Origin of the sequence: Pedobacter sp. (genome assembly GCF_031119335.1) — a bacterium.
Classification (GTDB): domain Bacteria; phylum Bacteroidota; class Bacteroidia; order Sphingobacteriales; family Sphingobacteriaceae; genus Pedobacter.
This window is the reverse complement of record NZ_JAVHXT010000006.1, coordinates 1-115,343: the sequence shown is the minus strand read 5'-3', so window position 1 is coordinate 115,343 and position 115,343 is coordinate 1. Positions and strand designations below refer to the sequence as shown.

The window sequence follows — 115,343 nt, the reverse complement described above, 5'->3', positions numbered from 1 at the left end:
ACCACCAAACTAAAAACGCCTTGGCTTTGGTAAAAGAGAACGCAGCATTACTAATTGCAGATACAGCCGCCGAAGACACCTTGGTAGCCCAGGCATTGGAACTGTTAACAAACAAAGAAAAATCAGCGCAGCTGAGTGAGAATATAGGAAAAATGGCTTTTGCTAATGCAGATGAAGTGATAGCAAAAGAAGTGTTGAAATTAATAAAAGGCTGAAAGCCTAAAGTAGAAAGACCAAAGCACGATAGATATAAATAATAAACAATGAACAGAGAGAAGGCAGCTTTTAGCTTTAGTCTTTTCGCTTTCAGCTCAAAGAAAAAATGGAACTGTCAAAAATTAATAGGGTTTATTTTGTAGGCATAGGTGGCATAGGCATGAGTGCGCTTGCCCGCTATTTCGCAAAACGTGGTTGCGTAGTTTGCGGCTATGATAAAACCCGTACAAATTTGACTATCCAATTGGAGAACGAAGGAATTGTGATTTCTTATTTAGATGAAGAGGATACCATTCCGTTTGCATTCCAAGAAAAATACGACGATACCTTAATCGTCTACACGCCCGCAATCCCTAAAAATTCGAGCATCCTTAATTTCTTCCAAAGCAAAGGTTTCGATTTGAAGAAACGTTCGCAAGTACTAGGGATTATTAGCGAAGGTATGTATTGCATTGGTGTAGCTGGTACCCACGGCAAAACTACAACCTCATCAATGGTAGCACATATTTTAACTGATACTGGTTTTGGTTGTACAGCATTTTTAGGCGGCATCACCAGCAACTATAACAGTAATGTGCTTTACGGAAAGAACAATGTGGTAGTGGTAGAGGCAGATGAGTACGACCGTTCGTTCTTAACCTTACATCCCGATGTAGCGGTAATTACATCGATGGATGCCGACCATTTGGATATTTACGGTGATGAAAGTCATCTGCACGAGTCGTTCAATTTGTACGCTTCGCAGTTAAAACCAGAAGGCCGTTTGTTTATTAAGGATGGATTGCCAATTGCCGGAATTACCTACAGTGCAAACGGAACATCGGCCATTAATGCCAAAAACATAAGAGTAGAAGAGGGTTGCTTCGTATTCGATTTTGAAGATGGTTATAATACCATTAAAGATTTGAAGTTGGCGATGCCAGGTAAGCACAATGTCGAGAACGCAACCGCTGCCATTGGCGTGGCTTTAAGTTTAGGCATTCATCCGCAAAGCGTGAAAAAGGCCATTGCAAGTTTCAAAGGCGTGAAACGCAGGTTCGAAACCATCGTTAAAACCAATGAGCATATTTACATAGACGATTATGCGCATCACCCTGAAGAACTAAGAGCTTGTTTTGATGCAGTTAGACAATTGCATCCCGATAAGAAGCTAACCGTAATTTTTCAGCCACACTTGTTTACACGTACCCGTGATTTTGCAGATGAATTTGCCAAAGTGTTAAGCACAGCTGATGAAATTATCCTGTTGGAAATCTATCCTGCAAGAGAATTGCCGATCGAAGGCGTAAACTCGCAGATGCTGTTAGATAAGATTGTTCATACGAATAAACAAATTTGTGCTAAAGAAGACGTGTTAGCGTTGATAAAAAGTAGAAACCCTGAGCTAACTTTGACGGTTGGTGCAGGCGACATAGATACATTGATAGAACCATTAAAGAACACCTTAACCCATGCTTAAAAGAATAAACTGGAAAGCGATATTTAAAGGGTTTGCCTGGCTCACGTGCTTGGCGGGTGTGGTGGTATTAATGGGTTTTATCGATACTAAAAAGAAATCGGTAAAGTGTGCCAAGATTGAAATATTGATTCCGGGAGCGGACAATTTTATTGAAATAGAGGAGATAGATGCAATTTTAAAGCAAAGTCAAGGTGATTTAATTGGTAGAAACCTGCAAGGGGTTAACCTACATGAAATAGAGAAGAGCATTGCTGCAAATCCTTACATCGGTTTTGTAAAGGTTTATGCAGATATGAATGGAACTGTATTCGTTGAAGTAAAACAGCGTCAGCCGATCCTTAGAATTTTAAATGCAGGTGGCCAGGATTACTATGTAGATAGCGATGGTTTGAAAATGCCGGTTTCGCCAAACTTCACAGCAAATGTGTTAGTGGCTACAGGTAACATTCTGGAAGGGTTTAACGGCAGGGTAGATACGTTAATGACCAACGTTGCAAAAGATTTGTACAAAACTGCAATGTATGTAAAGAGAGATACACTTTGGGATGCACAGATTGAACAGCTTTACATTAATGACAAGAGCGATATTGAAATGATACCTCGTGTTGGTAACCAACGCATCGTATTAGGGAATGCAAAAGATATCGGTACTAAGATGGATAACTTGTTGGCTTTTTATAAACAAGCAATGCCAAAGGTTGGATGGAACGCTTATCGTTCTATCAACTTAAAATATGTAAACCAGATTGTAGCAGAGAAGAGAGATTCGTTAACGATTAAAAAGCTGGAGAAACCCGTAGTACTAGATTCTGCAGCAAAACAGCGACAGGTTATAGACGCGGCAGTGCAGTCTACTATCCAAAATGAAATAAGAAAGGCAATGGGCAACGAGACGACTAGCGAAGAGAAAACAACATCAGCCGCTGCTAAAACAGAAGCTAAGAAAACAGAAAATACAACAGATAAAAATAAGGCTTCAAAAAGCGTAGAGCCTGCAAAGAGCACAGAGAGTAAAGAGAAGGAAAAGAAAACAACAACGGCGAAAACAGAAGCGCCTTCGCAGAAGCAAAGCACTGCAAAAGAAAAAACAACTACCAAAGAGAAAACAGTAACAAAAACTAACAGATAATATCAAACTCAACAATAAATAATAATGGTTATGGGCAAAGAAAAAACTACCATTCAATCTCCAATCGTAGTCGGATTAGACATCGGTACTACCAAGATCTGCGTAATTGTGGGACGCAGAACCAATCATGGTAAAATTGAAGTTTTAGGGATCGGCAAAGCTGAGTCTGCAGGTGTAACTCGTGGCGTGGTTTCGAACATCCAAAAAACGGTTCAAGGCATTAATGCGGCTGTTGAAGTTGCAAGCGCACAATCAAACGTAGAGATACGAGTGGTTAATGTGGGTATTGCAGGTCAGCACATCAAGAGTTTGCAGCACAGAGGTATTTTAACTCGTAGAGAGTTGAATAATGAAATCAGCAAAAAAGATATCGACAAGTTAATTGACGATATGTTCAAGTTGGTAATGCCTCCGGGAGAAGAGATTATTCATGTTTTGCCACAAGAATTTACCATAGATAACGAGCCGGGTATCAAAGATCCGGTTGGTATGGCAGGAGTGCGTTTGGAAGCTAACTTCCACATCATTTCTGGTCAAGTAACTGCGGTTAAAAATATCATGCGTTGTGTAACCAATGCAGGTTTACAAACACAGGAACTAATTTTAGAGCCGTTGGCTTCTTCTGAATCGGTGTTGAGCGACGAAGAAAAAGAAGCAGGTGTTTGCCTAGTTGATATTGGTGGTGGTACAACCGATGTAGCCATTTTCCACGAAGGTATCATTCGCCACACAGCGGTTATTCCATTTGGTGGTAATAGTGTAACCGAAGATATTAGAGAAGGATGTTCGGTAATGCGTAACCAAGCCGAATTGTTGAAGACTCGCTTTGGTTCTGCCCTTGCAGAAGAAAACAAAGAAAACGAGATTATCTGCGTTCCAGGATTACGTGGTCGCGAACCAAAGGAAATTTCTGTGAAAAACCTTGCCTACATCATCCAGGCCCGTATGGAAGAAATTGTAGAGCATGTTTATTATGAAATTAAATCATCAGGATACGAAAAACGCCTAATTGGTGGTGTGGTAATTACCGGTGGTGGTGCTTTATTGAAACACCTTAACCAAATGGTAGAGTACGTAACTGGTTTAGATTGCCGTGTTGGATATCCGAACGAGCACTTATCTAAGTACGAAGATATGGCTAAAAATATCTACGAAGATTTGAAGAGCCCAATGTATGCAACCTCAGTTGGTTTGCTAATTAAAGGTATCCAAAAAGCGGAAGAGATGTTGGAAGAAATGAAACAGCCTGGTGTATTTGTAGAGAAGCCAAAAGAAGTTAAAGAGAAAACGAAACGTGTGGGTTTGTTCGATAAATTGTTAGGAAAAGCGACGGAATTTATCAAAGATGATATGAACGTTAGCGACGAAGATTATATCAAATAGTAATATTTTTCCACAATTCAGGAATTTTCCACATTCTTAACACTTGTGGAAAACGAATGTTAAAAAAGTGTTAATATTACAAAAGGAATGAACAGCCCAAATTAGAATTTTAAACTACTGATTCATAACAATATGAAGTTCGAAATGTTAAAAGATAAATCTTCAATTATCAAAGTTATTGGTGTTGGAGGTGGTGGAGGTAATGCGGTAAACCACATGTACCGTCAAGGAATTACTGGTGTAGACTTTATAATTTGTAATACTGATGCACAAGCTTTAGAGTTTAGCCCAATTCCTAACAAAGTACAGTTGGGAGCAAGCTTAACCGAAGGGATGGGTGCTGGTTCTATTCCAGAGGTTGGAAAAAATTCTGCTATAGAAAATATAGAGGATATCAAAACCATGTTAGGCCCACAAACCAAAATGTTGTTTATTACAGCAGGTATGGGTGGTGGTACTGGTACTGGTGCCAGTCCAATTATTGCAAAAGCAGCTAGAGAGCTAGATATATTAACCGTAGCAATCATCACTACGCCGTTTTCTTTTGAAGGAAAAAGACGTAAAATGCAAGCTGATGACGGTTTAGAAGAGTTAAAGAAATACGTAGATTCTTACTTGGTGATTTCTAATGATAGACTACGTGAGATCTTCGGGAATTTAACTTTAGGTTCTGCATTTGCACAAGCAGATGATATTTTAACCACAGCTGCTAAAGGTATTGCAGAAATCATCACTGTTCCAGGTTATATCAACGTCGATTTTAAAGATGTGAAAACCGTAATGAATGAAAGTGGTGTTTGTATCATGGGTAGCTATGCTGCCGATGGCGATAACCGTGCATTAGCAGCAGTAGAAGGTGCATTGGCATCTCCATTATTGAAAGATAACGAGATTGAAGGTGCAAGGTATATCCTTTTAAACATCAGTTCCGGTGTTAAAGAGGTAACTATGGATGAGGTTTCGATCATTACAGATTATATCCAAGATAAAGCTGGTTTAAGTGCCGACCTAATTTGGGGTAACTGTATCGATGAGAACTTGGGTGATAAAATATCGGTAACGATTATTGCTACTGGTTTCCAAACTACAGAGCAAAGAGAGAAAGACAAACAGAACGTTAAAAAAATCTCTTTGTTAACGCCTGAGGAAGCTCCTTTGGTAAAACCTGTTGAGCCTGTTAACTCGTTCATTACGCCAAAAGAAGCTCCGGTAAGTAATGAGCCGGTATTGAAAGTACAAGCAGAGGAAGCAAAACAGCCAGACTTATTTGGTGATTTGTTTAATATTGCTAAGCCAGTTCCAGTTGCTGCTGCTCCAGCGCCAGCTCCAGAGGATAATGGTATGGTTTTCCATAAATTAGTAGAAGAGGAGCTTCCAGAAGAAGAGCCAACTCAAATTGAGGAGCCAGCATTTCAGTTCGAAGTAAAGGTAGCGGAAACTGAATTTGTTTTTGAAACGCCAATTGCTTCTGTAGAAGAAGATGTAGTAGAGGAAACGCCTGTAATGACAATGCCTACACCAGAGCCAATTCAGGAGTTCAGTGCAGATCAAGATAAAACAGACGAATCAATTGAAGAGCAGTTAAGGAAATCAAAAGAGCGAATCTTAAGATTAAAAGATCTGAGCATGAAGTTGAGAACCACTAATGGTTTACAAGAATTGGAGAATGTGCCTGCATATCAACGTAAACAAATGCAGTTGCAGCAAATCCAACATTCATCAGAGTCGCAAGTATCTAGGTTTACCTTAACTAACGATGAAGATGGAGAAACAGGAATTAGACCTAACAACTCATTCTTGCACGACAATGTGGACTAATGAGTTAACTTAAATAAGTTAAAGCCTTGGCAATTGATGTTGCTGAGGCTTTTTCATTTTGCGCTAGTAAGTTAGCCCGTCATTTCGACTGTAGCGCAGCGAAACGGAGAAATCTTTGATGTTAAATTTAAAGATCTCTCCACTACGGTCGAGATGACGGCAGAATGTACATTAACACGCTTAGTTAAGGGGGGACTTTGAAGGTATGCTCAAAAATCTGGCTATCGTCATTTCGACTGTAGCGCAGCGAAATGGAGAATTGAAAATCAACGAAGTTAAATCTTTGGATATCAAAATTAATGATCTCTCCAATACGATTGAGATGGACGAAAAAAACTTATTACTTAGACCAAAAAGTAAGATAACCTTTGCGGCTGTGGCGAGAAGTTAGACTGCCGTTATTTCGACTCGAGCGCAGCGAAATGGAGAAATCTTTGAATTAACGAAAGAAATAAATATAAAAAATGCAGAAAGGCGGATACATTTATGTAATGTCTAATTACCAAAGAAGTGTCTTGTATATCGGCGTTACATCTGATTTAAGAAAACGACTATATGAGCATCAGAATAAAGTACATCCCAACTCTTTTACAGCTAAGTATAACTTAAGCATCTGTGTTTATTACGAAGCATTCTTCACTATCGAAGAGGCAATAGCGAGAGAAAAACAGTTAAAGAGATGGAGTAGAAAAAAGAAAGAGCACTTGGTCGGCAACTTAAATAAAGAGTGGATGGATTTAACTACTGAAATATCGGAGTGGTGAACTTTGCTGTAGTATATGACTTACTCTTGAATAGATGATTAAAAGATCTCTCCGTTTTCGCTGCGCTCCAGTCGAGATGACGGACAGTGCTCATAGCTTAATGATTTAAGTTGCCAAATCGCGATTTTAACCGTAAATTTGCGCTCGTTAATAACTATACAATAACATCTTACACATAAATATAACACATTGGATATTTTTGATAAAGTAGCGAAACGCATGGGGCCAATTGGTCAACACCAAAAATGGTCGCATGGGTATTTTTCTTTTCCAAAATTAGAGGGAGAGATTGCGCCTCACATGCAGTTTAGAGGCAAAGAGCATTTGGTATGGAGCTTAAACAACTATTTAGGTTTAGCTAACCATCCAGAAGTTAGAAAAGCAGACGAGCAAGGTGCTGCAGAATTTGGGATGGCATATCCAATGGGAGCCCGTATGATGTCGGGTAACTCGAAATATCACGAGCAATTAGAGCAAGATTTAGCAGCCTTTGTAGGTAAGGAAGATTCATTTCTTTTAAACTTCGGTTACCAAGGGATGGTTTCTATTATTGATGCTTTGCTAGACAGAAACGATGTAGTAGTTTACGATGGTGAGTCGCACGCTTGTATTTTAGATGGTTTGCGTTTGCACATGGGAAAACGTTTTGTGTACAAGCACAACAATGTAGAAGATGCCCGTAAACAATTGCAAAGAGCTACTAAGCTGGTTGAGCAAACTGGCGGTGGTATCTTGTTAATTACTGAAGGCGTATTTGGTATGTCTGGTGCGCAAGGTAAGTTAAAAGAACTGATCGAACTTAAGAAAGAGTTCAATTTCCGTTTGCTAATTGATGATGCGCATGGCTTTGGTACAATGGGGCCAACAGGTGCGGGTACACATGAAGCGCAAGACAGCATTGAAGGCGTTGACGTTTACTTCGCTACTTTCGCTAAATCAATGGCGGGTATTGGTGCATTTGTAGCTTCATCAAAAACTTTAACTGATTATTTTAGGTATAACATGCGTTCGCAGACTTTTGCTAAAGCATTGCCTATGCCAATGGTAATTGGATTAATTAAGCGTTTAGAGCTGCTTAAAAACAATCCAGAGTTAAGAGAAAAATTATGGAACATTGCTACCAATTTACAGAATGGTTTGAAAGAACGTGGGTTCGATATCGGTGTAACCGATACAGTAGTAACTCCAGTTTTCTTAAAAGGCGAACTTTCTGAAGCAACTGCATTAACACATGATTTAAGAGAGAACTACGGTATCTTCTGTTCTATTGTAGTGTATCCAGTTATTCCAAAGGGGATGATTGAGTTGAGGTTAATTCCAACCGCAGTACACACAATTGAGGATGTAAACCGTACGCTAGATGCCTTTAGTGAGGTTGCAGACAAATTGAAAAGTGGCTATTATCAACAGCATTTGTTTCCGAGAGGAGAATAAAATAGCTGATTAAGAGCCTCGATTTTATCGGGGCTTTTTTGTTAGTTTTTGATTTACAGTGCTTTGCTGTGAATAAATGTATGATTTGTGGAAAAAAAACGCAAAAAACCGTACTTTTTCTTCTGCGAGGTATTTTTTTATTAAAATAAACCTCTTACTTTAGTAATAGAGTATTAATCAAAACCTTAAAAACTAATAGGAGTATTTAAAAAATGAAAAAATTTGCTGAAGTAAAAGCACTAGTAGCAGCTTTAGAAGCTGATGTGGACAAGTTCTATTCTAAATCTAACAGCGCAGCTGGAACACGTGTACGTAAAGGTATGCAAGATTTAAAAAATCTAGCTCAGAGCATTCGCTTAGAAGTGCAAGAAACTAAAAACAAGGCTTAATTGAAACGCTTGTGAACGAAAAAGCACCTCTGACCAAGGTGCTTTTTTATTTTGCTTAAATCCGCATGAATTTGTGGTCATCTGGATAAGAACCCTCTTCAAATTTTGTTAGTTTCTGTTTTTCAAAAACAAAAAACTTATACGAGTTTGTTATCTGATTAAATGTTCGGTAGATGACAGTGTCATTGTTCTTTTCTCCGTAAACCTGCACTGCCCCTCTGTTGAAGCGCTTAAACTCTTGCTCTTCCATACCTAAGGTAAACTTCGGTTCGTAATACTGCATTACGTTACAGCTCATTGTGCCTAGCACAAGTAGCAATAGTACTAATTTTTTCATCTGGGTGTTTTAAGTGTGTGTAATAAATATAAGCAATTAATATGTCTGCAGTTTACATTAACATGGCTTTGCTTGTAACACTTTTAATATAGGAAGTCTGCTCGTCATTGCGAGGTACGAAGCAATCTTAAAGCTCAAAGTATAACAGATTGCTTCGTGCCTCGCAATGACGGTATCGCATAAAAAAAAAGGCCCGATAGAAATTCCTATCGGGCCTTTTTATATATTTAGTGGCGTTAACTTACGCCAACTGTTTCAATTGTGCTGCAATAGCTGCGTTTAAGCTTGTGCTTGCTTTAACTAACGGTAAACGCACACCATCATCGCAAATACCTAATTGTTTTAAAGCAGATTTAACACCTACTGGGTTGCCTTCTGCGAAGCACAAACGAGTAAATTCTAGCAAGCTTAAGTGTGCAGGCGTAGCTTTTGCAAATTCTCCGTTTAAGCATAACCTAATCATATCCGAGAATTGTCTTGGCACCGCATTTCCGATTACAGAAATTACACCAACAGCACCAATAGACATCATTGGTAGTGCCACAGGGTCATCACCAGAGATTAGCATGAAATCTGCTGGTTTATCTCTCATGATTTGGTTAAACTGGTCAAAAGAACCAGCGGCATCTTTGATACCAATTAGGTTTTTGAAATCATGAGCTAACCTACAAGTAGTTTCTGGTGTCATGTTAATACCAGTTCTGCCAGGTACGTTGTAAAGCAAAATTGGTAATTGACTAGTTTCGCTTAGATATTTGTAGTGTTGGTAAACGCCTTCTTGGTTAGGTTTGTTGTAGTAAGGACTAACGGAAAGAATAGCATCGTAGCCAGTGCTTTCGAAAGTTCTAATTTCTTCGGCAACGCTTAAAGTATCATTGCCACCAATACCAGCCATTAAAGGCAAACGACCATTGTTAATTTCAGCGGTAAATTTCCACACCTTCTTCTTCTCGTCCTTGCTTAATGTAGCGGTTTCGCCAGTTGTCCCTAAAGATACGAGGTACTCAATACCTCCATTAACCAAGTGATTAATCAGGCGCTCTAAGCCCTGATAATCTACCGAGCCATCGGTGTTGAAAGGTGTGACCAATGCTACACCTGTTCCGTGAAATTTGTTCATTTTTATTTATTGTTATTTAACCACCAAGTCACAAAGGACACAAAGGTGTTTTCATTAATTTGCTTTACTTGTAATTATAAATTGCCGTTTATAATCCTTTTTATTCCATCTTTTACTCTTACAACATTGAAGTTGATTAGTAAACCTAGCTTATAGTCACTTAGCTTTAAGTAGGTTAATGTTTGAGCCAAATGAACGTTGTTAAGTTCATTTACTGATTTTACTTCAATAATAACTTTGTCTTCGACTAAGATATCAATTCTGTAACCGCATTCAAGTTGAACACCTCTGTAATTTAAAGGCAAATTCACTTGCGAAGAAACTTTTAATCCAAAATCTATTAGTTCAAAAACTAAACAAGCTTCATATGCAGATTCCAATAAACCAGGTCCGAGCTGTACGTGTACATTGTAAGCAGCTTGAACAATAATTTTAGCTATTTCATCTTCAGTCATACGGTAGATATGCTGTAAGTTGTATTATAATTTTTCTTGGTGTTCTTCGTGTCTTAGTGGTTAATCAAAAGTTCTAACTCGTCCTCGCTAATTAATTTGATATTCAGTTTGGTGGCTTTTTCTAATTTCGATGGTCCCATATTATCTCCTGCAACTAAAAAGTCGAGTTTTGCTGAGATACCGCTTAAGATTTTGCCTCCGTTTTCTTCTATCAAATTCTTCAATTCATCTCTGCTATATTTTTCGAAAACGCCCGAAATTACAAATGTTTTTCCATTTAATTTATCACTTTGAGGCTTATTTGCTGTTTCTTTTACTTCAAAGCATAAACCTGCATCTTTCAATTCGTTTATTTGCGAAATGTTGCTGCTTTGTGCAAAATATTCATGGATGCTATCTGCAATGCGGATACCAATTTCATCAATGGCTGTTAATTCTTCTAAAGATGCTGTTGCCAAATTGTCGATATTTTTTACGCCTTTTGCTAATTTCTTCGCAACGGTTTCGCCAACATATCTGATACCCAATCCGAAAAGTACTTTTTCAAAAGGCATTTCCTTAGATTTTTCGATACCAGCTAACATGTTATCAATAGACTTCTGACCGAAACGTTCGATAGCTTTCAGTTCATCTGCCTTCTCATGAAGCTTATACAAATCGCTGATGTGACGAACCAAACCACGTTTGTAAAAAGTCTCGATGGTTTCATCGCCTAAGCCATCAATGTTCATTGCCTTGCGACCAATAAAATGTTGTATTTTACCCACTATTTGCGGGCCGCAACCTTCATCATTAGTACAGTAATAAGCAGCTTCGCCTTCTTTACGAATTAATGGCGTGCCGCATTCTGGGCAATTTTCAATAAAGTGGATAGCCTTAGTATCGGGTTTTCTTAGCTCTAAATTTACTTTGATAATTTTAGGAATGATTTCGCCGCCTTTTTCTACCCAAACTGTATCGCCTTCGTGCAAATCTAAACGTGTAATTTCATCTGCATTGTGCAACGTTGCTCTTTTTACCGTTGTGCCCGCTAAAACTACTGGCTTTAAATTGGCTACAGGTGTAACTGCACCCGTGCGTCCAACTTGGTAGGTAACCTTTTCTAAAACCGTTTGTACTTCGGCTGCTTTGTATTTGTAAGAAATAGCCCAGCGGGGAGATTTAGCTGTAAAGCCTAGTTCTTGCTGTTGGGCGTAGCTATTCACTTTAATTACAATCCCATCAATATCGTAACTCAATTTGAAACGTTCAGCATCCCAATAGTGAATGAATTCTAAAACTTCCTCAATATTTCCAGCTAGTTTAGTGTGCTCACAAACATGAAAGCCCCAACTTTTAACGGCTTCAAGGCTTTCCCAATGCGTTTTGAAAAACTGCTTGTCAGTATATAAACCGTATAAAAAGCAATCTAACGGACGTTTTTTCACTTCCTTAGAGTCTTGCATTTTAACCGTTCCGGCGGCAAAGTTTCTTGGGTTGGCATAAGTTACTTCGCCCAACTCTTCACGTTCTCTGTTCAATCGCTCAAAAGCTGCTCGGTGCATAAAAACTTCGCCTCGTATTTCAAAAGTTTCAGGTACATCGGTACCTTTTACTTTATGCGGAATAGAATGAATGGTTTTAATGTTTGCCGTTACATCATCGCCTTGCGTACCATCGCCACGAGTTACTGCACGGGTAATTACACCATTTTCGTAAGTAATGCTCATCGATAATCCGTCAAATTTCAACTCGCAAACGTATTCGAAATTATTGCCGATGGCTTTGCGTACACGTTCGTCAAAATCTCTAAGGTCTTGCTCATTGTAAGTATTGCCCAACGATAACATTGGCCACTTATGCCTTACGGTGTTAAAAGTTTTGGTAATATCGCCACCCACTTTTTGTGTAGGAGAATTGGGGTCGGCAAACTCTGGGTGTTCCTTTTCCAATTTGGCGAGTTCTTCCAATTTCTTGTCAAACTCGTAATCGCCGATGGTTGGCATGGCCAAAACATAATAATTGTAGGTATGCTGGTTCAGTTCGGCAACCAAGGCATCCATTTGTTCTTTTATCGCAAACATAGACATAAGGCGAAGATAAGGACTTGCGAGTAGTTTTAGTAAATTGTTTGATTGTTTAATTGATGAATTGTTGGATGCAAATCAGTATAATTTTTTGTTTTAGAAAAGCAAGGTTAGTGGCCACGATAATTGGATAGCCCCGTTATTCGCTTTACTTCGGGCAAACATAGGTTTGCCCTACGTGTTCGCTACTACCGGGTTTAAAATGCAGGTGTTGTGCACAGGTTTAAGTTTTCTAAACCCGATAGGAGTGGAAATGCTTTTTGGAGCGTCATTTCGAACGCAGAGAGAAATCTGTACATAGTAGCATCTAACTTTGAGATTTCTCTCTGCGTTCGAAATGACGGCAATAGAATTCAAAAAGATTGAAACGAATAGCGGGACTTTCGGAAACGAAGAACTACTGTCTCTGCTTTTCTAATTCGTCAGCTTGTTGTAAACCAAAAACTTAACGTTAATTGTTAAAAACTTCTGTCGTAAAAATGGGCTTCAAGTCTTATATTTACGCATCCCAAAAACTTTTTTTAGCGCATGAGTGAAGAACTGGACGATTTAAACGAAACCAATTTGCCCGAAGAGGAACGTGTTGAAGAACACAAGCATACCGTTATTCCAATTAATGGTTTGTACGAAAATTGGTTTCTAGACTATGCTTCTTACGTAATTTTAGATAGGGCTGTACCGCACATTAACGATGGTTTTAAACCCGTACAGCGCCGTATTATGCACTCGCTAAAGGAGATGGACGATGGACGTTTTAACAAAGCGGCCAATGTGATTGGGAACACGATGAAGTACCACCCGCATGGGGATGCCTCTATTGGGGATGCGATGGTGCAGATTGGCCAAAAAGATTTGCTGATTGACTGTCAGGGGAACTGGGGCGACCCTATTACCGGCGACAGTGCCGCTGCACCACGTTACATTGAAGCTCGGTTGTCGAAATTTGCGAACGATGTAGTTTTTAACGCAGATACAACCATTTGGCAGTTAAGTTACGATGGCCGTAACAACGAACCTTTGACTTTGCCGGTGAAGTTTCCTTTGCTGTTGGCGCAGGGAGCAGAAGGTATTGCGGTAGGTTTGGCAACCAAGATTATGCCCCACAATTTTAACGAACTAATAGATGCTTCGATAGAGATTTTGAGGGGAAATAGGTCTAACATTTTGCCCGACTTTTTTACGGGTGGTATGGCCGATTTTTCGAACTACAACGAAGGTCAGCGTGGTGGTAAAATTAGGGTGCGTGCAAAGATTACGGAGCGTGATAAAAAGACCTTGGTGATTACCGAAATTCCGTACAGCACAACTACAGGCTCTTTGATTGATAGCGTTTTATCTGCAAATGATAAGGGCAAAATCAAAATTAAGAAGATTGAGGATAACACGGCTGCAAACGTAGAAATTGTGGTGCATTTGGCGCCAGGTATTTCTCCAGATGTAACGATAGATGCGCTTTATGCCTTTACCAATTGCGAGGTTTCCATTTCGCCAAATACTTGCGTAATTAAGGACGATAAACCTCATTTCTTAAGTGTAAATGATATTCTTGAGCAGAACACGAAGTTTACCAAATCTCTGTTAAAGCAAGAGTTGGAAATTCGTTTGCATGAATTGCAGGAGCGTGTTTTCTTTAGTTCTTTGTTGAAGATTTTCATCCAGGAAGGGATGTACAAAAATCCGGAATACGAAAATTCTGGAGATTTTGATACGGTAGTGCAGGTTTTACATCGTTTGTTCGAACCGTTTAAGGCTTCGTTATATCGTGAAATTCAGCCCGAAGATTTCAAAAAACTTATCGATAAGCCAATGAGTAGCATCACTCGTTTTGATGTGAAAAAGGCGGATGAGATGATGAAGACTTTGGAAGATGAAATGAAAACCGTGAGAGGGCATTTGCGCCACTTAACGGATTATACCATTGCTTGGTTCGAGAAAATTAAAGCAAAATATGGTAAGGGACGCGAGCGTAAAACGGAGATTAGGTTATTCGATAGGGTAGAGGCGGCTAAAGTTGCGTTGGCAAATGTAAAACTGTACATGAACCCAGAGGATGGTTTCATTGGTACAGGTCTTAAAAAAGACAAATTAATTGGAGACTGCTCAGATATAGATGAGATTATTGTTTTCCGTGAGGATGGTAGGTTTATTGTAACCAAAGTGGCGGATAAAACTTTTGTGGGCAAGAACATTATTCATGCGCAGGTTTTCAAAAAAGGCGATGAGCGTACCGTTTACAACATGATTTATAAAGATGGTGGCAGCGGTATCAGTTACATCAAGCGTTTCTCGGTGTTGGGCGTAACCCGCGATAAGGAGTACGATTTAACAAAAGGCACTAAGGGTTCTAAGTCCTTATATTTTTCTGCTAACCCAAATGGAGAGGCAGAAGTAGTTTCGGTGCAGTTGAAACCTCACTCTAAGCTGAAAAAGCTGGCTATTGATATCGATTTCGCTAATATTGCCATCAAAGGACGTAGCTCTATGGGGAACATTGTGGTGAAGTTTCCTATCAAAAAAGTGGTGCTAAAAACGAAGGGCGTTTCTACTTTAGCGGGTATCAAAATTTGGTACGATGATATCTTGAAACGCTTAAACGTGGATGGAAGAGGTAAATATTTGGGCGAGTTTGATGGCGACGATAAAATATTACAGGTTTACGGCAACGGTACCTATGAACTGAGCACTTTCGAGCTGAGCAATCACTTTGATCCGGGCATTGTTTTAATGCAGAAGTACAACCCAGAGCATGTTTATGGTGTGGTGCATTACGATGGCAAAGCGAAGAATTATTTCGTAAAACGATTTGTGTTCGAGGTACAGCCAATTGGTAAAGTGGTGAGCTTTATCAGTGAAGAGAATGGCTCGAAAATGGTTTTCATTACCGGAAAGCAAGATGCCAAGCTAACCGTTGATGTTGAAAAAGGCAAGACCAAAACTCCAGAAACTTTAGAGCTTGAATTAGCGAGTTTAATTGATGTGAAGGGATGGAAAGCTAACGGAAATAGGTTGACACCACATGTTGTTAAGCAAGTTGCATTAGTTGATGCTGAGCTTGAAATCGGTTTAACTGAACTAGAAGAGGCACATTTTGAAGTTACAGAGGTGCATACAGACCCATCGACAGGTGGCGAAGAAGACACGAATGGCGATGTAGAAACTGTGGAGGAAATTCACGTTGCTGAGGTAACGCCAGAGCCAAATGAAGAAAGTCCGACTTTTGACGCTGCTGCTAAGCCAGAGGAACCGAAGAAAGCAAAACCTAGTTTTAAATCTGCTGCTAAACCTTTGGTGATAGAAGAACCGAAACAGGAGGAAGTGAAAACAGAAACTGCAGACAGCGAAAAACCTGCAGAACCAGTTGTTCAGAAAAAGAAAATATCATTCGAGATTACCAATCCTGGAGATATTAAGATAGATGATAAGGGGCAGGGTTCTTTATTTTAATATTTTAAATAAAAAGCCTTGTTAACGTCAAGTAGTAAGGCTTTAAATTATATTTTTTTGATATCAAATATCAAGACGGCTGTTACATAACGGAACTTTAGCTTAATTGTTACTGGTGCGATTTTTTAATAAGTCTATATATTTTTTTGCATTTGTATTTCCATTTGCGTCTGCTTTTTGGAACCATTTAAGTGCTTCTGTATTATTTTTTTCTACACCTTGTCCGCGTAAATACATTAATCCTATACTAAGTAATGCTTCGATGTTACCTTTATCAGCTCCCTTTTTGAACCATTTAAGAGCTTCGGTATAGTTTTTTTCTACACCTTGACCCGTTAGATAAAATACCCCAATATTATTCATAGCCTTATAATCTCCCTTTTCTGTTGCTTTTGTATACCACTTTAAGGCCTCAGTATAGTTTTGTTTTTGATCATATAATAATCCAATGTTAAGCATTGAGCGTTCTTCCCCCATTTCTGCCGCCTTTTTATACCAATTGATAGCTTCGTTATAGTTCTGCTCAACACCTTCTCCATTGGCATACATCAAGCCTATGCTATACATTGAGTTTGCATTATTTTGCTCGGCAGATTTTCTGAACCATTTCATAGCTTCGGTATGATTTTGCTTTACGCCATTTCCATTGGTGTATATTAAGCCTAGGTTGTGCATTGCGTTTGTACTGCCTTTTTCTGCTGCCTTTGTGTACCACTTAATGGCCTCGGTAAAGTTTTTAGCTATACCTAATCCATCATGATACATTACTCCAAGATTTACCATAGCCCCGATATTATCTTTTTCTGCCGCCTTCTTGTACCAGTTCACAGCTTCAGTATAGTCTTGCACAACACCTATTCCATTGCCATACATTACGCCTATATTATATATTGCATCTACGTATCCTTTCTCAGCTGCTTTTTTAAACCAATTGATAGCTTCAGTATAATTTTTTGCACTATATGCAGTTACACCCTTAGTCATTTCGGTCATACCATTGGTGTCTGCCTTTTGTGCTTTTAATGATATTGTCATGGAAAATATGAGACAAAAGGTAGTAAATACTCTCATGTTTTTAATTTTATGAATTTCTATGTAAGATAAGGATTTGTTTTATATTTGCCCAACTCAAAGGGGTGCTTGTTTAATACCCAATATTTAACAGGCTGAGATTATACCCATTCTAAGGTAGAAGATTAGAAGGAGGGAAGGCAGAAGGTAAAACACTATCAACTTCTGACACTTTAACCTTCCAACCCTCTGCCTTAGATACACCTGATGCGGATAATACCGACGTAGGGATTAAATTTAGAGGTTTAAGCCAATTACTGTTTCGCCCTGAAAGCAGTTTTCATTTATTTTTTATCGCCTTTGGGCAAAATATTGAGAATGGAAATTCAGGAATATCTACGTCTGTTTGTAGAGCAGGCTCGTGCAATTAGTTACTTAGAGTGGTTTGCTGTGGCTTTTGGTGTTGCCGAAGTTTTATTGGCTAAGCGTAATAATATCTTACTTTATCCAGCAGGTATTATTGGAATTTTGCTTGGATTATATCTAAAACTCAACGTAAAGTTATATGCAGAGAGTTTATTGAGTATGTACTACTTGGTCATGAGCGTTTACGGTTGGATTATTTGGAGCAAACGCAAAGCAAGGAAAGAAGTGGTACAAGTAAGTTGGACAACCAGAAAAGAACTACAGATAGCCTTAGCCATTTCGATTGTTGGTTATTTTGTATTGTACTATGCTTTAGTCAACTTCACCAATTCTGATGTACCGATTTTAGATGCTTTTGTATCTTCTGTAGCTTGGGCGGGCATGTGGTTGTTAGCCCGTCGTAAAATAGAAAACTGGATTTTCCTTAATATATCAAACATTGTTGCCATACCTCTGCTTTGGCATAAAGATTTGGTTTTATTCTCATTACTTACATTGTTCTTTTTCATCGTGGCCATTTTCGGTTATTTCGATTGGAAGAAAATTTATAAGAAGCAGTTACAGTTAGCAGCCTACACCCCCCTAGCCCCCTAAAGGGGGGTGCTATTCAATGTGGCTATGCAAAGTCCCCTTTAGGGGATTTAGGGGTTAACTTTACAGTCTTAATACTCATATCTAAACAAATATGGAACAACTTACAGAAACTTGGCAGCAAGCCATTTTAAAACTAGCGCCTCAATCTGAAGCTTTAGGAGAATTACATCCAGGCGTTTTAGAAATAGCTTACAGGGAAGAGTGGTTTAAATTGTACGTGCCAGTTGCCTACGGTGGACCAGGAAAAAAGCTGCCTGAGATTTTAAGGCTGGAAGAAGATTTGGCTTATATAGATGGTAGTACCGCTTGGACGGTTACCCTTTGCAGCGGTGCAGGTTGGTTTGCCGGCTTTTTGGATGAAGAGTTGGCAAAGGAAGTTTTTGCCGACAGAAAAGTTTGTTTCGCAGGTAGCGGTGCTGTTGGAGGTACGGCTCAAAAGACAGCAAATGGTTACTGTGTCAACGGACATTGGAAATACGCCAGTGGTGCCTTGCATGCCACTATCTTTACCGCAAATTGCACCCTACAAGATGAAAATGGGATTGATATTTTAGATGAAGAAGGAAAGCCAGTTATCAAGTCTTTCATCTTAAAAAGAGATGAAGTAGAGATACAATCGGGTTGGTCTTATTTTGGTTTGGTAGCCACGGGAAGTCATGCTTTTGACGTTCATGATGTAGAAGTTCCAGCTAACCGTTCTTTTAAAATTAACGAACCTAAGGTTGCTGATGAAGGTTTTGACTATCCATTTTTACAACTAGCAGAAACTACTTTGGCGGTGAATAGCTTAGGGATGGCTAAACGCTTTTTAGATTTAGTGAACGATAGTTTTTTCAATCGTTCTGGTTTCAAAAGGTATTTGCCGGAACAAGTTTCTTTTTTTGAGGATGAATTAATGAAATGTAAACATACCTTGACCACCATTCGCGAACATTTTTATGAAGCTTTTGATAATTCATGGTATCAGTTAATTCATCAAAAATCTATTGATGAAACTCTATTGAAAGAGGTGAGTAGGTTGAGCAGAGAATTAGCACATCAGTCTAGGCGGGTTGTAGATACTTTATACCCATACGCAGGTCTAGAAGCCGCAAAAAAAGAAACCGAGATCAATAGAGTTTGGAGGGATCTGCATACGGCGAGCCAGCATGCATTGTTAACTTTTTAAACCCCTAAATCCCCTAAAGGGGACTAATTACGAAGTCCCCTTTAGGGGATTTAGGGGTAAAGAAAAAGGGTGTCAGAAAGACTTCCGACACCCTAATTCCAACAAGCCTCCGGCTTATTGATATTGTATGTAAATTGGTCGCGGTTTTAGTTTCAGCAACTCTTCTGGTGTCATTAACCTGTGAGGTGCCTTTTTCAAATCGTTTTTGTAGAAAATTTTAAAGCCTGTAAACTGTACAGGTTCTCCGTAAATAAAGTGGCGGTAAGTGCCAAATTTCAGGTCAGGTTCGCCCCAGCCATCCATGTGCATTACTACCTGTACTTCTGGACGTAATTTAATGCTTTGTGAATTAGTTACCATTTTTTTCGTGAAACGGTGAACAACAAATACTTTCGGAGGCAAATTGTATTTTTTAACTAAATTAGCCAAGTAACCAGAAACATAGTTGATTTCGCTAGCATCGTAAGTTCCAATTTTTCTGCCCGGTAATACACCGCCTTTCATCGAAAACTCGGGGTCTATACCTAAATGAACATTCGGTAATTTTAAGTATTCTTCCAATAATGGTAATTCAACCTGTATAGTACTTAACGCCACTTGAATATCCAAAAATACGATCATGTTTTTGCGCATTTTAGCAATGTTCAATACCGAGTCGATATGCTTAAATGGCATACGGTTTCTATATTTTCCATCTTTACCAGGATCTCCAGCGGCAACTACTGCAATATAATGTAAAGCGGGTTGTACGGGAGTAGAAGGATCAGCTTTGTTCCATTTAGCAACTTCTTTATCTAACATACTTAACATGGTTTTTGGCTCGTACTCGCCCAAAGCACCCATTTTTTTAGAGTAAAGATTACCGTAATAACAAACAATGCGCTTAAATGGCAATATAGCTCCGTCCAAAGGAATAGGATGGTTTTTTACTGGCCATTTACCAGTAGTATCGCCATTGGCATTGGTTTTTACAAGCTCATTATATTTGGCACTATCCACAGGGATGATAGTTGCAACTTCCTCTTCTTTGGCTGTAGCGGTAGTGTCAGCCCCTTTTGCACCGTCTTTGCCTTTTTTATCCTTTGCATCAGAGGTACATTGAGTAAATGTACAGATGGTAGCCCCAGCTACCAAGATCATGCTTGCGATCTTAGTGAATTTCATCCTATTTATTGGTTTTTTAGTTAATGCTTTCAAAGGTATTAAGCAGCTTTTGCTTTCATTCAAATTTTTCAAAAATACATCATTTGTTAAAAGTTGTTAAGCTTACTTATCAACATCGACACAAAAAAATATATACTCTCTAAAATAGATGTTTTTCAGCGAATTAAAATAGAATGGTGAAAAAACTTTGAATATTATTTGTAATTAGTCTAAATAAATATTTAATATTGCGCTATTATTTGAAATCATTCTAAATAAGGTGAAAAAACAATTACTACTAGCTACTCTGTTCGTTTTAAACTTACATATCCTTTTTGCGCAAACTGCTACCATTACATTGCGAGGTAAAGTGCTTACTGCCGATGGACAGCCAGCATCAGGATTGACATTGTCGATTAAAGGAACGAGAAACATCGCTTATACTGATGCTGAAGGAAGATTTAGAATTTCTGCGCTAAGCGGTAGTTCAATCTTGATAATTAAGTCGGGCGTTTCTAGTGAAGAACAGCAGGTAGCTATTAATGAAACTAGTGATAAGCAGCTAGAATCCATCACCATCAAAGAAAAATCTTATGAGTTAAACGAAGTAGTGGTTACGGGACAATACGAAGCGCAATCTGTAAAAAACTCTGTTTACAATGTGCGTAGCATCAGCTCAGAAAAAATAAAATTAAGAGGAGCTACCAATATCCAGCAAATCTTAAATACTGAGTTTGGTTTTAGGTTTAGCAACGATTTGGTTTTAGGTATTAGTGATGTAGAACTAATGGGTATGGGCGGAAGGAACATCAAAATTTTATTAGATGGTGTGCCTGTAATAGACCGTTCGGATTCGAGGGAAAGCTTAAACCAAATTGACATCAATACTATTGATAGAATAGAGGTGATTGAAGGGCCAGTTTCTGTAACCTACGGTACCGATGCTTTAGCTGGGGTAATCAACATTATCACAAAAGGAGCAGGACAAGCAAAATTTGGTGTATCTGCTAGACTGCAAGAAGAAACAGTTGGGAAGGAATATGGCACTTTAGCAGGTGATGGTCTGCACAATAAAAATATATCGCTCAACTGGCGAAACAAAGGTTGGCATGCGCTAGCTGGTTTCAGTAGGAATGAATTTGGTGGATGGAATGTGCCGCCCAAAACTACTACCATTCAAGAGATGCCATTAATCACTTGGTGGAGGGCAAAGGATCAGTATCTCGGCAATGCCAAAGTGGGATACGAAAATGCCAAGTTTAATCTTTGGTATAGATTGGATTTGGTGGATGAGAAAATTGCCAGTCAGACAGGCATGAACCCAAATATTTACGTAGCTAAATTTCCTACTTACATTACCAATAGATATACCCATCAGTTGCAATCAGACATCAATTTATCAGGCAAACTACGTATCAATGGAGTTTTGGGCTATACAGATTTGCAAAGGAAAACAAATACCATTGAGCAAAACTTTGCTACAGGAACCAAGGTGTTAAGTACGGGGCAAGGAGAACAGGATGTCGCCAAATTTAATACAGCCATTTTTAGGGGGGTAGCTTATTACAAGGCATCTGATATGATTTCTTTTCAAGGTGGGTTAGAATATAACAGGGATGAAGCCAGTGCCAATAGAATTAAAGGTAATCCAGTAATTGAAGATTATGCGCTATTTCTATCTTCGGAAATAAAGTTAGGTGCAAAAGTAAGTTTACGTCCAGGAGCAAGGTTCATTAAAAACTCCATTTATGACGCTCCGCCAGTAATTCCATCATTAAACACCAAATTTATACTAACGGATAATCTGGATTTCAGGTTAGCTTATGCCCTTGGTTTTAGAGCTCCGGCTTTAAGAGAATTATATTACGACTTTGTGGATGCCAGCCATACCATCTACGGAAATCCGAATTTGAAAGCAGAGCACTCGAACAGTTTTAATGGATCTTTCGTGTGGTCACCAATCAATCAAAATGAAATTCGTTACTCTGCAAATCTTTCTGGTTTCTACAATATTTTCAAGAATAGAATTGGTTTTACTCAAGATCCTAACGACAATACTGTTACTAGCCTTTTTAATGTAGGAAGATTTAAAACTACAGGCGCATCGCTAACCAATACATTTGCTTACAAAGCTTTAAAGGCTGATTTAGGTTTGTCTTACATAGGTAGGTACAATTCGTTTTCTGAAGGCGACTATAATATGGCAGTTCCGCAATTTTCTTGGACACCAGAATTATTCAGTAACCTGATTTACAACCTGCCAAAAATAGATGCATCTATAAGCGCATTTTTCAAATACACAGGCCAAAGACCAGGTTATACATCCGATAATACGGTGCCAAACGGTGTGAAGGAAACTAAAATTGGTGCATTCAGTTGGACGGACATCATGTTCAATAAAAATATCTACAAACGATTTACCATTAATGCAGGTGTTAAGAACCTGTTCGATGTAACTCAACTTAGTAATACAGAAACAGGATCTAGTGGCCCTCATGGCGGCGGCGGGGGCTCTGTGGCTTATAGCTACGGCCGTTCTTACGTGTTGGGACTTACTTTCAACTGGAACAAATCTTAATCAATAACTAATTATTAACTAAAAAATAAATTAAAGAAGATGAATAAACTTAACTCAATTTTTGCGGTGGCATTGCTGGCATCAGTATTTACAGCCTGCTCAAAAGATGAAGTCGATCCCATTATTGTGGTACCACCATCTGATGGAAGTACAATGACTTTAAATGGAATAGCTGGTACGGAAGATGGAGCTTCGGCGGCAAATAGTGTTTATGTAGATTTTAGTGCTGATAAACAAACTCCTGTTCTTAGAAGTTCATGGGATTTGGGTTTCTATTCAGGTGCTGAGTTTAGAGTAATTATCAATAATTCAACCAGTGCTGGTGCTAAAGTTATTCAAACTGCAAATAGTTTGACAGCTGTTGGAGAGGCCGACACAGTTGGTTTGGTGCTTGGATTTAATCAGATGTCACCAAAGCCAGAAGATTTTAACTTCTATGATCCTATTAACGGAAGTATTTCTTCTACTGTAATTCCAGCAGTTTCAGCAACTGCATCTGACAACAAGGTTATTATCTTAAACAGAGGTACAGGTGGAGGTATCGCAGCCAGAGCGTGGATTAAATTATTAGTGACCAGGAATGCTACAGGTGGCTATACAGTGCAATATGGAACGATTAAACAAACATCAGGATTTAAGTCAGTTGATGTAGCTAAAGATGCAAGTTTTAATTTCAAGTTCATTTCTTTAACAAGCGGTACAGTTGTTAATGTAGAGCCAGAGAAAGCGAGTTGGGATATAGTATGGGGATATTCGGTCTATGAAACTAATTTCGGTCAAATGGTGCCGTATAACTTTTCTGATTTAGTATTCCTTAATAAACTAGGAGGTGTTACTGCTGCACAAATTTCTACAGATACGAAATCTTATGCTGCGTATGCTGAAGCTGACGTAGCTGGCACCAATTTTTTATCTAATAGAGATGAAATTGGGTCTAAGTGGAGAATAACGAGCCCAGCGGCATCAGCTGGTGTAAATTCAAAGGTGTTCTATGTTATAAAAGATGGTTCCGGCAATGTTTACAAATTGAAATTTAATAGTTTTCATGCAAACGATGCAGGTACTCGTGGCAAGCCTGTTATAGAATATAAACTAGTTAAAAAAGGATAGTTGGTTAGTTAGTGTATCTCAATTATTAATAGTTTGTTTTGTTTAGGGAAGGCCTCCATGGATTTGGGGGCTTCTCTTTTACCCCTAAATCCCCTAAAGGGGACTAGAAAACAGCTTGCTATTTGGAATTCGTTATTATAATTCCCCCTTTAGGGGGCTAGGGGGTCCTAAATTTACCAAATACTCCCAAGGGCAATTTAATACCAGAAGTAGCTTGTAAGAACAACTCTCCAGTTTCCAAATTTTTAACCTGTGGGAACGATGTTTTAATCAAGTTCTCTACAATTACAGAAGAAAAACCAAGCGAGTAGGTATTTAAAATCAAGAAATGTTCTTCTGGATCTAATAACTGAACAACATCTTGCATCATTTCTTGGATATGATCTTCTAGTTTCCACTTTTCGCCATTTGGCCCATGGCCATAAGCTGGTGGATCTAAGATAATACCATTATATTTTTTGCCGCGTTTCAATTCTCTTTTTACAAACTTCAAAGCATCCTCAACTACCCAACGTACATCTTTTAGTTTTGAAAGTTCTTGATTTTCGTTAGCCCAGTTCACTACTTGTTTAATCGAATCAACGTGAGTGGTATCGGCTCCTGCCGCTTTAGCAATTAAAGAAGCTGCGCCTGTATAAGCAAAAAGGTTCAGTACTTTTGGGCTTGGAGTTTTAAAACTTTTGATAGATGATGAAATGTAGTCCCAGTTTACAGCCTGCTCTGGAAAAACGCCAACATGTTTAAACGATGTCAAACCTAAACGAAGATTGATGCTTACCTCGTCATTTTGGTAGTTTACATTCCAACGATCGGGTACACTTTTGTTGTGCCTTACCCACTCGCCGCTAGTAGCAGAACGACCACGAAAAGTGATATGAGCTTTTTTCCTCCATTCCTCTGGCGACAATACTTTTTTCCAAACTGCTTGCGGCTCTGGTCTAGATAATATCAGGTTGCCGAAACGTTCCAATTTCTCAAAATCGCCGCAGTCAATTAATTCGTAATCTTTCCAGTGTGTTGGTGTAAGCAGTTGTATCATGTATTATATTATGTGAATCGTCATTGCGAGGTACGAAGCAATCTTAATGCGAAAGTTGTTTTAAATAATCAAGAACTAGGTAAGTTGTACATTATCACAGGAATACATGTACTCCTTGAAATCATCTAAAGGTTCGTTAAAATCATCGGGAATAATAAACAGACCCTTCGCTGCTCCGTATAAGCTTTTAGGTTCTTCCACCTTGTTTGGTTCTGCCGAAGCTTTGGCGTGTTTGGCTTTCAAAAAATCAATAAAATCTTCTACTTCTCCCAATAATTCTATAGGAAGTTCTTGAAGTTTTTTGATGATATTTTTCTTATCGTATGCACCAATCATACAACAAAGATAAGGATTTTAAAATTTATCTTTCGCAGCCTTCATGAAACGGCTCGCAAATACGAAATCGTTAAGCTCTTCGATATCAGTTTTAGCGATTTCTTTATTAGAACCTTCCCAAAACTTTTTACCTTGGTGCAAGAACATAATGTAGTCGCCAATGCCCATTACGGAGTTCATATCGTGAGTAACTACAATGGTAGTGGTATTATATTCTTCCGTAATTTCCTTAATCAATTCATCAATAACGATGGAAGTTTTTGGATCTAAACCAGAGTTGGGCTCATCGCAGAAAAGATATTTAGGGTTCATTGCTATCGCTCTAGCAATACCCACACGTTTCTTCATCCCTCCAGAAAGCTCTGCTGGAAATAGTTTGTTCTTTCCTTCGAGATTTACCCGCTCTAAACAGAAGTTAACTCGATCAAGCTTTTCGCTTCTAGATTGATCGGTAAACATATTTAAAGGAAACATGATGTTTTCTTCAACAGTCATCGAATCGAATAGGGCAGAACCCTGAAAAAGCATGCCAATCTCTTTCCTGATCTCGATACGTTCTTCTGTATTTAATTGTGTAAAATCCCTGCCATCGTATTCTACATTTCCTTTTTCTGGATGGTGCAACCCAATCATACACTTTAATAGTGTAGTTTTTCCAGAGCCAGAGCCACCGATAATTAAATTGGTAATACCTGGTTCAAATTTACCAGAAATGCCTTTTAGTACATCGTTATCACCGAACGATTTGTGTATATCCTTAATCTCGATCATAACATTAACTGGGTTACAATATAATCGCAGGCTAAAATGCTGATACAGCTTACCACTACTGCACGGGTACTTGCTTGCGCTACTTCTAAAGCACCACCTTTAACGTAAAATCCTTCATAAGCTGGTACCGAAGTAATGATAAAGCCGAAAACAAACGCTTTAACCAACGCAACAGCAATAGTAAATGGGTTAAAATCTGTAGTAATACCTTGAATATATTCTGCAGGAGCAACCGCACCAGATAATGTACCACCTAAATATCCGCCAGTAATACTTAATACCATAGAAATAATTACGAGTACCGGAACCATGGTGATACCTGCAATAATTTTAGGTAAAATTAAGTAGCCTGGAGCATTGATACCCATAATTTCTAAAGCATCAATTTGCTCGCTCACTCGCATGGTACCAATTTCTGAGGAAATAGCCGAACCAATTTTACCAGCTAATACAATAGCACTAATTGTTGGGCTAAGCTCCAAAATTGATGAATCGCGGTTCACCGATCCTATGATGGTTTTGGGAATGAAATCGCTAACCAATTGGAAGGCAATTTGTAAAGTCATTACCGCCCCGATAAATGTAGAAATGATACTGATTAGTCCTAGAGAGCCAACACCAATGAAATTCATCTGTTGAAAAATGGCTTTCATGTATATTTTCGTCTTTTCGGGCCTTTTAAACGCTGCTCTTAAAAGGAGTATGTATCGACCGAAATTGGTAAAATTCATCTAATAAACAATTGTTTAATTTAACTCAATAATATACAAAGAAACAACAAAAATGTTCTGGCTTAGCTTAATTATTGAAAAAATATTAACGATTGGAATTTTATTGCCTCTTTTGTAGGTTTAAAGGTAGGGTGTGTAAAATTGTTTAATTGCTAAATTGCGCTATTGTTGTAATGGCAATCAATTCGTTTCTACAAACAACATTTCAACTTTACGACATTTCAACATCACAACAATTTTATATGAACGCAATAATAACCGGAGCAACAAAAGGAATTGGAAAAGCTATCGCACTAGAATTGGCACAAAGTGGGTATAATATCATTGCCTGCTCACGAAATTTCGATGAATTAGTCACCTTAGAAGCTGAACTAAGAAGTTTTAATGTAGATGTATTAACTGTTGAAGCAGATTGTGGGGTGAAAAGCGATGTGTTAAAGTTTGTAGAGGAAGCACTAGCTTTTGCTCCAAAAATTGATGTTTTGGTGAATAACGTTGGTGTTTTTGTGCCTGGATCATTAATAGATGAAGAAGATGAAGTTTTCGAAAATCAGCTGCAGGTTAATCTAAACACAAGCTATTTTATCAGTAAAAGGATTGGAAAATTGATGCGTGAACAAGGATTTGGGCATATTTTTAATATCTGTTCGGTAGCAAGCAAAAATCCAGTAGAAAATGCTGGAAGTTATAGTGTAACAAAAGCAGCTATGCTTAGTCTTAATTATGTAATCCGAAAGGAATTAGCCCCTTATAAGGTTAAGGTAACTGCGGTAATTCCGGGTTCTACTTACACTGCTTCATGGGAAGGAACAACCCTAGACAAAGCAAAGTTTGTACAGCCCGAAGATGTTGCCAAGGTTATCAAGACTGTACTGCTGCTAAGTGATGGAGCAAATGTAGATGAGGTAACACTAAGCCCTTTAGATTTTTAGAAAGGAGAAACGAAACCGCCATAATTTTCAAAACTACAGAATATGATATTAAATTATGGCAGCTTCATCACCGCTAAAAATAAAATTAAATAGATGAAAAATGGAAAAGAAACTATATAGAAACGATCACGATAAAGCAGTGGCTGGTGTAGCTTCTGGTTTGGCAGATTATATGCAAATTGATGTAACTATCATCAGATTGTTATTTGTATTAACAACGATATTTTTAGCTGGTAGTGGTGTTTTGGCTTACATCGTATTGTGGATTGTGGCGCCAGTTAACAACGATCCATCGGTTAAGTACAAGAACTTTAAGAATTTTTATCAGCAAAATCCTCAAGGTGGTTCAATATTCAATTCGCCAGAAGCTTTTGCAGGCCAAACTCAACAAACGGAGCAAACCAAGTGGAATACGCAAAACGCCGATGCGTTTACCAAATTTGATAATCCACCGCCGGTAAAAACTAACGATACAGGCAAAACTGTAGTAGGCCTAATCTTATTGGTGTTAGGGGTTTACTTCTTGATGAGACAGTTAGATCTTGTACCTCATTGGTTTAATATCTTTAAGATTTACAAATTATGGCCATTAGCAATTGTTGCTTTAGGTGTAAGCCTGATCTTTAAAAACCAACGCAAAAACGAGTGGGAAAACTTCAAGAAAACTACCGAAGAAGCGCAGCGTAAAGATGAAAATAAAGGCGGTTTTGCAGAACCAACACAGCAAACACCTCCAACAAATACTGATACTACTGAGGAGACGAAATATTAGCAAGCTGAAGGGGTCGGTTAACAATTTTCAGTTGGCAGTTAACAAACAAGAGCCTTTCGACGTTCGAACATTATAACTTTTCAACCTTTAACAATATAATAATGAAATACGAAAGAATAATATGGGGTGTACTACTACTGTTCGTTGGTGGTGTGCTCTTGCTAGATAACCTTAATATCATAGAGTTTTACTGGAGAAACGTTTGGGGCTTTTGGCCAATCTTCCTAATTATTGGCGGTGTGAATATGCTTTTAAATAGGAATGGTTCACAAACCGGAAGCATTGTTTCGTTAGCCATTCTCATTATTGCCCTGGCATTTTTATTTGTTAGAGGACAAGAAAAGCCTCAACATAGAGGTTGGCTTGGGTTTTGGAAAGATAAAAATATAGAAGCTGACATTGATTGGGATGATATCCACAATGATAACGATACCATTTTTGAAGGACTAAAATTCTCAGAACTTTACAACGTGGCGGATTCGAGCAAGAAAACCATTTTGAATTTATCTGGAGGAGGTACTTCTTTTAAACTTAGTGATGCTACCGATAGTCTTTTTGAGGCAAGTGTAAATAAAAAGAAAGGAAACTTTTCATTAACAAAAACCACCACAGATACCACCAATACCTTAACCTTTAAAATGAACGACAGACGTAAGGGTAAGAAAAATAACTGGACATTCAACTCGGGGGGTAATCAAGTAAGAGTGCGCTTAAACACGCAACCACTTTGGACATTAAACCTTACTATGGGTGCTGGAGAGCTAGATTTCGACTTAACCAAGTACAAAATTAGAACATTGAACTTTGATGGTGGTGCAGCAGATCTGAAAATCAGAATTGGAGAGTTGTTACCTATTACCGATGTAAATGTTAAGACAGGTGTTGCCAATGTAGAAATTAAAGTACCTCAAGGTTCTGGCTGTAGAATTAAAACCCATACAGGTTTGGCTTCTAAAGATTTTAAGGGCTTCATTAAGAAGGATGATGGTTATTATGAAACGCCAAACTATGAAGGCTCTAAAAACAAGGTGTTTATTAAGCTTGATGGCGGTTTGAGTAATTTCGAAGTAGACACGTATTAAAAATGATTGAATTTTGAATAGTTTATCCCGACTATTCCTATCGTGTGGACACATCGGAGCAATGACGAAAATAGGTGCGTCATTGCGAACTGAAGCGTAAGGATAAGCGGGAAGAGTGAAGCAATCTATCCAATTTTAGATCTTCCGAACATTCGTAGTATTTAATCGCAATTTCTACTATAATTCGCAAATAGCTCCAGGGGAGCTCACATTTTACTAATGGTTGGTGTTATCACCAACCATTTTTGTAACAGCTTTTTTTACTCGATAAGTTAGTTTAACTACCTTTATACCTTTGGCAATTAAGCTAGATACAATTTAACCAAAAACCAGTTTGTACACTATTGTTGTAAAAGGTAAACCTCAGGGGCCATATACTTTAGAGGAATTGAAAAAAATGGAAATCTTTCCGGATACTTTCGTGAGGAAGCCTGGCATGGATGACTATAAGGAAGCTCATGAGCTAGAAGAACTTCGTGAACTGATGGGGTTTCGTAAACCTAAGCACACACCCCAATATTTTGCCAGTTTCGATCAACGCTTAATGGCTTGGGCAATTGATTTTTTTATCATCACTTTAGTGTATGCAATCATTTTAGCAATCGCTGTTGTCTCTATAGAAGATAAGGACAATAGAATTGCTTTGGTAGCAACTGTATGTTTATTAATACCTTTTACAAAATTTTTGTACAATGTTATTGGTGAAAGTTCCAAAACGCAAGGTACAGTTGGAAAGAAAATGATGGACATAAAAGTAACAGGTGATGATGGAGCAGCAATTTCTACAGGAACTGCATTAGTTAGAAATCTTGCTAAGATAGTATCAAATATGACGCTCGGTTTCGGATATCTCTATTGTTTCCTTAACAAAAAACAGCAATGTTTACATGACTCGATGGCAAGCACTTTAGTAGTTAAAGATAGGTTGTTGTAGAAATGATTAATGATTGAGTTTTGAATAACTGAACATAACAGCAATCTAACAATTTAACAGTCTAACTTTTTATATCTTTGTACACCATGCAGCAAAAAGAAGCAATTTTGTTAGACGGAGGTTATTGTAACAGCTTAACCCAATATTCTAGGTTTGTAACACGTGAAGTGCAGATAGGAGATACGCCAATGGGTGCGCATCATCCAATCCGTATCCAATCTATGACAACCACCGACACGATGGATACCATGGGAACCGTTGAGCAAACCATCCGCATGGTAGAAAGTGGTTGCGAGTATGTGCGTATCACGGCACCAAGTATTAAAGAGGCCGACAATCTAGCCAACATCAAAAAAGAGTTGCGTCTGCGTGGTTACCATGTACCTTTGGTTGCCGATATCCATTTTACACCAAATGCAGCAGAAGTAGCTGCACGTATCGTAGAAAAAGTACGTGTAAATCCGGGCAATTATGCTGATAAAAAGAAATTCGAAAATATAGATTATACTGATGCTGCTTACCAAGGAGAACTGAACCGTATTTACGATAAATTTTCGCCACTGGTAAAGATTTGTAAGGAATACGGCACTGCCATGCGCATTGGCACCAATCACGGTTCGTTGTCAGATCGCATCATGAGCCGCTATGGCGATACGCCGCACGGAATGGTAGAGTCGGCGATGGAGTTTATCCGAATGTGTGAAGATCTAAATTTCTACAATTTGGTGATCTCCATGAAATCTAGCAATACGCAAGTGATGGTGCAAGCTTACCGTTTATTGGTACAAACCATGGTAAAAGAAGGAATGAACTATCCTTTGCACTTAGGCGTTACCGAAGCCGGTGATGGTGAAGATGGTCGTATCAAATCTGCAGTGGGCATTGGTACTTTACTGGCAGATGGTTTGGGTGATACCATTAGGGTTTCCTTAACCGAAGATCCAGAGTTTGAAGCTCCAGTGGCAAGAGCTTTGGCTAATAGATACCCCCCTAACCCCCTAAAAGGGGAGTTACAAATAGCTGAAGCCAATTTGAATAAAAAAGGTTCCTCCTTTAGGGGGCTAGGGGGTTATAGTCCCTTCCAATACAAACGCAGGCTTACTGACGAAATCGAAAACTTTGGCGGTCACCAGGTGCCAAGAGTAATTATCAATCTCGAAAATGAAAACCTAAAAGATCCAGCTATTTTAAATGCTGTAGGGTTTAACTATTCAGCTTTGCTAGATAAATACAACCTTACCGACCAAGCTTGCGATATGGTTTATTTGGGTAATCAGTTACCGTCGTTTTCTTTTCCTGGCGGATTAAAACAATTATACAATTACCAGACTTGGTTCGGCTTGGCCGATAAGCAGAACTGCCATCCTTTATTTAGTTTAAATGAATTTATTGAGGCCGAGGTTAAGGATGATAGACTAAATTTCGTAAGGGTTTTAGCAGAAGATTTGGTTCCTGAGAAGTTATCGTCTTTACAAAGCGTTGTACTAGTTTTAGCTACCGAGGCTGAAAATGCGATGCAAACCATTCGCCATGCGTTTACAAAATTGTTGACTGCAGATTTGAAATTTTCTGTAATTATCGAAAGAACTTTTGACGGTGTCGGTTTAGAGGATTTTCAGCTGTACAGTTCAACAGATTTGGGAGGGTTATTTATCGATGGTTTTGGTGATGGTGTGTGGATCAACTCAAAAGAAACTCCTTTGTCAGTCATCAACTCAACTTCGTTTGGTATTTTGCAAGCTACCCGTACCCGTATCTCAAAAACAGAATACATTTCTTGCCCAAGCTGCGGAAGAACCTTGTTCGATTTACAGGAAACCACCCAGGCGATTAGAGCTAGAACATCGCACCTAAAAGGAATTAAAATTGGAATAATGGGCTGCATTGTGAACGGTCCGGGAGAAATGGCAGATGCAGATTATGGTTATGTTGGTGCTGGTGTTGATAGGATTACACTTTACCGCGGACAGGAAGTTGTAAAGAAAAATGTAAATACTGCAAATGCCATCGATGAGCTAATTGGAATTATTAGGGCAGATGGTAATTGGATAGAAAAAGAATAAAAAGAGGATGCTACAAGCGTTGATTGGTATTTTTAACTAAGCTATATCTTTATTCATTTAAAAAGAGTACAGTATAGGTAACTTGTATTAAACATCCCCTTTTATGCTTTAATTTACTTTAAGGCTTGCTGCTACTAGGTTATTTGGTGTAATTTTTCTATTTGTTTCTATTAATCTAGCCACCTCGTTAAGCTTCTTTAATACTTTAACTCGGTTTACATTTATATTTTTTCCGCTAATTATTTCTTGATAAATCAATTCCTGCTTTGCATTATAAAATTTTATCGCAGAAATTTTCGGAGTTTTCGTATTACTTTCAATCACCCAACTTGTAAAATCAGCTTTTTTTAAAACTGTGCTATCTTGTGCTTTTGCGTCAATAGCAAGCGCTACCAGTATTAAAACTATAAGAATTATAATGTTGAGTATTGCCACTTTCATGATGTCATTCTTTTAATGTTTACCATGCTAAATTATTGCATTGTAAAACTAGATTGAACTGTTATGTACATAAGGAGTACCGTTGCCTATCAATAGCATTTTTTACTCGGTAAAGCTCATTCATCATCAATTGTTTACGTTAAAATGTTTAAGGGTTGTCGTTGGTAAGTAAATCAGTGTCGTTTGTCTAAAATTTGGTTATAAAATGCTTAAGAAATGTATTTTTGAAAATGCAAATGATACAAGCATATCAACAAAAAGGGGGCGATAAAAAGAGACTATTGTTACATATTGCTTTTTGGCTTTCGGTATGGTTTTTAACATCTTTTGTTTACGGTTACGAAAAACAACCCGTACTGGTAGCTTTAGAAAGTAATTTGATGCTTTTGCCTGTGCACATGCTGTATTTTTACACTTTAGCCTACATAATTATTCCAAAGTTTCTGCTGAAACGTAAATACGTTCAGTTTTTCGTTATTTTACTTCTATTTGTTGTTGTAATGCCTGCCATTACTAGGACAATAGATATATTTCTAGTAGAGCCACATATCGATTTTTATCTGAAAAGCTTTGGTTACCGTAATTGGGAGAAAGTACAAGGCACTCGTTGGGATCGCTTTTCTAATTTGGTATACTATCTCAACGCAATAAAGGGAGCTAATTTCATTGTTTGGTTTGGGGTAGCTATTAAATTTTTTAAAGCTTGGTATCAACGTCATCAAGCTGCTTTAGAAGCCGAACTAAACTTGCTTAAAGCACAAATACATCCACATTTTTTATTTAACACATTGAATAACTTGTATGCGCTAACGTTGAATAATTCTCCAAAGTCCCCAGAAATTGTGATGGGGCTTTCTCAAATTTTGCGTTATATGCTTTACGAATGTAACGTAGAGAAAGTGCCTTTGCAGAAAGACGTGCAGATGTTGGAGAACTTCGTTCTTTTAGAGAAAATGAGGTACGAAGACCGCTTGGATTTCAATTTTACAAAAGAGGGAGCACTAGAGAAACATCAGATTGCACCCTTGTTGTTGCTTCCTTTGGTAGAAAATGCTTTTAAGCACGGTGCTGGAGAAAAAGTAGGGCAAGCGTGGATCAATATTGAACTGATTATGGAAGGCGAGGTGTTGAAATTCAAAATTAACAACAGCAAACCAGAGCAACCAGCAACTCAACTTATGGAAAAGGATGGTAATATAGGTTTAGAAAACTTGAAGAAGCGCTTAGAACTTATTTACCCCAATGCCTATCAGTTAAAGATATTTGATGAAGAAGAGATGTTTGCCGTAATCCTAAAAATTGATCTATCACAAAACTTAAGTATATAATTTGAAATGAAGATTAAAGCTTTAATTGTTGATGACGAACCACACGCCATTGAAGTGATTGCAAAATATTTGGAGAGTTTTCCAGAAGTGGAAGTGATAGCTACTTGTAATGATGGTGTGCAAGCTTTTCACACGTTGCAGCAAAAACAGATCGATTTAATGTTTTTGGACGTTAAAATGCCTGGGATTAATGGAATTGAGCTTTTAAAAAGCTTAAAAAATCCACCAAAGGTGATATTTACCACTGCTTACAGCGAATATGCCGTAGATGGTTTTGAGCTGGATGCCATAGATTATTTGCTTAAGCCAGTTCCTTTTAATCGTTTTTTAAAAGCGATGGATAAAACCTTGACTGTTTTGGGAGCAAGGAAGCAAAGTATTTTAGTTCCTGAAATTGCATCGGCTAATGAAGTAAATAAGTTTCTGTATTTAAAGGTAGAGAGAAAGACCGTTAAGGTTAATGTAAAGGATATCTTTTGGATAGAAAGCATTAAAGATTATGTGAAGGTTGTGCTGTCGGACAAGGTGCTTATTAGCAAGCAGAAAATTTCTGTTTTGGAAGAGCTATTGCCCGAAGATCAATTTTGTAGAATACATAAATCGTTTATTATTGCTACCACAAAAGTAGAGAGTTACTATACCTACGCAGTAGAAATTTTAGGGAAGGAACTGCCAATTGGAAGGAACTATAAACAGCAAGCATTAAAGTGTTTGCAAATAACATAAGATAAATAGAAGTGCTGTTTATCTAAGTTAGAGTGGGTTACATTAAGTCCTATTATTGATATTCAAATGTTGCCGAAACAATTGAGCAATAGGTCAATTTAACAATCTCAGCTTCCCCAAGCGCTAATCACAACTTTTCTGCTGCCGCCTCTATTGCGATGCTCACATAAGTAAATTCCTTGCCAAGTTCCCAAATTCAATCTTCCATTGGTAATGGGTATAAGTACAGAGGCGCCCATTAATGATGATTTAATATGGGCGGGCATATCGTCATCACCTTCATAGTCATGTTCATAATCGGGATCGCCTTCTGGTACAGCTTTGTTCATCCAAGTCTCAAAATCTAAGCGCACCGTTGGGTCGGCATTTTCATTAATAGTTAATGATGCTGATGTATGTTGGATAAAGACCTGCAGCATTCCATTTTTGATGTTTTTAATTTCTGGAATGGCTTGCTGTATTTCATCGGTAACCAGATGAAAGCCACGGCTGCGGGCTCTTAGGGATGTTTGTTTTTGGAAGAATTGCATGCTTAAATGTAAAGATTGGGATTTAAGGAATGAAATTATTGTTCAAATCAGTAAATTTTCTGAAATAAAAATTCTGCACAATCAACGTGTCCGTTTTTAGCGAGAACAGTACGCAATCCTTATATTTTATTCCAGTTAATAACATCTTGTTTTCTAGGTTTGAAATTTGAAAAATTAAATCATCAATGTTGAAGCTTTCTAAAGAGATTTCATAACAAGCTATAAGTCCTATTTCTGCTCTTTGATTGTAAAAAGCTGGTTGTAAAAACGATAATGAAAACTCATTAACTTCACATTTGTACAATGGAAACAACAAGTTGTTGGCATTTAGGTTGGGCATTTTAAGTTTGAGTATTTTTTTACCGCCAAACCATACCTCAATTTGGTTTTTGTAAGTATTTAAAAGACCTTGGATTATAATTTCGCAATCGCATTTAGCAATGTCATCTATCAATGGTGGCGACTGTATAACCTCGTTGAAACTAATGTTATTTGTAGTAGCTATTTCAGCTAATTGTTCTTTTAAAAAGATATTGGGCGTTAGTTTTTTAATAATGAAGCTTTCGCCAAAGAGATTTATTTTAAGTTTTTTCAATTTAAGCTAGCCATTCTTTTTTAAACTGAATAATTCTTTTAGTTCTTCAATTCCTTTTTCTATGTCTCGTAGTTGTGCAGTGTACTCATACTTTTGAGACTTTACCAATAGATTTTTCATGTAGTTAATTCTTTTGCTTTCAATTTCGAGGCAGTTGCTAACTGTAATCATATACTTGTCAAGTTCAGGTTTGTAGACTAAACTCAGCAGCTCTAATTTTTCTTTCACTTCCAATAATTTTTTTTCAAATGTTTGCAGCCAAAGCAGTCTTTCTTCGTCTTCATCTTTTTTAAGTATTGTGCTAAGTTTTATAGTAGCTTGGCCAATGTCGGTAAATACGTAATTCATTTCTGCCAAATTTTCGTTCATTTTATCTGTTAAAGGCTTTTTAACGTTGTTGTTCTCCATGTTTTAATTGTTTTGGCTGTGAAGATAGGTTGCGATTACGCCAAAACATGACGGTTTGAGGCAAGTGTTAAATTGTTTTTATAGCGACGTACAATGGCGTTGTGGTGGTGTAAATTTAGCGTGATAATTTATTTACTAATGAATTCTTTTGTAGCAATAGATTTTGAAACGGCAAACCAGTATAGAAGTAGTGTTTGTAGTGTTGGTTTGGTGTTTGTAGAAAACCATGAAGTTGTTAATAGTTATTACGAATTGATTAAACCAACGCCTAATTTTTATTGTGGATGGGCAACCGATATTCACGGCATTAACTATTGGGATACGAAAAGTGCAAAAACGTTTCCAGAAGTTTGGCAGAAAATAGGCAATCGAATAAACGGTTTGCCTTTGGTGGCACATAACAGCCCTTTTGATGAAGGTTGTTTAAAAGCTGTTCACAATTTCTACGAAATGGATTATCAAAATTATCAGTTTCATTGTACTTGTAGGGCTTCAAGAAAACTACTGCCTGATTTGCCAAACCACCAACTGCATACCGTTTCGGAGCACTTAGGGTTTACACTTACAAATCATCACAATGCCTTGGCTGATGCGGAGGCTTGTGCATATATTGCGATAAAAATATTTTAAATTTTGTAAAAAGTAAAAAATGATGAATATAGGAGTAAAATTAGAGCCTGTTGCAAATTTACTGAATAAAGCTTTTTTCATTAGATCTTATCAAAGAGGATATCGCTGGGACGAAAATCAAGTAAATGACCTTTTAAATGACTTCAAAGAGTTTATAGATCAGTCTAATAAATCAGAAGAAGAGTTTTACTGCCTACAACCTATAGTCGTAAAGCGTTTATCTAATGAAGAAATGATTAAATTACATCGATTTAATTTTGACAATCACGTTATTTATGAGGTAATTGATGGACAACAGCGAATTACAACAGTTACTATTGTTCTGAATTTTCTAAAAGAAATATTAAAGAATGAAATACACCTTGAATATTTACCTTCAATAACTTATGAAGTCAGGGAGCAAAGTAGAGAGATACTTTCAGATTTCAACAACTACATCAATTCTTTAGAAAAACAAGAGGAATTGAAAAACAATATTGATTTCTATCATATGAAAGAAGTGTATAAAACTATTTTCATGTGGTTTCAGAACGCAGAACCGAAATATCCGATTCTTTTTTTAAAATTGCTCACTTCATTCAAAGTTAATTGCGTAAAAGTAATATGGTATGAAGTAGAAGAACAGGATAATAGTATTGAGGTTTTTAGAAGATTTAATGTCGGGAAAATACCTTTGACAAATGCGGAACTGATCAAAGCTTCTTTTCTTAGAGAGAATGATGTTGTTAGTAAGTCGATAAAATATAGTATTTCAAAAGAATGGCAACAGATAGAAAATCAGTTGCAGTCAAAATTCTTTTGGGGTTTCTTAAAACCTCAAAAAGAATACCCATCAAGAATAGAATATATTTTTGATTTACTTTTTGTTACCGCAAGAAATGAAACAAAGGACAAGATTGTTTTTGATCGTTGGTTTGGAACAGACAAACATAGTGTTTTTCGCTATTTTTCAGAAGAAACGAAAAAAACAGATGATTTAAGAACTGTTTGGGATAAAGTAAATGAGGTATTTGAAAAATTATTACAATGGCATAACCATCCTGAACACTATCACTACATCGGTTACATGCAAAATAAAGAAGGAAAAAAGAGAAATGTTATTTTAGAACTCCTTTCAAGAAAATTTAAAACCAAACAAGAGCTAACCAATTATCTAATAGATACAATATCGAACGACAGCAAATCTTTTTTAAAAGACAATAAAATTAGTATTGATTATAATTCTGATAAAAAAGAACTGAGAAACCTCTTCTTTTTATTCAATATCGAAAGTTATGTTTCTTTATCTCAATCCAGTAAAGGAGAGGAAATTTATAGATTACCTTTTGATCTTTACAGCTCTGTAAATTACGACATAGAACATATTGATTCCCAAACAGAAAAGGAAGTTAGTATCTTAAAATCTGAAGAAAAAATTGAGTTTTTAAAAGACTTAGAACTTGACTTTGGTTTTGAAATTGGAAAACCTTTTGAAGAAAATATAACCCCTCTTTTCAAAGAATCAGATATAGAAGATAAATGGGAAGAAGATAACATTAATAAAGAAAACTTAAATGAAATATTAGAATCCACAATTGTAATTGTCAATGAATTTCTTGAAAAAGAACCTGATAAATTAGATGAGAATAGTAAAAATGATATTGGTAATCTAACCATTTTAAATGATAGAATAAATCGGAGTTATGGTAATTCTTATTTCAATACTAAGCGAAGACTGATTATTGATGAGGATAAAAGAGGTGTTTACATACCGATTGCTACAAAAAATGTATTTCTAAAATATTTTTCTGGAAACACTAAAAAGCATACGCGTTGGAGCAAAAGTGATGTTGAAAATTATCAAAAACAGATTGAAAAATCTCTGTCAAAATTTATGAAATAATGAAAACATACAGTCTTTTACAGTTCTTAAAAGAACCTATCAACTATATATTGAATAATGAAGAGGATTATAATTTCAAAGTACTGGCTTCTTCACATCCTATTGGCTACGAAGAAAAAAGTATTTCTAATATTACCATTCCTATAATTCAGCGAGATTATGCACAAGGTAGAGAAGATAACAAAGAGCTTAGGGAAGAGTTTATTGGTAAATTGTTTAAACATTTGGAAGCCAAAAAAAACTTAAAACTCGATTTTATTTATGGCTCTTTAGATCAGAATAACTCTTTTCTTCCATTGGATGGGCAACAAAGACTTACAACGTTATTTTTGTTGCATTGGTACATTATAAAGGTCGAAACCAAAGACAATCCGGAAGAGTTTGAAACGTACAAACATATACTTTCGAAATTCTCTTATGAAACAAGGGATACCTCTAGGCGGTTTTTTAAAGAATTAGTCGATTTTGAAGTTGAAGGAAATCCAAAAGAAAGTATCGAGAAATCGTATTGGTTTAACGAACATTTTTCTTTAGATCCAACTATAAGTGGTGCATTGAATACATTAGAAACAATCCACAATATCTATCAAAAATCTGACAAGAAAGGTTCTCTTTTAGAGAGTTTAACAGAGAGTGTTATTGCTTTTTATGTCTTGCCAATGGATCAATTTAAATTGACCGATGATTTATACATCAAATTAAACGCAAGAGGAAAGGTATTGTCGTCCTTTGAAAATTTTAAAGCGGATATAGTTGGGTTCATAAAAACCGATCCAATTTTTGAAGTTATGCAAGGAATGGATAATGACGTTAAGTTGAATCACTATGATATCATTGCAAATAAGTTTGATAATCTTTGGTCTGATTTGTTTTGGTTAGAAGCAAAAAATCATTTAGGTAACATAGAGAACCATGATGAAAAATCAGTTGATGCGTATTTTTTCAGGTTTGTTCATAGAATACTAATTAATGATTTCATAATTAACCATATTGGATCTGACATCAACAAGAATGAGGTATATAAAGAATTGCAAAAAAAAGAGAAAGAACTTTACTACTCAAATTTCGAGTTGTATAGAAACAACTCACTTATTACAACTTCTTTCATCCAAAATCTTGAACACATACTCGATTTTTACTCAAAATACAATTTGCTAATACAAGATAACATTCAGCCATTATGGAAAAAGCCATCCTTCAATTATAGCTTGTACAAACAAGATAATTTTACGATGGATGATCGGATGATTTTTGATGCGATTAATCAGTATATTTTAAATTCTACTGCGGATTTTGACCTTCAAAAATTTAAAGAATGGATGAGAGTTGTTTGGAATCTGATTTCTGATCCTGACATTAGGAGTGTCGATGCGAACAAGACTGTAATGACCGTCATCAGAAATATTGCCAAATATTCTGAAGACATTTATAATAGTCTTACAAATGGTTCTTTAGACGGTTATATTAATTCATTGAATAATATCCACAAAGCACAATTATTGGAAGAAAAGGAAAAAGCTACATTCATACTTCAAAATAGAGAAGAATGGGAAAAAGTCATCCATGAAGCTGAAAGACATCAATTGTTTGAGGGAAGTATCGGTTTTTTAATGAACAAAGTCGAAATGGCAGAATCGTTAAGCGGACGTTTCAAAATTTCTTGTTTATTATTTAACGAAAAAGGATCAAATGAATTAATAGATGGAGAAAGTCATTCGTTGATGAGATACGTGATTTCTCAGTTTGATAATTGGGGGCTTTTAGAAGCCTTTAATTTTATAAGTGATGAAATCAACTGGAAAACACATTTGCGAAGAAATGAAACTCTAAAGAAAAGTGTTTTAAAACTCATTGAACTAAATACCATCGCATCAATAAAAAGTGAAATTCAAAAATCTATAAAACAAGATTCCTTAATAGCGGAGACAAATACAAAACAATGTATTGTTCATAAAAAACTATACTATCACAACAACTTTCATCAATGGATGCAAAAAGGAAAAGTATATAAATTAAAATGGGGTTATAATCAAATATTTGTCGTGAGACCTGGGGCTTGGTATGACAAAGTAATGATTGATGGATTTCGTAATGAATTAATCACTGCAATTATTGCTCGTTATAATTTAGAAAAGGGAAACAGAGAACTCAACAATTCTGGATTTTATTGGGGAGAAACGATTGATTTTTGGAAAGATATTGATTTTGAAAAGAAAGTAACTTTCCATTTTGATATAAACAATAAACTTCATATCGGATTATGGGGAGAATTAAATACCCATATAGAAGATGCTCATTTTAGTAAAAATGGCTGGAAACAACTTTATACATTCGATGTCAATGAAATATGTTCACTGGATGATGTAGGTGTTTTTATTGAAAAAATAGAAAAAACTATTAATAATGATCCTGAATGCTTGATTAAAGGGATTTTGAATAAACTAATTTAGCCTTCCCAACGTCACCCTTTGGCATCTTCAATTTCAACTTTGTATCATATTAAAAACAAAGAGAAATGGAAAATACTTCAACTGGAAAAATTTTAGACGAGGTAATCAAAGAGATTGAACAAAAAAGAAATCAGAATGGAATTACGGGCATTGCAACAGGTTTTCATGATTTAGATAGGCTTGCTGGAGGTTTGCAAAAAGGAGAAATGATAGTGGTTGCTGGGCGACCTGCAATGGGGAAAACTGCATTTGGTGTTTCAATAGCAAAAAACATTGCCACCAATTACAGAGTTGGAGTGGCAATCTTTGCCCTGGAAATGTCGGCAATACAGATGGCAAGTAGAGTTATAGGAAATGAGTTGCAAATTCATATCAGTAAGTTAAATAGGGGAGAGGTTTTGAGTGATGAAGAGTTCACTGAATTAATTGAGGGGGCTCCCCAACTTAATCATCTGCCTATTTTTATTGATGATACATCGAATATCGATTTAATTGAGCTGTGCTCAAAATGTTGGAGGTATAAGAATTACCAGAATGTTCAGTGCATCATTATCGATTATCTTCAGTTAATGACAGCCTACAGAAATATCCGTAAAGAAAAGGAGGGAGAAATCGCTTTTATCCTGTCGAATATTAAGCAGTTGGCAAAAGATTTAGATATGCCAATTATTGTGCTCTCACAGTTAAGCCGCACTGTGGAGCAACGAGAAGATAAACGTCCCTTACTCTACGATTTTCACGATACGATAGATATTGAGCGAATCGTAGATAAACTTTATTTGCTATACCGTCCCGAATATTATGGTTTTACAGTTTATGAAAACAAAGATTTGAACAGAGAAGTGACAGAACTAATTACAGTGGACACTCGAAATGGTGCATCAACAAGTATTCTATTGCGACTTCGTGGAAAATTTTCGCTGTTTGAAAATTTGCAGGACAGTGAATAATGCTGTAAATATTTAGTGAAACATAACAAATAATTTTTAAGCGACATATTTTGTCGCTTTACTTCTTTATTTTTGGTTTAAACAATTATCTCATGTCTAAAAAAGGTTATTTCTCTCGTTATCTGCTTATCATTAAAAAGCTAAAGGTTAAAAAGTACACTTCTTTTGAAGATTTGCAACATTACATTGCAAATCAATTAAACTACCTGCAAATGCGTGATGATACGCTGGATATTGGCTTTTCAAAACGAACCTTGCAACGTGATTTAAAAGAAATACGTAATCTTTTTGGGGTAGATATCGAGCACTCTAAACAGCATAAAGGCTATTACATTGTTCACGATGAGAATGATAACATGAACTTTCAGCGTATGGTGGAAGCTTTTGATACTTTCAGTTCGTTGAATATGGCACAAGATTTAAAGCCATTTATCCATTTAGAGAAACAACGTCCCCAAGGTACAGAAAGTATGTATGGTTTGCTGCATGCCATTAAAAATCTATTGAGGATAAAATTTGATTATCATAAGTTTTGGGAAGAAAAGCCGAACGAGCGTATTGTTGAGCCTTATGCGCTAAAAGAGTTTAAAAACCGATGGTATTTGATAGCTAAAGATTGTAAAAGTGCAAATGTTAGAATTTTCGCTTTAGATCGTTTATCAAATCTAAGTATACTAACACTGAAATTTACCTATCCTTTAAATTATAGCGTAGCTAAAATGTTCAATAATTGTTTTGGTATTATTGCTCCAGATAATGAGCCTGTAGAGGAAGTAGTGCTTTCTTTTACACCATTTCAGGGAAAGTACATAAAGACTTTGCCATTACATCATACACAACAAATTCTAATAGATAATGAAGAGGAATGTAAGATAAGTCTTATGGTTAATTTAACTTTTGATTTAGAACAAGAAATATTGTCACATGGCGCTAATGTTAAGGTAGTTTTGCCTGAACGATTACGTTTTAATGTGAAAGAAGCGCTGTTAAGCGCAGTATCTCAATATCAATAGTTTAAATCTCATTCAAAAACCTCAAACTCTTTTCACAAACTTCAAATAATTGTGGCGGTAAAGTTTCGTCTGGATATGGATGTACCGCACCGTAAACATGGTTTGCTCCTTCAATTTTTACTAGCCTGCTAGCAGGATTGGCATTGGCCAGTTTCTCAGCAGTTTCAAAAGGCACATTCACGTCATCATCACCTTGTACAATTAACCAAGGTATGTTAATCTGCTTTGCGGCATTTACGATATTTAGTTGCGCTTCGTTTGCTTCAAAATCTTCTAGCAGTGTTACGTTTAATGGCATTTTTTCCTTAGTGCGAGCATTTATAACTTCAATTTTACCATTTTTTCGCCAATCTTCTTCTTGCTCCTTTTTCCATAAACTGCTAAAGTCTGCAATTGAACTCCAAGTAATCAAACCTCTTACGTGAGGATTACTAGCTGCCTGCAAAATACTTAAACCACCACCTCTACTATGTCCAATCAGATATACATCATTTACGCCCAAATAAGTAACGGCATGATTAATAACGATATCTACATCTACCAATTCCTTGCTAAAAGTATTGGATGCAAAACTATCTAAATCGCTTACGTCTTTTGGTTTTTCGGGTGTTACACCGCTATGTGACAAATTGAATTTAAGATATCGATAGCCATTCTGTACAAAATATCTAGCTACTAAATTATGAGCTCCCCAATCTTTAAAGCCTTTAAAGCCATGTACAAAAATAACCAAAGGTGTATTTGTGTTATTTTTGTGGTAAGTTAAATCTCCATGTATGGGTTTGCCAGCAGCTCCTATTAGTGAAAATTGTTCGTTGTGCATAGTATTTGTTTTCTGCTATCAAATATTAGATAATCTATTTAAATAACAAAGAAAAAGGCCTTTTGGATTTAACAAAAGGCCTATGTATAGTTTTGATTGCGTTTACTTACTTAATGATTTTGAAACTTCGCTGGCTAATTATACCATCAACTTTTACGATATAGATACCTTTGGTAAGATCTTGTACATTGATGCTTGTGGCAGTTTCATTATTTAGCTTAATGTTCTTAACTCTTACGCCACTAGTACTATAAATAGCAATGCTAACAAGTTTTTCGCCATTGCTGCTAATGTTTAAAACATCAGTAACTGGGTTGGGGTAAATGCTAATTTCGGCAGTGTTTAAATTTTTGATGGCGACAGGTTTTACTCCTAACATTTCACTATCACCATTGAAATCAAATTGGGTAAGCTTGTAGTAATTGGCACCTAATGCAGGTGTATGGTCTGTAAATGTGTACTCGCTGTTATTGCCTTTAGCTGTAATTCTAGCTATTTCGGTAAAGTTTACTCCATCTGTACTGCGCTCTAAAACAAAATGACTGTTGTGGGTTTCTGTGTTTGTTTTCCAGTTGATTACAGCTTTATTGTGTATGTTAGTTGCAGTGTAACTGGTTAAGGTAACAGGTAGGGTGGTTTCTGTGTAGGTAAAATACTCAATGGCCCCGGCATTAGGTGTGAAATTGCTTGCAAAGGTTTGCTTACCTACAAATAGCTGATTTAAGGTAGGTGAGAAGGCTAGTCCGTAGCCAAACCCGCCATCAATAACTTGCTCATTAGCGGTGAGTGTAGTTGTATAGTTAAAATTGAAAGTGTTTCCTGTACGTCTAAAAAATTGAACCCCACCCATTTTAGAAGGTTTGCCAGACGTATTATAATCTTTGTTGCCTATGGCCAATAAACCATCCTTAAAAGCCAAAGCAGAACCTAATGAGCTATTATCTACAGTACTAAAGTCAGCATTTGTTAAGGTGATGTCTAGATTTGGCCTAACATCTTTTTGGGTGCCTATACCACCGTCTGGTGATGAATTTTCTGTAGTTGTTTCTCTAGTATAAATGTATGTAGCCCCCTTTTTAGAACCAGTTTTTGTTGCAGATGGGTCGCCAATAACCAATAAATCATTAGCAATTAACAATGATGATCCGTGATCTAAAGTAGCTGCATAATCGGTTGGAGGCGTTAATCTTTGTAGAAATCTAAACTGTAAATTGAAATATTTATAACGATACACAAATGGAGAAGGGGTAACACCAAATACTTCTTCTGTTGCAATTAAAATGTCGTCACCATCTATGTAAATATTTTTCCCGAAGTTTTCGGCTCTACTAGAGGTAGTTAACGTATGTTTCCATTCGAAATTTCCGCTAGTATTTAGCTCGTAAATAGCTACAAAGCCTGTTGAGACTTGATTGTTTGAGCTGTATAGCTGACCAGATACAGCCAACCTGTTGCCGCTAGTGCTTATTTTTTTACCAAAATTTCGTACTTCTGTGTATTGTGCAGTGCCATTATGGTACCAATTATTTAAGATATTAGATGGCAGTGCTATCACATTGCTTTTACTAATACCAGTTGGGTTCCACCCACCAGTAGACATGTTAGCACTGGTTGATATATACGAAACTGAACCTCTATTTGCTTGTGCAGGGCTTCCTTCATATGAGGAACTGTTAGAAGTGACCAAGAATTCGTAGTTGCCGTTTTTTACGATACCTATATCGGCGGTAGCATTTCCATTTCCGACAGTATAGTCGTGGGTTATAGCGACATGTTTGGTAAATGATAAATCAGTTGGTGTAACAGTAAAAAACGGAATGTTGCCATACACTCCCGCGTTAGACGTTTGGGTGGTGTATGTTTTGCCTGTAATACTGCTAAACATACTAACATCTGTAGCAACTATTTTCTTTCCATAATTACCATTTACAAAACCATAAGCATTTATGCTGTTGTTGTGGGCCGCATTCATTGTGCTGCTACCAGTAATAGTAGCCTTACTGGTTTTTACGTGTGTAAAAACTAAAGGCTGCGTTTGGGCAAAGCTAGTTTCAGCAAGAAAACATGTAATAACTAAAAGTAAAAGTCTTTTCATAAAATTAAAGTTTAGTACAAAAATCATTAACCTGTCTTAAGGTTTTTGCGCTTCTTTATGAAAGCTCTTTCTTGTTTTATGAAACCTATCTCAGTTTTTATCAAGTTGTGATATAGAATTTCGTATAAAAGAAAAAAGGCCTATCGGATTTACCTTGATAGACCTCCTTTACATAGTGATTTGAGCTTACTTAATAATTTTTGTACTATGCGCTATATTTTCACCGCTAACTTTAACAAGATAAACACCTTTGCTAAGGTCGTTAACGTTTATGCTCACTGCGGTTTTGTTGTTCGGTTTAATATCTATAACCTTTTTTCCGCTAATGTTATAAATGGTAATTAAGCGAAGCTGATGCCCGTTCCCATTAATATTTAAAACATTGGTCACAGGATTTGGATAAACACTAATTTCGGTAGCGCTTAAGCTTTTGATGGTTACAGGCTTTATACCTAGGTCTTCGTTTTTACCATCTAAATCAAATTGCATTAAACGGTAATAGTTAGAACCTAAAGCAGGTGTGTGGTCGGTAAAAGTGTATTCGCTGTTATTGCCTTTAGAAGCAATTTTTGCTATTTCGATGAAGTTTATACCATCTGTACTGCGCTCTAAAATAAAATAGCTGTTGTTGGTTTCTGTGCTGGTGCTCCAACTAATAACGGCTTTGTGGTTTACGTTAGTTACGGTATAGTTGGTTAATGCAACTGGAAGCGTGCTATCAAAAGTGAAGTATTCTATTGCGCCTGGACTGGTTAATGCTGTGCCCACAAAGCTCTCTTTGGCCACAAAAATGTTGTTTTGTGTAGGCGAAAAGGCAATAGAAGAACCGAATTTAGCATCTGTAGATGGTTCATTGGAAATTAAAAATTTAGCGGTCGTAGCATCAATAACTTCAATGCCATTATCCATTTTGGTAGTGTAGAGGTGTACGGCACCAGCATTTGTGTAACCTCCAACGGTAGATTCTGGGTTTCCTATAGCAATTACATTACCTCTTTTTGCCACTGATGTACTAAACTTACCGTTCGAATATACTGATGCGAGAGTTTGAGCGTGAGCACTCACTTCAATTCCGTTGTAGTAGGAAGGATTTGTGTTGTATTCTCCAACTACTAATTCCCTTTTGTAACATAATAAACGGTTGTTTTCTGGTGAATTGATAAAAATAGAGGTAGGAGTAGTGATAATTTGAGTGCCAAAAAGTGGCGTAGTATGGGTGTTAGCTCGGTAATTTTGAAGCCCTCTCCAAGTACCGCTACTTGAAAATTGGCCGTTTGTATCCATTTTTCTAAATCTAATTACTTCCCCTCTTCTATTGCTCGTACTGTTGCTCTGGATAAATAGATCGTCGCCATCAAAATGTATGTTGTCACCAAAATAGGTTTCGTTCAAAAAACTAATGATAACATCTGATGCTGTTGGTGTGCTAAAAGTTCCATCGGCGTTTAAAGTGTAAATTGCTACAAAGCCATATTTATTATAAGGCGATGCGCTTTGATAGATATTTCCGGCTATCGCCACTTTATTTCCCGAAACAGCAATTTTTTTACCAAAATTATCAAACTGAAAAGTGGCTGGATTATTTGTGCCAATATTTGCTATAGGAGGAGGTAAAATAACATTAGTTGTTGCCGAAAGAATATCGATAGGGCTTGCGCTAAGGCTTTGCGTAAAAGAATTTATTGGGCTGTAGCTTACCTGTTTGTTATAGGAGGAAGCAGTTAGGTAGTATTCGTAATTGCCATTTTTTACAATTTCGAAATCTCTAGCAGGTGCTTTTTTATTTGCAAAGGCAACTGAAAGATCTGTATTGTTAACATTTGGCAGGGCCACTTGAGCGCTTAAAGCTATTGTTTTATTAGTGTTGTCGATGTTGATTTTGTTTAGTATACCTAGGTATTTGTTACCTGTAACAAGACTAAATGTATTTCTGATAGAGGTATAAACATTATTGTCCGTAGCAAATAATGTGTTTCCATAAATACCTTCGGAAACCCCATACGCACTATTGGCACTTGCTAATGAGCTACTGTTCGCTGCTGCTTCAATGGTTCCTCTATAAGTAAAAGCAGTATTTGATTGCGCCTTTACAAAAAATGCATTTGCAGCAATCAATCCTATTAGTAAAAGTTTTTTCATATATTTTTAATTTAAACTCTACAAGTCTACCTTACTTTAACAGTTTAAATTATTCAACTTTAAGAAGTGCTATTTTTGTCTTACTAAACCTCATTTTTCTTTGATAAATGATTGTTGCACTAGGGTTTTAAATTCTCAATTAATTTAAAACCGTTCTAAATTAGCCTAAATTACAGCTTAATGACAGATAAGCCCGATTGCCTTATTACTTTTGTTGCGCTAAAATAACAGGGCTAACCATTTTGGAATATTTAAAGATTATTGCATTTACACATCAACAAATTGACCTAAAATCATTAGGGAAATTGGTTATCTGTGAGCAAACGTTGGATGATAGGTTGCGTAATATCCAGTCTGAGCTGAATATCAAAGAGATATTTTATGTAGGTACCTGTAATAGGGTCGAGTTTATTTTTACCTCTGCAGCTCAGTTAGACAGGTCGTTTATTTCTAGGTTTTTGCATGTGCTGGATATGGGACTTCCAGAAGAGTACATGGAAAATTTCATCAACAACGTATCTACTTATGAAAATGTAGAAGCCTTTAATCATCTTTTGCGTACATCGTGTTCTTTAGAGAGTTTGGTGGTGGGCGAAAAAGAAATTTTAGCACAAGTACGCAAGGCCTACGAAGCTTGTAAAGAGGCTGGTTTTACTGGCGATTACATGCGTATGATCATGAACCGAGTGGTGAAAACTGCCAAAGAGGTTTATACACACACTAATATTTCTCGAAATCCGGTTTCTGTAGTTTCTTTAGCTTATAGGAAACTACGCGAATTAAATATGTGTGGCAATTCTCGTTTGCTAATTATTGGTGCAGGCGAAACCAATAACAATATTGCCCAATATCTTAAGAAACATAAATACTCTAACTTCTCTATTTTCAACAGAACTTTAGAAAAAGCAGAAAGTTTAGCGAAAGAGTTAAATGGTAAAGCTTTTCCTTTAGAAGAACTAGCTAATTTTAAGGGTGGATTTGATGTAATTATCACTTGTACCGGTGCTACAGAACCTGTAATTACTACAGAAATTTACGAAAGCTTATTGAACGGAGAAACCGGTAAAAAGGTAATTGTAGATTTAGCAGTGCCAAACGATACAGCTTTAGAAGTAAGGGAGAACTTCCCAATTCACTACATTGAGGTAGAATCTTTAAAGGAAGTAGCCCGCAAAAACATCCAAGAACGTTACGATGAATTGGTCAATGCCGAGCATATCATCGAAGAAAATATCAAAGAATTCGAATTGGTTTTACGTCAGCGTCGTATTGAGTTGGCAATGAGCGAAGTGCCAAGAAAAATCAAAGAGATCAAAGAAAAAGCTGTAAATACAGTATTTGCTGATGAAATTAATTCTCTTGACGACGAGGCAAAAGCTGTTCTAGAGCAGGTAATTAGCTATATGGAGAAAAAATACATCAGCGTGCCTATGTTGATGGCGAAAGATATTCTAGTTAAGAATAGCTAGTAGATTTGAGTATCGAGATGTGATATATGAGATTGGTGTAAGATCATAACATTTCAACCTTCCAACCTTTCAACAATATAACAATTCAACAATAAAACAATCTTTCAATTTCTTATTTTAGCGCAAAATCATAATATACAGTGAAGAAAGTAATTATTGGAACCCGCGGTAGTGATCTAGCCCTTTGGCAGGCCAACTACACTAAAGACAGATTAGCTAGCATTGGCATAGAGGCAGAACTGAAAATCATTAAAACGCAGGGCGATAAAATCCTTAATCTTCGCTTAGATAAGCTAGAAGGAAAGGGCTTTTTCACTAAAGAGCTAGAAGACGAGCTAATCAACGGTACAATTGATATCGCAGTTCACTCTCACAAAGATCTGCCAACAACCAATCCTCCGGGGTTAATTATTGCGGCAGTACCAGAAAGAGAAGATCCAGCCGAATTATTACTGATTTTAAAAGATTGTGTAGATGTTAGCCAAAAGCTTTCTTTGAAAAAAGGAGCAATGGTGGGTACTTCATCTAACCGTCGTAAAGCACAATTGTTGGCCTTAAGGTCTGATTTGAACATTGAAGATTTACGTGGTAATGTGCCAACTCGTATCCAAAAACTACGTGATGAAGATTATGATGCCATTGTTTTGGCAAGAGCCGGAGTTAATCGTTTAGGTTTAGATTTAAGCGAATTTCACGTTGAAGTAATTGATCCTATCGAGATTGTGCCTGCACCCGCACAAGGTGCTTTGGCTATCCAAATTAGAGAAAATGACTCGGAGCTTTTTAACGAGCTTCAAAAGATAAATGACCCTGCAGTGGTAGAAGCGATTTCGGTAGAACGTAAAGTGCTGAACCTTTTTGAAGGTGGTTGCCACATGCCTTTAGGTTGTTTCTGCAGAAAAGAAGATGGTGAGTTCGAAGTTTGGACTTCTAAAGCAGAAACTGCTGAAGATTTTCCAGACCGTTTGTTCTTAAGAGCAGCATCAACCGAAGGTTTAGCTGAACAAATTGTAGCCAAGTTTGCGGCAGAAAGAAAGAAAGCGGCAAAGGTTTTCATTTCGAGGGAAGTTGGCGAAAACAGTTATTTCCGTAAAGCTTTAACAAAACAAAACATAGCAATTGATGGACGTTCGTTAATCCGTACTTTCCCAATTGTGAATGTATTGGATGATTTCTTCCTTAAAAATGCAGATTGGATTTTCTTTAGCAGTAGAAATGGTGTAGAATACTTTTTCAAGCTAAATCCGGTTTTACCTAAAAAAGTGAAATTTGGTGTAGTTGGAAGAGGTTCGGAAGATTCGTTACGCAAGTTTGGTCATTTGGCAGATTTTGTTGGCGAAGGTGGTGAGATTGAAGAAGTAGCGGAAGACTTTGCAAAAGCAGCAGACGGACAAACGGTGGTTTTCCCTCGTGCCCAAGACTCGCTGTTAACTATGCAGAAATTCTTGACACCAACCACTAAAGTAATCGACTTGCCAATCTACGAAACGGTGATGGAAGAAAATATAGATGGTTCATCTGCTGATGTATTGGTATTTACCAGTCCGAGCAATGTGGATGCGTATTTTGTAGATAACCTGCTTGAACCTGAGCAAAAAGTAATTGCCATTGGTAATTCTACAGGTAAAAAGTTTGATGAAATGGGCGTGAAATACGTATTGCCATATTCGCCAGACGAAATTGGTTTAGCCGAAGCTGTTTTTGGTATCGAAGTGAAATAGGCGATTTTGTCATCCTGAGCTTTCCGATGAAATCGGAACAAGTAGTCGAAGGATCTAAAACAAATTGTTAACCCAACGTAAAGACTTTACAAATGACAGAAACATCAGATAATTATGTTTCTGTCTTTGCATTTTTGCAGTAGATGGAACTTTTGCCAATAAAGCAGAGAACGTTGTAAAATAAACCCTATAGAAGTGGAAATCCTTTTTGTTGGTGTCATCCTGAGCCTGTCGAAGGATTGGTTTTAAATTAGATGCTTCGATAAACTCAGCATGACAGAAATGGAAAGGCAGTGACAACAAAAAGATATAACGAATAGCGGGACTGAATTAATTTATTGCAGAGCAGGTGCTTTCCAAGAAAGAAGAAAATATAAATTAGCGTCTCAATACGCTATACTCATATCACAATACTATGATACATAGACCACGTAGGCTAAGAAAAAATCCCATTGTAAGAGAAATGGTTGCTGAAACGAAATTATCGAAGGATATGTTTGTTTATCCATATTTCGTGGTACCGGGAAATAATGTTGTTCATCCAATAGATGCAATGCCGGGTATCAGTCATTTTTCTACAGATACTTTGTTGAAGGATGTGGAGAAAGGATTGAGTTTAGGTGTCAATAAAATTATGCTGTTTGGTGTGGGCGATGAAAAGAGTGAAGATGCAAAATCTGCTTATGACAGCAATTCGTTAGTGCCCGTTTCGGTAAGAGAACTGAAAAAGCAATTTGGGGATGATTTGTATGTGGTTACTGATGTTTGTGTGTGTTCTTACACTAATCATGGTCACTGCGGTATTATGCACAACGACTACATTCAAAATGATCTGAGCGTAGAATTGATTGCGAAAATGGCCTTGACACATTCAGAAGCTGGTGCAGATATGTTAGCGCCTTCAGATATGATGGATGGCAGAGTGGCTGCAATCCGTGAAAAATTAGATAGTAACGGTTTTGAAAATGTAGCGGTAATGAGCCATGCCACAAAATTTGCTTCGGCTTATTATGGTCCGTTTAGAGAAGCGGCAGATTGTGCGCCAAGCAAAGGCGATAGAAAAGCTTACCAAATGGATTTTCGCAACCCAGATGAGGCTTTGAGAGAAGCTTTGTTAGACGAAGCAGAAGGTGCAGATGTGCTGATGGTAAAACCGGGCTTAGCTTATTTGGATGTAATTGCTAGGTTGAAACAAAATACCAAATTGCCAATTGCTGTTTATAACGTATCGGGAGAATACTCGATGATCAAAGCAGCCGCAGAAAAAGGCTGGATAGACGAACAAAAAGTTGTAATGGAAACAATGTATGCTTTTGCCAGAGCAGGAGCCAGCATCATTACCACTTACCACATTAGAGATATTGTAGAGAATAAATGGCTTTAGAGGTGTAAGGCAATAGGTATAAGGCGTAAGGTTTGTTTTGCGCTTAAAACCCTAAACCCTAAACCCTAAACCCTAAACCCTAAACCCTAAAATAAATGCAAGACATATCAAGAGCCAAATCGGCAGAACTATACGAGAAATCGAAAACTTATTTTCCTGGTGGCGTAAATTCGCCAGTACGTGCTTTTAAATCTGTTTACGGTACACCATTGTTTATTCAAAAAGGCGATGGGTCATACATTTGGGATGCCGATGGTAACCAATTCATTGATTTTTGTGCCAGTTGGGGACCATTGATTTTAGGGCATAACAACGCCAAAATTAGAGAGAAAGTAACCGAAGTAATGCAAAATGGGATGAGCTTCGGCGCACCGACTGCGTTGGAAAATGAGTTGGCAGAACTGATTATCAAAAACAATCGTTTTGTAGAGAAAATTCGTTTCACCAGTTCTGGAACCGAGGCGGTAATGTCGGCCATTCGTTTGGCAAGAGGTTATACTGGCAGAAATAAAATCATCAAGTTCGAAGGTTGTTACCACGGTCATAGCGATTCGCTTTTAGTTAAAGCAGGTTCTGGTTTGGTAACTTTTGGTGAAACTTCATCGGCAGGTGTGCCTAAGGCATTTGCAGATGAAACTATTGTGATTGCATTGAACGACAAGCAAGCGATTACAGAAGCATTTGCTCAATTTAAAGATGATGTTGCTGCGGTAATTATTGAAGGTATTCCAGCTAATAATGGCTTGCTAATTCAAGACAAAGACTATGTTGAGTTTTTAAGTGGAACTTGTACTGCAAATGGTGCTTTGTTGATTTTTGATGAGGTAATCACTGGCTTTAGGGTAGGTTTTGAGGGTGCGGCAGCTTATTACGGCATCAAGCCTGATATTGTTACTTACGGAAAAATTATTGGTGGTGGTTTGCCGGTGGGAATGTATGGCGCTTCTAACGAGATTATGGCGCACATTTCTCCTGATGGCGGCGTTTACCAAGCAGGTACATTGTCTGGTAATCCGGTGGCAATGGCTGCGGGAATTGCAGCTTTAACGATATTAAGTAGCGAGGGTTTTTACGAAGAATTGAATGCCAAAGCACAAGCTTTTGTGAATGATTTGAAAACTCATATTGCTGATAAAGGTTATGAGTTGAAGATATTTACTGTTGGTTCTATTTTTTGGTTTGCATTTACAACTGAAGATATTAAAACCGCTGAAGCTATTGATCCAACTAGTATGGATAAATTTAAAATCATGCACCGTGAGTTGTTGAACAGAGGTATTTACTTTGGCCCATCGGGATATGAGGTTGGTTTTGTGAGTGCAGCACATACGCAGGTAGAGTTAGATAAAGCGAAGCAAGCGATATTTGAGGCTTTGGAGGTTGTATACGCTAATTAATAATGGTCGTCATTGCGAGCTTTGCGAAGCAATCTTAAAGCTCCATTCTTTTTAGGTGTTGTAAGATTGCTTCGCAAAGCTCGCAATGACGGTAATAGGAACGGAGACCCCGAGCATTCGGGAGAGAGGGGGGTGGTCGTTAACTAAACCCGATTGAAGTGGATCCCGATTTAAGCATAGCAGTTTGTTCTTTTCAATTGCATGCTTGCTTGTTTCACAAGTTTCATCGGGAGTAACGAAAAGCGGGACTAGCCTAACCGAAGCACGGTAGAAAAATGTTTTTAAAAAGTTCAATTTTGCTTGATAAATAGATATCTTTATTAGTCTGCTTACTGATTGTTTTGTGATAATGCTTGAAAATAAAAAACTAGTTTTAATTTTCTTCTTGAGTATAATGCTATTGGCTTTGTCTTGCTCTAAAAAAGCATTCAGTCCAGAAGAAAAAACATCAATAAATTGTTTGTTGTCTGAAGTAAGTAGAAGCGGAGATTTGGAGACCTTTGTTTACAATGAAAGAGGCGAAGTCACGGTTTTCAAAAATCAACACCACATGTTTTTGTATACATATAATGTTTCTACAATAGAAGTTAGTACTAAAAACTATACCCAAATTTATCAGCTTGATGCGAATAAAAGGATAGTGAAGATGACTGATGGTAGTAATTTTATACGTAGCTTTATCTATAATATCCAAGGCAATTTAATAGAAGATCGAGATGATCGTTTTAGTAGAAATGGTGATCTCGTTGTAACTCATTCGACCAAGTATATCTGGAGTAATGAAAACATGATCAGACGTGAAACTTCAGTTACCTATCCTAATACCCCTACATACACTAGTCCGTTCGTTAGCACATTTGAATACGGATCGGATTTAAGACCTTCGAACTTTATGGATGAAGATAGCAATATAGCGATTGATAGAGCTTTGTTAAAGTTTTTTGGTAAACAATCTAAAAACCTCTTATCAAGCATGATTTATGATGCTGTAAATCCAATGTCAGGGCCTAATTTTACATATAAATATGCATACGATTTCAATGGTAATGTCGAGAAGGTTTACACAAATAACAGCGTTAATCCGGTTATATATAAATACTCTTGTAAATAGAGTTTAACTTAGCTGAATATTAAGTGTACGTGAAAAAAGTTATTGCATTCATTCAATATGTTTTAATGAACATTAAGCTATTTTTGGCATAAATAAAAGCTGTGAAATGAAGAAATCCATAATCATATTTTACGTTTTACTGTTCTACGCATTAGGTCAGCTGATTAGCTGGGGTGCTTTAGTAGTAAAAATTGATGCCAGCCGTATGCCGATGATTATGGGCGAAGGTGCAGTTTTCCTCTTTCTTTTAGGTATCGGTGCGTATTTCATTCATGCATCCATCAAAAAAGAACATCGTTTGAAAGAACAACAGCAAAACTTTTTGATGTCGATTACGCATGAGTTGAAGTCGCCTTTGGCAGCAATAAAACTCTCGCTACAAACCATTGTGCGCAGAGAGTTAGATAAAGAACAGCGCACTACGTTAATCAGAAACTCGTTGAAAGATGTGGAACGGTTAGATGATTTAGTGGAGAATATGCTATTAGCCACTAAAATTGAGAGCAGAACTTATTCTTTTCCGAAGGAGAAATTCAATTTCTCGGATTTGGTTGCTAGAATTACCGATAGGTTGCAGGTTCATTCTTGTGGTTGCGAGCAAATTATCTCTACAAAAATTGAAGATAATATTGAAATTGAAGGCGACCAGTTTGCATTGTCATCTGTGGTGACGAATTTGGTAGAAAATGCAGTGAAGTATTCTGGACCGTGTGCCGAAATTACAGTAGAGCTGTGCCAAAATGACGGTAAGCCGAAATTAGTGGTTTCAGACAAGGGTTTGGGCATTCCCGATAGCGAAAAGATGCATATTTTCGATAAATTTTACCGTGTGGGCGATGAAAATGTGCGTAAAAGTAAAGGTACTGGACTTGGCTTATTTATTGTTAAGGAAGTATTACAAAACCACGACGCCGATATTAGCGTTAAAGATAACGTACCTCACGGTGCAATTTTTGAAGTAACATTTAATTAATATGTCACAAAAATTAAGAGTATTATTGGTTGAAGACGAAGATCATTTGTTAGACGCCATCAAATTAAACCTCGAATTAGAAGGTTATAAAGTTCATGCCGTTAAAGACGGGAAAACAGCATTAAAAGTATTTAAGGAAGAGCGCTTTAACTTAGTAGTTTTAGATGTAATGTTGCCAGAAATGGATGGTTTCCAAGTTTGTGAAACTATTCGTTTAGAAAATACAGAAGTGCCTATTTTGTTCTTAACCGCTAAAAATACCAGCGAAGACAGGGTAATGGGCTTGAAGAAAGGTGCCGATGATTATTTGGTAAAGCCTTTCAATCTTGAAGAACTGATTTTACGTGTGGGTATCTTAGTGAAACGCAGCTTAAAATCAGACGATTTAAAAGAACTAAATTCTTACAAAATTGGAGATAAAACTATCTACTTCAACTCTTTTGAATTGAAACAAGATGATGGTACCGTAGTGCCTTTAACCAAAAAGGAAACCATGTTGTTGAAATTGTTGATTGAGCGTAAAAACGAGGCAGTTTCTCGTGAGCAAATCTTGGAAACAGTGTGGAACTACGACGTATATCCATCTACCAGAACTATCGATAACTTCATTTTAACGTTCCGTAAGTATTTTGAACCAGATCAAAAAAATCCAGTTTATTTCCACTCCATTAGAGGAGTAGGTTATAAATTTACCGATATTCACTAATGTACAATAAGGCAGGCAGATATATCTTAATAGCGATTTTCGCTGTTTCAGCGCTGGTAAGTTTGTATATTCAACAATACCAGCTGGCGTCAATTTCTGGGATGTTAGCTGCCTTTATTTTGTGGAGCCATTTTAAACATGGCTCGGTACTTTTAGCGTCTAAGCATTTCAAAAATTCTGATTACGAAAGAGCAGAAAAAATGCTGGACGAGGTAGAAAATCCTGATCATTTATCAAAAAGCAGACGTGGGTTTTACGAGTTTATGCGTGCCAACATCGCATTAAAACGTGAAGATTATGAAAAAGCTGAGTTTCATTTTCAGTTGGCGAGCCGCTTTCCCTTGGGCGGAAAAAACGATAAAGCTTATGTGTTGATCCATTTAGCTAACTTAGCGCTCCGAAAACGGGATGTGGAACGGGTATTGGCTTATACAGGAAAAGCTAAAGAGCTTGCAACATCATCAAGAGCAATAGAAATTATATCAAATATAGAGAAAGAGGCCAATAAACTGGCGAATTAGAAACATGGAGAACAATTTATTTTTAGACGCAGCATTTTCAAAACAAACAGAACGCCCACCGGTATGGATGATGAGACAAGCCGGTAGGTTTATGCCACAATACTGGGAAATCAAAAACAAGTACTCTTTTTTAGAGATGTGCAAAACCCCAGAAATTGCTGCCGATGTAACCATGTTACCTGTAGATTTGTTAGGTATTGATGCCGCGATTTTGTTCTCTGATATTTTGGTAACAGGCGAGGCAATGGGCGGAGATTTGAGCTTTACCCAAGGAGTTGGACCGAAGTTCGCTAATCCAGTACGTAACGAAGCTGATATTGATGCTTTGGCTACTGATTGTCTGGATAAATTACAATATGTTGCTGATGCGATTAAAGTAATTCAACAACGTTTAAATGGCAGTATCCCGTTAATTGGTTTTGCCGGTGCACCTTTTACGGTAATGAGCTACTTGGTAGAAGGTGGTTCTTCGAAAGATTTCAAGTTAACCAAGCTTTTAATTCATAATCACCCTGAGTTAGCACACAAGCTTTTGGCTAAAATTGCTAAGGTAACTACCGATTATTTGAACCTTCAAATTGAGGCTGGCGTTAATGCCTTGCAATTATTTGATAGTTGGGCTTTAGCCTTATCTTGGAACGATTATCAAGAGTTTTCGCACCAATACAACCAACAGATTATTGCTGGTTTAAATAGAACAAACATTCCGGTAATTTCTTTCTGTAAAGGAAGTTCTGTTTTTGCACCAATTATGGCAGAAGCAAAACCAGATGTAATTTCTGTAGATTGGAATGCTGATTTGTTGAATATTAAAAAAGCATTGCCTGTTGGTATCGCTGTTCAAGGTAACTTAGACCCACATATTTTGTATGCAAATCAACCTGTAATTAAAGCACAAATCCATAAATTATTTGAGCGTATGCGTGGCGAGAATGGATTTATTTTCAACTTAGGTCATGGCATTATGCCGGATATTCCTTTCGATAATGTAAAATATGCTATCGAAGTAGTGAAAGAGTTTAAGTATTAACTAATTTTAATCCCCGAATGGGGATTTTTTATGGAAGCATATTATTTTTATATTAAGGCAACACATATAGTGTTTATGGTAAGCTGGATGGCCGGTTTATTTTATGGCGTTCGCTTGTTCATTTACCACACCGAAGCTAACAATAAACCAGAGCCTGATAGATCTATCTTGACTACGGAATATGCTAAAATTACCGCCAGGCTGTGGAGCATCATTGCAACACCAGCTATGATATTAACCGTGGTAGCAGGATCTTTGATGCTGTATCTAGTTCCAACACTATTACTAACGCCTTGGATGCACGTTAAGTTGGCTTTTGTTTTGCTTTTGCTGATTTACCATTTCATTTGCCAAAATGTGATGAAAAAGCTTCGTAATGGCACTTCCAAATGGACATCTAACCAGTTGCGTTTGTGGAATGAAGTAGCGACGATTTTATTGGTGGCGATTGTATTTACCGTGATTTTAAAAAGTGCCGTGAATTGGGTGTACGGTCTAATCGGCCTAATTATTTTCTCTGCAATAATCATGATGGCGGTGAAATTGTATAAGAAGCATAGGGAGAAGAAAGGTGGATAAGATTTAAAAGATTGCCGCGTCGTTCCTCCTCGCAATGACGTTAATGGCAACGTCATTGCGAGGCACAGTTTACCCCGACTGTTTCGGGAAAGCAATCTCTAATGAAAAAATATTTACTCGCAGCTCTATTCTTCAATTTTGTTCATTTGGCTCAAGCCCAGCTAAATAATAACTATTTGTACAATCGAATTCGCCCTGCGGATAGCTTAACCCATGAGATACATCTTAATTTCTACAACTTCAACTATGTTAGAAATTATGAATATTCTAATGATTTTCATGATGGATATACGCTGTATGGCACACAAATAGAACCACAAGTTACTTACTATGCACATCCAAATTTAGCCATTACTGCGGGAGCTTATTTAAGAAAAGATTTTGGCAATGAAAGAGGTTTATATGATGCCAAACCTTTGTTCAATGTGAAGTATAGCAAGAAAGATTTGACTTTGGTTTTCGGGAGTTTAGAGGGAAATATCCAACACAATTACATTGATCCACTCTATAACTTCGAACGTAAAATAACTACGCCAGTTGAGTACGGCACACAACTATTAATAGATAAAGAGAAATTCAGTTTAGATGCTTGGATTGCTTGGGAGAAGATGATTTATCGTAGTGATGCGGCCAAAGAGAGAATTGCTGGTGGTTTCACATCAGATATCACTTTAGTTAAAAGCAACGGATGGAAGCTCAGTATTCCTGCGCAAGCTTTAATTTACCATACTGGTGGACAGATAGATGTTTTGAACGAAATTCCTTTGTCAACTTTGTTGAATGCCGCCAGTGGTTTTACATTGAGCAAAAATATTGGCTATCATATAAAGCAAGTGTATACCAATAATTATATAGCGGCTTATAAAGATAATTCTCCTACCAAAACCAGAGCTTATAGAGGAGGGTTTGGCTTGTGGCTTAACGCCGGAGCAGATACACGCTGGGGTAATTTGGCCGCTTCATATTGGCAGGGCAATCAATTCATCACTATCAAAGGAATGCCATTATATCAATCAGTCTCTGAAAACTTAAATAACTTCGGTTTCACAGCTGATAAGCGTCGAATTTTAATGCTGAGGTATCAATATCAACGGGAGTTATTGCCAAACTTGTTTTTAGATGTTCGTTTTGAACCTCATTTCGATTTGGATAACGCTGAGAAAAACTTACAATTTAATCAGTCTTTTTTTCTTACCTATAGGGAGAATTTTCGTTTATTTAAGCTGAAGAAATAACTTACGTTATCTAGTGAAAAATATTAATATTCCTAGAGATAAAGTTAGGCCTGCAATTAGTAAAATAGGAATTATCTTATTACGTTTTTTTCCATCTTTTTTGATAAAACGCCAAATGAAGAAGCTGGCAATGCCAATAGGGTAGGAGATAATCAACGCTGCCCAATAAATCCAGATATATGCTGTCGCTGCAAACCAGAGGGCAAAGACAAGGGCCACAACAAAGAGAATGTTATCTTTCATTTTACCAAAGCTATGAAAATATAACTACCATTGTCTCCGTACTTCTAGGTATTTACAAAGCTTCTACCCCAATTTTCTCAGCTAAATTATTCAGATCATTTACCACTACATCAATTAACGGAATACCCGAAATTTTACGTTCGTTTTCAAACTGATATTCTGGTTCGCCTGGAATGATTACTTTCTTGCGCTCATCAACTGTTTTTGCACTTTTAAAACGCTCAATCCAATTATCTAAATGATCTTTGAAGTCTTGTGCAGGGCGGAAGCCATCTACACGCATAGCGCCTAAAAAGTGCCCAATTCCTTCTCCTACCGGATTGGGATCTGGCTCTAAAAATGCCACAAAAGGAGGAACCCAAGGTCCGTAATTTGCGCCAGAAAGTACAGCCGATAAAATATCTACCGTTGCCCCTAAGCCATAGCCTTTGTGGCTGCCGTGGTCTTTATCGCTACCCAGCGGAAGTAATGAACCTCCAGCTTTTAGTTCGCTTGCATTAATAGAACCATTACCATCTTTATCTTGTACCCAACCATCTGGAATTTCAGCATTAGCTCTTTGAGCAATTTCTAACTTACCATTAGCTGCGGCTGCAGTGGCCATATCAACTACAACTGCGGGGTATTTGCCTGCCGGAAAAGCGTAACACATTGGGTTGGTACCCAACAAACGTTCATTTGCATAAGTAGGGGCAACCAGTGGACTAGCATTGGTCATACTGATACCAATCATGTCTTTTTCTACAGCCATTAAAGCGTGGTAGCCAGCAATGCCGAAGTGATTTGAATTTTTCACTGAAACCCAACCGCTGCCATATTTCTCCGCTTTTTCAATGGCGATTTTCATCGCGAAAGGAGCAACAACTAAACCTAAGCCCGCATCGCCGTCTACAGTTGCAGTAGTTGGCGTTTCGTGTACTATCCTAACATTTGGTGTAGCATTAATTCTATTTTTCTCCCAAAGGCGATAATAGCCGCTCAATCTGGCCACACCATGTGAATCAATTCCTCTTAAATCCGAACGAACCAAAACATCGGTTGCTAAAGTAGCATGCTCATTAGAACAGCCCATTTTCTTAAAAACGTTGAAAGTAAAGGTTCTTAATTTTTCTTCGGTAAAAGTGATGAACATGGTTGAATTGTTTTATTGTTGGAAGTGTGGTTAATCGGTTAAGTGTTTAATCGGTTAATTGAAAACTGAGTAACTTTTGGGAGGTTGAAATGTTTTAAAGTTGTAAACTGCAAGTTGCCAACTGAAAACTGCTTTGTGTTCTTCGTGTCTTTGTGGTTTATTCAATCATTTACTCATTTATTCATTCAAAATTCAGTCATTCAATCATTTTTATGCAAGTATCAAGGTGAAATCTCCGCCTAGTGGTTCAAAGTTTTCTATTAATGATGAAATAAAATCATCGCCATAATCTACATACATTGGTGCTAAATTAGCTACACGTTCTTGTAGGGTTCCCCCAGGAAACAAACGCTTTTTCAGATTTTCAATTTGTGTAATAGACACTTCGTGATTTCTTTTCTCGGCTCTAAAAAACTTCTTCTCTAGTTTATCTATCAGTTTTTCCGTTTTGGTCAATACCGCATCGGCGGATACTTCTAAAGTTTTATCAATCTTAAATGCATTTAATTTGATCTTGTCGAAAACAGCTTTGATGTTTGCTTTTTCATCATTTAGATGAAGTGTTGCATTGCTGTTGGTTTCTATCCACTTTTCCTGTAAAGCTTCGGTAGAAAGAAAAATATCTTCAAAATTAAAGCCTAGTTTATGGAGGTTGGCGAAGCTTCGCTTATCAATTACTAAAGCTGAGTTGCGTAATAAGAGTACTGGAAAGCTCACATTGTAGAAATCGAAATTGGCTTTTAATTGCATCCAGTAGGAAACTTCGGCACCACCACCAATGTAAGCTATGTTAGGTAAAATCACCTCTTGGTACAGTGGTCGCATAATTACATTTGGACTAAATCTTTCAGGGTGCTGTTCTATTTCCGTCAGTATTTCTGCTTCTGTAAATTTGATTTCTGTATGATTAACCGTATATAAACCATCTTCTTTTATGATCCGCTCACGAAGATTTTCCTTCAAGTAAAAGAAGTTAATATCTCTTCCGTTTACCTGAGATTTATAACCACTTTCTTCTAAAGTTTTGCTGGTTTCTTCCGTTAGTCGAGCACTATTTTGTTCGGTAATATCACTTTTAATAATATTTGCAAACTGTGCTTTCAATGCTGTATCATCGGCGTTGATAATGACCAAACCGTACTGCTCAAACAAACTGTTAACCAACACTCGTGTGGCATCGGCTAGGTTTTCATTTTCTAAGTAGGCTTTTTCTACAAGTCTAGCTAGTTTTTTTCCGTTTTCACTGATGCCTAAATATCCTTTATAAGCTTGCACTGCAGCAGCGACAGTTTTTGTACTTAGTCTGCCGGTAGCACCATTGGTTTGTTGTATCCAGCTGATATTCTTTTCATCTACACTCACGTGGTTGATTTCCTCAAAATCGTGATCTTCGGTAGCCATCCAATAAACAGGGACGAAGTTTTGCTCTGGATAAGCTATTTTCAGCTCCAGCGCTAAATTAATAGTAGTTACAATCTTGTAAATGAAATATAGTGGGCCGGTAAAAAGGTTCAATTGATGTCCGGTGGTAACGGTATAAGTATTGTCGGCAGCAAGTAAATCAATATTTGCACTTACTGCCTGGTTAACCTTAATATTAGAGTATTGTTTTCGTAAAGCTGCTACTAAAATCTTTCTATCGCCAGTAAATTGATGCGCATCTACAGCTTTTTTTAAACCGCCTAAATCGGGCCTGTAACTATAGAAAGATTTGAGAAAATCTACATCGTTCACGTAGTCTAAAACCAGTTTTGAGAACGAATGTGTATCCTGATAAGAAATGTATTTAGCCTTCACATTTCGAAATTAAATTAAATTTTGAAACAAGAGTAGTCATTCGGTTTATTTTACACTTTATCAATGTTTGGCTGTTGTTAAAACGAAAAAAGGTCGAATTATTTAACCCAACCTTTTTAATATACTATGCTTTGAATTCTATTTCACAATCTGTCCATACAAATCGAAATCTTCAGCTCTGTCTACTTTTACATTTACAAAGCTTCCGATAGCTGCATAACCTGAATTTGCATCAATTAACACTTCATTATCAACTTCTGGACTGTCAAATTCGGTACGTCCGATAAAGAAATCACCTTCTTTTCTATCTACCAGTACCTTGTAAGTGTTGCCCACTTTTTCTTGGTTGATTTCGTAAGAGATACCTTGTTGCAACTCCATAATGGCATCCACACGTTCTTGTTTCACTTCTTCAGGAACATCATCTACTAAATCGTAAGCGTGTGTTTTTTCTTCGTGAGAATAAGTGAAACAGCCTAAGCGGTCAAAACGAGTATCGGCAACCCATTGGTACATTTCCTCGAAATCACTTTCCGTTTCACCTGGGTAACCACAAATTAAAGTGGTACGCATAGCGATATTTGGAACCTTAGCTCTAATTTCGTTAACGATGTCAATAGTTTTTTGCTTTGTAGTACCACGGCGCATTGATTTCAGCATATTGTCTGTGATGTGCTGCAATGGCATATCTAGATACTTACAAATATTCTCACGCTCGTTCATGGCATCTAAAACCTCCATAGGGAAACCTGCAGGGTAGGCGTACTGTAACCTGATCCACTCAATGCCATTTACATCTGATAAACGGCGTAAAAGTTCATCTAAATTTCTCTTTCCATACAAATCCAACCCGTAATAGGTTAAATCTTGTGCAATTAAAATCAGTTCTTTAGTACCGTTAGCAGCTAGTATTTTAGCTTCGTTTACTAACTCGTTCATATCCCTAGAAACGTGTTTTCCACGCATTAGCGGGATAGCACAAAAAGAACATGGACGGTTACAGCCTTCAGCAATTTTGAAATAAGCAAAATGAGATGGCGTGGTTAACAAACGTTCGCCAATTAGCTCATGCTTATAGTTAGCACCTAAAGAATGTAATATATTTTGTAGATCGTTAGTTCCGAAAAAAGCATCAACATTAGTAATTTCAGCTTCTAAATCTGGTTTGTAACGCTCAGAAAGGCAGCCGGTAACGATCACTTTTCCAACTTTACCTTCTTCTTTTAACTGGCTATATTGTAAAATGGTATCGATAGATTCTTGTTTGGCATTATCAATGAAACCACAGGTATTAATTACTACAATATCATCTTTCCCTAACTTGTTCGACTCGTGTTCAACGTTAAGATTGTTGCCTTTCAATTGTCCCATTAACACCTCGCTATCGTAAGTGTTTTTAGAACAGCCTAAGGTAATTACGTTAATCTTTGGTTGATATAATGATTTTTCTTTTTTTACTTTCATTTTTTTCCTTCGGGATGATTACACAGATTTTGGGATTACACCGATTTTTACTTGATTATACTGATAGGCGCTTAATTTCACAGCTGGTGTTTCCAAAATTGATAAGAAGTCCTGTTTTTATTTTGCTTGCTCTTAAGTAGGATATAAGTTGGTTTTGAAATAATTTAGGCTGGTATCCAGTAACAGATTTCAGTTCTACAATCACTTTGTTCTCTATTAATAAATCACATCTAAATTTGCCAATAACTACATTTTCGAATTCTACAATAAATTCTTTCTCAGCTTCAAATGATAAACCTTTTTGCTGGAGTTTTATTTTTAAAGCATTTACATAAATTTTCTCAAGAAAGCCTGGACCAAGTGTATTATGAACATCAAAACAACAGCCAATTATTTTTCTGGTTAAATCATCATAATTTTCAAGGTCTTTAGCTTCCATCATTATATCTGTGTAATCCTAAAATCTGTGTAATCATCCACTTCAGTGAAACCTAAAATCTATGAAATCTCAGCCTATTTAAATAAACTATTCACAAACTCTTTCTTATCGAACAACTGCAAATCGTCCATTTTTTCTCCAACACCAATATATTTAACTGGAATTTTGAATTGATCAGAAATGCCGATTACCACACCGCCTTTAGCTGTACCGTCTAATTTTGTAATGGCCAAAGCATTTACATCTGTAGCTTCTGTAAATTGTTTGCACTGCTCAAAAGCGTTCTGACCAGTAGAACCATCCAGCACTAATAAAATCTCATGTGGCGCATTAGGTATAATCTTTTGCATTACATTTTTGATTTTACCCAATTCGTTCATCAATCCAACTTTGTTGTGTAAACGACCAGCGGTATCAATAATTACCACATCCTCTTTATTGGCAACTGCAGACTGTAAAGTGTCGAAAGCTACCGAAGCAGGGTCTGATCCCATAGCCTGTGCAACCACACGTACACCAACACGTTCTCCCCAAAGTTTGATCTGGTCAACAGCGGCAGCACGGAAAGTATCAGCAGCGCCAAGTACAACATTTAAGCCTTCTTTTTTCAGTTTATGCGCAAGTTTGCCGATGGTAGTAGTTTTGCCAACACCATTTACGCCCACTACCATAATTACATAAGGTTTATGGTCGCCATATTCGAAATTTCTGAAATCATTGCTGTTGTTTTCTGCCAACAGCAACTGAATTTCATCTCTTAATAATCCATTAAGTTCAGAAGTAGAAAGGTATTTATCTCTTGCTACACGCTCCTGAATTCTTTCGATGATTTTTAAGGTGGTAGTTACACCTACGTCAGAAGTTACCAGCACTTCCTCCAGATTATCCAATACGTCATCATCTACGGTAGATTTTCCGGCAACGGCTTTAGTTAGCTTACTGAAAAAACCTTCCTTGGTTTTTTCTAGACCTTTGTCTAGTGCTTCCTGAGCTTCAGGGGCGGTTTCTTTCTTTTTGAAAAAATCGAATAAACCCATAATTTTATCTCGGTTTTATAAAATAAAAAAGCCATTCCGTTAGTACGGAACGGCTCTTAAGCTATTCTAAAATATTGTTATTTGCTGTTTGCAGCAGCAATAGCATCTTTAACGTGATCGTTGTGAACGATTGATTCTTTGAATGAATAAGCGCCAGTTTTAGGCGACTTAATCATTGTGATCACTTTTGAATATTCTTTACCTGTACCTGTTTTAAGGGTTGCAACTACTTTCTTTGCCATGTTTTTTTAAATTTAATGATTGAGTGAGTGAATTAAGAATGACTGAATTTCGATTCTATAATTCAATCATTTACCCCTTCAAAATTATTTAATCTCCTTGTGTACGGTTACTTTCTTTAAAACCGGGTTGTATTTTTTCAACTCTAAACGCTCTGTAGTGTTCTTACGGTTTTTAGTAGAAATATATCTAGACATACCAGGCATACCACTTGTTTTATGCTCTGTGCATTCTAAAATAACTTGAACTCTGTTACCTTTTTTTGCCATTTCTTTATTTATTTATGCCGTAGGTACGGCAAATGTTTTTTTACAAATATCCTTTTTTCATGAAACGATTAATCGCCTCAGAAACACCAATTTTATTGATGGTTTTAATAGCCGAAGTAGATACTTTTAGTGTTATCCAACGATCTTCTTCAGGGATATAAAATTTCTGAAGTTGTAGGTTAGGATAAAACTTGCGCTTGGTTTTAACGTTTGAGTGAGAAACGTTATGTCCTTTCATCGCGGTTTTTCCTGTTAAATCACAAACTCTTGACATGACTTTATTTTGTTATTTGTTATTCGTCGCTTAATTCTTTTTAAGAGCCTGCAAATATCAGAATAATTTTTCTAATCATCAAGTGCGTTGCGAAAATATTTTGAGATATTTTGTTTGTCCTTTTTTAATGTGCTAGTTTTTGCCAAAATACTAACTTCTAGGTATTTCAGTTAATTGCAAAGTCAATTATTTTTGTGTGATTATAAAACTTTTACTAAAGCGTAAATTATAAGAAGCTGTTTAAATTTCCTTTGCAAAAAATATAGGTGTCATGTTGAGCTCGTCGAAACATTCTTCATCAAGTAGTCTTCGACAAGCTCAGACCAACAAGTAAAAAGTTTTACTGAAATTTAACAGCTTCTAAGATATATAACTAAGTTATAAGCTCCATGTTAGCCCCAAATTTTTGGGGCTTTTTCATTACCAACCTGTTGTGCATTTGGAATAATTTAGTAGCAGATACACAGATAAACTACGGATAGAAGTTTGGGGAATTGAAGTTTTTGGAACCAAAATCCGTAATCTAGTGATAGTGTTTTGATTCAATTTTGTTTAAAAGCAATAAAAATCTTTACATCTGTGGCTAAATGGACAACAGTTTAATCAGTATTTTACAATTGATAAAAATGAAATTTGAAAGGGTGTTTATTGATAGGCTGTTTATAAAATTGAGACGATTTTGATGTTTTTATAGTATTTAATTACTTAATTTAGCAATCGAACAAATCCAAAACCTATTATAAATATACTATGCAGATCAAATCTTTTGAGCAGTATGAAGAAAGCTACAAAAAAAGTATTGAAAACCCAGAGCAGTTTTGGGGCGAAGTAGCCCAGAATTTTCAATGGAAAAAACCTTGGTACAAAGTTCTTTCATGGAATTTTGAAGAGCCTGAAATTAAATGGTTTGAAGGCGCTAAGCTTAACATTACAGAAAACTGTTTAGACAGACACTTAGAACATAATGCAGATAAACCTGCAATTGTGTGGGAACCAAATAATCCAGATCAAGACAGTGTAACCTTAACTTATAAGATGTTGCACGAAGCCGTTTGTCGTTTTGCTAACGTTTTAAAAAGAAACGGTGCGCAAAAAGGCGATCGTATTTGTATATATATGCCAATGGTACCAGAATTGGCCATTGCTGTTTTAGCTTGTGCTCGTATCGGGGCGGTGCATTCAGTGATTTTCGGTGGTTTTTCTGCCAAATCTATTGCTGATAGAATTAACGATTCGAAATGTAAGTTGGTCGTTACTGCAGACGGCGTTTATCGTGGTGCAAAACCTATTCCTTTGAAAGACGTAATTGACGATGCACTTATTGGCTGCCCAACGGTAGAGAAAGTAATTGTACTTACACATGTACGAACTCCAGTAAGTATGCTAAAAGGTAGAGATGTATGGTGGGAAGATGAAGTGAAGCACGTTAATGCAGTTTGCGAAGCAGAAGAAATGGATGCAGAAGATTTGTTGTTCATCCTTTACACTTCTGGCTCTACCGGAAAACCAAAAGGCGTAGTACACACTTGCGGTGGATATATGGTCTACGCAGGCTATACCTTTAGTAATGTATTCAATTACCAACCGGATGAAGTTTATTTCTGTACCGCAGATATTGGTTGGATTACCGGTCACTCTTACATTGTTTACGGCCCGCTTTCACAAGGTGCTACCTCGTTAATTTTCGAAGGAGTTCCAACTTATCCAACTCCATCTCGTTTTTGGGATATCGTAGAAAAGCATAAAGTAAACACACTTTATACAGCACCAACGGCTATTAGATCTTTAATGGGCTTCGGCGACGAACCTTTGGAGGGAAAAGATTTAAGTTCGTTGAGAGTATTAGGTTCGGTAGGAGAGCCTATTAACGAAGAAGCTTGGCATTGGTTTGATGAGAAGATTGGTCATGGTAACGCACCAATTGTAGATACTTGGTGGCAAACAGAAACCGGCGGTATCATGATTTCGCCAATTGCTACGGTAACCAAAACTAAACCTAGCTACGCTACTTTACCATTGCCGGGCATACAGCCTGTTTTGGTAGATGAAAACGGTGTGGAAATTGAAGGCAATGATGTGAGTGGAAACCTTTGTATCAAATTCCCTTGGCCGGGTATGTTGCGTACCACTTATGGTGATCATGAACGTTGCAAGCAAACTTATTTCTCTACCTATCCGGGAATGTATTTTACTGGCGATGGATGTTTAAGAGATGAAGATGGCTACTATAGAATTACAGGTAGGGTAGATGATGTATTGAATGTTTCTGGACATAGAATTGGTACTGCCGAGGTAGAAAATGCGATCAATATGCACGCTGGTGTGGTAGAAAGTGCGGTAGTGGGTTACCCTCATGATGTGAAAGGACAAGGTATTTATGCGTTTATTATTTATCCTAACCATCATCAAGATGCAGAATTAACCAAAAAGGATATTCTACAAACAGTTACTAGAGTTATTGGTGCTATTGCAAAACCAGATAAGATCTTGTTTGTAACTGGTTTGCCAAAAACAAGATCTGGTAAAATTATGCGTAGAATTTTGAGGAAAATTGCCGAAGGTGAAACCTCAAACTTAGGTGATATTTCAACTTTGTTAGATCCAGCAGTAGTAGAGGAAATTATTGAAGCAGCTAAGGCATAAGTATTTATTCAATTAGTTTCAAAGCCGGCGTTTGCTGGCTTTTTTTATTTCAAACCATATGAAGTCTTTATTGTTAACTCTATAATTAAATCAATTAAATATTTAAAACATTTAATCATGGATAAGTTAGAATTAAAAGGAATGTGGAACGAAGTTAAGGGGAAAGTTAAGCAGGCTTACGCCGATTTAACAGATGACGATTTGAAGTATGAGGAGGGAAAAGATGATGAGCTTTTAGGTAGACTTCAGCAAAAAACTGGAAAAGGTAGGGACGAATTAGTGAAATGGATTAAATCATTATAAAAAAAGGGCTTCAATTTTGAGGCCCTTTTCATTTACGCTATTTTTTATCGTCTGTTACATTAAAGCTATGCTCTTGATAAATCAGATCTTTTTTGCTCATTCCTTGCACAATAATTTTAAATCTACTAGTAATATCTCCTGTATAAAATTCGATTGTGGAGGTCTGTCCTTTGCTAATTCCTATTGCATAATTCCAGTAAAGGGTAGAAAAATAGGCAGGTTCCTCTGGTTGTTGGTAGCTATCTACATAAAATTCTTTATGCATAGATAGACCATTGATCATCGTGTAGCCGATTTTTTCATCTTCTGTTGAACATTTCTGATAAGTTATTTTTACACCGTCTAACATATATTGTCGCCCTGGAATTGGCTGCGTGTTGTTCGAATCTCCTGGGTGGTTTCGGCAATTTAAGATATTATAAAGGCAAACGTAATCTCCACAGGCGTTAGCACCATACTTTCCTGAAAACAAGGCGTCCTTCCCTTTGGTGATAACCACCTCCCTAAGTTGCAACACTTTTTCTTTTGAAGTTAATTTTAGCTCTTCTGAATTTACAAGTGTAGAAGGTAGTTGAAAAACAGAAGAAAATGATGACTTTGCTAATCGCTTGTTTAGGTTTGAGTATCCGTCATTAAGGTTTATTTGGTAATTTAATCTATTGTTTTCTGTGATAAATAAGTATAGTTTCTTATCAAAAGGAGTTAATGTTGCTGGAAGCGATACGTCGAAATTTCCTGTCACATCAGTGTTTATGAAAGCAATGTTGTTATTTCCTAAACTTGTAATTGATACACTTTTGTTAATTGGTTTGTTGTTGCTTTTCACAATCGTGCCACTAAGAACTAGGCTATCAATCTTTAATTTCGTAGGAGCTTTCATATTCGACAATTCTGCCCACGAATACTTTCGCCAACCTTTCACTAAAAGTATATCTTTCACGTATGCGCTATTTAACAAAGCGTTTCCAGAAATACTTGCGGGTAGCTGTTCAAGCTGGTTGTGCAGGTAGTAATAACTTTGGATATCATTCATTTTTCCCTGCTCTATTCTGTTTTCTTGTACGCAGGCAATAGAAACAATTGCTTCCTGTTCGATATCTTCTAGGTTGATTTTTAGCTCAACTTTTTTTCTCTTTTGGTAATTTTCTTGATCAGTTGCAACAATTAATGCCTTCGTATCATCATAATTGCAAAATATCATTCTTTCTGCCAACGGGCGATTTAAACTATCTGTGACCGTTAAAGTGGCAAGCCCTTTAAAATTTATAGGCATTTTGATATTTTGTTGATGATTAGTTAACTCTACTGGTGCATAAACAAAGCTTTCTCTAAAATTATGAAGTCTAACAAATACGTTTTGCGGTTTAGTTGTCCTCAAAACAAAATTTAGCGTGTCTGAAGATAAGGCATTGCGCACCTCTAAAGCAATACCGTCTTGTAGTGTTTTAGGCAGAAAATAGTTGCTGTCTATTAACTCGGAGTGAACCAATCTTAAATGATATTCTTTTTGGCTAGCTGGTAAAAACCTAAATTTACCAATTCCGTAACTGTTTGTTTCTAGGGTATCTATGCCAAAACCATTTTCGTAAAGAATGGCTTTCAAAGGCATCGGTGCATTTCGCTCATCCTTAACTTCCCAAGCAATGTTGTTAACTAAACCATCAATTATATTTCCCCCTTCTGGATAAAACTTTACCGAAGCCTTGTATTTAGACTTTGGTAGCACAATGTTCATAAAGCTGCTATCTTTTTCGTACTTAAGCTTAATTTTCAGGTTTTGATCTCCGTTTTTTAAAATAGGAAGTTGCAAGGCTACTTGTCCAAAGCCATCGGTTTTAGTTTGATGAGTTTTTCCGTTATAACTATAAGTTACACTGGTTGGCTTGGGTAGAAATCTATTGTCGTTAGAAGTTACCGACAGGAGTACGCTATTGTTGCTTTGTATTGCTGTTGCAGGTTTTACTATCTTCAAAGAAGCTTTGTAATTTGGTTCTAAGCCACTTTTTATGGTGATGGGCTGTTTAAATATCGCCATTGGGTTACCATTTAAAAGTAAATTGGTATAGGCCAGTAAATGATAATTGCCAACTAACACACTGTCGGGAATTATTAAACTGCCAAATGAAATCCCGCTCTCCATTAAAAACTTACGCTCTTGTATTACCAAACTGTCGGCATCTCTAATTAAAGCTACCGATAAAACTTTATGGTCTGCAATATTTGGCGAAATCAGATATCCTGTAAAATAAATCATCTCATTATTTGCGTATACGTTTTTGTCATAGTGTATAAACAAAAAGTCGTCTGCTTTTCCCTGTCCGTAAGTAGCTATTTTGCTTGCCATAGGATCTTGAGCTATCAATTTTCCACCGAAAAAGAGTAAGATGGCAACGAGAAGGAATATGCGCATACGGTTAATTTGGAGAGATTTTACTGATATAGCTAAGATAGTAAAAAATAAAACAAGCGGCATCCTACCGAAAGAATGCCGCTTGTTTCATTGCCTTGAAGATTTAGCTAGTAGCCAAAAATCTCTTCTAAGTTTAAAGTTTTAACAGTGCCAAACTTAGCCATATCTTCTTGTTTTACTCTTTTATCAGAAGCAACAATTAAATAAGTGTAAGGTTGGTTAGCTATTTTTTGCTGATGAAAAGCATTGATGTTATCGAAAGTAATAGGTTTAATTTCTTTGTATCTATCTGTTCTCGAATCGTAAGTGTAACCTAATTTTTTATCAGCAAAGTAATAAGAAAAGATAGCGTCTTTTAACACTCTGTCTGATTCGTAATTGCTCAATAAATTTGTTTTAGCACCTTCGAAAGTTTTTTCGCTCTTAGGTAATACGTTTAATAACTCATTCATACCAGCAACGGCATCGTTCATCTTATCTGCCTGGCTACCTACATAAGCCACCATACTGTATTGCTTGTCGGCTCTATCTGGCGATGCATAAGTAGCAAATGTAGAATAAGCTAACGCTTTAGACTCTCTAATAGTTTGGAAAACTACAGAACCCATACCGCCACCAAAGTAATTGTTGAACACCTCGATAGTTGCGGCATCTGCCTTATTGTACAAGCCTGTGTTTCTTAGCCAGCGAATTTCCGACTGTACCATGTCGTAATTTGCAAAGTAAACTCTGTTCGAATCTTGAACAGCATAAGTGTAAACTTTAGCCGGTGCAGCAGGTGTGAACTCCTTTGGTAAAGCATGTGCCTTTTGAATATTTGCTGTAAATGCAGCTAAATCTTTTGGTCCGTAGTAAGTAATTACATGCTCGTAGTTGTTTAAGTTTTTAAGCGTATAAATCAAATCTTCGGCTTTAATGTTTTTCACTTCGTCATTAGTTAAAACATTATTAAACGGATTTAACTTTCCATATTGCGCATAAGAGGTTAAACCGTTCATGATAGCACCTTTATTCAATTTAGCATTTTCTCTTGATTTAAGAATACTGCTTTTTAACTCTGCCAATGCTTTATCGTTAGCTTTTACATTAGCGAAAATGTGCTCTACTAAAGTAACAGCTTTATCAAAGTTTTCTTGTAAACCGCTAATGTTAATGGTAGTAGTTTCCGGGCCCACGTTTAAACTGTATGTACAAGCAATGTTATAAAACTGCTTGCTTAACTCTTCGGCTGTATATTTATCAGTACCTAAAAACGGAAGGTAAGACGCTGCGTACTGCAATAACTTATAGTTGTTTGAACCCAAATTAAAACGATAGCTCATTCTAAAAATTGAGTTTTCAGTATTTTTGATCGTTAAAACTTCGGCTATGCCAGATTTACCAAAGGTGATATCTTTTTGATAATCTAAGAACTTCGGCGCAAGAGGCTTAACTGGTGCTTCCAAGATATTTTTAACAAATGGAGAAGTTAAACCTGCATTAGCATTGATAGGCGTAATTGTAGGTTTTTCCACTTTGATGGTGTTTTTGTCTTCACCTTTGTGCTTATACCCAATTACGTAATTATCTTTAAAAAAGGTGTTGGCAAAAGCAATTACCTGTGCTTTAGTGATTTTAGCGGTTTCATCTATGTCACTCAAGCTCATGTTCCATTTGGTGCCACGATGTGCCACAAACTGATTTGAGAGAATGTCAGCTCTGTTGCTGCTTCTATCGAAAGCTTGTAAATAGCTTAATTTTTGGTTAGCTACAATTGCTTTCAATAATTCATCATCAAATTTTCCATCTTTTAACACTTGTATTTGCTCTAACAAAAGTTTGGTCACCTCATCTAAGCTCTGTCCTTGTTTTGGTTGTGCAGATAAGTTAAAAACGCCATAATCTTTCATTTGCTGATAGGTGGCATTGGCTCTCAATACTTTTTGCGCTTTATTTAGGTTGATATCGAACAAACCAGCTTTACCATTGGTTAAAATGCTTTTGATTAAAGCAAGCATTAAACTTTCTTTGGTATTATTGGCAAAACCACGGTAGTAGATTTCTACAATTTCTGCACTAGGCCCATAAACATCAACCTTTTGGATTTGAGTTAACGGTTTTTCTGGTGCAGGGTTATAAAGTGCCAAGGGCTTTGATACCATATAGCCAAAAGCTTTGTCAACTTTCTTAATCATTTCATCCGGATTTAAATCTCCAGCTAAAATCAAAGCCATGTTATTTGGTACATAGTACTTGTTGTAGTAGTTTCTAATTTCTACCAACGAAGGATTTTTCAAGTGCTCAATAGTACCAATGGTCGTTTGTTGTCCGTAGTTGTGCGTTGGAAACAATTTCGCCATCATTTCCTCGTCCAATTTCCAACTGTCGTTATCTAAACCTCTGTTTTTCTCTTCGTAAACAGCTTCTAACTCTGTATGGAAAATACGGAAAATCGGATTGCGGAAACGCTCTGCTTGAATGGTTAAGAATTTATCGGTCACGTTAGACGGAAAATCTTCTTTGTAAACCGTTTCTTCGTACCAGGTATGGGCGTTGGTAGAATTACCACCAAGTCCTTGCATCATTTTATCGTATTCGTTTGCAATAGAGAAATTAGATGCTTCGCCAGAAACCTTATCGATTTCTTTATAGATTTCTTTACGCTGTGCAGGATCTGTAGTTTTGTTGTACTTTTCGTAAAGGGCATCTATTTTAGCCAGCAAAGGTTTCTCTTTTGCCCAATCTGCAGTACCAAATTTATCGGTTCCTTTAAATAAAAGGTGCTCAAGGTAGTGCGCCAAGCCAGTAGCATTTTTAGGGTCGGTATTGCTACCAGCTCTAATGGTCATGCGGTACTCAATTTTCGGTTCTTTGTAGTTTGGCGACAAAATTACCGTCAATCCATTTTTTAAAGTATAAAAACGCGTTTTAGAAGGGTCGTTGGTTACATACTTGTAGGTATAACCTCCGGCAGTTGCTGTTTTCCACTGGTACGTGGCATTTTGAGCAACCAAGTTTGATCCTGCAAAGAGCAGACAAACAAATAGTATAAGTTTAAATTTCATGTTAAATAAGTTATGACTCAAATATACAAAGACAATTGTATTATAAAGATGTTGCACCAATAAAACTGTTATTTGAGGCGATTAGCATATTTTCTTGTATTTTTGATGATGTGATAACGTCGTGGCATCCCCTTATTGTTATTATCAAATAATAAACCGCGATAGTTTCTTCATACAAATAATGAGTAACACGATGAAAACTAAACCTTCAATATTAGTAGTTAACGATGATGGCATTACCGCAACTGGCATAAGAGCGCTGATTGAGGTAATGAGTGAGATAGGAAATGTAACTGTGGTAGCGCCAGATGGCCCGCAATCGGGTATGGGCCATGCCATCACCATTGGTAAACCGTTGCGTTTTGACAAGGTCGATTTGTATCCACCAATTGAAATGTACAAATGCTCTGGAACACCGGTTGACTGCGTAAAATTGGCAGTTAACAAGGTTTTTAAAGGCAAAAAGCCAGATTTATGTGTTTCTGGCATTAACCACGGATTGAACAATTCCATCAATGTGATTTACTCGGGCACCATGTCGGCCGCGGTAGAAGGGGCGATCGAGAAAATTCCTTCCATTGGTTTTTCCATGGATGATTTTGCGCAAGATGCTGATTTTTCGCACTGCAAAAAGTACATCAAGCAAATTGCCGAACAGGTTTTAGAAAAGGGATTGCCAGAAGGAACGTTGTTGAATGTGAATTTTCCGAAAGGTGACCAAATCAAAGGCATTAAAATTTGCAGGCAGGCGAATGCTAAATGGGCAGAAGATTTTGAAGAGCGCCAAGATCCGTACCGTAGACCTTATTATTGGTTAACGGGAGTTTTTGAGAATTATGATAAAGGTGAAGATACAGATGTTTGGGCCTTAGATCATGGCTATGCTTCGGTGGTACCAGTACAATTTGATTTAACAGCCCATCACGCCATCCAAATTCTAAATACTTGGGATTTAAACGGAAACATTGCACAAACTAAGAAAACATCAAGTGCCGATGGTACAAATTTAGGGTAAATGGCTAAACTATTTTCATCAATAAAAAATCATGTGTTAATTGGCTTGGGTATAGGTTTGGTTAGTCCGGTGGTTTTAGGTTCTATAGCTTGGTACTTGATGCACTATACCACCGTTTTCAAACAGGCAGATTTACTGTTAATTGCATCTGTTGCCGTAAACTTGATCTGGGTTAAGCATTTCAATAGCATCAACAAAGAGAATATTATTAGAGGAATTGTGAGTGCTACCTTTTTATACGGATTTGCCTTTTTCTTTTATAAAGTGGCACAAGAAGCTTGATGTTGGTTAATTGTTTTAACTGTTTAATTGTAATTTGGGTGATGAATTGTTGTCTCAAATCTCATATCTCAATACGCATATCTAAAAAATGAAATACTACTTAATAGCAGGAGAGGCCTCTGGCGATTTACATGGCGCCAACTTGATGAAAGCGCTAAAGACTGAAGATACAAATGCTAGTTTCAGGTATTTTGGTGGCGATAAAATGCAGGCCGAAGGTGGAGATTTGGTGAAGCACTATGCGGATATGGCTTTTATGGGATTTACGGAAGTGTTACTCAATTTGCGCACCATTCTAAAAAACCTAAAATCCTGCAAAGCAGATTTGCTAGCTTATCAGCCTGATGTTTTAATATTAATTGACTTTCCGGGTTTTAACTTGAAAATTGCAGAATTTGCGAAGCAGCATGGCATAAAGGTCTGCTATTATATTTCACCGAAAGTTTGGGCTTGGAACCAAAAGCGAGTTCTCAAAATCAAACGCATAGTTGACCACATGTTTTGTATTTTGCCATTTGAGGTAGCTTTTTATAAAGATTGGGGAATGGATGTAGATTATGTGGGAAATCCTTTGTTGGATGAGATTTCTTCTTTCTCTCCTAACCAAGATTTTAGAGCTCAACATAGATTAACCGAAAAACCAATTATAGCACTTTTGCCAGGCAGCAGAAAGCAGGAGATAGAAAGATTGTTGCCGGTGATGTTAGGTGTGATAGATGAATTTAAAGATTGCCAATTTGTAATAGCTGCGGCGCCAACGTTTACAGCCGAATATTACCATCAATTTATAGGAAAAAGCAATGCAACCTTGGTGTTTAGTCAAACTTATGATTTACTTCACCACGCACACGCTGCGGTTGTGGCATCAGGTACTGCAACCTTGGAAACTGCATTGTTTAAGGTGCCGCAGGTAGTAGTTTATAAAGGTGGTGCTATTTCTATCGCCATTGCTAGGCTGTTGGTCAAAATCCGTTTCATATCTTTAGTAAATTTAATTGTAGATAGAAAAGTTGTAACAGAGTTGATTCAGGAAGATTGTTCTAAAGAGAAGGTAAGTGCTGAATTAAAGCTTATTATTTCGGGGCAGGCTAGAACGCAGATGTTAGATGATTATGATGAGCTGAGTTTGATGATGGGAACAGCTGGAGCTTCAGAACGTACCGCAAAATTGATTGTTAAATATTTATCTTTATCAAAATAGTTTAATCCTAATATGAAAACGCTATCTATAAAAGATATTGCTCTTAAAGCCAACGTATCTATCACAACGGTTTCGTTTATAATTAATGGTAAGGCAAAAGAAAAGGCCATAAGCGATGCTGTAATCAAAAAGGTACAAAAGATAATTAAAGATAGCGGCTACAAACCTAACCAACTGGCCCGCAGCTTAAGAACGGGTACTTCTCATATCATTGGTTTAATAGTTGAAGACATTTCAAACTCTTTCTTTTCAAGCATTGCTCGCTTAATAGAAGATAAAGCTTATAAAAAAGGCTATAAAATTATTTATTCGAGCACAGAGAATAACGTTGAAAAAACAAAAGAGCTCATCAATCTTTTCAAGGTTAGAAAAGTTGATGCTTATATCATATCGCCCATAAAGGGAATAGAAGAAGATATACAAGATTTGTTGAATGATAACAAGCCCGTAATTTTATTTGATAGAAATTTGCCGAAGCTCGATACAAATTATGTGGGTGCCAATCATTTTGAAGCTTCTTACCAAGCTATAGAGAGTTTTATTAAGGATGGTAAGCGAAATATCGCGTTAGTAACTACAGATATAGATGTGCAACAAATTACAGAACGTTTCGAAGGCTATAAAAAATCTATCATAGATTACGAACTACCTTACCAGGAGAACTTGGTTTTAAAAATACCATTTAACCAAACAGAAACAACCACAATCAAACAAATTAAAGAACTGTTGAAAAACACAGAAATAGATGCAGTTTTGTTTGCAACAAACTATCTAGCTATAAGTGGGTTAAAAGCTTTGAAAGATCTCAACAAGAAAATTGATGATAGTTTTTCTATCATTGGATATGATGATCACGAGGCCTTCGAATTACATAGCCCAAGCATCTCTACTATTCAGCAGCCACTTGAAGAAATTGCCGAAGCTATTATTCAATTGATATTAGCTCAACTTGCAACCAAAACTAAATTGCCAGATCAACAAATTGTTATACCTGCAAAACTAATTATAAGAAGTTAATACCTCCAGTTAGCTGTAGAGCCTCCAGTTGTAAATATTTTTAATTTATTTTTTGTAAAGCAGAAAAATTATCATTATCATTGAATTACTAAAACGTTTTATGTACTGTGCTCAATTGTTTAATTGTGTACGATTACATGAAATAACCAAATATGTATGGGTGGATGCCGAAAAAAGAAGTTGTCAGTAGACAACGGTTTTTTTTTGCCTCTTTTACTAAAACGTTTTAGTTAATTGAATAACCATAAGACTATATGAAGACTATCTGTTTATCAGCATTTCACCGTTTGGTAGTTGATTTAAAACTATCTACACAAGATATGGTGTTGGCACGGCCGTTAATTATCCTAAATTTTCACTTTAATATATGCTTTAGTGGTAGTGTTGATGGGTATGTCATAAAATAATATTTATAGTGAGGGAATATGGTTGGTCGGGATTAGAGATGATAGAGGCAAACAGCAAATAAGCAGCGAAAGCGAATAACAGAAATTTAAAACCAATAGCATAGTAAGAAGAATGGAAAAACCTACAGTTTTAGGTGTAGATATCGGGGGATCACATATAACCGCTGCAATAGTAGATTTAGATAAGGGAGTTTTAGTTAAAGATTCTATTAAGCGCAATGAAGTAAACTCTAGAAAAGAGAAAGATGAAATTTTGTCAGCATGGTATAAAGTAATTCGTAATGCAAACGGTGGCGACTTAAATGAGAACTGTAGAATTGGTATCGCAATGCCTGGGCCATTCGACTATAAAAATGGGATATCTCTAATTAAAGATCAGGATAAATTTAATTCATTATTTGGTCTCAATATTAAAGATGAGTTGGCGGATAGACTGGGAATACCAGCAACCAATATAAAGTTTGTAAATGATGCGGCTTCCTTTATGTATGGCGAGGTAAATTATGGTGCTGCAAAGGGTTTTGCCAATGCGCTGGGCGTTACCTTGGGTACGGGGCTAGGTTCTGCAACATCAATAAATGGAGTGGCAAAAGATGCTGAATTATGGAATTCGAAATTTTTGACTGGCATTGCCGAAGATTACCTATCGACCCGCTGGTTTGTCAATAAGTATAAGGACTTGACCGGTAAAGATGTTGAAGGTGTTAAGAAGTTAGCGGCTATGGTAAAAGTAGATCCATTTGCAAAGCAGATTTTCAATGAATTTGGAAGATCACTTGGACACTTTTTGGTCGATTTTATTAAATCTACCAGATCTGAAATTGTGGTTTTAGGAGGTAATATTTCGAAATCTTTTGATTTGTTTGGCCCTCCATTAATTGAAAATTTAAGAGCCTTTAATTTGGATACTGTAGTTAAAATAACAAAGTTAAACGAGCATGCGCAACTTATTGGGGCGGCAAGTAGATGGAAAGATGTTGTTGACGAGAAAATTGCTCAACATTAAGCGCATAAAGGAGTAATGATGGATCATTTTATTTGGTCTTTTTAGTAAAACGTTTTACTTGACTGAGTGATTTTTAAGTGTTTGAAAATCAGTTCAAAAAAAATATGAATGAGGGATTTCGTGTAGAAAATTAATGTTTTAAATAACCTAATCTATATAAACAAATTAAATTTATGACCATTTTAAAAATCGCAAAAGGAGCTATTGGGCTGTGTGCCTCAATAGTTTTACTGATGGGTTGTCTAAAGGAAGACTATCCAAGCACAGAATTATTCACATGGAAGGCTAAAGTTGACGTTACCGATAAAGCAGTGCTGTCGGTCAACGTTGAAAACGGCGCTGGAGCATCAGGAGCAGAAGGCTCTTCGAAGGTTGTAGACAACAACATTAATACGAAGTTCCTCATCAATCCTTATCGAAATGATTTTTATATGCAACTGACCTTTCCACAACCGCAGCAGGTGGCTTCTTATACCTTAACATCGGGTGATGATGCTCCATCGAGAGATCCCAAAGACTGGAAGTTTAGTGCCTCTACAGATGGTAACACTTGGGTTGATTTAGATGTGAAAACTGGACAAAGTTTCGCAGATAGGAAAATGACTAAAACATTCAGTTTTAAAAATAAGGAAGCCTACAGGTATTATAGGATAAGTATTAGCGCTATTGGCAGCGGCTCATTATTTCAATTAAGTGAATGGCGTATAATAGAGGTGCCTGAAGAATTACAATAAAGTTCTATAAAAAATATGATTGACCTTTTATAATCACTAAACAAACCTAAACCAATTAATAATAACAAATTGATTATGACAAAAAAAGATACAACTTTAACCAAGCTGTTGCTCAGGTTTAAAAATTGTGGATTTATTGCTTTTGCTTTTACGCTAGCTTTATTTGCCAGTTTTTACTCGTCGGCAATGGCTAGTTCCGTTAAGTTTAACGGGGTTAATTCAGTTAATAAATTACCACTTGATATAAAAATACGAGGGATCGTAAAAGATTCCACAGGAGCGCCTCTACCTGGTGCTGGTATTAAAGTAAAAGGTTTATCTACAAGTGCTGCAACAGATGTTAATGGCGCTTTTACCATTACAGTTCCAGACCAAAACAGCATTTTGATAGTTACTTATGTAGGTTATGATACCCAAGAAATTCAGGTGGGTACACAAACTACAATTGAAGTAGTTTTAAAAGAGACAGTAGGTGCTGATTTAAAAGAGGTAGCTATTGTAGGTTTCGGTACTCAGAAAAAAGAAAGTTTGGTAGGTGCTCAGTCGTCGGTAAGTATTGATGACCTAAAGCAACCAGTTTCTAGCATGAGCCAATTGTTAGCAGGTCGTATACCTGGTGTGGTAAACGTGTCAAGAAATGGAGAGCCTGGAGCAACAGGTTCAGACATCTTCATCCGTGGTATATCTTCTTTAACAGCTGGTGATAGAGGCCCATTGGTAATTATAGATGGAGTGCCAAATCGTAACTTAAACGATATCAGTGTTTACGATGTAGAAAATTTTACCGTTTTGAAAGATGCTGCTGCAACAGCTGTATATGGTATACGTGGGGCGAATGGTGTAATCTTGATTAATACCAAACAAGGGAAAACGGGTACGCCTAAAATTTCTGTTGAATATTTTGAAGGCGTTAGTCGATTTACAAAACGACCACAGCTTATTGATGGTGTAGATTACATGAACTTAGCCAATGAAGCAAAGTATTCGGATTATATTAGAGGTGGTGCAGCAGGAGCATTTAATCCAGCGTATTCAATAGAAGCAGTTCAGAAAACAGCCGAAGGTTCAGATCCAATTCTTTACCCAAATATCGATTGGTTTGATGCAATCTACAATGATTTCGGCAGAAATAGATCGGCAACTGCAAATCTTTCTGGCGGCGTTAGTAATGCCAAATACTATGTTTCGCTTGGGTACTATGGCGAAGATGGTTTGTTTAAAACAGAAGATGCACTAAATGCTGCAACTAAGCAAAATTTCGGTCGTTACAATGTAAGTGCTAACTTAAACTGGGATATTACAGGAACTACAAAGTTAGATCTAGGCATTAAAGGAATTTTAGCACAAACAAATTATCCGAGTAGTTTTACTGCTCAAGAAATTTTTAGTCAGGCTTTTCAAATTAACCCAACCTCATTTCCAATTTTGTATCCTAATGGCAGTTTGCCGGGTATAAGTCCACAATCAGATCAGAGAAATCCCTATGGAGATGTTACTAGAAATGGATATAGGAGGGGATATAGTAACCAATTGTATTCTAATATTCGTTTAACGCAAGATTTAAAAGAGATTACGCAAGGATTATCGGTTACAACGATGTTCTCTTTTGACGTTAACAACGCTAATACAATTTCTAGAACTAAAAGAGAGTCATTGTATAGGATCAATCCTATTGATCCATATATTACACCTAATGATCCAACTTCTGGCTACAAATATGCACTAGTATTACAAGGACAAGATTTCTTGAATTATAGTGTTGCAAATGGAGGTGACAAAAAGATTTATTTTGAGGCGGCCGTTAATTATAATAGAACATTTGGTAAGCATGCTGTAACTGGTTTAATGCTTTACAATCAGAATGATAATATTGCACCTTTTGCAGGGAATTTAACTTTGTCAATTCCTTATAGACTGCAAGGTATAGCAAGTAGAGCTACGTACGCTTACGATAATAAATATTTCTTTGAAGTAAACGTTGGATACAACGGTTCAGAAAACTTCGCACCTAATAAACGTTACGGTTTCTTCCCTGCAATAGGCGTGGGATGGTTATTGTCTAACGAGAAATTTTTTGAGAGGTTGAAAAGTACTTTCCAGATGGTGAAATTTCGCTACTCAGACGGTATTGTAGGTAGTGGTGGTAGTGGTAGTGGATATGCTTCAAATGAAAGTGAAAGGTTCTACTATTTAACTAAGGTAGGTGGCTCGGCAGGATATACTTTTGGTAGCAATGCCGATATTACTCCTGGTGGTTCTACAAGTACTGGCGGTTTGGGCGTTACCGCTTATGGCGTAGATGTAACTTGGGCTGAAACTCGCAAGCAAGATTTAGGTTTTGAGTTAAAAACGTTAAACAACAATTTATCTTTAATTGTAGATTTCTTTAAAGAAAGAAGAGAAAATCAATTTATTACAAGGGGAGTTGTGCCTAACTACATTGGTTTAGCTAATACGCCAATTGGTAACTTGGGTATTGTAGAAAACAAAGGTATTGATGGAACTTTGCAGTACGATACACAATTGAGTTCTAACTGGTCGCTTAACCTAAGAGCTAACGTAACTTTCAACAAAGATAAAGTGATCGAAAATGACCAAGCACCTAAAGCTTTCCCTTGGTTAGAGCAGAGAGGGCTTAATATTTTAGCTTCTACCCGCTTCGGTTACATTGCAGAGAAATTATTCGAAAGTCAAGCGGAAATTGATGCAAGCCCAACTCAATTTGGAAAGTTAATGCCTGGCGATATTAAGTACAAAGATTTGAATGGTGATGGTAAGATTGACTCTTTTGACCAAACCAATATTGGTAGAGGTGATATTCCGAGCACAACTTATGGTGCAGGTTTTTCACTAACGTTTAAGAATTTCGATTTTGGAATGTTCTTCCAAGGGCAGCACAATGCAGATATCTTCTTAGGTATTCCTTCTTTTGCTAACTCGGGTGGTTTGGGTAATATGTTGGCTGTAGCCACAGACCGTTGGACACCAAGTAACCCACGTCAAGATGCGTTTTATCCTCGCTTGTCTTATGGCGGAACTAACAACAATAACTATCAAAATAGTACTTGGTGGTTAAGAGACGTAAGTTTTTTAAGATTGAAAAACGCGGATTTAGGATATACGCTTAAAGACGGTATCAAATCTATTGGTGTAAAAAGATTAAGAATTTATGCTATGGGTTACAACGTATTTACGTTTAGCAAATTTAAGTTATGGGATCCAGAATTGTTGACGAACAATGGTACAAGATATCCGCTAACAGCTAACTATTCTTTAGGCGTTACCGCTAATTTTTAAACTAAAATCGAATGAAAAAAATATTAATATTTACAGTTGGAACGTTGCTGATAGTCAGCAATTATAGTTGCAAAAAATATTTAGATCAAGTGCCTGATGATAGACTTACCTTTGAACAAGTTTATGAAAGGAAAGCTACCGTTGATCAGGCCTTAGCAAATGTATATTCTTTTTTTCCTAGCCAAAACTCAGACAGGTTTCCAAGTCAGGGAGGTAATATTGGCCCATGGACAGCCGCATCTGATGAAGCGGATTATACTTTGCCCAATTTTTCTGAAGTAGTAAACTCAGGTGCATGGGATGCAACCAGGGGCGAGGTTAATTACCATTGGCAACAATTTTATCGTGGTATACAAGCTGCCAGTACATTTATGGCAAACATCTCAAGATGTACAGATTGTAACATAGGTGGTATTGATATCGTTAATCGTTATTATAATGAAGCTAGGGCTTTAAGAGCAATTTATTACTATAATTTAGTGAGGATATATGGGCCAGTGGTATTGCTGGGTAATGACCCTATTGCTTCTGATGCGCCATTGCAAGCAATTAGTAAACCGCGTAACTCTATGGACGAATGCGTAGAGTATGTGGTAAGCGAACTTGAAGCTACTGCCGCAGCTTTACCGGCAATACCGCAATCAAACGAAGATTACGGTCACATTACAGCTTCTGTAGCAGATGCTTTTAAAATCAAAATGTTGTTAACTGCGGCTCGTCCATTATTTAATGGAAATACAGATTATGCCACACTGAGAAATCAAGATGGTAAGCAACTCATTAGTCAAACCTACAGTGTGGCAAAGTGGACTAGGTTAGCAACTGCAGCAAAAGCTTTTTTAACTAATCCTAATTATTCTGGTTACGCATTGTATAGTGTAGCTAGTACCCCAACGGGCTTACCCAACACAGCGTTTAATAGAGCATTTATCTCAACTAGAGATGCGATGTTGGTAGCATGGAATTCGGAAATTATCTTTGCTAGAGGTGGTGATGTAACCAGTTATCAATATTCACTAACCCCCAATCATCTAGGTGCTCCAGATACCGATAAAGGTGGCTCGTTCTTATGTCCTTCTCAACAATTAGTAGATGCATTCTTCACAGCTAATGGATTGTCAATTCAGGACGATCCGAGCTACACAGCTTCGGGATTTTCTGCTTTTCAAGCTCCAGACGTGAATGATCAAGGTGTGACTAGACAAATTAGCAATATGTATGTGAACAGAGAACCTCGTTTTTATACTAATATTACCTACACTGGACGTAAGTGGATCAATCCGCAGTCACAAATTGTTACTGATTTTACATTTAACGGTAATGCCGGAAAGTCGAACATCTCTAATAATGACTACTCGAAGACGGGCTATACACCAAGAAAACACCATACTGTTTCTGGAAGAAACACGGGAAGACCAATGTTTAGTGTAATAAGGTTGGCTGAGATCTATTTAGATTATATTGAGGCATTGCAAGAAACAAATCCGTCGGATCCAGATATCTTGATCTACCTGAATAGAATTCGTACAAGAGCTGGTATACCAAGTTATGGTAGTGGTTCATTGCCAGTACCTACCGATATGAGATTGGCAATTCATAAAGAAAGACGAGTAGAGCTTGCTTTCGAATTGGATCGTTATTTCTATACTAGAGAGTGGAAAATAGCTGAAACTACTGATACTCAAATCAGAGGTTTAAATATCAACCAAAACTCGCCTGGCTTTTATACGCCTGTGGTAGTAGAAAATAGAGTTTTTCAGAAGAAGCATTATTTATGGCCTATTCCTGAAGGGGAAAGACAAAAAGTGCCTTCTATTGTACAAAATACTGGATGGTAAATAGTTAATAATTGCACCGTGTATCTTTTGTGCACGGTGCTTCTTTAAACTTTTAAACTATTATTAACATGACGAAAAACACTATTTTATTACTGGCTTTGCTAGCTAATGTTGCTGTAGTTTCTTGTAACACAAAAAAGCAGAGCTTAAATATCGTAAAACCAGCTCCCGAACTCGTAGCACAGGTTGATCCTCCTGGCGCACCACCAAAAACTTGGAAGGAAAACTGGTTTGAACACGTACAATTGTTAAACCGGATTCACTATGATACAAGTGTGGTTGTCTATTACGATGGAGATGTAAAAGCAGCAGTTACTTGGCCTAAAACCTACATGGCAGAAGCCTGGAATTATACTAAAAAACACTACGGTAAATTTGGTGATGATAGCCGCTTGTTTGTCATCTATCATGCTGGTAAATATGGTGGTGGTCATCCCGGAACGTATTTAAGTGAGCGACATGGATTTAGAAATGTTACCGACTGTGGAGGTAACGGATTAGATGCGTGGACACTGGGAATAGACAATGACATTGATTTATCTACCCACGAGATCGGACATATTGTAGAAGGCGCCTCTAAAGGGGTAAAGGAATCGCCTGCTTTTGATATTTGGCATGATAGCAAATGGATGGAAATTTATCAGTACGATGTTTATCGTGGCTTAAATAGAACAGCAGATGCGCAACGTTGGTATAATAAAATGATGACCGTAACAGATAATTATCCTAGACCAGGTACACAGTGGTTTAAGAATTGGTTCTTGCCAATTTACAATGAGTACGGCGGCGTAAAAGTGCTGAACGGATTTTTTACCACCTTATCTATACATTTTCCGAAACGACCAATTACGGTACAAGGTAAGAGTTATCAAGAATATACAAGAAAAATGAACTTTGGTGAATTTGTTCATTTTTGGAGCGGTGCAGCAAAAGCAGATTTAGAGTCTTTAGCGCTTGCAGCTTTTGGTTCAAAAGACGAAAAAGGTGCCGATTGGCAAGCTATGTTGGCTAAAGCTAAAATAGATTTCCCAAACATCACTTATTAAAATATTTACACCAAGGTAGATGATTTGCATAGACTACATCATTTTCATCTCTAAATACACAACACACACAAATGATCCTGAAAAGAAAAATAATAATGATTTTGTTAGCATGCTCAGTTAATGTTTATGCGCAAAATAATAATCGGTTCCAAATAAATATTGAAGATCCAAATAACCAATTAGATGTCGTTACAGCAAGCAACTTAAGGGCATCGTTCAATCTACAATATCCAGCTTATGCGCATGCAGATGGCTATAGAACCAAAAGAAACGTAACGCTTCAAATAGCCAATAACGAAACCGAAACTATCAAAGCTAAAGCAGGCGAAATCAAAGTAAATAGCGATTGGGTTAAAGGCAAGTCGTTAAATAAAGTAAACAAAGAACTGTGGAACGCTTTAACCAGTAACTGGTCTTCTTTTAGCAAGGATAAACGTAAGGGCTATTCGCTCACCTTTGTTAGTAAAGATCCAAATCTAGATCCTGTACTCAGGAAAAAATTGATTGATACCTATTTCGAAGTTTATCCGACATTGGTTAAAACCTTTAATGATAAATCTCCCAAAGATGTATTGTTTGTAGTAGATACAGCGTACAAAGCCGTTGCCGAAGCAAGTGGTAATAGAATTTTATTTAGTGCAGGTTATATGAAAGCGCATCCAACAGATATAGATGTAGTAACCCACGAAGGCATGCATGTGGTGCAAGGTTATGGATACGGTTCTGGTCCTGTTTGGTTAACAGAAGGTATTGCCGATTATGTTCGTTATAAATACGGTGTAGACAACGTTGGTTCAAAATGGAGTTTGCCCGCATTTAAAGACACGCACAGTTACAAAAATAGCTATAGAATTACGGCAAGGTTTTTTGTTTGGTTAGAGCAAAATGTGAAATCTGGTTTAATTGCTACACTGGACCAACAACTAAGAGTACATCAATACTCCGAGCAATCGTGGGTAAATTTGACTGGAAAGACGCTAGATCAACTTTGGGATGACTATGCTAAAAATCCAAATCAAATTCAATTACAATACAGTGATAAAAAATCGAAATCATGAAGAAACTAATTTTAGTTGCGACTATAGCCTGTTCAATATTTACTTCTTTAAAAGCCCAAGAAACTGAAACTTTTAAGGAAAAAGGATATACCTTGATTTTTAAAAGCAACGACCCGTCTTTTAACCCTGCATTAAAGAAGCGAATGGTAGAAACTTTCTTTAAAGTATATCCAGTGTTGGCTAACGACTTCAATAAAAACGCGGATAAGTTAGTAACTTTTCACGTTGATACCGCTTACAAGGCCGTTGCTGCGGCGGGCGGCGGTAGAATTGTTTATAATCCGGGCTGGTTTATAAAGCACCCTGGAGATATTGACGTGGTAACTCATGAAGTGATGCATATTGTACAAAATTACGGCAGCGGTGGCGGGCCAGGCTGGTTAACAGAGGGCATTGCAGATTATGTACGATATAAGTATGGCGTTGATAATGCAGGAGCTAATTGGGCATTACCTGCTTTTAAGTTAGAGCATAGCTATAAAAATGCCTATAGAATTACTGCAAGGTTTTTAAATTGGTTAGAAATAAATGGAAACAAAGGAATTGTTGTGAAATTAGATGCTGCGATGCGTAATCATACCTACAAAGAAACGATTTGGAACGAATTAACGGGAAAAACAATTGACGAACTTTGGACCATGTATGCAGCAAATCCGGGAACATAACACTAGAGAATAAAATTGCTTAAATAATTATTACGAAATGATCAAAAGAATATTAACCTTAACGCTGGTATTAGCTGTTTCTGGATTATCTGCTCAAACCGTAGGTAAATTGTCTGATCCGGTAGAATGGGTAAATCCCCTAATGGGAACACAATCTAAACCAGAACTTTCTAATGGAAACACTTACCCAGCTGTTGGTGTGCCTTGGGGAATGAACTTGTGGACACCACAAACTGGAAAAATGGGTAATGGTTGGGCATATCAATACGATGCAGATAAGATTAGAGGTTTTAAACAAACCCACCAACCATCTCCGTGGATGAACGATTATGGTGCATTCGCTATTATGCCAGTTACCGGAAAGTTAAAATTTAATGAAGATCAGCGAGCAAGTTGGTTTACGCACAAAGCTGAGATCGCTAAGCCATATTATTATAGTGTATATCTGGCCGATGCCGATGTAACGACTGAAATTACACCTACAGAAAGAGCAGCTCAGTTCCGTTTCACTTTCCCTAAAACAGATAGTGCATTTGTAGTTGTAGATGCTTTAAATAAAGGTTCTTATATCAAAATAATCCCCTCAGAGCGCAAAATTATTGGCTACACCAGCAAATATGCTCGTGGGCCATTGCCTAGCAATTTTAAAAACTACTTTGTAATCATCTTTGATAAAGATTTTACCCTTTCAAAAACTTGGTCTGGTAATCAGTTAAATAATTCAGATCTAGAATTAAAAAGCGATCATACCGGTGCGGTTATTGGTTTTAAAACAGCCAAGGGAGAAAAAGTACATGCAAAGGTTGCTTCTTCCTTCATTAGTTTTGAGCAGGCAGAAATCAGTTTAAACAGAGAAATTGCAAAAGATAGTTTTGATGTAACCAAAGAAAAAGCCAGAGTAATTTGGAATAAAACGTTGAGCAAGGTTTCCATTGAGGGTGGCACAGTAGATCAAACACGTACATTCTATTCGGCATTATATCGTGCAGTTTTCTTTCCAAATAAGTTATATGAAATAGATGCAAACAATAAAATTGTGCATTGGAGTCCGTACAACGGTAAAATTTTGCCAGGTTATATGTTTGCAGGCACGGGTTTTTGGGATACTTTTAGAGCCCTATATCCTTTCTTGAATTTAGTTTATCCTTCTATCAACAAAGAAATGCAAGAAGGCTTAATTAATGATTATAAAGAAGGAGGATGGCTACCAGAGTGGAGTAGCCCGGGTTATGCCAATATTATGATTGGTAATAACTCTGCCTCTGTAGTAGCTGATGCCTACATTAAAGGTTTGCGTGGTTACGATATTGAAACTTTGTGGGAAGCTTTAAAACACGGCGCAAATAATGAAGGACCTATGGAAGCTGTTGGTCGTTCTGGAGTTAAATATTATAATGAATTAGGCTACGTTCCATTTGATGTTAAGGTACGTGAAAATGCAGCTAAAACTTTAGAATATGCGTATGATGATTTTGCTATCTATCAATTGGGAAAAGCATTAGGCAAGCCAGCAAGTGAGATAGATATTTATGCCAAGCGAAGTATGAATTACAAAAATCTATTCGATCCATCATCAGGATTAATGAGAGGCAAAAACGCAGACGGAACATTTCAATCGCCATTTAATCCATTTAAGTGGGGCGGTGCATTTACCGAAGGTAACAGCTGGCATTATACATGGTCGGTTTTTCAAGATATTGCTGGTTTAGCAAAGCTGATGGGAGGCAATGAGAAATTTGTAGAGAAGCTCGATTCGGTATTTTCTATGCCTCCAATTTTCGATGAAAGTGCTTATGGTGGCGTAATCCATGAAATTCGTGAAATGCAGATTGCCAACATGGGGCAGTATGCCCACGGAAATCAACCGATACAGCATATGATTTATCTTTACAATTACGGTGGTGCACCTTGGAAAACGCAATATTGGGTACGTGAGGCTATGAACAGGTTGTACTTTGCAACGCCAGATGGCTATTGTGGTGATGAGGACAACGGACAAACATCAGCTTGGTATGTGTTTTCTGCTTTAGGATTTTATCCAGTAACACCGGCAACAGACCAATACGTAGTTGGAGCGCCATTGTTTAAAAAGGTAACCTTAACTTTAGAGAACGGAAAAACTGTTGTAATTAACGCACCAACAAATAGTGCTGATAATAGGTACGTAGAATCTATTAAGTTTAATGGTGTTGCCTATGATAAAAATTGGTTGAGCCATTCTGCGTTGCAAAAAGGTGCAGTAATAGATTTTAAAATGTCTGCTACACCGAACAAAACTAGAGGCACAAAAGAAAGTTCATTTCCTTATTCTTTCTCAACCGATAAATAAAATACCTAATTGTGGGTATTGTTTGTGGTAAGGAGTTGAGATATTTTTGATAAAATTTAGGTTAAGTCGACAGAATTAATGTTTGTCTATTCTCTGCTTAGCTATGTTATTGTGTTTGGGAAGGCTGGATAGTCTTCCCTTTTTTTATTTTAAACTTGTAGAATTATCAAAATTACTTACTTTTGCTCGCAAGGGGGATTAGCTCATTTGGCTAGAGCGCTTCGCTGGCAGTGAAGAGGTGATCGGTTCGAATCCGATATTCTCCACAATTCCAGACAAATCAATTTTTTTATTGGTTTGTCTTTTTTTATGTTCTTATAATTCGTTGCTTATAAGGTAGATGAAGTGAAGTGTGACGTTAACTCTACTAGTTCGAACTCCGTCTCCGAATACAAAATCCTCTGAGGGAAATAGTAGCAACTGGATCTTTAACTTTTTGGGTGCAGTGCACTTTGTTTCCTCTATTTATAGAGAATTTCTCAACTTAACATAAAAGGGCACATATATCTGCACTTTTTGTTGGCTCAACACAGCTTCGGCGGCTTGGATGCCCAAACGCACGAAATCGGTAGAGATGGTGGTTATACCTTTTAGAATGAGTTTTTTTAAAGGAGTCTCATTGTAGGAGATAATACCTATGTGTTTGCCTATTTCCAATCCAGTTTCCATTACTTTCTCTATAAGGATCACTAAATCGTCTTCGGTCAAGGTGATGAAAGCACAACCTTTTCTTATTTCTTCCTCTTGGAGATCGCTTACTACTTCGTAGTTGAACGCATATTGGTTGCAAAACATCCGAAAGCCTTCGATAATTTCTTTAGGAAAATAGCTCTGTTGAGGAAAAACCAGTTTGAGTGTATTGTATTTTGATAGCGATTTTAACATTTCACAAAGTGCATTATAAAGGTCTTTCATAAAGTTTTGGTAAACGCCAGAATAATCTCCCGTTAAGTTACCAATACGCTTGTCGAGCATCACAAGCTTGTTCTTGTCTATTTGGTCAATTACTTCTTCTGGAGCTTCGCTAGAATCAGTAAAATGTGGAATAATCACATAATGGGTGTAGTTGTCTTTCTTGTCTAGGAGCAGTTTTTTAAATAAAGGAAAGCTATTGTTATAGATGTAAAGATCTATCATCGCCTCTTCGCCAAGGGTTTGTACAAAAGAATCGTAGATGATTTTTTTGTGGGCACTCAATTTATTGAACAACAGGCAAATCTTTAGTTTGCTATGGAGGGCGGTATTGTTGATGAAATAGCCTTTGCCGGGTACAGATTCGATAACCCCGAGCTGACGAAGCAATCTGTAACCTTTTTCGGCGGTGTCGCGAGAAAGCTCCAACTTAAAACTTAATTCATTGATAGAAGGTAGGGGATCATTCTTTTTAAGTATTCCCTTTTCGATAGCTAAATAGATAGAGTTGATCAGCTGTTTGTATTTTGGGGTAGACGAATACTCATCTATAACAATGTAAGAGTTAAGGTCTAGGGGTTTCATTATCCAAACTTAGATAAATCTGATTTTTTATGCAATATAATTGATGGGTATATAAAAGCAATTTATCGTTCTCTCCTCAACCTATGAAGGCATCTTTTCTGGAGGAAATATAAAAAAGCCAAAGCTATATTAGGTACATGACAGTACATAACAGCTATACAATATGCGATTGTTAATTTTAGAAAACCAAATTATAAATTAAGTATGCAGGCATTTTTAGGAGTTGTTTTTCACTTTATAGGAGGTTTCGCTTCGGGCAGTTTCTATATTCCCTATAAAAAAGTAAAAGGTTGGGCTTGGGAAAGCTATTGGATAGTTGGTGGTATTTTTTCATGGTTAATTGTACCACCCTTAGCCGCTTTTTTAACCATTCCAAATTTTTGGGAAATCATAAATGGTGCAACCGAGAGTACTTTAAAGCTCACTTATCTTTTTGGCGTGCTTTGGGGCATTGGTGGACTTACCTACGGCTTAGGAGTAAGATATCTTGGGGTTTCGCTGGGCAGCAGTATCATTTTGGGACTTTGCATGGTGCTAGGCTCTATTTTGCCGTCTATCTACTTTAGTTTCTTTCCAGAAGCTGGCAAAGATACCTTTGAGATGTTTATCTACACAGCATGGGGCCGCACAGTAATGTTAGGATTATTGGTCTGTGTGTTGGGGATTGTGATTTGCGGCAAGGCGGGGATGAGAAAAGAAATAGAAATAGAAGGGGCAGCTACAGATCCTCATGGTGCTACAGTTAAAACCGAGTATAAATTTGGGCTGGGGCTTTTGGTCGGTATAGTTTCTGGCGTGCTGAGTGCCTGTTTTAATTTCGGTATCGAAGCCGGTAAGCCTATGGCAGATACAGCAAACCACTGGTGGAAATTGGCCAATCCGGCAGAAACTGGAAATTTTCTGTTCCAAAATAACGTCACCTATGTTGTGGTGCTTTGGGGTGGCTTAACTACCAACTTTATTTGGTGTATGATATTAAATACCCGAAACAAAACCTTTGGCGATTATACCAATTCGAAAACACCTTTAGTAAAAAACTATCTTTTCTCCACACTGGCCGGTACTACTTGGTTTCTCCAGTTCTTTTTTTACGGCATGGGCGAGAGTAAGATGGGCAATGGTGCGAGCTCTTGGATATTGCACATGGCTTTCATTATCCTTATTGCTAACGTATGGGGCTTACTGTTGAAAGAGTGGAAAGGCGTATCAAAGAAAACGCTAACTACAGTAATTATAGGTATAGTAACCATTATAGCCTCTGTACTTATTGTAGGCTATGGAAATTCACTTAGATAAATAAAATCACAATCATAATTTTTAGATAAATGTCTGTTAAGGAAACAAATTACAAATACGTAAGCTACTTATGGGATGATGAAGCGGCTGCTAAATTAGCGGGTGATGAAGTAGCATTGTTAATCTATCGCTCTAACCTTTTAGGTGCCGATCTTCGTTTAACCAATTACGGAGGAGGAAATACTTCTTGCAAACTGATGCAAAAAGATCCGCTGACCGATTCGGAAACCGAAGTAATGTGGGTTAAAGGCTCTGGCGGAGATTTGGGAACCCTCAAAAAAAGTGGTTTAGCGGCACTTTATGTAGATCGTTTGCGCAGCTTAAAAAATATTTACAGAGGTGTAGAGCACGAAGACGAAATGGTGGCGCTCTTCAATCACTGCATTTTTGATCTCGATTCAAAAGCACCTTCTATTGATACACCCCTTCACGGATTTTTGCCTTTCAAACATATCGACCATCTACACCCAGATGCAGCTATTGCTATCGCGGCAGCTAAAGACGGGAAAAAAATAACACAAGAGCTTTTTGGCGGTACCATTGGTTGGGTAGAATGGAAAAAACCGGGTTTTGAATTGGGGTTACAATTAAAAAAATGTCTAGATGAAAATCCAGAAATTCGTGGTATTATGTTAGGTTCTCATGGTCTTTTCACTTGGGGAGATACGGCTTACGAAAGCTATGTAAATACGCTGGAGGTAATAGAAAAATGCTCGGAGTACCTAAACGAAAACTATGGAAAAAAGGGGCCAGTTTTTGGTGGGCAATGGATTGATAGTCTTCCTGTGGAGCAACGTAGCGCTCAAGCTGCGGCAATCGCACCAATACTTAGGGGATTGTGCTCTTCAAACCAATCTATGATAGGTCATTTTACTGACGACAGTAGAGTCTTAGAGTTCATCAATTCCAAAGATCTATCTCGTTTGGCACCAATGGGAACAAGCTGTCCAGATCATTTTTTAAGAACCAAAATCAGTCCTTTGGTGCTAGAACTAAACCCGAGCGCAGATCTGTCTAATGCTCAGGAGATCAAGGCTAAGCTAGAGCCTGCTTTCGAGGCTTATAGACAAATGTATACCGACTATTATGAGAAATGTAAACACTCAAATAGTCCAGCAATAAGAGATACCAACCCGGTAGTAATCTTGTATCCAGGCATTGGAATGTTTACTTTCTCTAAAGATAAACAAACGGCTAGAGTAGCTGCCGAATTTTACATCAATGCCATTAATGTAATGAAAGGGGCCGAGGCAGTTTCTGAGTATACTTCTTTACCACATCAAGAGGCATTTAACATCGAATATTGGTTGCTAGAAGAAGCGAAATTGCAGCGTATGCCAAAACCAAAGCCGTTAACAGGAAAAGTGGCTTTGGTGACAGGGAGCGCAGGCGGTATTGGAAAAGCAATTGCCAAGAAATTTGTTTCAGAAGGTGCTGTAGTGATATTAAATGATATGAATGCCGAACGTTTAGCCCAAGCTGGAGAAGAATTTGAGAAACAATTTGGGAAGGATGCTTATGCTACCGCTCAACTAGATGTAACCATTGCCGATGATATAAAAGCAGCTTTCGAAACAGCAGCTTTGGCTTTTGGTGGAGTAGATATTGTGGTAAATAACGCGGGACTTTCTATATCTAAATCTATCGAAGGCCATACAGAAAAAGATTGGGATTTATTATACGATGTACTGGTAAAAGGTCAGTTCTTGGTAACCCAAGCGGCTACTTCGATAATGAAAAAGCAGGCAAAAGGTGGAGATATCATTAATATCGTGAGTAAAAACGCATTGGTAAGTGGACCAAATAATGCTGGCTATGGCAGTGCAAAAGCAGCTCAGTTACATTTGAGCAGATTAAATGCGGCAGAACTTGGTACAGATGGCATTAGGGTAAACGTAGTAAATCCAGATGCGGTAATTAGCGACAGCAATATTTGGGCTGGTGGTTGGGCCGAAGGCAGAGCCAAAGCTTATGGCGTTACCGTAGAGGAACTTCCCGCTTATTATGCCAAACGTACATTGTTAAATCAAATGATATTGCCAGATGATATCGCGAACGCATGTTTCGCTTTTGTAGGTGGTTTAATGCAAAAATCTACTGGAAATGTATTGAACGTAGATGGTGGTGTGGCCATGGCATTCGTAAGATAAGTTTTTAGTACTTTAGTTAACAGCTATGCGTAGGGGGCGGTCAAGCAGTAGTACTGTCCTCGAAATAGTATTCTATTTTTTATACCAAATATAATTCCGATGAAGATTGATCAAAAAGCTATAGCCTTACATAACGATACTTTAGGTGCAGTACATCAACGCAAATTGCAGTTGTTAAAAGAAGAATGGGGCAACGATAATATAGAAAAGGTAATAGCTAAATTAAAGGATTTTCAAATAGCCATACCAAGCTGGGCTTTGGGAACAGGAGGCACTCGTTTTGGAAGATTTGCCATTTCGGGAGGAGAGCCAAGAACGCTTGAAGAAAAGATAGAAGATGTGGGACTCTTGCATCAATTAAATGCGGCAAGTGGTGCAATATCTCTCCACATCCCGTGGGATATCCCGACAGATGTTAATCATATCAAGTCATTGGCTTCGCAAGCTGGTTTATTGTTCGATGCCGTAAATTCGAATACTTTTCAAGATCAACCCAACGCACCTTTAAGCTACAAGTTTGGCTCTTTACAGCACGTAGATAAAAACGTTAGGCAACAAGCTATTGCCCATAATATAGAAGTAATTAAGCAGGGGGAAGGTTTAGGTTCTAAGGCATTGACCGTTTGGTTGGCCGATGGTTCGTGTTTCCCTGGTCAGCTTAATTTTAGAAAGGCTTTCGAAAATACCTTAGACAGTTTACAACAGATTTATGCAGCTTTGCCATCAGACTGGACTTTATTGGTTGAATATAAGGCTTTCGAGCCTAATTTCTACTCAACCACCATTGGCGATTGGGGCCAATCGATGCTATTGGCCAACAAACTAGGGGCAAAGGCAAAAACGTTGGTAGATTTAGGGCATCACCTTCCTAATGCTAATATTGAGCAAATTGTAGCACTATTGCTTATGGAAAACAAATTGGGCGGTTTCCATTTCAACGATTCTAAATATGGTGATGACGATTTAACGGCGGGCAGCATCAAACCTTATCAAGTGTTCTTAATTTTTAATGAGCTGGTTGAGGGTATGGATGCAAAGGGAATGAACCACGCCAAAGATTTAGCTTGGATGATCGACGCTTCCCATAATGTGAAAGATCCTTTAGAAGACTTGTTACAGTCGGTAGAAGCCATTATGTTGGCCTATGCACAAGCTTTAATGGTAAATAGGTCAGCCTTAGTGCAGGCTCAACAAAATAATGATGTAGTACAAGCACAGGAAATATTACAGCATACTTTTAGAACCGATTTTAGAGCGCTGGTTGCCGAAGCAAGGTTGCAAGCCAATGCAGCTTTAAATCCTTTACAGTTATACAGAACATTGAGTTGCCGTGAGCAATTAATCAACCAAAGAGGTAAAAATACAACTGCTACTGGATTATAGAGCCATGTTTACAGAAGAAAAGATACCCGTAGTAGCGGTTTTTGATGTCGGGAAAACGAACAAAAAGCTTTTTCTTTTTGATGAGCAATATCGTGTAGTTTTTGAGCGTTCGGCACGTTTCATTGAAACTGTTGATGAAGATGGTGACCCCTGTGAAAATCTCGATAGCCTTAGGCTTTCCATTTTCGATTCATTGAGAGAGGTTTTTGCTAATCCAAAATTTGAACTAAAGGCTATTAATTTTGCTTCTTACGGAGCAAGTTTGGTCTATATCGATGAAAATGGAACACCACTTACTTCGCTTCAAAATTACCTGAAGAGTTATCCACAAGATTTAAAAGAAGAATTTTATCGGCAATACGGTGGCGAAGAATTATTTGCGGCTAAAACAGCATCGCCAGTTTTAGGTAGTTTAAATTCCGGGATGCAGCTGTACAGGTTAAAAAATGAAAAGCCACAAATCTTTGAAAAGTTAAAATATGCCTTGCACCTACCACAATACCTTAGTTTTTTGCTTAGCGGAAAGGCTTATGCAGATAAAACGAGTTTGGGTTGCCATACCAATTTCTGGGATTTTGAAAAAGGTGATTATCATGAATGGGTATTTAAAGAGCATATCTTAGACAAAATGGCACCAATAGCACCTTCAGATCATGTTTCTCCAGCTACTTTTCCGGGCAGCAGTTACAGCGTAGGAGTAGGGTTGCACGATAGTTCTGCGGCACTTATTCCGTATCTAAAAAGCTTCAAAGAGCCATTTGTTTTACTATCAACCGGTACTTGGTGCATTTCCCTTAATCCATTCAATCAGCAGGTTTTAACTGCCGAAGAGCTAAATCAAGATGTGCTTTGCTACATGCAATATGAAGGCAAGGCCGTAAAAGCATCACGATTGTTCTCTGGTTTCGCTTATGAGCAACAAACAAAAAGAATAGCAGCTCACTTCAATTGTGATGTGTTAATGTTCAGAAATCTCGAATACAAACAAGAACTGGTAAAGTCCTTATCTCCACAGAAAATAAAAGCAGAAAACTGGACGTCATTACCATTTGAAGAGATAAACCTCAACGAATTTGAAAATGAGATAGCAGCTTATTACCAGTTAATGACCGATTTAATTGTACAACAGTATCGTTCTACCCAGTTGGTACTTGATGGTACATCGGCTAAAAGAATTTTCGTTGACGGGGGCTTTAGTAAAAATACAGTTTTTATGAATTTGTTGGCTGCTGTATTTCCCAATTGCGAGGTTTATGCCGCACACATGCCACAGGCAACGGCCATTGGTGCCGCTTTAGTCATTCATCAGTTGTGGAATACAAAGCCACTACCCAATGATATCATCGAACTTAAACTTTATACACCACATCCAACAAAAGTTGAAAATGAACCTAAAATATAATCAAGCTTATCCCGGTATAGACGATTTACGCAGAAAGGCCAAAAGTAAAATTCCACGTTTCGCTTTTGAATATTTAGATGGAGGATGTAATGAAGATGTAAATCTTTACCGTAATACAGCCGAGCTTCGTGATATAAAGCTAAACCCCTATTATTTGAGGGGGCATGATGGAACAGATATGACTGTAGAACTTTTTGGCAAAACTTATCAGGCACCGTTTGGCGTAGCTCCTGTTGGTTTACAGGGACTGATTTGGCCTAACTCTCCGAATATTTTAGCTAAAGCTGCTTATGAACATAAAGTGCCTTTTATTTTAAGCACGGTATCTACAAGTTCAATAGAAGAAATTGCCCAAATTACCCATGGAGAATTTTGGTTCCAACTCTATCATCCGGCAGAAGAAAAACTTAGAAATGATATCGTTAGAAGATTGAAAGATGTAGAATGTAATGTGTTGGTGATTTTATCTGACGTGCCAACATTCGGTTTTAGACCAAGGGATATCCGCAACGGTTTGGCCATGCCCCCGCGTATGACTTTGAACAATATATTACAGATTATGCGACGGCCACATTGGGCTTTGCAGACTTTGTTTCATGGTACGCCAACTTTTGCCACTATGAAACCATATATGCCTAAAGGCTTGGATATGAAACAGCTCGGTGCATTTATGGATCGAACTTTTTCTGGGAGGCTTGATACGGATAGGATAGCAGCGATAAGGGATCAGTGGAAAGGGAAATTGGTAATTAAAGGAATTGCAACTCCAGAAGATGCACAATTGGCCGTAGAATTAGGTGCCGATGGTATTATTGTATCCAACCACGGTGGCAGGCAATTAGATTCTGCAGAATCTGCCATCGCTTCTTTGAAAAAATTGGTTCCATTTAAAGATCAGTTAAAAGTGATGATGGACAGCGGTATCAGATCTGGAGCAGATGTTGCAAGAGCCTTGGCTGTGGGTGCCGATTTTGCTTTCTTAGGTCGCACATTTATGTACAGTACAGCGGCATTAGGTAACGAAGGAGGCCAGCATGCCATGGCCATTCTGAAGCGACAGTTAAAACAGGTGATGGAACAAGTCAATTGTAGCCAGGTTTCAGATTTTGAGAAGCATCTGTTAAAATAACTAACGGTTATTAGATACTAAACAGAAACTGAAGCACATTTTACCTTGCAATATGATGGATGCTTATTGCTCATATATTTCTGCCACCTTACACTACTTCTAGTGCTAATTTTTTGATTATCTAGTGCTGGCTAATTCTGACCAATCAGAACTAGTCTTACTGGCATTCCTTTCGTTGCATTTTTTTAAATGATGGTCAATTCTCCATCAACTTTGTGAAAATAAGAAGCCCATACTGAATCGGTATGGACAAGCTCATTTAATTTTGTCATATAGCAACTCTGCAATAATGGTGCGGTTTTTACTTTGATGTTTTAGTATTTTAAAAGGTTAAAAATGTATTACAAATTCGTTGGCACCTTAATTAAGTTTGTATCAAGGGAGTAAGGAAGATGAGTAATGGTAAATGGTACATGCTTACTGATCTTTGCTTTCTAAAACAAACCAAATATAAATTATTATGAAAAGACGATACGCACATTTGCACATAGGGACATTCTAACCTATTGTTTGCCTAATGCCTAATGCTAAATGTAGTTTTTATTTTGTTCGAATATATGAACCGCAATGTCATTGGTTATTTCAAGATAAAAATCCCAATTAATACATATTTTATAAAACAGGAAGATTCTCTAATCGCTGTTTTTGGCAAAAGGAAAGGTAAAATAGTATCTGTCTCATTCAGCACCTAAATAGCATTAACTAATACAACCAAATAATAACCGATTATGAAAAAGATAATTGCCATTCTGGCCATTTGTGTCTTTGCTTTTGCGGGATGTAAAGAAGACTTACAGCAATATCCCGGATTTAATACCATTGATCCACTTGATGCGCTTTATCCAGCTGCAGATTTACTTTTGCCAGACCACACTACAGACGGAAAAAACAACTATGCTAAGCGCATCGTGGAATTTAAGACACAGCCTTTAAAAAGAGGAGAGATAATATTTTTAGGCAATGGTCTAATTGAACTTGGAGGTAATTGGGCTACTCGCTTAGGGGCCCCAACAGCAAGAAATAGAGGTATAACCAATGATCTTACTTTTGGTGTTTTGCAACGGCTAAAGGAAATTACGCATTACAAGCCTTCTTATGTTTTTATAGAAATAGGGATAGAAGATTTAATGCTTCCTAACTCTTCACCAAGCAACACCGCAGATCAGATTAGTGAAATCGTAAAATCTATTAACAAAGAATCAGCGCAGACTAAAATCTACGTTAATACTGTTTTCCCAACAAGATCAGCAGCTTTGGTTTCAAAAATAAGGGAAACCAACACACTTTTGCAAACCAAGTCGTTAACAGAGCCTTTTGATTTAATTGATACTTATACTTTGTTCGCAGAAAGTAATGGACTAATCAAAAGTTCGTATGCTGTTGCTGATGGAATTCATCTTACGGAACCAGGTTACAATCTTTGGGTAAATATGCTTGCGGCAATACTGGGCACTACCCCGCCAGTAGTGGGGCCTCCTCTACCTTCAAATGTGGCATTGAATAGGCCTGTAACAGTTAATGGAACCGAGAATGCAACAACTACCGGAGATAAAGCAGTAGACGGAGATATGGCTACGCTTTGGTCATCAGCGGCAATGTTTTCGCAAACTTTGGCTGTTGAGCTCTCTGCACCTTATGATATTAACAAAATAGTTATTTTTTGGGAAGGTGGTACAAACCATTATGCATCGGCATTTAATATAGAAGCTTCTGATAATGGAACCACTTGGAGACTGATTGCATCGGCCACAGGAGTTACAGATAATACGAGCTACACCATTGAGACATTCACGGGAAATAAGGTTGCAAAATATGTGAGGTTTGTAGGGCAAGGAAGACGCAGTACCTATTATAGAATTAGAGAATTTGAAGTTTATGGGACTACGCCATAAGGCTGGCATACTTATACTGTACTATCCTAGAATAATAATGAGATCCCCAATAATAGCGCAGTTGCTTAGATAGAATAGTCAAGTGTACAGCTCGTGATATAAAATGGGGAAGCGTTTATTTTCCTAAAAAATGTCCTAACGTGAAAATTAATTTAAAACAAAATATAAAAAGATACCACATCCATTGATATCTGATTGGCTGATATTGGCTAATCAAATCATTGGTCATTAGAACTATCTGATTTAATCTAAATATTCAAATGCATATAAAATTTACTCTACCACAGAGGGATGAATACCACTCGGTGATAAAAAAAATTATAAAGCTTCAATTTGTTTGGCTTTTGGCTTTAACACCATTAACGCAAGCCAATGCAGCAAAGAAAAATGTGGCGGCAACTAAAGGGAGATTTGAAGGCCATTCTAATTCGAGGACTAATTTTGTCGCCATTAGAGTTACCGGAAAGGTAGTTGATGAGAAAGGTTTGCCAATGCCTGGTGTATCGGTAAGATTAAAAGGTAGTGACCTTGTTGTTATTACAAATGGCGATGGGGTATTCAATATTAGCGTTCCAGATAAAACTGCTGTTTTGGTTTTTTCGTATACCGGGTTTACCTCGCAAGAAGTAACTGTAGGTGAAAAAACGCAGTTGAACATCATTATTAAGGAGCAGTCTAGCGATCTTAACTCCGTAATTATTGTAGGTTATGGTACCCAGAAAAAGAAAGAACAGACGGCTGCTATCAGTACTCTATCGGGCAAAGATATTGTGAAAACGCCGGTAGCTGATATCACCAATTCACTGATTGGGCAGGTTCCGGGAATTATTTCGCGTCAGGCAAGTGGAAAACCTGGGGAAACTGCTTCTACCATTTATGTGCGTGGGCGAGCTTCGGCAAACTCGGCAGCATTGATTATTGTTGATGGAATTGAAAGGGAAACCTTTGGTAATATCGATGCCAATGAAATAGAATCAATCAGTGTATTAAAAGATGCTTCTTCTACTGCGCTCTTCGGTATTAAAGGTGCAAATGGGGTAATATTGGTAACTACCAAATCGGGTAATTTGGGTAAAACAACTATTTCCTACTCTGGTGGAATGGGATTGACCAGCACTACCGGCTATCCTGAAGTGCTTGAGGCTTTTCAAAGTGCAAGCTTACATAATGAGGGAGAGGATAACCTAATTAGAAATGGACTTCTAGATATTAATGCCAAATTTTTTACAGCTAATGATTTGGAGACATTTAGAAGAGGGGATGGAGATCCTTTGCTGTATCCAAATGTAAACTGGTATGAAGCAATCACCAGACCCAACTGGATGAGAACGCAACACAACCTTAATTTTTCTGGGGGATCTAATAGAGTAAAATATTTTGTATCAGCGGGCTACCTGTTTGAAGATGGTATGTTTAAAAACTACGAAACACCATCTGGTTATAAGACAAATGCAGATTTTAATCGCTATAACTTTAGATCTAACCTAGATTTTACACTTACCAAAACCACTAAGGTTAGCCTAAGGCTTGCGGGAAGACTAGAGCAAAAGTTGGGAATGAGAGGTTTTTTTGGAGGAATTAGACCAGGTGGTACAGAAGAGTTTTTTGCTCGTATCATTGCCTTGCCTTCGTGGGGTTTGCCTTTTTTTCCAGAATATACCAATCCACAAACTCCAGAACAACGTATTCTGGACGATACCTATAACCACATTACAGATTTTGGTAGACTTGGCTTAAACACGCCTAATCCTTACGCCATGTTAACCCGAGCAGGTTATTTTGAATCGGACAACAATGCCTTTGAGAGTATTTTCGTCTTTGATCAAGCGCTTGATGCGGTTACCAAAGGGCTATCGTTTAAGGTGACGTTTGGTTATGATGCCAACATCTTAAGTCTGAGAACACAAGAAGGACGCTACAGTGAATACGAACTCAATAAAACCAATTCCACATTAACTCTTAAGCCCGGAACTTATGACGATGAGTTGGCAGCCATACAAGTAAGTAGAGATGGCTACCTAAAGTCTAATTTGCAGGCTGGATTAAACTATAATAGGGTTTTCGGAAAACATAGCGTATCGGTAATCACCGTAGCACAAAGAGAACTTCGCCGCATAGCCGGAGCCAATGCACCTTATGCTAATCAAGGGGTGGTGCTAAGTACAAAATATAATTACAACAATAAATACTATGTAGAAGCCAATGGATCTTACAATGGTTCAGAAAATTATCCTAAGGGAGAAAGATATGGGCTTTTTCCTGCAGTTTCTGCAGGTTGGACCATTAGTGAGGAAAGCTTCATGGACAATGTCAAATGGCTCGACTTTCTTAAAATCAGAGGTTCATACGGGCTTATCGGATTTGGAGGTGTAGGTGGTAGGTTTCTTTATTTAGATGCCTATACCAATGGAGGGGCTTCTCCAGGTAATCTAGGTGGCAATACCAAGCCAAACACGCAGGTTTATTTTGGAAATCCAAATTCTGCAGTGCTCAATCCAGTGGTGTTCCACAGCCAGTTTGGAAACCCAAATGTTACTTGGGAAAAATCAATCAAAAGAAATCTTGGCTTTGAATTGCAGGCATTTAAAAACAAACTTTCCCTAACCTTTGATGTATTTGATGAAAAGAGATACGATATTTTGCTTGGAAGAGTAAACTCAACCTCTGCTATTTACGGAGAAACTTTACCTCAGGTTAATTTTGGTGAAAATAAAAACCAAGGCTTCGATTTTGAGATCAATTACAAAAATAATATAGGTGATTTTGGCTACGGAATTAATTCCACGTTTACCAAAGCCAAAAACAAATACGTGATTGTTGATGAGGCGGCACAATTGCCAGCACATCAAAAATTGGCAGGTACCTCTATAGGTCAATTTATAGGCTATAAAGTGATAGGTTTTTACCAAGATCAGAATGACATTAACAGCAGTCCTGTTAATAACGCTACCGCTAATCCGGTTATTCCTGGAGATTTAAAATATATGGATGTAAATGGTGATGGGATTATTGATAGAAACGACCGAGTGCCTGTTGGCGGTACTGATATTCCCGAAATTGTATATGGTTTTTCTCCAAGTTTTAGCTATAAAAATTTCGCCGTATCGGTATTGTTCCAAGGTGTAGGCAAGGTAAGCTCCAATGTAAGGGAAATTGGTGGAGGTCGTTTGAACTATTTTGCTCCCCAACTGGGAAGATGGCAATCGCCAGCTGATAATGAAACAGCTACCTGGCCTGTTATGAAACCCAATTCTCTTACCGGAAACCCAAGTTACGAACTTAACTCTTTCTTATTGAGAGATGCCAGTTACCTTAAACTCCGCAACATAGAAATTTCTTATCAATTCCCAGTTGCTTTAGCTAAGAAGATGAGGGTGCAGAATTTCAGGATTTTTGCTAATGGACAAAATCTCCATACCTGGACCAATTTTCCAGGGCTAGATCCAGAGATTTCGGCCAATACCAATTATCCACTAACTAGGGTGTTCAACTTCGGACTGAATGTTCAATTTTAATCCAATTGCTATGAAACGTTTTATATATATATCACTGTTGGTTTCCATATCTACCTTCTCTTGCCAAAAAGATTTCTTACAGAGAGATACTGGCGTGCCAATTTCGCAAGAAGATGTCTTTAAAAATCCACTTTTTGCTAGTCGATTTGCAGATAATACTTATAATTTTCTGATCAATGATTATTGCCGTTTAGCAGGGTCGCCCAATGTGTTTATGGGAACCACTGGTGAATTTACGGATGAAGCCGTATTTTCTGGAGGAGACCCATCTGTAGTTACCATGAACAAAGGTAATTACCTAAATCCTTCAGCTACTGATGTAGTGGTACCCTATACGCAAATGTACCAAGGTATCCGTAACGCCAACACCATGTTGGCTAACATAGATATAGTGCCTTGGACAATGGAACAAAACCCCGCTTTAATTAGGGCACAAATGCTTTTTTTGAGGGCTATGTTTTATTTCGAACTCATCAAAAGATATGGTGGTGTAGTGCTTTTGGATAAGCCGTTAGCTTTAACAGACGAAACAGATTTGCCAAGAAGTACCTATGAGGAAACACTGGCATTTATCTTAAATGATATTAGGGCCGCCGAAACGCTTCTTGCTACCGAACATTTTAATACGATTTATACCCCTGGTAACGATTGGAATGCAGGTAATTTTGGGAGAATTACTCAAGGGGCATGTAAGGCGCTAAGATCTAGGCTGTTGTTGTTGGATGCAAGTCCGTTGCGTAATCCAAGTAATGACCTCTCTAAATGGACTGCTGCTGCAAACGCTGCTAAAGAGATTATTGATATGGGAAGATACGATTTGCAAGCTAGTTATAGCACACTGTTATTCGTGCCTACTTCACCAGAATATATCTTGATTACCGTTAGACCTCCCAGACCACTAACCAACGCCGCAGATCACATCATGTCGCCAGGTTCTGGTGGTGTGAGTGGAAAATTGAACCCTACACAAAATCACGTAGACCTTTATGAAATGAACAATGGCAAGCCGATTACTGACCCAACATCGGGTTACAACCCTGCAACACCATATTTAAATCGTGATCCAAGGTTTTATGCTAATATCCTTTATAACGATGCTCCTTGGCAAGGGAGAAGGATGGAGATGTTTGAGGACGGACGAGATTACAGAGGTTCTGCTGTAACCTACACACGTACACGTTATTACACACGTAAGTTGTGGCCAGAAGCACTTAGGGCGGGTAGTACCGCAACAGCATTATTAAACTTCATCCAATTTAGATATGGCGAAGTACTCTTGAATTACGCCGAAGCGCTTAACGAAGCACAAGGCCCTATAGATGATGTGTATTTCTACATCAACAAAATCCGTACACGTGCAGGTATGCCAAATTTACCTGCAGGTCTTTCAAAAGATGAAATGCGAGCAAGAATACATAACGAAAGGGCAGTAGAATTGGCATTCGAGGAACACCGTTGGTGGGATGTACTGAGGTGGAAAAAGGGTAAAGAGATCAACGAAGTTCCTGTAGAGGGTATGAATGTGGTAAAAACAGGAACAACATTCACCTATAATAGAGTTACACTAGACCAACTCTATCAAAGGGTATTTGTAGACAGAATGTACGTATATCCTATTCCTCAGGCAGAAATTATAAAGAGTAGAGGGGCTTTGGTGCAAACACCAGGGTGGTAATTATTTTTTAAGAACAATATTAAATCACATGAAAACAATTATAGGGCATAAAATACTAACTGTTTTATTGCTGTTTGCCATCAGCTCTGCTGCCTTTGCTCAATCTACACAAAAGGTAACCATAAAGGGCACGGTTAGGGATAGCAAAAACCAGCCTATTAATGGTGTTGACATCACCGTACAGGAAAAGGGCGAAATAAGTACTACCGATAATGATGGGAAGTTTGAAATTTCGGCGGCACCACAAGATATCATAATTTTTAAAAAGAAGGGTTTCTTGACAAAACTACAGCCAATTAATAATGAGGTTCAGGCCGTTAATGTAAAATTGGCTGAAGAATTAACTGAGGCTGGCGATGATGATGATGTGGAAATACCTTTTGGGGTACGTAAAAAAAGACAGGTTACCCAAGCGCTTACTGTAGTAAGGGGAGATATTGTACCTAATATTCCGGTAACTGATGTGAAGAACTTATATGCAGGAAGAGTTTCGGGATTGTATATGCAACAAACAAATACACTTCCGGGTAATGAGAGCACCTCTTTTTTAATAAGAGGAAGATCTTCGTACGGCACTACTGCCGCATTAACGCTTGTTGATGGTGTTGAAAGGGAGTTTGGCGATATGGATCCGCAAGAGATTGAAAGTATTACAGTGCTTAAGGATGCTGCGGCACTGGCATGGTACGGGCTTAGAGGTGGCAATGGTGCGGTAATTATTACTACTAAAAAAGGTAGTGCCAATCAATCTCGTATCAACTTTGATGCGCAGTACGGGGTACAGGCCCGCACCAAATTGATAGCACCACTAAACGCTTATGATTACGCTGCTGCCTATACCGAAGCTCAAATTAATGATGGAGTAGTAAACCGTAGGTACACGCCAGAAGTATTAGAGGCTTACAAAAATGGTATAAATCCACAATTGTATCCAAATAATAATTACATCGATCGTTTTTTAAATGAAACCGCTCCAACACAACGTTATGTACTCTCTGCAGATGGAGGAAATAATACCTTGCAGTATTTTGCATTGGTAAGCTATTATAATCAGCAGGGGTTATTTAGGGATACGAAAACTGCCGACTATAATAGCAATAACCGTTACGATAAGTTTAATTTTAGGGGAAACGTTACCTTCAATCCTAATAAGAATTTAACAATTGCTCTTAATGCAGGCGGCAGGATCGAAAATAGATTTGATCCTACAGATGGTACGGCAAGTATATTGAATAATATTTTCAACCTACCTCCAGATGCATTCCCTATTCTTAATAGTGATGGAAGCTACGGTGGAAATTCCACTTTTCAGACCAACCCACTAGGGCAGCTTCGTGACCGTGGTTATGTAAGCAATATAGATAGGGTAATGCTTGCTTCAATCAACGCAAAGCAACGATTAGATTTCATTACCAAAGGTCTGTCGGCCAATGTGCTTTATTCTTATGATGCCTTTGGAAGATACACTTCTGGTCTTGCCGAAGATTATCAGGTTTTTGATCTTACCGGAACTACGGGAGTACCTTCGGCGGCTTTCCGTACGCCAACGCCATTGGCCTATCGTGGTGCAACCTATACTTTAAATAATCGTAGAAACGAAATGTGGGCAGGTTTCGATTATGATCGTGTTTTTGGCGACCACTCGTTCAATGCATCAATTCGTGGGCAGAGGTATGCAGATGTTAGCCCAGACAGGTTGGACTTTAGAAATCAGGGATTGGCAGCCAGAATTGATTACGGTTTTAAACAAAAATATTTCTTAGGACTTGTTGCAGGTTATTCTGGCTCAGAGAACTTCGATCCCAAACAACGATATGGTTTTTTTCCAGCCATTTCTGGTGCTTGGATAGTTTCGGAAGAATCGTTCATGAACGGGATCAAGAATACGCTTAGCTACCTTAAAATCAGAGCTTCACACGGAACTGCCGGAAACGGTCAAATAGGAGGTTCTAGATTACCGTTCCAAAGTTTTTACAGCAGAAATGCTACGGGTGGCGGGTATACTTTTGGAGAAGCCTTTTCAGCAACCAATGTGGCTACAGAAATTTCGCTCGGAAACCCAGTAATTACTTGGGAAAACATTACCACTACTAACGTTGGTTTAGAAACCAAATTTTTTAATAACGCACTTTCTTTTACGGTTGATCTTTATAAAAATAGACGTGAAAATATCCTAACTGCGGCAGCATTGCCAAGTTTATTGGGCCAATCTATTAGCCAGGTTAACGCAGGTATTGTAGATAGTAAAGGAATCGAATCTTCTTTTAACTACAATAAGCAATTGGGCAAGTTTAACATTTCGCTTAACGGAAATATCTTGTTGTCAAAAAATAATGTGGTGGTAGAAAATGGTCAGGAAGGTGTACCCGAATATCAATCTACCATGGGAAAAATAGCGGGTTCTGTATTGCTTTTCCAATCGGATGGTCTGTTCCAAAACGAGGACGAGATAGATGCCAGTCCGAGGCAAACTTTGGCAGGTACTGTTAAACCAGGTGATATTAGATATAAAGATATCAACGGAGACAATATTATTGATAACCTGGATAGGGTAAGAACAAATGTTACCGATCTCCCTAATACCTATTTTGGCTTTGGAGGTACTGTAAATTTCAAAAACTTTGATTTTTCAATCCAGTTTGCCGGAGTGTCTGGCAGAACGGTTAATATCCAACCTTATGTTAACGGAGGTCCTTCTGCCTTTAATCAAGAGAGCTTGAAAAGATGGACACCCGAAACTGCAAACATAGCTGTGTATCCGCGTTTAGGTATTTCCGATCGTGGCAATAATACCGTAATGTCTGACTTTTGGATGCGCTCAATGAATTTTGTACGCCTTAAATCACTTGAGTTAGGAGTGAAGATAGCTCCCAATTATTTGAAGAAATTCGGGCTTCAAAATACCAGGTTCTTTATAGGAGGACTTAACCTGCTCACCTTTACTAATCTTGAGCTAAACGTTGATCCGGAAATTCCAGGTGCAGGAAGAGGTAGCGCCTATCCTTATATGAAAACCTACACACTAGGATTAAGTACAAGTTTATAATGACTAATATGAGAATGAACAAAAAAAGAGCAATACTATTGCTGTTGGCTATTTTTTCGGTTTTTTCAGCTTGTAAAAAAGATTATTTGTCTTTCGATTACAATGATGGAAATATTACAGGGGAAGATGTTTGGGCATCTGATTTACATACCAGAGGTTTTTTGAATAATTGTTATGGAGGAATGCTCGCCCGCTATGACCTTGGCGATGGCTCGCTATTGGCTGCGGCTAGCGACGAGGCCGTAAATTCTAACCCAAACGGCGCAATTGTTGTTTTTAATAACGGTACTTGGGGTCCGCTGCGCACTATTGATGATCAGTATGCTAATATGTACAACCATATCAGACGTACAAATCTATTTCTTGAAAATGCAGCAACAAGCGGTATCGCACCCATATCCGATATCCCGAAATTAATGGGCGAAGCTTATTTTTTAAGAGCATTGTACCACTTTGAGCTCATGAAAAGATATGGTGGTATCATCATCGCTAATAAATCATTTAATCCGGGAGAAGACCTTAACCTGCCAAAAAATTCATTTGAGGAGGTGGTTAATCAAATTGTGGCCGATTGTGACGCTGCAGCCGCTTCGTTACCAGATGTAACCGCCGATCTAAGTTCAGAAAACAAAGGTAGAGCAACTAAATCAGCGGCTTTGGCCCTTAAATCTAGAACGTTGTTATATGCAGCCAGCCCATTAAATAATGCAGCTAATGATGCCGCTAAATGGCAAAAAGCAGCAGATGCTGCAAAAGCTGTAATTGATATGAACAAATTAGTGTTGTTAACGCAGGCCCAGTTACCTAATCTATGGAATTACACTGCACTTCCTTTTAACGCCGAAGTGATTATGGCTACTACTGCCAATAATATCAATTCGGTGGAATTGGCAAATGCACCCATTAGTTATAATGCTGGTAGAGGCAGAACAAACCCTACACAAGAATTGGTAGATGCTTTTGAAATGAGAACAACGGGCAAGCCAATTTCCGACCCTACATCGGGTTACGTAGCTACCAATCCTTATGCCAATAGGGACCCACGTTTAGCTCTGTTTATTGTTACCAATGGTTCGACCTTTAAATCTGTTAACGTAGAAACTTTTGTAGGCGGAAAAGATAACAATGTGAACAACGGAAATACCACTAAAACAGGGTATTACATGCGTAAATTTTTAACCGAGGCCAATTTCTGGGGTACAGGTACGCAAACTCTTTCTAGAAAACCTTGGGTGCTTTTCAGGTATGCAGAAATACTATTGAATTATGCCGAAGCATTGAACGAAGCGCAGGGGGCAGTGCCAGAGGTGTATACTTATGTCAATATGGTAAGGAATAGGGTAGCAATGCCTGCTCTACCTTTGGGTCTAACCAAGGAGCAAATGAGAGAGCGTATACAAAATGAAAGAAGGGTAGAATTGTGCTTTGAAGACCATCGTTTTTATGATGTGAGAAGATGGAACAAGGGTGTCCAATATTTTAATGTGCCTGTATCTGGAATGAGAATTACAAGATCAGGCTCTACGCTGACTTATCTACGCTTCGAAGTAGAACCGAGGGTATTCTCTGAGAAAATGAACAGATTTCCTTTTCCACAAGCAGAACTTAATCGAGCAACTAAGCTTGTTCAAAATACCGATTGGTAATCTTTTTTAGCTATGACTCCACCATTAAAAAAATAATTTTTAACGATATGAAACATACTTTTCTTTTACTTGCCATTGCCGCTCTGTTCATTATTTCTTGTTCTAAATCGAAGGAACCAGATGTTCCCGCTCCTACGGGGCCAGTTGTCCCAGCTAATGGATCTATCAGTATTATGGCTTATGGGGCTGTGGCCGATGGAAAGTTCGATAATACGGCTATCATACAAAAGGCAATTTTCGATTGTTCGTTAAAATCTGCTACTTTGATATTCCCTAAAGGTACTTATTATACCAAACCTTTGTTTTTGGCTTCTAATGTTACCCTTAATCTGGAGGAAGGTTCGATCATCTTGGGTAGCCCCAATAAAGCAGATTACGATAAGGCTTTTCCGAATGCGGGAGCAATAGAAACTTCTGCACTCATTTACGGGAAAGATATTCAAAACGTAACTATTAAAGGCAAAGGTAAAATTGATGGGCAAGGAGGTAGCCCTAGTTTCCAGTTGGGAAATGGCGTAGATGGAAGACCAAAGTTGATGTTGTTCGTTCGTGTCAAAAATATCAATGTTGAGCAGGTAGAACTTACTGGGTCGGCTTTTTGGACGGCGCACTTTCTATTATGCGATGGGGTGAAGATTAAAGGTATCAAACTGTATGCCCACAGTAACTGGAACAACGATGGTTTGGATATCGACTCTAGAAACGTAGAAATTTCTGATTGCTATATTGATGCTGATGATGATGCTATTTGCCTTAAAAGTGACCGTGATGCCGTTGTGGAGAATGTTACCGTAACCAATTGTATTGTTAAGACCAATTGTAACGGTATAAAGTTTGGTACGGCCTCTAAAAATGGGTTTAAAAATATCAATATCTCAAATTGTAAGATAAGTGCAGGCTCGGTAGATAAGTTTCGTAAGTGGAGAAACAATTCATCTTTGTCTTGGCTTGGCATAACAAAAGACATTACCGCTGTTTCGGGAATTGCACTAGAAGCAGTTGATGGAGGAACCATTGACGGTGTTAATATTTCTAATATTGAGATGGTAGATGTTCAGAGTGCAATCTTTATCAGATTGGGCGATAGAATGAGATCTTTTTCTACAAACATCAGCTCGATTAAAAATGTGACTATTTCCGATATCAAAGCCACAGCAGAAAGTAAACTATCTTCATCTATTACAGGTGTTCCGGGTGGAATTGTAGATAACGTGACTATAAAAAACGTACAAATGACAGTACAGGGTGGTGGTACAACGGCCGATGCCAATGCCAACGTGCCAGAGGTTGCAAATGGATATCCAGAAAACAGGATGTTCGGCGTGGTTTTACCTGCTTATGGCTTTTATGTGCGCCATGCCAAAAATATCACTTTCGATAATGTAATCACTACAAGAGTAAGAGCCGATGCACGGCCAGAATATAAGTTCGATAATGTAACAAACTATGTAATTAAATAATGTAAAAATTAAATCTAATAACATGAAAAAATACTACAAATCATTTTGTTTACCTCTTTTTTTTACACTTTCATTAGTGTGTTTATTTTCAAAAGTGGGTTATACGCAAAATATAGCTTTGGGAAAAACAGCTACGGCAAACAGTACCCAGAATGGCAATATTGCTTCAAATGCGATTGATAATAATACCAGCACCTATTGGCAATCTGGTGCGAGTTTTTCAGCTAATATTTATGTGGATTTTTTAGCTTCTTACAATTTTTCACAAGTGTCAATAACATGGGATGGGACAAATAACTATTCACAGAAAGTATATATAGAGTGTTCAAATAACGCATCTACATGGGTTAGGGTTGATAGTGTCATGAATGCCTCTTTTGATGCCAACAACGTTGTTGTCCCTAGCTCCAATGTAAAGCCAACGTCACCAAATGTGATAAATATTACCAATCCCTTAGCTAAAGGAAGATATTTGAGGTTAATCTGTCAGGGAAGAGCCAGTAGTTCTCATAATATTGCAGAAATTGATGTGAGAGGAACATTGACAATTTTGCCTGTAGAACTGTCGAGATTTAATGCAATTTCACAAAACGGAGGGAAGGTTGATATTTCTTGGGCGACAGCCTCTGAAACAAATAATGATTACTTTACAATTGATAAAAGTAGTGATGGCAAAGATTTTACCAGACTTGCGAAAATTTACTCATTAGGATCAGGTGGTTATGATTACTTTTCTGTAGATAAAAATCCATTTGCTGGGAACAATTATTATCGTTTAAAGCAGGTAGATAAAGACGGTACAGAAAAGGAACTTGGCATTAAAGTGGTAAATGTGATGTTAAAAAACTCAGGTTTGTCCATCTATCCAAATCCAGTTAAAGGAAAATCATTTACTTTGAATTTACCTGAAAATTCTGAAGAAATTATCAATTTGGAAGTATTAACCTTAGCTGGTAATAGAATCTTTAAGCAGAAATACAAAAAAGATAGCAACAATCTTAAAGTTAATCTAGATCAAAATATAAACGAGGGAATCTATTTATTAAGGGTAAATAACCAGGCAACAATTAAGTTGGTTGTTGATAAGGAATAGGCTGTTGGAGGTTTATTAAAGGATAGATTTTATTAAACCTTTAGAAGCTGTTAAATTTCAGTAAAACTTTTTACTTGTCAGTATGAGCTTGTCGAAGACTACTTGATGAAGAATGTTTCGACGAGCTCA

Annotated in this window: 92 protein-coding genes and 1 tRNA gene (1 of these 93 running past the window's edge); 64 read left to right on the top strand and 29 right to left on the bottom strand. The window is 37.5% G+C overall.

Annotated features, from left to right (window positions below; all coding sequences use genetic code 11):
- The 9 genes from murG to REI64_RS08595 all read left to right on the top strand — a co-directional run.
- Positions 1–215, top strand: the end of a protein-coding gene (murG, locus tag REI64_RS08635) for an undecaprenyldiphospho-muramoylpentapeptide beta-N-acetylglucosaminyltransferase (RefSeq protein ID WP_308849710.1). The gene continues 892 nt to the left of window position 1, outside the view; 215 of the gene's 1,107 nt are visible here — the last part of the coding sequence; its start codon lies beyond the left edge, outside the window; the stop codon is at positions 213–215.
- A gap of 107 nt (positions 216–322) precedes the next feature.
- A complete protein-coding gene (murC, locus tag REI64_RS08630; protein WP_308849709.1) occupies positions 323–1,675 on the top strand; it encodes a UDP-N-acetylmuramate--L-alanine ligase in 1,353 nt (450 codons plus the stop codon).
- Positions 1,668–2,804 carry a cell division protein FtsQ gene (locus tag REI64_RS08625; protein WP_308849708.1) on the top strand — a complete coding sequence of 379 codons (1,137 nt, stop codon included), beginning with the start codon at positions 1,668–1,670 and terminating at the stop codon, positions 2,802–2,804. Before murC ends, REI64_RS08625 begins: the two co-directional genes overlap by 8 nt.
- 30 nt (positions 2,805–2,834) lie before the next feature.
- Complete coding sequence (gene ftsA, locus REI64_RS08620; RefSeq protein WP_308849707.1) at positions 2,835–4,187, top strand: cell division protein FtsA; 1,353 nt, start codon at positions 2,835–2,837, stop codon at positions 4,185–4,187.
- Between the two features lie 132 nt (positions 4,188–4,319).
- Positions 4,320–6,005 (top strand): cell division protein FtsZ, encoded by a 1,686-nt coding sequence (gene ftsZ / locus REI64_RS08615; protein ID WP_308849706.1) that lies wholly within the window; start codon positions 4,320–4,322, stop codon positions 6,003–6,005.
- Between the two features lie 205 nt (positions 6,006–6,210).
- Positions 6,211–6,396, top strand: coding sequence for a hypothetical protein (locus REI64_RS08610; RefSeq protein ID WP_308849705.1), 186 nt, complete (start codon positions 6,211–6,213; stop codon positions 6,394–6,396).
- Positions 6,397–6,469: 73 nt separating this feature from the next.
- The gene (locus REI64_RS08605) at positions 6,470–6,769 is read left to right on the top strand and encodes a GIY-YIG nuclease family protein (RefSeq protein ID WP_308849704.1); all 300 of its coding nucleotides are present in this window, start codon (positions 6,470–6,472) and stop codon (positions 6,767–6,769) included.
- Between the two features lie 189 nt (positions 6,770–6,958).
- The gene (locus tag REI64_RS08600; protein WP_308849703.1) at positions 6,959–8,203 is read left to right on the top strand and encodes an aminotransferase class I/II-fold pyridoxal phosphate-dependent enzyme; all 1,245 of its coding nucleotides are present in this window, start codon (positions 6,959–6,961) and stop codon (positions 8,201–8,203) included.
- Between the two features lie 212 nt (positions 8,204–8,415).
- The gene (locus REI64_RS08595; protein ID WP_097132956.1) at positions 8,416–8,592 is read left to right on the top strand and encodes a histone H1; all 177 of its coding nucleotides are present in this window, start codon (positions 8,416–8,418) and stop codon (positions 8,590–8,592) included.
- Positions 8,593–8,647: 55 nt separating this feature from the next.
- Here REI64_RS08595 and REI64_RS08590 read toward each other — a convergent pair whose 3' ends face one another.
- The 4 genes from REI64_RS08590 to ligA form a co-directional block, all read right to left on the bottom strand.
- Positions 8,648–8,929, bottom strand: coding sequence for a hypothetical protein (locus REI64_RS08590; protein WP_308849702.1), 282 nt, complete (start codon positions 8,927–8,929; stop codon positions 8,648–8,650).
- A 241-nt stretch (positions 8,930–9,170) separates the two neighbouring features.
- On the bottom strand, positions 9,171–10,049 hold the full coding sequence (gene dapA, locus REI64_RS08585) for a 4-hydroxy-tetrahydrodipicolinate synthase (RefSeq protein WP_308849701.1): 879 nt from the start codon (positions 10,047–10,049) through the stop codon (positions 9,171–9,173).
- 74 nt (positions 10,050–10,123) lie between these two features.
- Positions 10,124–10,504: a GxxExxY protein gene (locus REI64_RS08580; RefSeq protein ID WP_308849700.1), complete on the bottom strand. Its 381-nt coding sequence runs from the start codon at positions 10,502–10,504 to the stop codon at positions 10,124–10,126.
- Between the two features lie 53 nt (positions 10,505–10,557).
- Complete coding sequence (gene ligA / locus REI64_RS08575; RefSeq protein WP_308849699.1) at positions 10,558–12,573, bottom strand: NAD-dependent DNA ligase LigA; 2,016 nt, start codon at positions 12,571–12,573, stop codon at positions 10,558–10,560.
- Positions 12,574–13,098: 525 nt separating this feature from the next.
- Here ligA and REI64_RS08570 point away from each other — a divergent pair.
- The gene (locus tag REI64_RS08570; RefSeq protein ID WP_308849698.1) at positions 13,099–16,014 is read left to right on the top strand and encodes a DNA gyrase/topoisomerase IV subunit A; all 2,916 of its coding nucleotides are present in this window, start codon (positions 13,099–13,101) and stop codon (positions 16,012–16,014) included.
- 102 nt (positions 16,015–16,116) lie between these two features.
- On the opposite strand, the gene REI64_RS08565 is transcribed toward REI64_RS08570, so the two are convergent.
- Positions 16,117–17,049: a tetratricopeptide repeat protein gene (locus REI64_RS08565; protein ID WP_308849697.1), complete on the bottom strand. Its 933-nt coding sequence runs from the start codon at positions 17,047–17,049 to the stop codon at positions 16,117–16,119.
- Between the two features lie 354 nt (positions 17,050–17,403).
- Here REI64_RS08565 and pnuC point away from each other — a divergent pair, with 354 nt between their 5' ends.
- Together pnuC and REI64_RS08555 are read left to right on the top strand one after the other, a co-directional pair.
- Positions 17,404–18,045, top strand: coding sequence for a nicotinamide riboside transporter PnuC (pnuC, locus tag REI64_RS08560; RefSeq protein ID WP_308849696.1), 642 nt, complete (start codon positions 17,404–17,406; stop codon positions 18,043–18,045).
- A gap of 91 nt (positions 18,046–18,136) precedes the next feature.
- On the top strand, positions 18,137–19,213 hold the full coding sequence (locus REI64_RS08555; RefSeq protein ID WP_308849695.1) for an acyl-CoA dehydrogenase: 1,077 nt from the start codon (positions 18,137–18,139) through the stop codon (positions 19,211–19,213).
- A gap of 114 nt (positions 19,214–19,327) precedes the next feature.
- Here the strand turns inward: REI64_RS08555 and REI64_RS08550 are convergent, their stop codons facing one another.
- The gene (locus tag REI64_RS08550; protein WP_308849694.1) at positions 19,328–20,377 is read right to left on the bottom strand and encodes a hypothetical protein; all 1,050 of its coding nucleotides are present in this window, start codon (positions 20,375–20,377) and stop codon (positions 19,328–19,330) included.
- Between the two features lie 259 nt (positions 20,378–20,636).
- Between REI64_RS08550 and REI64_RS08545 the strand changes: the two genes are divergently transcribed.
- Together REI64_RS08545 and REI64_RS08540 are read left to right on the top strand one after the other, a co-directional pair.
- Positions 20,637–22,934 (top strand): TonB-dependent receptor, encoded by a 2,298-nt coding sequence (locus REI64_RS08545; RefSeq protein ID WP_308849693.1) that lies wholly within the window; start codon positions 20,637–20,639, stop codon positions 22,932–22,934.
- Positions 22,935–22,973: 39 nt separating this feature from the next.
- The gene (locus REI64_RS08540) at positions 22,974–24,044 is read left to right on the top strand and encodes an HmuY family protein (protein WP_308849692.1); all 1,071 of its coding nucleotides are present in this window, start codon (positions 22,974–22,976) and stop codon (positions 24,042–24,044) included.
- A gap of 157 nt (positions 24,045–24,201) precedes the next feature.
- On the opposite strand, the gene REI64_RS08535 is transcribed toward REI64_RS08540, so the two are convergent.
- From REI64_RS08535 to REI64_RS08520, 4 genes are all read right to left on the bottom strand, one after another.
- The gene (locus REI64_RS08535) at positions 24,202–25,083 is read right to left on the bottom strand and encodes a class I SAM-dependent methyltransferase (protein ID WP_308849691.1); all 882 of its coding nucleotides are present in this window, start codon (positions 25,081–25,083) and stop codon (positions 24,202–24,204) included.
- Between the two features lie 75 nt (positions 25,084–25,158).
- Positions 25,159–25,419 carry a DUF2281 domain-containing protein gene (locus tag REI64_RS08530; protein ID WP_308849690.1) on the bottom strand — a complete coding sequence of 87 codons (261 nt, stop codon included), beginning with the start codon at positions 25,417–25,419 and terminating at the stop codon, positions 25,159–25,161.
- Between the two features lie 18 nt (positions 25,420–25,437).
- Positions 25,438–26,190, bottom strand: a complete 753-nt coding sequence (locus REI64_RS08525; protein ID WP_308849689.1) for an ABC transporter ATP-binding protein — start codon at positions 26,188–26,190, stop codon at positions 25,438–25,440.
- On the bottom strand, positions 26,187–26,921 hold the full coding sequence (locus tag REI64_RS08520; protein WP_308849688.1) for an ABC transporter permease: 735 nt from the start codon (positions 26,919–26,921) through the stop codon (positions 26,187–26,189). The genes REI64_RS08525 and REI64_RS08520 overlap by 4 nt, the downstream gene beginning before the upstream one ends.
- A 242-nt stretch (positions 26,922–27,163) precedes the next feature.
- Between REI64_RS08520 and REI64_RS08515 the strand changes: the two genes are divergently transcribed.
- The 5 genes from REI64_RS08515 to ispG all read left to right on the top strand — a co-directional run bounded on the left by REI64_RS08515 (position 27,164) and on the right by ispG (position 32,704).
- On the top strand, positions 27,164–27,853 hold the full coding sequence (locus REI64_RS08515; RefSeq protein WP_308849687.1) for an SDR family oxidoreductase: 690 nt from the start codon (positions 27,164–27,166) through the stop codon (positions 27,851–27,853).
- 100 nt (positions 27,854–27,953) lie between these two features.
- Positions 27,954–28,625 (top strand): PspC domain-containing protein, encoded by a 672-nt coding sequence (locus REI64_RS08510; RefSeq protein ID WP_308849686.1) that lies wholly within the window; start codon positions 27,954–27,956, stop codon positions 28,623–28,625.
- 101 nt (positions 28,626–28,726) lie between these two features.
- Complete coding sequence (locus REI64_RS08505) at positions 28,727–29,707, top strand: LiaI-LiaF-like domain-containing protein (protein WP_308849685.1); 981 nt, start codon at positions 28,727–28,729, stop codon at positions 29,705–29,707.
- A gap of 334 nt (positions 29,708–30,041) precedes the next feature.
- On the top strand, positions 30,042–30,641 hold the full coding sequence (locus REI64_RS08500) for an RDD family protein (RefSeq protein WP_308849684.1): 600 nt from the start codon (positions 30,042–30,044) through the stop codon (positions 30,639–30,641).
- Positions 30,642–30,727: 86 nt separating this feature from the next.
- Entirely contained in the window at positions 30,728–32,704 is a 1,977-nt protein-coding gene (gene ispG / locus REI64_RS08495) for a (E)-4-hydroxy-3-methylbut-2-enyl-diphosphate synthase (protein WP_308849683.1), read from the top strand.
- A gap of 108 nt (positions 32,705–32,812) precedes the next feature.
- On the opposite strand, the gene REI64_RS08490 is transcribed toward ispG, so the two are convergent.
- Entirely contained in the window at positions 32,813–33,145 is a 333-nt protein-coding gene (locus REI64_RS08490) for a hypothetical protein (RefSeq protein ID WP_308849682.1), read from the bottom strand.
- Positions 33,146–33,381: 236 nt separating this feature from the next.
- On the opposite strand from REI64_RS08490, the gene REI64_RS08485 reads away from it, so the two are divergent.
- Both REI64_RS08485 and REI64_RS08480 read left to right on the top strand, forming a co-directional pair.
- On the top strand, positions 33,382–34,473 hold the full coding sequence (locus tag REI64_RS08485) for a histidine kinase (protein ID WP_308849681.1): 1,092 nt from the start codon (positions 33,382–33,384) through the stop codon (positions 34,471–34,473).
- A 6-nt stretch (positions 34,474–34,479) separates the two neighbouring features.
- A complete protein-coding gene (locus REI64_RS08480) occupies positions 34,480–35,199 on the top strand; it encodes a LytTR family DNA-binding domain-containing protein (RefSeq protein WP_308849680.1) in 720 nt (239 codons plus the stop codon).
- A 107-nt stretch (positions 35,200–35,306) separates the two neighbouring features.
- Here the strand turns inward: REI64_RS08480 and REI64_RS08475 are convergent, their stop codons facing one another.
- Genes REI64_RS08475 through REI64_RS08465 form a run of 3 tightly spaced genes read right to left on the bottom strand, consistent with a single transcriptional unit; the run spans position 35,307 to position 36,732 of the window.
- A complete protein-coding gene (locus REI64_RS08475) occupies positions 35,307–35,729 on the bottom strand; it encodes a secondary thiamine-phosphate synthase enzyme YjbQ (RefSeq protein WP_308849679.1) in 423 nt (140 codons plus the stop codon).
- 22 nt (positions 35,730–35,751) lie between these two features.
- Entirely contained in the window at positions 35,752–36,324 is a 573-nt protein-coding gene (locus REI64_RS08470) for a hypothetical protein (protein ID WP_308849678.1), read from the bottom strand.
- A gap of 6 nt (positions 36,325–36,330) precedes the next feature.
- Positions 36,331–36,732: a hypothetical protein gene (locus REI64_RS08465; RefSeq protein WP_308849677.1), complete on the bottom strand. Its 402-nt coding sequence runs from the start codon at positions 36,730–36,732 to the stop codon at positions 36,331–36,333.
- A gap of 138 nt (positions 36,733–36,870) precedes the next feature.
- Here REI64_RS08465 and REI64_RS08460 point away from each other — a divergent pair, with 138 nt between their 5' ends.
- The 5 genes from REI64_RS08460 to REI64_RS08440 all read left to right on the top strand — a co-directional run bounded on the left by REI64_RS08460 (position 36,871) and on the right by REI64_RS08440 (position 43,657).
- A complete protein-coding gene (locus tag REI64_RS08460; protein ID WP_308849676.1) occupies positions 36,871–37,362 on the top strand; it encodes a 3'-5' exonuclease in 492 nt (163 codons plus the stop codon).
- A gap of 19 nt (positions 37,363–37,381) precedes the next feature.
- Positions 37,382–39,244 carry a DUF262 domain-containing protein gene (locus REI64_RS08455; RefSeq protein WP_308849675.1) on the top strand — a complete coding sequence of 621 codons (1,863 nt, stop codon included), beginning with the start codon at positions 37,382–37,384 and terminating at the stop codon, positions 39,242–39,244.
- The gene (locus REI64_RS08450; protein ID WP_308849674.1) at positions 39,244–41,694 is read left to right on the top strand and encodes a DUF262 domain-containing protein; all 2,451 of its coding nucleotides are present in this window, start codon (positions 39,244–39,246) and stop codon (positions 41,692–41,694) included. Before REI64_RS08455 ends, REI64_RS08450 begins: the two co-directional genes overlap by 1 nt.
- Before the next feature lie 65 nt (positions 41,695–41,759).
- Positions 41,760–42,644, top strand: coding sequence for a DnaB-like helicase C-terminal domain-containing protein (locus tag REI64_RS08445; protein ID WP_308849673.1), 885 nt, complete (start codon positions 41,760–41,762; stop codon positions 42,642–42,644).
- A 92-nt stretch (positions 42,645–42,736) separates the two neighbouring features.
- Positions 42,737–43,657 (top strand): WYL domain-containing protein, encoded by a 921-nt coding sequence (locus REI64_RS08440; RefSeq protein WP_308849672.1) that lies wholly within the window; start codon positions 42,737–42,739, stop codon positions 43,655–43,657.
- A gap of 1 nt (position 43,658) precedes the next feature.
- On the opposite strand, the gene REI64_RS08435 is transcribed toward REI64_RS08440, so the two are convergent.
- The 3 genes from REI64_RS08435 to REI64_RS08425 form a co-directional block, all read right to left on the bottom strand.
- Positions 43,659–44,480 carry an alpha/beta hydrolase gene (locus REI64_RS08435; RefSeq protein WP_308849671.1) on the bottom strand — a complete coding sequence of 274 codons (822 nt, stop codon included), beginning with the start codon at positions 44,478–44,480 and terminating at the stop codon, positions 43,659–43,661.
- A 106-nt stretch (positions 44,481–44,586) separates the two neighbouring features.
- The gene (locus tag REI64_RS08430; RefSeq protein WP_308849670.1) at positions 44,587–46,575 is read right to left on the bottom strand and encodes a T9SS type A sorting domain-containing protein; all 1,989 of its coding nucleotides are present in this window, start codon (positions 46,573–46,575) and stop codon (positions 44,587–44,589) included.
- Between the two features lie 186 nt (positions 46,576–46,761).
- Positions 46,762–48,714, bottom strand: coding sequence for a T9SS type A sorting domain-containing protein (locus tag REI64_RS08425; RefSeq protein WP_308849669.1), 1,953 nt, complete (start codon positions 48,712–48,714; stop codon positions 46,762–46,764).
- A gap of 242 nt (positions 48,715–48,956) precedes the next feature.
- Here REI64_RS08425 and hemA point away from each other — a divergent pair, with 242 nt between their 5' ends.
- From hemA to REI64_RS08370, 11 genes are all read left to right on the top strand, one after another.
- Positions 48,957–50,183, top strand: a complete 1,227-nt coding sequence (gene hemA, locus REI64_RS08420; RefSeq protein ID WP_308849668.1) for a glutamyl-tRNA reductase — start codon at positions 48,957–48,959, stop codon at positions 50,181–50,183.
- A 140-nt stretch (positions 50,184–50,323) separates the two neighbouring features.
- On the top strand, positions 50,324–51,904 hold the full coding sequence (hemC, locus tag REI64_RS08415; RefSeq protein WP_308849667.1) for a hydroxymethylbilane synthase: 1,581 nt from the start codon (positions 50,324–50,326) through the stop codon (positions 51,902–51,904).
- 415 nt (positions 51,905–52,319) lie between these two features.
- On the top strand, positions 52,320–53,288 hold the full coding sequence (hemB, locus tag REI64_RS08410; RefSeq protein ID WP_308849666.1) for a porphobilinogen synthase: 969 nt from the start codon (positions 52,320–52,322) through the stop codon (positions 53,286–53,288).
- A gap of 95 nt (positions 53,289–53,383) precedes the next feature.
- Positions 53,384–54,685: a glutamate-1-semialdehyde 2,1-aminomutase gene (gene hemL / locus REI64_RS08405; protein WP_308849665.1), complete on the top strand. Its 1,302-nt coding sequence runs from the start codon at positions 53,384–53,386 to the stop codon at positions 54,683–54,685.
- A gap of 349 nt (positions 54,686–55,034) precedes the next feature.
- Positions 55,035–55,796: a hypothetical protein gene (locus REI64_RS08400; RefSeq protein ID WP_308849664.1), complete on the top strand. Its 762-nt coding sequence runs from the start codon at positions 55,035–55,037 to the stop codon at positions 55,794–55,796.
- A gap of 106 nt (positions 55,797–55,902) precedes the next feature.
- A complete protein-coding gene (locus REI64_RS08395) occupies positions 55,903–56,769 on the top strand; it encodes a HAMP domain-containing sensor histidine kinase (RefSeq protein ID WP_308849663.1) in 867 nt (288 codons plus the stop codon).
- Position 56,770: 1 nt separating this feature from the next.
- Positions 56,771–57,475, top strand: coding sequence for a response regulator transcription factor (locus REI64_RS08390; RefSeq protein ID WP_308849662.1), 705 nt, complete (start codon positions 56,771–56,773; stop codon positions 57,473–57,475).
- Entirely contained in the window at positions 57,475–57,996 is a 522-nt protein-coding gene (locus REI64_RS08385) for a hypothetical protein (RefSeq protein ID WP_308849661.1), read from the top strand. Before REI64_RS08390 ends, REI64_RS08385 begins: the two co-directional genes overlap by 1 nt.
- A gap of 4 nt (positions 57,997–58,000) precedes the next feature.
- Positions 58,001–59,026 (top strand): uroporphyrinogen decarboxylase, encoded by a 1,026-nt coding sequence (gene hemE / locus REI64_RS08380; RefSeq protein ID WP_308849660.1) that lies wholly within the window; start codon positions 58,001–58,003, stop codon positions 59,024–59,026.
- A gap of 30 nt (positions 59,027–59,056) precedes the next feature.
- The gene (gene hemJ / locus REI64_RS08375; protein ID WP_308849659.1) at positions 59,057–59,605 is read left to right on the top strand and encodes a protoporphyrinogen oxidase HemJ; all 549 of its coding nucleotides are present in this window, start codon (positions 59,057–59,059) and stop codon (positions 59,603–59,605) included.
- A 101-nt stretch (positions 59,606–59,706) separates the two neighbouring features.
- Positions 59,707–60,840, top strand: a complete 1,134-nt coding sequence (locus REI64_RS08370) for a hypothetical protein (protein ID WP_308849658.1) — start codon at positions 59,707–59,709, stop codon at positions 60,838–60,840.
- 6 nt (positions 60,841–60,846) lie between these two features.
- Here REI64_RS08370 and REI64_RS08365 read toward each other — a convergent pair whose 3' ends face one another.
- From REI64_RS08365 to rpmB, 9 genes are all read right to left on the bottom strand, one after another.
- Positions 60,847–61,083: a hypothetical protein gene (locus REI64_RS08365; RefSeq protein ID WP_308849657.1), complete on the bottom strand. Its 237-nt coding sequence runs from the start codon at positions 61,081–61,083 to the stop codon at positions 60,847–60,849.
- Positions 61,084–61,135: 52 nt separating this feature from the next.
- Entirely contained in the window at positions 61,136–62,215 is a 1,080-nt protein-coding gene (locus REI64_RS08360) for an Ldh family oxidoreductase (protein WP_308849656.1), read from the bottom strand.
- A 210-nt stretch (positions 62,216–62,425) separates the two neighbouring features.
- On the bottom strand, positions 62,426–64,012 hold the full coding sequence (gene bshC / locus REI64_RS08355; RefSeq protein ID WP_308849655.1) for a bacillithiol biosynthesis cysteine-adding enzyme BshC: 1,587 nt from the start codon (positions 64,010–64,012) through the stop codon (positions 62,426–62,428).
- A gap of 138 nt (positions 64,013–64,150) precedes the next feature.
- Positions 64,151–65,476, bottom strand: a complete 1,326-nt coding sequence (rimO, locus tag REI64_RS08350; protein WP_308849654.1) for a 30S ribosomal protein S12 methylthiotransferase RimO — start codon at positions 65,474–65,476, stop codon at positions 64,151–64,153.
- Between the two features lie 55 nt (positions 65,477–65,531).
- Positions 65,532–65,915 (bottom strand): GxxExxY protein, encoded by a 384-nt coding sequence (locus tag REI64_RS08345; RefSeq protein ID WP_308849653.1) that lies wholly within the window; start codon positions 65,913–65,915, stop codon positions 65,532–65,534.
- Between the two features lie 74 nt (positions 65,916–65,989).
- Complete coding sequence (ftsY, locus tag REI64_RS08340) at positions 65,990–66,952, bottom strand: signal recognition particle-docking protein FtsY (protein ID WP_308849652.1); 963 nt, start codon at positions 66,950–66,952, stop codon at positions 65,990–65,992.
- A gap of 77 nt (positions 66,953–67,029) precedes the next feature.
- Positions 67,030–67,194: a DUF4295 domain-containing protein gene (locus REI64_RS08335; protein WP_308849651.1), complete on the bottom strand. Its 165-nt coding sequence runs from the start codon at positions 67,192–67,194 to the stop codon at positions 67,030–67,032.
- A gap of 84 nt (positions 67,195–67,278) precedes the next feature.
- On the bottom strand, positions 67,279–67,461 hold the full coding sequence (gene rpmG / locus REI64_RS08330; protein ID WP_107216618.1) for a 50S ribosomal protein L33: 183 nt from the start codon (positions 67,459–67,461) through the stop codon (positions 67,279–67,281).
- A 40-nt stretch (positions 67,462–67,501) separates the two neighbouring features.
- The gene (rpmB, locus tag REI64_RS08325) at positions 67,502–67,735 is read right to left on the bottom strand and encodes a 50S ribosomal protein L28 (protein WP_097132999.1); all 234 of its coding nucleotides are present in this window, start codon (positions 67,733–67,735) and stop codon (positions 67,502–67,504) included.
- A 750-nt stretch (positions 67,736–68,485) separates the two neighbouring features.
- Between rpmB and acs the strand changes: the two genes are divergently transcribed.
- A complete protein-coding gene (gene acs, locus REI64_RS08320; RefSeq protein WP_308849650.1) occupies positions 68,486–70,378 on the top strand; it encodes an acetate--CoA ligase in 1,893 nt (630 codons plus the stop codon).
- Between the two features lie 117 nt (positions 70,379–70,495).
- The gene (locus REI64_RS08315) at positions 70,496–70,681 is read left to right on the top strand and encodes a CsbD family protein (protein ID WP_308849649.1); all 186 of its coding nucleotides are present in this window, start codon (positions 70,496–70,498) and stop codon (positions 70,679–70,681) included.
- 37 nt (positions 70,682–70,718) lie between these two features.
- On the opposite strand, the gene REI64_RS08310 is transcribed toward REI64_RS08315, so the two are convergent.
- A complete protein-coding gene (locus REI64_RS08310) occupies positions 70,719–73,091 on the bottom strand; it encodes a hypothetical protein (protein WP_308849648.1) in 2,373 nt (790 codons plus the stop codon).
- Between the two features lie 107 nt (positions 73,092–73,198).
- Positions 73,199–76,135, bottom strand: a complete 2,937-nt coding sequence (locus REI64_RS08305) for an insulinase family protein (protein WP_308849647.1) — start codon at positions 76,133–76,135, stop codon at positions 73,199–73,201.
- A 193-nt stretch (positions 76,136–76,328) separates the two neighbouring features.
- On the opposite strand from REI64_RS08305, the gene surE reads away from it, so the two are divergent.
- From surE to REI64_RS08240, 13 genes are all read left to right on the top strand, one after another.
- The gene (surE, locus tag REI64_RS08300; RefSeq protein WP_308849646.1) at positions 76,329–77,150 is read left to right on the top strand and encodes a 5'/3'-nucleotidase SurE; all 822 of its coding nucleotides are present in this window, start codon (positions 76,329–76,331) and stop codon (positions 77,148–77,150) included.
- Positions 77,151–77,432 (top strand): stationary phase survival protein SurE, encoded by a 282-nt coding sequence (locus tag REI64_RS08295; RefSeq protein ID WP_308849645.1) that lies wholly within the window; start codon positions 77,151–77,153, stop codon positions 77,430–77,432.
- Between the two features lie 88 nt (positions 77,433–77,520).
- Positions 77,521–78,633 (top strand): lipid-A-disaccharide synthase, encoded by a 1,113-nt coding sequence (gene lpxB / locus REI64_RS08290; RefSeq protein WP_308849644.1) that lies wholly within the window; start codon positions 77,521–77,523, stop codon positions 78,631–78,633.
- A 12-nt stretch (positions 78,634–78,645) separates the two neighbouring features.
- Entirely contained in the window at positions 78,646–79,650 is a 1,005-nt protein-coding gene (locus REI64_RS08285; protein ID WP_308849643.1) for a LacI family DNA-binding transcriptional regulator, read from the top strand.
- 519 nt (positions 79,651–80,169) lie between these two features.
- Positions 80,170–81,063 (top strand): ROK family protein, encoded by an 894-nt coding sequence (locus tag REI64_RS08280; RefSeq protein WP_308849642.1) that lies wholly within the window; start codon positions 80,170–80,172, stop codon positions 81,061–81,063.
- A 173-nt stretch (positions 81,064–81,236) separates the two neighbouring features.
- On the top strand, positions 81,237–81,797 hold the full coding sequence (locus REI64_RS08275; RefSeq protein WP_308849641.1) for a discoidin domain-containing protein: 561 nt from the start codon (positions 81,237–81,239) through the stop codon (positions 81,795–81,797).
- 75 nt (positions 81,798–81,872) lie between these two features.
- Positions 81,873–85,094 carry a TonB-dependent receptor gene (locus REI64_RS08270; RefSeq protein WP_308849640.1) on the top strand — a complete coding sequence of 1,074 codons (3,222 nt, stop codon included), beginning with the start codon at positions 81,873–81,875 and terminating at the stop codon, positions 85,092–85,094.
- Positions 85,095–85,105: 11 nt separating this feature from the next.
- Positions 85,106–86,932 (top strand): RagB/SusD family nutrient uptake outer membrane protein, encoded by a 1,827-nt coding sequence (locus tag REI64_RS08265; RefSeq protein ID WP_308849639.1) that lies wholly within the window; start codon positions 85,106–85,108, stop codon positions 86,930–86,932.
- Between the two features lie 68 nt (positions 86,933–87,000).
- A complete protein-coding gene (locus REI64_RS08260) occupies positions 87,001–87,978 on the top strand; it encodes a hypothetical protein (RefSeq protein ID WP_308849638.1) in 978 nt (325 codons plus the stop codon).
- 95 nt (positions 87,979–88,073) lie between these two features.
- Positions 88,074–89,036, top strand: a complete 963-nt coding sequence (locus tag REI64_RS08255) for a basic secretory protein-like protein (RefSeq protein WP_308849637.1) — start codon at positions 88,074–88,076, stop codon at positions 89,034–89,036.
- Complete coding sequence (locus REI64_RS08250; RefSeq protein WP_308849636.1) at positions 89,033–89,701, top strand: basic secretory protein-like protein; 669 nt, start codon at positions 89,033–89,035, stop codon at positions 89,699–89,701. The genes REI64_RS08255 and REI64_RS08250 overlap by 4 nt, the downstream gene beginning before the upstream one ends.
- Before the next feature lie 37 nt (positions 89,702–89,738).
- A complete protein-coding gene (locus REI64_RS08245) occupies positions 89,739–92,030 on the top strand; it encodes a GH92 family glycosyl hydrolase (protein WP_308849635.1) in 2,292 nt (763 codons plus the stop codon).
- 192 nt (positions 92,031–92,222) lie between these two features.
- Positions 92,223–92,296, top strand: a tRNA-Ala gene (locus tag REI64_RS08240).
- A 199-nt stretch (positions 92,297–92,495) separates the two neighbouring features.
- Here REI64_RS08240 and REI64_RS08235 read toward each other — a convergent pair.
- Complete coding sequence (locus REI64_RS08235; protein ID WP_308849634.1) at positions 92,496–93,527, bottom strand: GntR family transcriptional regulator; 1,032 nt, start codon at positions 93,525–93,527, stop codon at positions 92,496–92,498.
- Between the two features lie 204 nt (positions 93,528–93,731).
- Between REI64_RS08235 and rhaT the strand changes: the two genes are divergently transcribed.
- From rhaT to REI64_RS08175, 12 genes are all read left to right on the top strand, one after another.
- Positions 93,732–94,823 (top strand): L-rhamnose/proton symporter RhaT, encoded by a 1,092-nt coding sequence (gene rhaT / locus REI64_RS08230; RefSeq protein ID WP_308849633.1) that lies wholly within the window; start codon positions 93,732–93,734, stop codon positions 94,821–94,823.
- Positions 94,824–94,852: 29 nt separating this feature from the next.
- A complete protein-coding gene (locus REI64_RS08225; protein WP_308849632.1) occupies positions 94,853–96,973 on the top strand; it encodes a bifunctional aldolase/short-chain dehydrogenase in 2,121 nt (706 codons plus the stop codon).
- Between the two features lie 99 nt (positions 96,974–97,072).
- Positions 97,073–98,356, top strand: a complete 1,284-nt coding sequence (locus REI64_RS08220; RefSeq protein ID WP_308849631.1) for a sugar isomerase — start codon at positions 97,073–97,075, stop codon at positions 98,354–98,356.
- Between the two features lie 4 nt (positions 98,357–98,360).
- On the top strand, positions 98,361–99,758 hold the full coding sequence (locus REI64_RS08215; RefSeq protein WP_308849630.1) for an FGGY family carbohydrate kinase: 1,398 nt from the start codon (positions 98,361–98,363) through the stop codon (positions 99,756–99,758).
- Positions 99,742–100,887: an alpha-hydroxy acid oxidase gene (locus REI64_RS08210; RefSeq protein WP_308849629.1), complete on the top strand. Its 1,146-nt coding sequence runs from the start codon at positions 99,742–99,744 to the stop codon at positions 100,885–100,887. The genes REI64_RS08215 and REI64_RS08210 overlap by 17 nt, the downstream gene beginning before the upstream one ends.
- A 728-nt stretch (positions 100,888–101,615) precedes the next feature.
- Positions 101,616–102,779 carry a discoidin domain-containing protein gene (locus REI64_RS08205; RefSeq protein WP_308849628.1) on the top strand — a complete coding sequence of 388 codons (1,164 nt, stop codon included), beginning with the start codon at positions 101,616–101,618 and terminating at the stop codon, positions 102,777–102,779.
- Between the two features lie 344 nt (positions 102,780–103,123).
- Positions 103,124–106,294, top strand: coding sequence for a TonB-dependent receptor (locus REI64_RS08200; protein WP_308849627.1), 3,171 nt, complete (start codon positions 103,124–103,126; stop codon positions 106,292–106,294).
- Positions 106,295–106,304: 10 nt separating this feature from the next.
- Positions 106,305–107,969, top strand: coding sequence for a RagB/SusD family nutrient uptake outer membrane protein (locus REI64_RS08195; RefSeq protein ID WP_308849626.1), 1,665 nt, complete (start codon positions 106,305–106,307; stop codon positions 107,967–107,969).
- A 28-nt stretch (positions 107,970–107,997) separates the two neighbouring features.
- A complete protein-coding gene (locus tag REI64_RS08190) occupies positions 107,998–111,015 on the top strand; it encodes a TonB-dependent receptor (RefSeq protein WP_308849625.1) in 3,018 nt (1,005 codons plus the stop codon).
- Positions 111,016–111,029: 14 nt separating this feature from the next.
- The gene (locus tag REI64_RS08185; protein WP_308849624.1) at positions 111,030–112,661 is read left to right on the top strand and encodes a RagB/SusD family nutrient uptake outer membrane protein; all 1,632 of its coding nucleotides are present in this window, start codon (positions 111,030–111,032) and stop codon (positions 112,659–112,661) included.
- A 47-nt stretch (positions 112,662–112,708) separates the two neighbouring features.
- On the top strand, positions 112,709–114,121 hold the full coding sequence (locus REI64_RS08180; protein ID WP_308849623.1) for a glycosyl hydrolase family 28 protein: 1,413 nt from the start codon (positions 112,709–112,711) through the stop codon (positions 114,119–114,121).
- Between the two features lie 22 nt (positions 114,122–114,143).
- Positions 114,144–115,214 (top strand): discoidin domain-containing protein, encoded by a 1,071-nt coding sequence (locus REI64_RS08175; RefSeq protein ID WP_308849622.1) that lies wholly within the window; start codon positions 114,144–114,146, stop codon positions 115,212–115,214.
- Positions 115,215–115,343: the final 129 nt, after the last annotated feature.

Bases quoted from the DNA above. Each gene is read 5' to 3' on its own strand.
- murC (WP_308849709.1), top strand. From the start codon at position 323: ATGGAACTGTCAAAAATTAATAGGGTTTATTTTGTAGGCATAGGTGGC.
- REI64_RS08625 (WP_308849708.1), top strand. From the start codon at position 1,668: ATGCTTAAAAGAATAAACTGGAAAGCGATATTTAAAGGGTTTGCCTGG.
- ftsA (WP_308849707.1), top strand. From the start codon at position 2,835: ATGGGCAAAGAAAAAACTACCATTCAATCTCCAATCGTAGTCGGATTA.
- ftsZ (WP_308849706.1), top strand. From the start codon at position 4,320: ATGAAGTTCGAAATGTTAAAAGATAAATCTTCAATTATCAAAGTTATT.
- REI64_RS08610 (WP_308849705.1), top strand. From the start codon at position 6,211: ATGCTCAAAAATCTGGCTATCGTCATTTCGACTGTAGCGCAGCGAAAT.
- REI64_RS08605 (WP_308849704.1), top strand. From the start codon at position 6,470: ATGCAGAAAGGCGGATACATTTATGTAATGTCTAATTACCAAAGAAGT.
- REI64_RS08595 (WP_097132956.1), top strand. From the start codon at position 8,416: ATGAAAAAATTTGCTGAAGTAAAAGCACTAGTAGCAGCTTTAGAAGCT.
- REI64_RS08590 (WP_308849702.1), bottom strand. From the start codon at position 8,929: ATGAAAAAATTAGTACTATTGCTACTTGTGCTAGGCACAATGAGCTGT.
- dapA (WP_308849701.1), bottom strand. From the start codon at position 10,049: ATGAACAAATTTCACGGAACAGGTGTAGCATTGGTCACACCTTTCAAC.
- REI64_RS08580 (WP_308849700.1), bottom strand. From the start codon at position 10,504: ATGACTGAAGATGAAATAGCTAAAATTATTGTTCAAGCTGCTTACAAT.
- ligA (WP_308849699.1), bottom strand. From the start codon at position 12,573: ATGTCTATGTTTGCGATAAAAGAACAAATGGATGCCTTGGTTGCCGAA.
- REI64_RS08570 (WP_308849698.1), top strand. From the start codon at position 13,099: ATGAGTGAAGAACTGGACGATTTAAACGAAACCAATTTGCCCGAAGAG.
- REI64_RS08565 (WP_308849697.1), bottom strand. From the start codon at position 17,049: ATGACAATATCATTAAAAGCACAAAAGGCAGACACCAATGGTATGACC.
- pnuC (WP_308849696.1), top strand. From the start codon at position 17,404: ATGGAAATTCAGGAATATCTACGTCTGTTTGTAGAGCAGGCTCGTGCA.
- REI64_RS08555 (WP_308849695.1), top strand. From the start codon at position 18,137: ATGGAACAACTTACAGAAACTTGGCAGCAAGCCATTTTAAAACTAGCG.
- REI64_RS08550 (WP_308849694.1), bottom strand. From the start codon at position 20,377: ATGAAATTCACTAAGATCGCAAGCATGATCTTGGTAGCTGGGGCTACC.
- REI64_RS08540 (WP_308849692.1), top strand. From the start codon at position 22,974: ATGAATAAACTTAACTCAATTTTTGCGGTGGCATTGCTGGCATCAGTA.
- REI64_RS08535 (WP_308849691.1), bottom strand. From the start codon at position 25,083: ATGATACAACTGCTTACACCAACACACTGGAAAGATTACGAATTAATT.
- REI64_RS08530 (WP_308849690.1), bottom strand. From the start codon at position 25,419: ATGATTGGTGCATACGATAAGAAAAATATCATCAAAAAACTTCAAGAA.
- REI64_RS08525 (WP_308849689.1), bottom strand. From the start codon at position 26,190: ATGATCGAGATTAAGGATATACACAAATCGTTCGGTGATAACGATGTA.
- REI64_RS08520 (WP_308849688.1), bottom strand. From the start codon at position 26,921: ATGAATTTTACCAATTTCGGTCGATACATACTCCTTTTAAGAGCAGCG.
- REI64_RS08515 (WP_308849687.1), top strand. From the start codon at position 27,164: ATGAACGCAATAATAACCGGAGCAACAAAAGGAATTGGAAAAGCTATC.
- REI64_RS08510 (WP_308849686.1), top strand. From the start codon at position 27,954: ATGGAAAAGAAACTATATAGAAACGATCACGATAAAGCAGTGGCTGGT.
- REI64_RS08505 (WP_308849685.1), top strand. From the start codon at position 28,727: ATGAAATACGAAAGAATAATATGGGGTGTACTACTACTGTTCGTTGGT.
- ispG (WP_308849683.1), top strand. From the start codon at position 30,728: ATGCAGCAAAAAGAAGCAATTTTGTTAGACGGAGGTTATTGTAACAGC.
- REI64_RS08490 (WP_308849682.1), bottom strand. From the start codon at position 33,145: ATGAAAGTGGCAATACTCAACATTATAATTCTTATAGTTTTAATACTG.
- REI64_RS08485 (WP_308849681.1), top strand. From the start codon at position 33,382: ATGATACAAGCATATCAACAAAAAGGGGGCGATAAAAAGAGACTATTG.
- REI64_RS08480 (WP_308849680.1), top strand. From the start codon at position 34,480: ATGAAGATTAAAGCTTTAATTGTTGATGACGAACCACACGCCATTGAA.
- REI64_RS08475 (WP_308849679.1), bottom strand. From the start codon at position 35,729: ATGCAATTCTTCCAAAAACAAACATCCCTAAGAGCCCGCAGCCGTGGC.
- REI64_RS08465 (WP_308849677.1), bottom strand. From the start codon at position 36,732: ATGGAGAACAACAACGTTAAAAAGCCTTTAACAGATAAAATGAACGAA.
- REI64_RS08460 (WP_308849676.1), top strand. From the start codon at position 36,871: ATGAATTCTTTTGTAGCAATAGATTTTGAAACGGCAAACCAGTATAGA.
- REI64_RS08455 (WP_308849675.1), top strand. From the start codon at position 37,382: ATGATGAATATAGGAGTAAAATTAGAGCCTGTTGCAAATTTACTGAAT.
- REI64_RS08450 (WP_308849674.1), top strand. From the start codon at position 39,244: ATGAAAACATACAGTCTTTTACAGTTCTTAAAAGAACCTATCAACTAT.
- REI64_RS08445 (WP_308849673.1), top strand. From the start codon at position 41,760: ATGGAAAATACTTCAACTGGAAAAATTTTAGACGAGGTAATCAAAGAG.
- REI64_RS08440 (WP_308849672.1), top strand. From the start codon at position 42,737: ATGTCTAAAAAAGGTTATTTCTCTCGTTATCTGCTTATCATTAAAAAG.
- REI64_RS08435 (WP_308849671.1), bottom strand. From the start codon at position 44,480: ATGCACAACGAACAATTTTCACTAATAGGAGCTGCTGGCAAACCCATA.
- REI64_RS08430 (WP_308849670.1), bottom strand. From the start codon at position 46,575: ATGAAAAGACTTTTACTTTTAGTTATTACATGTTTTCTTGCTGAAACT.
- REI64_RS08425 (WP_308849669.1), bottom strand. From the start codon at position 48,714: ATGAAAAAACTTTTACTAATAGGATTGATTGCTGCAAATGCATTTTTT.
- hemB (WP_308849666.1), top strand. From the start codon at position 52,320: ATGATACATAGACCACGTAGGCTAAGAAAAAATCCCATTGTAAGAGAA.
- hemL (WP_308849665.1), top strand. From the start codon at position 53,384: ATGCAAGACATATCAAGAGCCAAATCGGCAGAACTATACGAGAAATCG.
- REI64_RS08400 (WP_308849664.1), top strand. From the start codon at position 55,035: ATGCTTGAAAATAAAAAACTAGTTTTAATTTTCTTCTTGAGTATAATG.
- REI64_RS08395 (WP_308849663.1), top strand. From the start codon at position 55,903: ATGAAGAAATCCATAATCATATTTTACGTTTTACTGTTCTACGCATTA.
- REI64_RS08390 (WP_308849662.1), top strand. From the start codon at position 56,771: ATGTCACAAAAATTAAGAGTATTATTGGTTGAAGACGAAGATCATTTG.
- REI64_RS08385 (WP_308849661.1), top strand. From the start codon at position 57,475: ATGTACAATAAGGCAGGCAGATATATCTTAATAGCGATTTTCGCTGTT.
- hemE (WP_308849660.1), top strand. From the start codon at position 58,001: ATGGAGAACAATTTATTTTTAGACGCAGCATTTTCAAAACAAACAGAA.
- hemJ (WP_308849659.1), top strand. From the start codon at position 59,057: ATGGAAGCATATTATTTTTATATTAAGGCAACACATATAGTGTTTATG.
- REI64_RS08370 (WP_308849658.1), top strand. From the start codon at position 59,707: ATGAAAAAATATTTACTCGCAGCTCTATTCTTCAATTTTGTTCATTTG.
- REI64_RS08365 (WP_308849657.1), bottom strand. From the start codon at position 61,083: ATGAAAGATAACATTCTCTTTGTTGTGGCCCTTGTCTTTGCCCTCTGG.
- REI64_RS08360 (WP_308849656.1), bottom strand. From the start codon at position 62,215: ATGTTCATCACTTTTACCGAAGAAAAATTAAGAACCTTTACTTTCAAC.
- rimO (WP_308849654.1), bottom strand. From the start codon at position 65,476: ATGAAAGTAAAAAAAGAAAAATCATTATATCAACCAAAGATTAACGTA.
- REI64_RS08345 (WP_308849653.1), bottom strand. From the start codon at position 65,915: ATGGAAGCTAAAGACCTTGAAAATTATGATGATTTAACCAGAAAAATA.
- ftsY (WP_308849652.1), bottom strand. From the start codon at position 66,952: ATGGGTTTATTCGATTTTTTCAAAAAGAAAGAAACCGCCCCTGAAGCT.
- REI64_RS08335 (WP_308849651.1), bottom strand. From the start codon at position 67,194: ATGGCAAAGAAAGTAGTTGCAACCCTTAAAACAGGTACAGGTAAAGAA.
- rpmG (WP_107216618.1), bottom strand. From the start codon at position 67,461: ATGGCAAAAAAAGGTAACAGAGTTCAAGTTATTTTAGAATGCACAGAG.
- rpmB (WP_097132999.1), bottom strand. From the start codon at position 67,735: ATGTCAAGAGTTTGTGATTTAACAGGAAAAACCGCGATGAAAGGACAT.
- acs (WP_308849650.1), top strand. From the start codon at position 68,486: ATGCAGATCAAATCTTTTGAGCAGTATGAAGAAAGCTACAAAAAAAGT.
- REI64_RS08315 (WP_308849649.1), top strand. From the start codon at position 70,496: ATGGATAAGTTAGAATTAAAAGGAATGTGGAACGAAGTTAAGGGGAAA.
- REI64_RS08310 (WP_308849648.1), bottom strand. From the start codon at position 73,091: ATGCGCATATTCCTTCTCGTTGCCATCTTACTCTTTTTCGGTGGAAAA.
- REI64_RS08305 (WP_308849647.1), bottom strand. From the start codon at position 76,135: ATGAAATTTAAACTTATACTATTTGTTTGTCTGCTCTTTGCAGGATCA.
- surE (WP_308849646.1), top strand. From the start codon at position 76,329: ATGAAAACTAAACCTTCAATATTAGTAGTTAACGATGATGGCATTACC.
- REI64_RS08295 (WP_308849645.1), top strand. From the start codon at position 77,151: ATGGCTAAACTATTTTCATCAATAAAAAATCATGTGTTAATTGGCTTG.
- lpxB (WP_308849644.1), top strand. From the start codon at position 77,521: ATGAAATACTACTTAATAGCAGGAGAGGCCTCTGGCGATTTACATGGC.
- REI64_RS08285 (WP_308849643.1), top strand. From the start codon at position 78,646: ATGAAAACGCTATCTATAAAAGATATTGCTCTTAAAGCCAACGTATCT.
- REI64_RS08280 (WP_308849642.1), top strand. From the start codon at position 80,170: ATGGAAAAACCTACAGTTTTAGGTGTAGATATCGGGGGATCACATATA.
- REI64_RS08275 (WP_308849641.1), top strand. From the start codon at position 81,237: ATGACCATTTTAAAAATCGCAAAAGGAGCTATTGGGCTGTGTGCCTCA.
- REI64_RS08270 (WP_308849640.1), top strand. From the start codon at position 81,873: ATGACAAAAAAAGATACAACTTTAACCAAGCTGTTGCTCAGGTTTAAA.
- REI64_RS08265 (WP_308849639.1), top strand. From the start codon at position 85,106: ATGAAAAAAATATTAATATTTACAGTTGGAACGTTGCTGATAGTCAGC.
- REI64_RS08260 (WP_308849638.1), top strand. From the start codon at position 87,001: ATGACGAAAAACACTATTTTATTACTGGCTTTGCTAGCTAATGTTGCT.
- REI64_RS08255 (WP_308849637.1), top strand. From the start codon at position 88,074: ATGATTTTGTTAGCATGCTCAGTTAATGTTTATGCGCAAAATAATAAT.
- REI64_RS08250 (WP_308849636.1), top strand. From the start codon at position 89,033: ATGAAGAAACTAATTTTAGTTGCGACTATAGCCTGTTCAATATTTACT.
- REI64_RS08245 (WP_308849635.1), top strand. From the start codon at position 89,739: ATGATCAAAAGAATATTAACCTTAACGCTGGTATTAGCTGTTTCTGGA.
- REI64_RS08235 (WP_308849634.1), bottom strand. From the start codon at position 93,527: ATGAAACCCCTAGACCTTAACTCTTACATTGTTATAGATGAGTATTCG.
- rhaT (WP_308849633.1), top strand. From the start codon at position 93,732: ATGCAGGCATTTTTAGGAGTTGTTTTTCACTTTATAGGAGGTTTCGCT.
- REI64_RS08225 (WP_308849632.1), top strand. From the start codon at position 94,853: ATGTCTGTTAAGGAAACAAATTACAAATACGTAAGCTACTTATGGGAT.
- REI64_RS08220 (WP_308849631.1), top strand. From the start codon at position 97,073: ATGAAGATTGATCAAAAAGCTATAGCCTTACATAACGATACTTTAGGT.
- REI64_RS08215 (WP_308849630.1), top strand. From the start codon at position 98,361: ATGTTTACAGAAGAAAAGATACCCGTAGTAGCGGTTTTTGATGTCGGG.
- REI64_RS08210 (WP_308849629.1), top strand. From the start codon at position 99,742: ATGAACCTAAAATATAATCAAGCTTATCCCGGTATAGACGATTTACGC.
- REI64_RS08205 (WP_308849628.1), top strand. From the start codon at position 101,616: ATGAAAAAGATAATTGCCATTCTGGCCATTTGTGTCTTTGCTTTTGCG.
- REI64_RS08195 (WP_308849626.1), top strand. From the start codon at position 106,305: ATGAAACGTTTTATATATATATCACTGTTGGTTTCCATATCTACCTTC.
- REI64_RS08190 (WP_308849625.1), top strand. From the start codon at position 107,998: ATGAAAACAATTATAGGGCATAAAATACTAACTGTTTTATTGCTGTTT.
- REI64_RS08185 (WP_308849624.1), top strand. From the start codon at position 111,030: ATGAACAAAAAAAGAGCAATACTATTGCTGTTGGCTATTTTTTCGGTT.
- REI64_RS08180 (WP_308849623.1), top strand. From the start codon at position 112,709: ATGAAACATACTTTTCTTTTACTTGCCATTGCCGCTCTGTTCATTATT.
- REI64_RS08175 (WP_308849622.1), top strand. From the start codon at position 114,144: ATGAAAAAATACTACAAATCATTTTGTTTACCTCTTTTTTTTACACTT.